Here is a 115343-nt window from a genome sequence, read left to right as displayed (position 1 = left end):
TAACGACCCGGCTGCGCAGTCGAACAAAGAGCCTGACTATCTTGATATTCCGGCCTTTTTACGTAAGCAGGCCGACTAGGATTAACCCTATAATTGGGATTCTCCGCTCTTTGTGCTAAAGTGTCTGTCCGCTGGTAAAGTATACTGGCGGTCGGAAAGGTGATATTGCGAGATAATACGATGATCAAACAAAGGACATTAAAACGTATTGTTCAGGCGACTGGTGTCGGTTTACATACCGGCAAAAAAGTCACACTGACATTACGCCCTGCGTCGGCTAATACCGGGGTCATCTATCGTCGCACCGACTTGAATCCACCGGTAGATTTTCCGGCTGATGCAAAATACGTGCGCGACACCATGCTGAGTACCTGCCTGGTGAATGATGAAGGCGTGCGTATTTCAACGGTTGAACACCTCAATGCCGCCCTGGCGGGTCTGGGTATCGACAACATTATTGTTGAAGTCGATGCGCCGGAAATCCCGATCATGGATGGCAGCGCAGCACCGTTTATCTATCTGCTGATGGATGCGGGCATCGAGCAGCTCAACAGCGCGAAGAAATTTGTGCGTGTTAAGCAGACCGTGCGTGTGGAAGAGGGTGACAAATGGGCCGAGATCAAACCGTATAACGGCTTCTCGCTTGATTTCACCATCGACTTCAAACACCCGGCCATCGATTCCAGCTCACAGCGTTATGCGATGAACTTCTCTGCTGACGCCTTTGTTCGTCAAATCAGCCGGGCGCGTACATTTGGCTTTATGCGTGAAATCGAATATCTGCAGTCTAAAGGCCTGTGCCTGGGCGGTAGCTTAGATTGTGCGATAGGTCTGGATGATTTCCGCGTACTGAATGAAGAAGGTCTGCGTTTTGAAGACGAGTTTGTCCGTCACAAAATGCTGGACGCGATTGGCGACTTGTTTATGTGTGGTCACAACATCATTGGCGCATTCACTGCGTTCAAATCAGGCCACGCGCTGAACAACAAGTTGCTGCAAGCGGTTCTGGCTAAGCAGGAAGCCTGGGAATGGGCAACCTTCGAAGACGAAGCTGAACTGCCAGTGGCATTCAAAGCACCGAATCTGGTTCTGGCTTAACTACCCCAGAACGTGAAACGGCTGGTTATGCTGACACCCTCTCCGGTCAGCGGCACCAGCCGTTTTTTTATTGCCTTCCATAACACACCTGATGATTGCGACCTCACTCGCAAAGCGTTGTCTGTTCTGCTGAATTGCTGAACAATCACACGCGTTTTCTCATGTCGCCACTTTAAACCCAGGTGTGGATGCCCCACATTAATGTTACTATCTGTGGCGCTTTTACAGGCCGAAATCCGTTGCGGCTCGCGGCGGGTACACGAAAACAAGAGCGCAACAGAGCGTGCGCGATGGAAAGGTTGTGATCGGGATTCTTCAGCGCTGGCGACAATTAGGTAGACGCTATTTCTGGCCCCATCTCCTGTTAGGGATGGTAGCGGCCAGCTTTGGCCTGCCAGCCTGTGCGCAAAGCTCCGAACTCAACGCGTCTTCTGAATCTCCGACCAGCAGTCTCTTTCTTGGTCCTGCCACACGCTTTGATCATTTAATCCGGCTTCAGGAAGCATCCCGACGCCCGAGCTTCAACGTGGATTACTGGCATCAGCACGCCATCCGCACCGTTATTCGTCACCTCTCTTTCACGCTGGCGCCCCAGGCGCAGGCGGAGCAACAACAGTTACCGCTGGCGGCCCAAAAGCTGGCGCTGATCGACTCTCTGCATAATTTACTGACATCCCATTCTGCGCTGCATACCGCACCGCAGCAGATGACAACACCGCCTCTCTTTATGGCCGTTACCCGCTCATGGGTTGAATGGCATGCCAGCGTGCATGGCATACGCGCCGGACCCGCCCGATTGTTCTGCTAATAGTATTGGTTTTACTCACTCTGTTTAGATTTAGCAGTCCGGAATGCTCCGGCTGAATTGAGAATATATTTATTATGTTTAGCAAAATATTAACCAAGGTTTTTGGTAGCAGTAACGATCGTACGCTGCGTCGTATGCGCAAAGTGGTAGACGTCATCAATAAGATGGAGCCCGATTTTGAGAAGCTCTCAGACGATGAGCTGAAAGCCAAAACCGACCTGTTCCGTGAGCGCCTGAAAAAAGGTGAAACGCTGGAAAGTCTGATTCCGGAAGCGTTCGCTACTGTGCGTGAAGCGAGTAAACGTGTGTTCGGGATGCGTCACTTCGACGTGCAGCTGATCGGCGGCATGGTGCTGAACGACCGCTGCATCGCTGAGATGCGTACCGGTGAAGGTAAAACCCTGACCGCAACGCTACCAGCCTACCTGAATGCGCTGTCTGGCAAAGGCGTTCATGTGGTGACCGTCAACGACTATCTGGCACAGCGTGATGCGGAAAACAACCGTCCACTGTTTGAGTTCCTGGGTTTAAGCATTGGTATCAACATGTCGGGCCTGCCGGCTGTGGCGAAGCGTGAAGCATACGCAGCAGACATTACCTACGGCACCAACAACGAATATGGCTTCGACTACCTGCGCGACAACATGGCTTTCAGTCCGGAAGAGCGCGTACAGCGTAAACTGCACTATGCGCTGGTAGATGAGGTCGACTCCATCCTGATCGATGAAGCGCGTACACCGCTGATCATCTCCGGTCCTGCAGAAGACAGTTCTGATCTCTACACCAAAGTGAACAAGATCATCCCTCACCTTGTTCGCCAGGATAAAGAAGATACCGAAACCCATCAGGGTGAAGGCGACTTCTGGGTCGATGAGAAAGCACGTCAGGCTCACATGTCTGAGCGTGGTCTGGTGAAAGTGGAAGAGCTGCTGGTCAGCCAGGGCATCATGGAAGCGGGCGAGTCACTCTACTCACCGACCAACATCATGCTGATGCACCACGTCACTGCGGCGCTGCGTGCGCACGCACTCTTTACCCGCGATGTTGATTACATCGTGAAAGATGGCGAAGTGGTGATTGTTGATGAACACACCGGCCGTACCATGCAGGGGCGTCGCTGGTCAGATGGTCTGCATCAGGCGATTGAAGCGAAAGAAGGCGTAGAGATCCAGAACGAGAACCAGACGCTGGCCTCAATTACCTTCCAGAACTACTTCCGTATTTACGAGAAGCTGGCCGGTATGACCGGTACCGCCGATACCGAAGCGTTCGAGTTCAGCTCTATTTACAAGCTCGACACCATTGTCGTGCCGACTAACCGTCCGATGGTGCGTAAAGATCTGGCTGACCTGGTCTACATGACAGAGAAAGAGAAGATCGATGCGATTATTGAAGATATCCGTGAGCGTACAGCCAATGGTCAGCCAGTGCTGGTGGGGACCATCTCGATTGAAAAATCAGAAGTGGTCTCTAACGAACTGACCCGCGCCGGTATCAAACATAACGTCCTGAACGCCAAATTCCACGCCCGCGAAGCGGACATCGTGGCGCAGGCTGGCCAGCCAGGTGCGGTCACTATCGCGACCAACATGGCCGGACGTGGTACGGACATTATGCTGGGCGGTAGCTGGCACGCTGAAGTGGCCGAACTGGAAGAGCCAACTGAAGCACAAATCGAAGAGATCAAAGCGGCCTGGCAGATTCGTCATGATGCGGTTCTGGCGTCAGGTGGCTTGCACATCGTCGGTACTGAACGTCACGAATCACGTCGTATCGATAACCAGCTGCGTGGTCGTGCAGGTCGTCAGGGTGACGCCGGTTCTTCACGCTTCTACCTGTCGATGGAAGATGCGCTGATGCGTATTTTCGCCTCAGACCGCGTCTCAAATATGATGCGTAAACTGGGCATGAAGCCAGGCGAAGCGATTGAGCACCCGTGGGTGACTAAAGCGATTGCCAACGCGCAGCGTAAAGTTGAAAGCCGTAACTTCGATATTCGTAAGCAGCTGCTGGAATATGATGATGTGGCTAACGACCAGCGTCGCGCGATCTACAGTCAGCGTAATGAGCTGCTGGATGTATCTGACGTGAGCGAAACCATCAACAGCATTCGCCATGATGTCTATAAAGTCACCATCGATACCTACATCCCGCCACAGTCGCTGGAAGAAATGTGGGACGTGCCAGGCCTGGAAGAGCGTCTGCGTACTGACTTCGATCTGAACCTGCCGATTGCAGAGTGGCTGGATAAAGAGCCTGACCTGCATGAAGAAGTGCTGCGTGAGCGAATCATGACTCATGCTATGGAAAGCTACGCTGAGAAAGAAGAGATCGTTGGTGCGGAAATGATGCGCAACTTTGAAAAAGGCGTGATGCTGCAGACGCTGGATTCATTGTGGAAAGAGCATCTGGCAGCGATGGACTATCTGCGTCAGGGTATCCATCTGCGCGGCTATGCGCAGAAAGATCCGAAGCAGGAGTACAAGCGTGAATCCTTCGCCATGTTTGCCGCGATGCTTGAATCACTGAAATATGAAGTGATCAGTACGCTGAGCAAAGTGCAGGTGCGCATGCCAGAAGAAGTTGAAGCGATGGAGCAACAACGTCGCGAAGAAGCTGAACGTCTGGCACAGCAACAGCAACTGAGCCATGTAGAAGAAGATCTGCTGGCATCAGAACCTGTGGCGGAGCAGAGTGGCGAACGCAAAGTTGGCCGCAACGATCCTTGCCCATGTGGTTCCGGTAAAAAGTTTAAGCAGTGTCATGGCCGCATCGCCTGAGACTGAATGCTGATAAAAAAGGAGCCGCTGGCTCCTTTTTTTATGGTCTCTGCCAGCGCAGTAAGTGCGCCAGCGCTGAGCTAAAGCGGTTAACTTCCGCGACGGCATGCTCTAAAATCAGCCTTCATTCACCTATTACTACCGGATAGTCTCCATGAAGCACCTGCAGGTTGCAGTTGGCATCATTCGCAATGCCAATAAACAAATTTTCCTTACCCAGCGCGCCGCGACCTCTTACATGGCGAACAAGTGGGAGTTTCCTGGCGGTAAGATTGAAGCGGGCGAAAGCGCCGAACAAGGACTGATAAGAGAACTCCAGGAAGAGACCGGCATTGAAGTCACCGAGGCTCGCCCGATTGGTCATGCAGACCACAGCTATGACGATCTGCGCGTGACGCTGCATTTCTTTCTGGTTGAAGGATGGAAAGGTGAGCCGTGGGGTAAAGAGGGTCAGCCGCAGCGTTGGGTTGATCAGCATGCACTGGTGGCAGAGGAGTTTCCGCCCGCGAATCATCAGCTGATTGCGCGTCTGGTCGCAGGCGAACTCTGAGCAGATGGGGCAATGCGCCCCATCCGATTATCAGCGATCTTCCTCGCTCCAGTTATCACTGTCGTTCATATCATCGCTGCTGGGAATGCGTTTCTCTTCTGCGGCCCACTCACCTAAATCGATGAGCTGACAGCGCTTACTGCAAAAGGGGCGCCACGGGCTGAGCTCATCCCAGATTACATCTTTACCGCACTGCGGACAGGAAACGGTCATTACTTCTTGCTGCATGTTTACCTCTAACAACAGGCCAGTTGGAAGTTAAGGCGGTCGGGAACTTCACCGCGCTCACTATCAAGTGGCATAAAACGAATGGCGTAGCGGCTTTTATGTCCGGACACCTGTGGATAGAGCGCATCCTCCAGCGACAACTGCAGTCGCAGCAGGTCGGCGCCCTCGGCATTATCCTGATAAAAACCATTAAGGCTGGTCTGCATGTGGAACGCGCCGGACTGGCGGATCAGGTCCAGTACCATCGCCAGCGCATGATGCAGCGGTTCCAGCGTATGCATCCAGGCTTCGACCTGTGCATCGCGCGTTTCCTGCGGCAGGTGGAGCCAGATGTGCAGGCCCGGCAAATCAAAGCTGCAGCATCCGCCAGGGATACTCAGTCGCTGGCGCACCAGGGCAATCAGACGATCCTCACGGAGTTGCTGGCCCATACGCGGGGCATTCATCAACTGCGTTGACTGAATTTTGATTTTATCGCGCAGGGCATCCACCAGCGTCATGTCGACACCGGGGACATCAGCCCAGGCGCGTAATTTTTGCTGCTGACGCTCCAGCTCTTTTAACAGTTCTGTCCGCATATCGCCGCGCTCGAAAATATCGAGCAACTCGCCAATCAGACGAAAAAAGGTCAGCGCATTGACGGTCTTATCCAGTGGCGTGGTTTCATCTAACTGATTAATCAAAAACTCAACCCGTAGCCAGGTTCGCATTTTTTCATTCAGTGGGTGTTCAAACAGAACGGGTGTGCTCATGGTATTAATCCTGTTTCGTTGCCGCCAGCCTGAGATAGCGCTGATGGAGTTCGGCAACCTGTGGCAGGGCGTCTTCGGGCTCGCCACTGTTATCAATAATGTCATCGGCACAGGCGAGGCGCTGCTGGCGCGTGGCCTGTGAGGCAAGAATACGTTTCGCCTGCTCGACGGAAAGATGGTCACGCTGTTGAGTCCGCGCTAACTGCGTTGGCTCATCGACATCTACCACCAGTACCCGATCAGCCTGGTGCTGTAACTGATTTTCCACCAGTAATGGCACCACCCAGAGCACATAAGGTGAGGTGGCCTGGGCGATCAGTTGTCGCGTCCGGGCGTTTATCAGCGGATGGAGCAGCGCGTTTAGCCAGCTTTTCTCTTCCGGCTGCTGAAAAATAATGTCGCGAAGCTGTTTACGATCAAGCATCCCCTGCTCTGTCACTATAGACGCACCGAAGTGGGCCTGAATGGCCTGCAAAGCGGGCGTGCCAGGTTCAACAACTTCACGGGCGATCAGGTCAGCATCAATAATTTCCACGCCAGACGTGGCGAATGCCTGGGCAATCGTACTTTTTCCACTGCCGATCCCCCCTGTAAGCGCGACGATATAGGGCATGTTTCTCACCTGACTTCTTTTACGACATGGGTTCAGGGTAAAGATCTGGCTAAAAAACGCAAAAATGCGCGTCAGATCACACCGATAAAGCACAACTAAATTTAACGGATTGTAGCGTAAATAAAGTGAAATTCGCAGTCTTGTCGTGCAGCGAGAGGCGCGTATCATAACGCCACTGGAGCTGTGCTTACTTCGTGAACTACGATTCGTTGCCACTTACCAGGACACTGTTTATGCGTATTGAAGAAGATCTGAAACTGGGCTTTAAAGATGTCTTAATCCGCCCCAAACGCTCCACGCTGCAAAGTCGCTCACAGGTTGAGCTGGAACGCAGCTTTACCTTCAGACATTCGGGCCTTAGCTGGAGCGGCGTACCCATCATCGCCGCCAACATGGATACCGTCGGCACATTTTCGATGGCCGAGGCGCTGGCCAGCTTCAATATCCTTACTGCCGTCCACAAGCATTACAGCGCAGACGACTGGCGCGCGTTTATTCAGCGCGTGCCTGCTTCAGTCCTGAAACATCTGATGGTGTCAACCGGCACTTCAGAGGCCGATCTGAGTAAACTGGTCACGATTATGGCGCTGTCAGACGATCTACAGTTTATCTGCATCGACGTGGCCAACGGTTACTCTCAGCATTTTGTCGATTTTCTGCAGCGGGCACGTGAAACTTTCCCGTCCAAAACCATCTGTGCCGGTAACGTGGTCACAGGTGAAATGGTGGAGGAACTGATCCTCTCCGGCGCGGATATCGTTAAAGTCGGCATCGGCCCGGGATCGGTCTGCACAACCCGTGTGAAAACCGGCGTGGGCTATCCGCAACTTTCTGCCGTCATTGAGTGTGCCGATGCGGCGCATGGCTTAAGCGGACAGATTGTCAGTGATGGCGGCTGTTCAGTGCCTGGCGATATTGCGAAAGCGTTTGGCGGCGGTGCTGACTTCGTGATGCTGGGTGGCATGCTTGCGGCACATGATGAGTGTGAAGGGCAGGTGGTCGAAGAGAATGGCGAAAGCTTTATGCTCTTTTACGGCATGAGCTCCGAGTCGGCGATGAAGCGGCACGTCGGTGGTGTCGCGCAGTACCGTGCCGCAGAAGGGAAAACGGTGAAACTGCCATTGCGGGGGCCGGTCGCTGATACCGCGCGCGATATTCTGGGTGGGCTGCGTTCCGCCTGTACTTACGTCGGAGCAGAGCGCCTGAAAGAGCTGACCAAGCGCACGACCTTTATCCGGGTTAATGAGCAGGAAAACCGCGTTTTCAACCGATAGTCATTCGGGGCGCAGCGTGCGCCCCTTAATGCATTGCATCCCCCAGCCCGAACACCGGCAGGTACATCGCAATCACCAGCGTGCCGACAATGCCGCCAATCACCACCATCATCATCGGTTCCAGCGACGACGCCAGCGTGTCAGCGCGCTCTCGCGTTTCTGCTTCATGCCATTCCGCAAGACGTGCCAGCATCAAATCCAGCGCGCCCGCCTCTTCACCGACCCGAATTAACTGACCACACAAGGGGGTGAACAATGGGTGATTGATCAGCGCCTGATGCAGAGGACTTCCCTGAGCAATGTGCTGCTGGAGTCCGGCCATCGCTTCCCGCCAGAGCAATGAGGAGAGCGTGACTTCCACGGCAGCCAGGCCCTGTAACAGTGTTAACCCGGCGCGCTGCGTGAGATTCAGAATGGTGTAGATCTGCGTCAGTTGCGTGCCGCGCCACAACCCGGAAAGCAGTGGGATGCGCAGGAAAAGCGCCTGCTCACGGCGTTGCCAGCCTGCAGAGCGTCGTCGTAGCTGATGCCAGCCAACCAGCATCAGCGAAACACCAAAGGCCAGCACACCTCCCCATTCCTGAAGCGCGGCTGATAACTGCATTACCGTTGCCGTAAAAGCGGGCAGGGGCGCGTCAAAGGAGTCATAAACCGCAACGAACTCCGGCAGCACGAATAGCAGCATGCCGCAGGTGACAGCCATCGCCACCAGCAAAATGAACAGGGGATAGCGCAGTGCCTTCGCCACCTGATGCCATAACTGCTGCTGGCGGATTTGCTGCTGGGCTAGCTCGCTGCAACAGACGTCCAGCTGACCGGTGAGTTCACCCACCTCCATCAGGGCGGGATAGAGCGCCGGAAAGATCTGCGGCCACTCACGTAATGCCTGTGAAAAAGGGGCACCGCTGAGTACCCGATGATGCAAAGCGAGCATCAGGGCGCGCCAGCCTGCATGCGGATGGCCCTCCGCCAGCAAAGCCAGACTCTCTGCCAGCGGCAGGCCCGCTTTGAGAAGAGTGGCCAGCTGGCGAATCAGATCGGTTTTGTGTTGCCACTTCCAGTCCCCCTGACGCCAGACTTTTTCCCGCTTCCAGCTCACTGGCAGAAAATCGCGCTGCGCCAGCATCAGCAGCAGGTTGTCCCTGTCGACAGCCAGCAGCTGACCACTGCATAACTGGCCCTGACTATCGACCGCCTGCCAGCTGAATAGCGCTGCATTAGCCATCGTCCAGCCCAATCACCCGTTGCATCTCTTCCAGCGAAGTATCACCCCGGCTTACCGCCTCCAGGCCGGAAACCAGAAGAGTGCGCAATCCCTGCTGTTTCGCCAGACTGAGCAGATTCTCCAGCGGCATTTCGGCGGCGATCGCATTTTGCAGCCTGGCATTGATCGGCAGCAGTTCAAACAGCGCCAGCCGACCAAAATAGCCGGAAAAGCAGTGGTCGCAGCCGGGCGCCCGCCAGGTTTGCAGGGTGCCGGGCCAGAGTTCTGCAGGATAGTGCGCCACCGCCTGGGCGGGCTGACGGCAATGGGTGCAGAGGCGTCGAACCAGGCGCTGAGCAACGATCAGTTTCAGCGCTGGTCCCAGCAGATAACCCGGAATTCCCATCTGCCGCAGCCGGGTCAGCGTCTCTGCGGTGGAGTTGGTGTGCAGCGTCGACAGTACGAGGTGCCCGGTCTGCGCCGCTTTCACCGCAATTTCCGCCGTTTCGGCATCGCGGATCTCGCCCACCATGATCACGTCCGGATCCTGCCTCAATAACGCCCGCAACACGCGGTTAAAATCGAGACCGTTTTTGCTATGGATCTGCGTCTGGTTAATGCCGGGCAGCGGGATCTCAATCGGATCTTCAACGCTGCACAGGTTTTTTTCCGGCTTATTCAGGGCGCTGAGTCCGCTATAGAGCGTAAAAGTCTTGCCGCTGCCGGTGGGGCCGGTCACCAGAATCAGTCCCTGCGGCTGGGCCAGTGCGGCACAGAACAGACGCAGCTGCGCCGCGGGTAAGCCGAGCTTATCCAGTGACAGCGCTGCGCTTTCACTCTGCAGCAGCCGGACCACCGCTTTCTCTCCGCCGTAAACAGGTAAGGTCGCCAGGCGAAACGAGGCGGGTTTACCGGCGATCTCCATGCTGAACTGACCATCCTGCGGTAAGCGGCGTTCGGCGATATCCAGCCCCCCGAGGATCTTCAGTCTTGCCAGCAGCGCCGCTGGCTGAGTGGAAGGCAGTGAGGAGAGGGGATGCAGTACGCCGTCGATGCGCAGTCGCACCCGCAGGCTATCCCGACAGGGTTCGATATGCACATCGGAAGCGCGCCGCTCCAGTGCCTGACGCAGAATCAGCTGTGTCGCTTCAATCGCTGACTCTGCGGGTGCTTCTTCGCGCGCCACCAGCGGTGCGTCAGCGTGTTGAAACTGGTCGAGCCGGGCCTGCGGCCAGCATTCGATCTCTATCTGACACTGGCTGGCAAAATGGAGTGCCTCAGCCAGTCCTGGCGGCACACTCTCCGCGACAGCAACACGCAGCTGGCTGGCGTCGTGGTGCAACACCATGGCGCGATAGCGCTGACACAATGCCGCGATCGCCTCATCAGGCTTGTTCATCGCTGGCTCCTTTATCCGCAAAGCGGAACTGCTCCAGGCAATTGTCGCGCAGGCTGTTGTTGTTGCTGGTGCAGCTGCGTTGCCAGCTGATGCCGCCATCGGTGCTGTCCCAGATCGGCAGCATTTCAACACTCAGGCCATTTAGGCTTTCCTGGCCGGCCAGCGTAATTACCCCATTGGTCACGCTTAGTGCTGAGACATAGCGCGATCCTCTGGCCGACGGAATACCCGCCTCTCCGGCCTGACACTGGGTCGGGCCACCACGCTCCATGGCGCAAAGCTCTACCGCGGTTTTGTAGGGCACCATCGTTTGCAGCATGTCGGTGAGGGCCGCGCGCTGCAGATAATTTTGATAAGCGGGCAGGCCAATGGCACTTAAGATCGCCACAATCCCCACCACAATCATCAGTTCAACCAGCGTAAATCCACGTTGATAATTCATCATATCGTCTCCTGATTTAAGAAGGCGACAGGTTAAAAATAGGGGGGCAATGAAAGACAGCCAGAGATCAGCAGACTGGAAACCGTGATGTGAAGAAATTTCAGCATTGCAGCGCAGTCGAAACTGCGCCGGAAGCGGGATCGCAAAATCGCCGTGTCAGGTTAGGGCGAGGCAGGCTACTTTTGTTTGAAACGCATCGAGAGGTCCAGCGCCCGCACATGCTTAGTCAGCGCGCCAACCGACACATAGTCCACGCCGGTAAGGGCGATCTGTGGCAGGGTGGTTTCGGTCACGTTGCCGGAAACCTCCAGAAGGATCCTTCCCTGGTTGAGTTCGACAGCTTCACGCATCGCTTCCAGGCTGAAGTTATCCAGCATCACGATGTCGGCTTCAGCCTCCAGCGCCTGACGCAACTCCTCCAGCGATTCCACCTCAACTTCAACCGGCACATCGGGCTGCAGCCATTGCGCTCTTTCCACCGCCTGAGCAATCGATCCGCTGGCAATAATATGGTTCTCTTTGATCAGATAAGCGTCAGAGAGGCCCAGCCGATGATTGCTGCCGCCGCCACACAGCACGGCATGTTTCAGTGCAGTCCGGAGTCCGGGCAGGGTTTTGCGCGTGTCCAGCAGTTGTGTCTGACTTCCCGCCAGTAGCGCGACATAGCGGCTGACTTCAGTGGCAACACCCGAGAGCGTCTGCACAAAATTAAGTGCCGTACGTTCGGCGGTCAGCAGCAGGCGAGCAGGGCCACTGATTTCAAACAGCAACTGGTCAGCATCGATCTGATCACCATCTTCGACATGCCAGTTCAGAGTTACGTGTGAGCCGAGTTGAATGAAGACCTCTTCTACCCAGCGTTTACCACAGAAAACACCGGCTTCACGGGTGATGACCTGCGCATGGGCCTGGGTCTCGGCGGGTAACAGCTGCGCGGTAATATCGCGGTCAGCATCAATCTCACCACCAAGATCCTCTTTTAACGCCAGCGCAACGGCATCCGGGATGTCACTTTCAATGCGTTTAATCAGTGCCTGACGGCGGCTGTCGGCATCATAACCACGAGATGGCATAGGTGTTTTACTCCAGAAACGGAAATGACAGAGGCGGTCACAATAGCCTGAACCGGCATCAGGTTCCAGCAACAGAGTGTATTTTGTTTAGTATCCTTAACAGTCGGCGATTTAATGTCACCCGACCGACACACTAAGAGGCAAGAATCCTTTATTATTCATGCTATTCTCAGCCTGGTGAAACAAGGAAAACCGGTATGAAAATCAAACAGGGCTGGCTGACCGGTGTGCGTCATGTGCCGTCAACGCATTGCAATGAGCGGCCTGATAATGAGGCGCCCTCACTGCTGGTGATTCACAATATCAGCCTGCCACCCGGTGAATTTGGCGGGCCGTGGATCGACAAACTGTTCACCGGCACCCTACCGCCGGATGCTCATCCCTATTTTGCGGATATCGCCGCTCTGAAAGTGGCGGCACACTGCCTGATTCGTCGTGACGGGGAGATCGTACAGTATGTCCCCTTTGATAAACGCGCCTGGCATGCGGGCGTTTCGCAGTTCGAAGGGCGTGAAAACTGTAACGACTTTTCCATCGGCATTGAGCTGGAAGGGACAGACAGCGAGCCATATAGCGAGGCGCAATATCGGGCCCTGCAGCAGGTAACACGGTTGCTGCTGCAACACTATCCGGTAACGCCTTCACGTATCACGGGGCACAGCGACATCGCACCGGTACGTAAAACCGATCCCGGACCTGCTTTTGACTGGGACTACTACAAACAGCTGTTAACGCAGCAAAAATCCTGATTTTTGCGGAGTCAGTATGACGTTGTTTACCTTGTTGTTGGTTTTAGGCTGGGAGCGCCTGTTTAAACTGGGCGAGCACTGGCAGCTCGAACACCGGCTGGAGCCGATCTTCCGCCATCGCCGGCATTTCTCCATGATACGCACCCTGCTGATGGCTGTGCTGGCGATGGCGCTGACCGCGCTGGTGGTATGGAGTCTGAAAGGCCTGCTGTTTGGTGTGCTACAACTCCTGTTCTGGATCGTTGCCGGACTGCTCTGTATCGGTGCCGGTTCAGTGCGCAAGCACTATCATAGCTACCTGAAAGCGGCCAGTCATGACGACGACGCTGCGCATCAGGCGATGGCGGCTGAGCTGACGCTGATTCATGGCGTGCCGGTAGAATGCAGCGAGCGCGAGTTCCTGCGTGAACTGCAGAATGCGCTGGTGTGGATAAACTTCCGCTTCTATCTTGCGCCGATGTTCTGGCTGGTGGTGGGTGGTCCGTGGGGACCGGTGCTGCTGGTGGGTTACGCGTTTCTGCGTGCCTGGCAAGGCTGGCTGGCAAAACACGGTACCCCGATGGCGCGTTCGCAGTCTGGCGTGGATGCGATTCTGCATCTTCTCGACTGGATCCCGGTGCGGCTGGCGGGTGTGGCTTATGCGCTGCTGGGCCACGGCGAAAAAGCGCTGCCCGCATGGTTTGCTTCGCTGACCGATCGTCACCGTTCTCAGTATCAGGTGCTGACGACGCTGGCACAGTTCTCCCTGTCGCGCGATCCGCACACTGATAAAGTAGAAACGCCACGAGTTGCCGTGGCGTTAGCGAAACGGACTTCACTGGTGCTGGTGGTTGCCGTTGCGTTGCTGACGATTTACGGCACGTTAGTGTAATCAGCAGGCGGCACGCCGAAATCGGGCGTGCCATCTTCCCGCCAGCTGAAATATTTCAGTCGGGTGTGGCGGTTCGGATCCCATAAAGGATCGCCCTCAATTTCAGTGTAGTTACGCGCGTGATAAACCAGGACGTCGCGTCCCGCCTCATCCTGAGTAAAGCTGTTATGACCCGGCCCATACTGATGGTTGTCCCAGCTGGATACAAAGACCGGCCGGGCAGACTTTTGCCAGGCAGCGGTATCAAGCGGATCAGCATCAGCGGCAATCGACAGTATCCCCAGACAGTAATTCTCATCGGTTGCACTGGCGGAGTAGGTTACAAACAGCCGATCGCCGTGACGGATGACCGCCGGACCTTCGTTCACGCTAAACCCTGCGCACTCCCACTCATATTCTGGCCGGCTCAGCATCACCGGCGTACCTTTCAGCGTCCAGGGATTCAGCAGCTCAGCCAGGTAGAGATTTGAGTTGCCGGGAATCAATGGATCTTTCTGCGCCCAGAGATACCAGTTTTTGCCCTGATGCACGAAGTGGGTGGCATCCAGGGAGAAGCTGTCGAACTGGCTGAAGACCCGGCGGCAGGGCTGCCATTCGCCCTGCAACGGATCTGCCGCCTCACATACCAGCGCATACATCCGGTGCTGAAACAGTCCCTCTTTGATCTCCCGCGTCGGCGCTGCCGCGAAATAGATAACCCACTGGCCGTCAATGTAGTGCAATTCGGGTGCCCAGATTAACTCGCTGCAGGGGCCGCTCTCAGGCTTGCGCCAGACCACGACGGGTTCCGCGCTGCGCAGACCAGTCAGCGTTGTGGCGCGGCGGATCTCCAGCCGGTCATACTCGGGCACCGAGGCTACAAAGTAGTAGTGCTGTTCATGGCGCAGGATAAAGGGGTCGGCGCGCTGCTCGATAAAAGGATTCGGCAAGATTGCGGTCATTTAACATCTCCGGTTGGCGTAGCAGCACTGTCGCGCAGGCGAACAGTGTGTAACTCATGGAAGTTTTCGCGGCGCAGCGCGAGATCCTGCTGAATGGTAATCATCATTTTGCGGTCGACCTTCATCAGTCGCACCACACCGGCGGTAATCAGATAGCCGACGCCCGGAATAATGGTGAAGAGCAGCATGATGCCGTTAATGGCCTCAGGGGACTGCTGTTTAGCGCCCGCATTGTAGCCATAGATCGACAGCAGAAAGCCGACCATTGCACCGGCGACCGCCAGTCCCACCTTGAGGAAGAACAGGTTGCCGGAGAAGCTGATGCCCGTGATGCGCTTGCCGGTTTTCCACTCGCCGTAGTCATCCACATCCGCCATCAGCGACCAGTGCAGGGGAGAGGGGATCTGATGCAGGATATTCAGTACAAAGTAGGCGACCACCACCATCACGGTGGCGTGAGGATCGATCCAGTAAAAGCCGCTGGAGAAAAGTGCCAGCGCGATATTGGTCCAGAAGAAGACTTTGAGTTTGCACCAGCGATCGGTGAGCAGTTTCGCCAGCGTACTGCCGACCATCATGCCAATCACCCCCAGGCTGATAAACAGCGTGGCGAAGTGCGTGGACTGACCCATGACCCAGGTCACGTAATACATGGTGGCCGCCATGCGGATGAAGCCAGGACAGACGTTACAGAAGGTCAGCAGCAGAATGCGCACCCACTGGTCATTCTTCCAGACGTCACGCAGATCTTTTTTCAGGTCATCATTGCTCGGTACAGCAGGGCGGATACGTTCCCGTACCGTGGCAAAGCAGAACAGAAACATCGCCAGGCCAATCGTGGCCAGAACCGCCATCGCCATCTGGTAACCGCGTGCTTTATCTTCACCACCAAACCACTCTGCCATCGGCAGCAGCGACAGAGAAAGTATCAGCGTGGCGATGCCGACCATGACAAAACGGTATGACTGGCAGGAGACGCGCTCACCGGGGTCGTTGGTAATCACGCCGCCCAGCGAGCAATAAGGAATGTTAATCGCGGTATACGTCAGCGACATCAGGAAGTAGGTGACGAACGCCCAGATCACCTTGTTGTGGTAGGTCCAGTCAGGCGTGGTGAACATCAGTACGCTGAAGACGACATACGGAACGGAAACCCACAGCAGCCACGGACGAAAACGGCCCCAGCGACTCTGGGTGCGATCGGCGATGGCGCCCATAATCGGATCGGTGACCGCATCCAGTACTCTGACGGAAAGCAACAGCGTTCCTACCAGCGCCGGGGCCAGTCCGAAAACATCGGTATAGAAGTAGTTAAGGAACAGCATGATGGCACCGCCAATCATGTTGCATCCGGCATCACCCATGCCATATCCCAATTTTTCCCGAAACGGGAGGGCTGTACCTTTCATGGTTTTCTCCTGCGCATCCAGTGTGAACAGGAATTATTGTCACTAAATCAGCCAGATGAACGGGAGTAATTCGTTATGAAGATGGACAAAACAGGTGCGGGGAGAGAAGTGTGAACTGGATCGGGGCAGATAAGGCGTGCAGGCTGGCGCGGGGTACGTGCTGCAACCCCCACGGGAGGCCGCAGCACGTGGCAATGCATCAGGCTTTCTGCGTCTGGTTCTTAATAAAGTAACCAATACCCAGAATCACCAGCCAGACCGGGATCAGCCAGACGGAGATAGCCATGCCCGGCGTGGTCGCCATCAGCACCAGAATCCCTGCCAGGAAGATCAGGCAAATCCAGTTACCTGCCGGATAGAGCAGCGCTTTAAAGCGGGTTGTAACGCCCTGCTGATCTTTCTTACGGCGGAATTTGAGGTGTGCCAGGCTGATCATCGCCCAGTTGATTACCAGGGCGGAGACCACCAGCGACATCAGCAGGCCAAACGCTTCACCCGGCATCAGGTAGTTGATCAGTACGCACAGCGCAGTGGCGACAGCCGAGACCAGAATTGTTAACACCGGAACACCGCGACGATCGACTTTCAGCAGCGCTTTCGGCGCATTGCCCTGCTGTGCCAGACCAAACAGCATGCGGCTGTTGCAGTAAACGCAGCTGTTATAGACCGACAAGGCCGCTGTCAGTATCACCACGTTCAGCGCATTCGCCACCATGGCATCACCCAGTTCGTGGAAGATAAAGACAAACGGGCTGACTTCTGCGGTGACGCGGGTCCACGGCATCAGTGACAGCAGGACTGCCAGCGAACCAATGTAGAAAATCAGGATACGCCACAGCACCTGGTTGGTCGCTTTTGGAATACTCACTTCCGGGTTATCTGCTTCAGCGGCGGTGATTCCCACCAGCTCCAGACCCCCAAATGAGAACATGATAATCGCCATGACGGTGACCAGACCGCCGATGCCATGCGGGAAGAAGCCGCCCTGTTCCCACAGATTGCGCACCGTCGCCTGCGGACCGGCGTGACCGCTGAACAGCAGCCAGCCGCCGAACAGGATCATGCCAATCACTGCCACCACTTTAATGATGGCGAACCAGAACTCCATCTCACCGAACACTTTTACGTTGGTCAGGTTGATGGCGTTGATCATCACGAAGAAGATGGCGGCTGAAGCCCAGGTCGGGAAGTCTGGCCACCAGAACTGGACATATTTGCCGACGGCAGTGAGTTCCGCCATGGCAACCAGCACATAGAGCACCCAGTAGTTCCAGCCCGAGGCGAAGCCTGCAAAGTTGCCCCAGTATTTATAGGCAAAGTGGCTGAAGCTGCCGGCAACCGGTTCTTCCACCACCATCTCGCCCAGCTGGCGCATGATCAAAAAGGCAATAAAACCGGCAATCGCATAACCCAGAATGACGGCCGGTCCGGCGGATTCAATGACCGATGCACTGCCCAGAAACAGGCCGGTTCCCACTGCACCACCCAGCGCGATGAGCTGAATATGGCGGTTCTTGAGACCACGTTTCAGCGCTTCGCCTTGCTGTTGTTCCATACAAACCTCGTGATGTTTTTATTCTTCGTTCGCAGCGCAATCCGCTGTAATGAAGGAGTTACAATAACGTATTGATTATTTTACGGTATCTGGCGTGCTGAATGCGGCCATTTGCTACCCTGGCGACAAGAATAGTGATAAGCGAATCGCTTTGCACCTGCTTTCGCCTTTCGTGCTGAGAGTTGACTGAAAAAACGCCGCCCGGGTCACGTCTGCCCACAGCAACTTCTGCCATGAAATTCCGTTAATGACGAATAGCTTTCACTTATGCCTGCCGCTGCGCTAGCGCGCTAAGCGGGTGTAAGGTTTGGTAAAAGTGAAATTATTTAACATTTGCGGTAACGCGAATTTTTCATTTTTTTAACCGCAAGTTAGCGCCAGCAGGGGCTTTGGGGGCAGGTGAATGTCGCAGACACCATATAGACACAAGGTGAATACTTTGTTACTTTACCGGCAACTCTTTGCAATTGGTATTACCAATTTACTCCGGACGACAGGCTTAATAAGAAGGGATGATGGCTTACAGTAAGATTCGCCAACCTAAGCTCTCCGACGCTATCGAGCAACAGCTCGAATCCCTGATTATGGAAGGGACGTTGCGTCCGGGAGAGAAGCTGCTGCCTGAGCGCGAACTCGCCAAACAATTCGATGTCTCACGTCCGTCTCTCCGCGAAGCGATCCAGCGCTTAGAAGCGAAAGGATTATTGCTGCGCCGACAGGGTGGCGGAACGTTCGTGCAGGAGAATCTCTGGCAAAGCTTAAGCGATCCACTCGTTGAGCTGCTCGCCGGCCATCCGGAATCACAATTTGATCTGCTGGAAACGCGTCATGCCTTAGAAGGCATCGCCGCCTATTACGCGGCACTGCGCGGCACAGAGGAAGATCTGCTGCGCATTCGCGACTGCCATGTGAATATCCAGCAGGCGCAGGACAGCGGCGATTTAGACGCCGAAGCGGACGCAGTGATGCAGTATCAGATCGCTGTCACAGAAGCGGCCCATAATGTAGTGCTTTTACATTTGCTACGCTCAATGGGCCCTATGCTGGAACAAAACGTCCGTCAGAATTTCGAATTGCTCTACTCGCGCCGGGAAATGCTGGCAAAAGTGAGCGGTCACCGCGCCAGAATCTTTGAGGCGATTGTGGCCCGTGAGCCAGAAAAAGCGCGCGAGGCTTCACACCGTCACCTGGCGTTCATAGAGGAAATCTTGCTGGACAGAAGTCGGGAGCAGAGCCGTCGAGAACGCTCCCTGCGTCGTTTACAGCAACGTAAGGAATAACGTGCGACAAAGATCGTACTGACATCAGACGAGGCTGCCTGCATCTGCTTTAACAGGCTCCCGATTATTCAACGTATTAGACACAGATAAGGAACACACCCATGTCAGAACGTTTACACAATGACGTGGATCCGATTGAAACTCGTGACTGGCTACAGGCGATCGAATCGGTCATCCGTGAAGAAGGTGTTGAACGTGCACAGTATCTTATTGATCAGGTACTGGGTGCAGCCCGCAAAGGCGGCGTAAAAGTGGCTGCAGGATCTTATGCAATCAGCAACTACATCAACTCTATTGCCGTTGAAGATGAACCCGATTATCCGGGCAACACCTCTCTTGAACGTCGTATCCGTTCCGCAATCCGCTGGAACGCCATCATGTCGGTGCTGCGCGCATCGAAGAAAGATCTGGAACTCGGTGGCCACATGTCATCCTTCCAGTCTTCTGCAACGATTTATGAAGTGTGCTTCAACCACTTCTTCCGCGCGCGCAGTGAGAAGGATGGCGGCGATCTGGTCTATTTCCAGGGCCACATCTCTCCAGGCATCTATGCTCGTGCGTTCCTTGAAGGTCGCCTGACTGAAGATCAGATGAATAACTTCCGTCAGGAAGTTGCTGGTAAAGGCCTCTCTTCTTATCCGCACCCGAAATTAATGCCGGAGTTCTGGCAGTTCCCGACCGTATCAATGGGTCTGGGTCCGTTGTCTGCTATCTATCAGGCGAAGTTCCTGAAGTATCTGGAACACCGTGGCCTGAAAGACACCTCTGCTCAGACCGTTTACGCCTTCCTGGGTGATGGCGAGATGGATGAGCCAGAATCTAAAGGTGCGATCACCATCGCCACCCGTGAAAAACTGGATAACCTGGTCTTCATCATCAACTGCAACCTGCAGCGTCTGGATGGTCCGGTAACCGGTAATGGTAAGATCATCAACGAGCTGGAAGGCATCTTTGCCGGTGCTGGCTGGGAAGTGATCAAGGTCATCTGGGGCGGTCGCTGGGATGAGTTGCTGCGCAAAGATACCAGCGGCAAGCTGATTCAGCTGATGAACGAAACTGTCGACGGTGACTACCAGACCTTCAAATCCCGTGATGGTGCCTATGTGCGTGAGCACTTCTTTGGCAAATATCCGGAAACCGCTGCGCTGGTTAAAGATATGTCCGATGATGAAATCTGGGCATTGAACCGTGGCGGCCACGATCCGAAGAAAATCTACGCGGCGCTGAAAAAAGCGCAGGACACCAAAGGCAAGCCAGTACTGATCCTGGCGCATACCATCAAAGGTTATGGTATGGGCGACACCGCGGAAGGCAAAAACATTGCCCACCAGGTGAAGAAGATGAACATGGATGGCGTGCGCTATATCCGTGATCGCTTCAACGTGCCGGTTGCTGATGACAAAATCGAATCACTGCCGTACGTGACCTTCGAAAAAGGCTCAGAAGAGCATGCTTATCTGCACGGTCAGCGTGAGAAGTTAGGCGGTTACCTGCCAACGCGTCAGCCTAAGTTCACTGAAAAGCTGGAAATGCCAGCACTCGAAGAGTTCAGTGCACTGCTGGATGAGCAGAACAAAGAGATCTCGACCACCATCGCCTTTGTGCGTGCCCTGAACGTGATGCTGAAGAATAAGTCGATCAAAGATCGTCTGGTTCCGATCCTCGCTGATGAAGCGCGTACCTTTGGTATGGAAGGTCTGTTCCGTCAGATCGGTATCTACAGCCCGAACGGTCAGCAGTACACCCCGCAAGACCGCGAGCAGGTTGCCTACTACAAAGAAGACGAGAAAGGCCAGATTCTGCAGGAAGGGATCAACGAGCTGGGCGCAGGTTCATCCTGGCTGGCTGCTGCGACCTCTTACAGCACCAACAACCTGCCGATGATTCCGTTCTACATCTATTACTCGATGTTCGGCTTCCAGCGTATCGGCGATCTGATGTGGCTGGCGGGCGACCAACAGGCGCGCGGCTTCCTGGTCGGCGGTACTTCAGGTCGTACTACCCTGAACGGCGAAGGTTTGCAGCATGAAGATGGTCACAGCCATATTCAGTCTCTGACTATCCCGAACTGTATCTCTTACGATCCTTCTTACGCTTATGAAGTCGCAGTCATCATGCATGACGGTCTGGTGCGTATGTATGGCGAAGCGCAGGAGAACGTTTACTACTACATCACCACGCTGAACGAAAACTACCATATGCCAGCAATGCCGCAGGGCGTTGAAGAGGGTATCCGTAAGGGTATCTACAAGCTGGAAACGGTAGAAGGCAGCAAAGGTAAAGTGCAGCTGCTGGGCTCAGGTTCTATCCTGCGTCACGTTCGTGAAGCTGCGCAGATCCTGGCGAAAGACTACGGTATCGGCTCTGATGTCTACAGCGTGACCTCGTTCACCGAACTGGCACGTGATGGCCAGGATTGTGAGCGCTGGAACATGCTGCATCCGACAGAAGAAGCGCGCGTACCTTACATCGCTCAGGTGATGAACGACGCACCTGCTGTTGCTTCAACCGACTATATGAAACTGTTCGCTGAGCAGGTTCGTAGCTATGTCCCAGCCAGCGATTATCGCGTACTGGGTACCGATGGCTTTGGTCGCTCTGACAGCCGTGAGAATCTGCGTCATCACTTCGAAGTTGATGCATCTTATGTGGTGGTTGCCGCGCTGGGTGAGCTGGCTAAACGCGGCGAGATCGAGAAGAAAGTGGTTGCAGACGCGATCACCAAATTCAGTATCGATGCCGATAAAGTTAACCCGCGTCTGGCTTAAGAGGTAATAGAGTAATGGCTATCGAAATTAAGGTACCGGATATCGGGTCTGACGAAGTTGAAGTCACCGAGATTCTGGTGAAAGTTGGCGACAAGGTGGAAGCCGAGCAGTCGCTGATCACCGTGGAAGGCGACAAAGCCTCAATGGAAGTGCCGTCGCCACAGGCTGGCGTAGTCAAAGAGATTAAAATCTCTACCGGTGACAAAGTTGAGACCGGCTCGCTGATCATGGTGTTTGATGCTGAAGGCGCTGCGGAAGCAGCACCTGCCGCCGCCGAAGAGAAAAAAGCGGACGCGGCGCCAGCGCCAGCCGCTGCTGCGGCCACTGCCAGCAAAGAAGTAGCTGTTCCGGATATCGGCGGTGACGAAGTCGAAGTCACTGAGATTCTGGTGAAGGTTGGCGACAAAGTCGAAGCCGAGCAGTCACTGATTGTGGTGGAAGGTGATAAAGCTTCAATGGAAGTTCCGGCACCGTTTGCGGGTGTGGTCAAAGAGATCACCATTGCGACCGGCGACAAAGTCAGCACCGGTTCAGCCATCATGGTCTTTGAAGCAGAAGGCGCAGCACCGGCCTCTGATGCGAAGCCAGAAGTGAAAGAAGAAGCGGCATCGGCACCAGCCGCTGCTGCAGGCGCAACAGATGTTAACGTTCCGGATATCGGCGGTGATGAAGTTGAAGTCACCGAGATCCTCGTTAAAGTTGGCGACAAAGTTGAAGCTGAGCAGTCACTGATCGTGGTTGAAGGCGACAAGGCCTCAATGGAAGTCCCAGCGCCGTTTGCGGGTATCGTCAAAGCGCTGAAAGTCGCGACTGGCGATAAAGTCAGCACCGGCTCACTGATCATGGTGTTCGAAGTCGAAGGTGCTGCTCCGGCTGCCCCTGCGGCAGCGAAACAGGAAGCTGCACCGGCTCCTGCTGCCAAATCTGAAGCGAAAGCCGTGGCACCAGCCGCAGCCAAAGCCGACAGCAAAGGTGAGTTCGCAGAAAACGACGCTTACGTTCACGCCACCCCGGTGATCCGTCGCCTGGCGCGCGAGTTCGGTGTTAACCTGGCGAAAGTCAAAGGCACCGGCCGTAAAGGTCGCATTCTGAAAGAAGATGTGCAGACTTACGTGAAAGACGCCGTGAAACGCGCTGAAGCGGCACCTGCTGCTGCAAGCGGTGGCGGTCTGCCTGGCATGCTGCCATGGCCGAAAGTTGACTTCAGTAAGTTTGGCGAAATCGAAGAGGTTGAACTGGGGCGTATCCAGAAAATTTCTGGCGCGAACCTGAGCCGTAACTGGGTGATGATCCCGCACGTTACGCATTTCGACAAAACCGATATCACCGATCTGGAAGCTTTCCGTAAGCAGCAGAATGCTGAAGCAGAGAAGCGTAAGCTGGATGTGAAGTACACTCCGGTCGTGTTCATCATGAAAGCGGTCGCAGCGGCGCTTGAGCAGATGCCACGCTTCAACAGTTCGCTGTCTGAAGATGCGCAGAAACTGACGCTGAAGAAATATATCAACATCGGTGTGGCGGTTGATACGCCAAATGGCCTGGTTGTTCCGGTCTTCAAAGACGTGAACAAGAAAGGCATCACCGAGCTGTCTCGTGAACTGATGGCGATTTCGAAGAAAGCGCGCGATGGTAAGCTGACAGCGGGCGACATGCAGGGCGGATGCTTCACTATATCCAGCCTGGGCGGCCTGGGAACTACACACTTCGCGCCGATCGTTAACGCGCCGGAAGTGGCTATCCTGGGTGTCTCTAAATCGGCGATGGAGCCGGTGTGGAATGGTAAAGAGTTTACTCCGCGTCTTATGATGCCGATTTCTCTTTCCTTCGACCACCGCGTAATCGACGGTGCTGATGGTGCACGATTCATCACCATCATCGGCAATATGTTGTCTGACATTCGTCGTTTAGTTATGTAAATGTAAAGAAGGCCGGCGTATGCCGGCCTTCCTGTAACGATTCGTCGCGCCGCTGTTGGCAGTTTGTTAACAATTCTGTAAACTCTTGCGGTGAAAGTCCCGGTGGAACAAGGGCATTATAAGAAAGTCTGACCCGCCGGATATCAATTAAGAGGTCATGATGAGTACAGAGATTAAAACCCAGGTCGTGGTACTTGGGGCAGGTCCTGCAGGTTACTCTGCAGCCTTCCGTTGTGCGGATTTAGGTCTGGAAACCGTACTGGTTGAGCGTTACAGCACCCTCGGTGGTGTTTGTCTGAACGTCGGTTGTATCCCATCTAAAGCGCTGCTGCACGTTGCTAAAGTGATTGAAGAGGCGAAAGCCCTTGAAGAGCATGGCATTGTGTTTGGCCAGCCATCTACTGATATCAACAAAATTCGCAGCTGGAAAGAGAAGGTCATCAACCAGTTGACTGGCGGCCTGTCAGGTATGGCAAAAGGTCGTAAAGTCACCGTGGTTAATGGCCTCGGCAAATTCACCGGTGCTAACACCCTGGTGGTTGAAGGAGAAGGCGGCGCGACCACCATTAACTTCGATAATGCCATTATCGCTGCGGGTTCACGCCCAATCGAACTGCCATTCATTCCACATGAAGATCCACGCGTCTGGGACTCTACCGATGCGCTGGAACTGAAAGAAGTGCCGAAGCGTCTGTTGGTTATGGGCGGCGGCATCATCGGTCTGGAAATGGCGACGGTTTATCATGCGCTGGGTTCAGAGATTGATGTGGTTGAGATGTTCGACCAGGTTATCCCGGCTGCGGATAAAGATGTGGTGAAAGTCTTTACCAAGAAAATCAGCAAGAAGTTTAACCTGATGCTGGAAACCAAAGTGACCGCCGTTGAAGCAAAAGACGATGGCATTTATGTTTCAATGGAAGGCAAAAAAGCACCAGGCGAAGCGCAGCGTTATGACGCGGTGCTGGTTGCTATCGGTCGTGTGCCGAACGGTAAAGGTCTGGATGCCGGTAAAGCGGGCGTGGAAGTGGACGACCGTGGCTTCATCCGCGTCGACAAGCAGATGCGCACCAACGTGCCACACATCTATGCTATCGGCGACATTGTCGGTCAGCCAATGCTGGCGCATAAAGGCGTGCATGAAGGCCACGTTGCAGCAGAAGTGATCTCCGGTCTGAAGCACTACTTCGATCCGAAAGTGATCCCTTCAATTGCCTATACTGAGCCAGAAGTTGCCTGGGTCGGTCTGACCGAGAAAGAAGCGAAAGAGAAAGGCATCAGCTACGAGACCTCCACCTTCCCGTGGGCTGCCTCTGGCCGTGCTATCGCTTCTGATTGTGCAGACGGCATGACCAAACTGATTTTCGACAAAGAGACGCACCGTATTATTGGTGGCGCGATTGTCGGCACTAACGGCGGCGAGCTGTTAGGCGAAATCGGTCTGGCCATTGAGATGGGTTGTGATGCGGAAGATATCGCGCTGACCATCCATGCTCACCCGACCCTGCATGAGTCAGTCGGTCTGGCTGCAGAAATCTTCGAAGGTAGCATCACCGATCTGCCTAACGCGAAAGCGAAGAAGAAATAAGTTTCTACCGCAGCTATAGAGAAAGCTCCCGTTATGGGGGCTTTTTTTTCGCCCGAATTTTGTGCTGGATATTAAGTGTTCATTTGGGTAAGCCAGGGTGTAAGATCTGATGGATTTTTTCGGTGTGAGAAAGTACAGGGTAATCAGCTGGATAGTTTTAGGGTGTTCCCCACGCGTGCGGGGATGAACCACTCTGCTTTCTTGCTTATCTGCGCGCCTCCCAGGACGCCACACGTTCAATAAACATCTGCGCCAGTGCTGCAATCGCGCTGTTGCCAGGCAGTCTCTCTTCATTCATATGCATCACCAGCGAACTGCTGCGTCGACGGCCCTGCAGCAGCGGCAGGGGACGAAGTTCACCGTTCTCCAGGAGCGCGGCGATATTCTGCTCCGGCAGCCAGCCATAACCTAGCTGATGCTGGACTGCTTCAATCGCTGCTGACAGCGTCGTGAATGACCAGTTCTCCGCCTGATCGCCATTCATCTCTGACTGCTGCTGCTGCTGACGATCCAGAATAGTAATGCAGGGCCAGCGGGCCAGCGTGGCAGCATTGAGCGGGGCGGGTTCACGGTGCAGCGGGTGGTCGCGATGGGCGACGGCAACAAAATCGACGCTCATCAGGCTTTCGCCTGCTAAAGGCGTGTCGCCATATTGCGCTACCAGCCAGAGATCGGCCTGATGTTCCGCCAGTCTTTCAGGCGTTTCGCTGCGGACGATTTCGCTGAACCAGATGCGGACATGCGGATAGCGTTGCTGAAAGGTCTGGAGCACATCAAACAGCAGGGGTTTGGGCAGCGTCGCATCGACCATCAGATCGATGCGCGAACGCTCGCCCCGTTGCAGGGCATTAGCCTGCGCCTCAAGCGCGCCGAATCCCTCCAGCAGCGGGCGAACCTGCGCGAGCAACTGATGTCCCTCTGCACTCAGAACAGCGCGGCGCCCCTCCTGCTGTAACAGCGTCAAACCCAGCCGCTGCTGTAACAGGCCCAGTTGATAACTTAATGAGGACTGGCTGCGATTATTCTTCTCCGCTGCCAGCGCAAAACTCCCCTCATTCACTACCGCGTCGAGCAGATACCACTGTTCCAGGGTTGTCTTGTACATGAAAACTCATCTAAAAATTGAATGGTTTAGTACTAAAAATAGCGTTATTCATCGCTTTTGTAACGCGCAATAATCACCTCAAGGAAAACAAATGAGGAATTAACCATGAGCACTTTTGATAAACATGACCTGTCTGGCATCGTCGGCAAACATCTGGTTTACACCTATGACAACGGCTGGAACTACGAGCTCTACATCAAAAATGCCAGCACCATCGACTACCGTATTCACAGTGGCATGGTGGGTAATCGCTGGGTTAAAAATCAGCACGTCTATGTCGTTCGTCTGGCGCATGATGTCTATAAAGTATCCTGGACCGAACCAACCGGTACCGATGTCAGCCTGGCGGTCAATCTGGCTGATAAAATCTTCCACGGCACCATCTTCTTCCCACGCTGGGTAATGAATAACCCGGAAAAAACTGTCTGCTTCCAGAATGATCATCTGGAAGAGATGGAAAAATTCCGCGAAGCGGGTCCGGCTTATCCAACCGAAATTATTGATGAATTCGCGACGCTGACCATGATTCGAAATGTGGGCGAAAATAACGAAAGCGTGGTGGATTGCCCTCCTGACCAGCTGCCTGCTAACTGGCCTGCCAACCTGAAAAATTAACGAACAACAGAAGAGGTCATGACGGCCTCTTCTGCTTAGTAGTTTCTGACTTGCAGCTTCTGATGTGTAACTTGTTAAGGGACGAAAAATGGATTTATCGACAAAGGTTTTTATCAGTAGTGACCAGCACGACGGCTTCGGTGTCAGTTCCACTCTCATCATGGGTGAGAAAGAGGCGATGTTAGTCGACGCCCAGTTCACGCTGTCGAATGCGCATCGATTAGTTGCTGAAATTATCGAAACCGGTCTCGACCTGAAACGCATTTTTATTACCCATCTGCATCCCGATCATTTCATGGGTCTTGAAGTGATTAAATCTGTCTTTCCTGATGCCGAAATCTTCTCCTATAAGCAGGTTGCCGAAGACGTTAATGACGCCTTTGACTTCAAAATTGAATACTGGGGTAAGCAGGTATTAAAAGAGAATGGTGCCCGCACTAAGTTTCCGATTACTGAACTGGAAGAGGATACGATCTGGCTGGAAGGGCAGGAGATTAAAATTCTTAGCGATCTCAGCGGCGATTGCATCCGGGTGACACCGCTCTGGATCCCATCGACGAAAACGCTGATCGCTTCTGATGTGGTCTTCGCTGACGCACACGTCTGGATTGCCGATATGCGCACGCCGGAGCGGATGGAGAAATGGATGGAAAGCCTGGACAGGCTGGAAGCACTGGAGCCGAAAATGCTGATCCCTGGCCACTCGCGAACCACGCCAACCCTCAGCCCGTCAGCGATTGGCTTTACCCGCACCTATATCAAAGATTTCATCAGGACGCTGCATAAGGTCAAAAACAGTGAAGAGCTGGTGCAGGAGATGGAACGAATTTATCCCAACCTGCCGGTGAAAATCTGTCTCGACTACAGTGCGCGAATTCTGAAAGATCACTACGTCTGGCCGGGTGACTGGCCACTCTCACTGCGGGAAATGAAAACCACGCTGTAATCCTCTGCCGCGAAAAGAGCACCAGGCTGATATCCGGCCTGGTGTTGATCTCATCCTGAATCTCCCTCAGCTGTACGCCAGACGTCTGCTGTTTCTATTCCTGCCAGTTATCTATTTCGCTGAATCATTTCGTTAAAATCGCGGCTAAGCTGACGTCATCATGCTTCTATCTTAGTGGAATGCGGTAAGCTGCTGAGAGACCCAATCAGCTGACTTAGCTGGCTGATGCGGAAGCATAAGCGGGTAGAATGGGCGTAGTGGATTATGTTGTATTTTTGTAAACAGATTAACAAACAGACGAAATCCTGCTATTCTGCCCTCCGCGAAACCGGGCACCTCAACCTGGACGAGAAAGGGAAGTTTGTTCTCCATAAGTGAGCAAGGTGGTCGGAAAGCCCTACATAATGAGAGCGAGGATAACGTCGTGCTAGAAGAATACCGTAAGCACGTTGCCGAGCGTGCTGCCCAGGGAATTGTACCTAAGCCTTTAGAGGCTTCCCAGATGGCCGCGCTGGTTGAACTGCTGAAAAATCCACCTGCGGGTGAAGAAGAATTTTTGATCGATTTATTGGTCAACCGAGTCCCACCTGGCGTCGATGAAGCGGCGTATGTTAAAGCCGGTTTCCTGGCGGCTGTCGCCAAAGGCGAAGCAACCTCTCCTCTGATATCTCCTGAAAAAGCGGTTGAACTGCTCGGCACCATGCAGGGCGGTTACAATATTCATCCGCTGATTGAAGCGCTGGACGATAGCAAGCTTGCCCCTATTGCGGTGAAAGCCCTTTCACACACGCTGCTGATGTTCGACAACTTCTATGATGTCGAAGAGAAAGCGAAAGCGGGTAATGAATACGCGAAGCAGGTGATGCAATCCTGGGCCGATGCGGAATGGTATCTGTCACGCCCGGAACTGGCTGAGAAAATCACCGTTACGGTGTTCAAAGTCACTGGCGAAACCAACACCGACGATCTCTCTCCGGCCCAGGATGCCTGGTCACGTCCGGACATCCCACTGCACGCCCTGGCGATGCTGAAAAATGCCCGCGAAGGCATTGAGCCGGATGAGGCAGGTAACATCGGCCCGATCAAACAGATCGAAGCACTGAAGACCAAAGGCTTCCCACTGGCGTATGTCGGTGACGTGGTCGGAACCGGTTCTTCACGTAAATCCGCCACCAACTCGGTGTTGTGGTTTATGGGCGACGACATCCCGAACGTGCCGAATAAAAAAGGCGGCGGCGTGGTGCTTGGCAGCAAAATTGCGCCAATCTTCTTTAACACCATGGAAGATGCGGGTGCACTGCCCATTGAAGTGGACGTAAACAACCTGAACATGGGCGATGTCATCGACATCTATCCGTTCAAAGGCGAAGTCCGCAATCACGAAACCAACGAACTGCTGGCCAGCTTCGAACTCAAAACCGAAGTGGTGATCGACGAAGTCCGTGCCGGTGGCCGTATTCCGCTGATCATCGGCCGCGGTCTGACCACCAAAGCGCGCGAGTCGCTGGGTCTGCCGCACAGCACCGTGTTCCGTCAGGCGAAAGATGTCGCGGAGAGCACTCGTGGTTTCTCACTGGCGCAGAAAATGGTTGGCCGTGCCTGTGGCGTAGCCGGTGTTCGTCCAGGGGCCTATTGCGAGCCTAAGATGACCTCGGTTGGCTCGCAGGATACTACCGGACCGATGACCCGTGATGAGCTGAAAGATCTGGCTTGCCTGGGCTTCTCGACCGATCTGGTGATGCAGTCCTTCTGTCACACCGCCGCGTATCCTAAGCCAGTGGATGTGAGCACGCACCACACGCTGCCAGACTTCATCATGAACCGTGGTGGTGTATCGCTGCGTCCGGGTGACGGCATTATCCACAGCTGGCTGAACCGTATGCTGTTGCCGGATACTGTCGGCACCGGTGGTGACTCCCATACCCGTTTCCCTATCGGCATCTCTTTCCCGGCGGGTTCAGGTCTGGTGGCGTTTGCGGCTGCGACGGGCGTTATGCCACTCGACATGCCGGAATCGGTGCTGGTGCGCTTCAAAGGTAAGATGGAGCCAGGCATTACGCTGCGCGATCTGGTTCACGCCATTCCGCTGTATGCCATCAAACAGGGTCTGCTGACCGTTGAGAAGAAAGGTAAGAAAAACATCTTCTCTGGCCGCATCCTGGAAATTGAAGGTCTGCCGGATCTGAAAGTCGAGCAGGCGTTTGAGCTGTCCGATGCGTCAGCAGAACGTTCCGCTGCGGGCTGTACCATCAAGCTGGATAAAGCGCCGATTATCGAATACCTCAGCTCCAACATCGTGCTGCTGAAGTGGATGATTGCAGAAGGCTACGGCGATCGTCGTACGCTGGAGCGCCGCATTGAAGGGATGGAAAAATGGCTGGCCGATCCTCAGTTGCTTGAGCCGGATGCCGATGCTGAATATGCCGCCGTGATCGAAATCGATCTGGCTGACATCAAAGAGCCGATCCTGTGTGCGCCAAACGATCCGGACGATGCCCGTCTGCTCTCTGACGTTCAGGGCGAGAAGATCGACGAAGTGTTTATCGGCTCGTGCATGACCAACATTGGTCACTTCCGTGCTGCCGGTAAACTGCTTGATAGCCACAAAGGCCAGTTGCCAACCCGTCTGTGGGTGGCGCCGCCAACCAAGATGGATGCGGCACAGCTGACCGAAGAGGGCTACTACAGCGTGTTCGGCAAAAGCGGTGCGCGTATCGAGATCCCGGGCTGTTCACTCTGCATGGGTAACCAGGCACGTGTCGCAGATGGTTCGACGGTAGTTTCTACCTCGACCCGTAACTTCCCGAACCGTCTGGGTAACGGCGCTAATGTCTACCTGGCGTCAGCGGAGCTGGCTGCGGTCGCGTCTCTGCTTGGCAAACTGCCAACGCCAGATGAGTATCAGCAATTTATGGCGCAGGTCGATAAAACGGCCAGCGACACTTATCGCTATCTCAACTTCGACCAGCTGACGCAGTACACCGACAAAGCTGACGGCGTGATTTTCCAGACTGCGGTCTGATTCTTCACCTGGCAGTAACAGAAAGGGGCGATGATTCGCCCCTTTTTTTCGTCCCGGCATTGGGCAGAGAGACGATCAAAAGCTGGATTTCGCCAGACAGCCTGCAATAATGCGCGACGTGTCACACTTTGTTGCACAGGCAGCACTGACACTTATTAGATGACGCGACGACGTTGAGAGGACGGGCGATGGAATATGAATTTTTACGCGATGTGACCGGACAGATTAAGGTTCGCATGTCGATGGATCATGAAGCGGTCGGCCACTGGTTCAATGAAGAAGTGAAAAACGATCCGGGATTACTGGATGAAGTGGAAGACGCCATTGAAGACGTCAAAGGCAGCGTGCGGCAGTGGCAGCGCATCGGCAGCGAGTACACCATTCTGCTGGATGAGGAAGAGGTGATGATCCGCGCCAATCTGCTGGCACTGGAAGATGACGGCATGGAAGAGGGGATGAACTACTACGACGAAGAGAGCCTCTCCTTCTGCGGCATTGAAGATTTTCAGCTGGTGATCGCCGCCTATCGCCAGTTTGTGAACCAGTACGGCAAACCCGTACGGTAAAAGCCGGGCGATTTTCTCCGCCCGGCCAGTTAACTAACTTAGCGACGCCCCCCCACACATCACCAGCTGCTGACCGGTAATCGCCGCAGCCGCAGGCGAGAGCAGGAAATCAACCAGCCCGGCCACTTCCTGTGGCTGAATGTAGCGACCTATTGGCGGCAATTTTGGTGGTGAACTGGCCCGTCCTGGCTGTTGCAGCATCGGCGTTTCGGTGGCACCTGGCGCCACAATATTGGCCGTAATGCCGCGCGGTGCCAGCTCTGCTGCCCAGCTTCGCACCATGCCAATCATCGCCGATTTGGTGGCTACATACTGACTGCGGCCTGCCGCTCCCCCTGACGTACGGCTGCCCAGTAGCACAAGTCTGCCGCCTGTATTCATTCGGGGCACAAAATGATTCGCCAGCTGTTCTGCGGCGGCAACATGCAGTTGCCACAGACGTGCGCTGGCGCTCAGATCCAGCCCCCCCAACGGCGCGGCCTGCATCATTCCCGCTGCATGGATCACGGCCTGCGGCACCGGCAGTTCGTCCAGTAAAACCTGCAATGCCGCGCTGTCGCTGATATCGATCTGATGGCTCTGCCAGCCCGCTTCAGCCCGGTTTATCGCCGAACGACTCAGACCGGTAACCTGCCAGCCTTCATTCAGCAGGCGATCCACAATCGCCTGGCCGATGCCGGAACTGGCCCCGGTCACCAGCGCCATTCGTTCAATCACGCATCACCTCCCTGCACCCATGACTCCTCAACCCGCACATATTTAATCGCCTGACGATACCAGGTGTAGGCGATATGCAGTTCACCGTTCACGCCCTGTTTAATGCTGGGATAGGAGAACTCACGGTTTAATTTCTGCTGGGAGTTATTGGTCATGCAGTAGCCGTCGCCTTCGTCCAGATTACGCTGCAGCGGCCAGCTTTTGCCGCCATCCGTGGAGATAGCCAGCGTCATCGGCGCGCGTGGCGCACCCCAGAAGGCGGTGCGACCGTTGTGCACTACCGGTTCGGCGGCGACAGCAACGTCGCCGTCCTCTTCATCATCTTCAATTTCGTCATACAGCGACAACCGACGTTCGCTGGCACCTTCGGCGCTCATGGCATTGAACACCAGCGCCAGGTGGCCGTTGCGCAGCGTCGTGACCTGAATAGAGGAGTTATTATTAGGCAGCGACAGCGGCTCGGGCGCGCTCCAGCTTTCACCCTGATCAAATGAGCGACTCTGGTAGATGTGGTCGGCCCAGCGGCTGCGGTAGAGCGCCAGCAGCGAGCCATCATCCAGCAGAGTGACATTCATATGAACGCAGCCGGTGCTGTCAGGCACGTTAACGTCGCGCCAGCTCTGACCTTTATCTTCCGAGATTTTCACCGCGCTGACGTCATAGCTGCCGACCCACTTTTCACCAGGCTTCGTCAGGCAGTAAAACACCGGCAGCAGCCAGTTACCGTTGGGCAGCACCACAATCGGCTGGCGGATAAAGGTGCCGGGCTTATCCAGCAAGGTTTTGATCTCGCCCCAGCTTTTGCCCAGATCGTGAGACTGGCGATAGCGCACAATCGCGGTGTCCTGATTGCCCGATTTCTGCGCCGTCCACAGCAGCCACAGCACCTGGTCAGGATCGAGAAACAGCACCGGATTCTGTTCTGAACGACCCGGGTCGTCAGAGAGTTTCTGCGCTTCACTCCAGCGATCGCTGCCTTCTGGCAGCCGTGAACACCAGACCGAGATATCGGCGATCCCCTCCTGTGTGCCGCCAAACCAGACGCAAAGCAGATCGCCATCGGGCAGCGGTAGCAGGTTAGCCGCGTGGTTTTGCGGGCAGTAGGAGGGCAGCATCGCAACCTGCTGCGCGCTATCCTGCGGGTGAGGCGCAAGCAGGCCGGTACGTTCTGCGGTGACGGTTTCCTGAGTCATATTAGGCTCCACTGTTTTGTGCATTTTGTTGCGGTTGAGGCTGAGACTGGCGTGACGGGATACAGCGGTCAATCACCATAATGATGGCCGGTGTGAGCAGCGCCACATACATATTGTCGATACCAAACGGGTTACCCATCAGAAACCAGACGGAAGTCACCACGCAGGCACCAATCAGACCGGCGTTGGCACCGCGGGTGCTCTTAAACCACGGCAGATAGAACGCCATGATCGCTACCACGGTAATCGACAGGCGAATCGCGCGGGTAAAGAAAGAGAGCTTCAGCACTTCCGGGAAGAACAGGACAAACAGCAGCGGGAAAAAGCCGATGCCAATCGAGATCCAGCGCGTCATTTTGAATTCGCGCTCTGGCGTCGGGTTACGATAAGGCACGTAAAAGTCTTTGACGACCAGCGAGGCGATGGCCAGTGCCACGGTGCCGACGCTAACAAAGATCGAGGCGACCAGCGAGGTGGTGACAATGCCTGCCAGCCACGGCGACATATCCTGCAGAAACACCGGCAACGCATAGAGGCTTTTGATATCAGGATGAGCAAACTTCGCCGCCACGCCAATCAGCGCCATCGCCAGGCCGATCGGCAGACAGAAGATGAAGGCGACCCAGGTAGCTCGCTTCGCTGATTTCACATCTTTGGTGGATGAGATCGCCTGGATCACAAACTGCGTACAGAAGATCGAACCCACGGTTCCGATCAGCCAGGCCACAATGGTGCTGGCACCGACGTGACCATCCCATGTCCAGTAGAATGTCGGCATTTTCTCCATCATTGGGGCGACGCCACCGGTCATCTTCAGCGCCACATAGAGAATAATCAGGATCCCCATGTACTTGATGGCGCTATGCAGGAGTGTAACCCAGGCCACCCCTTTCATGCCGCCAAACGCAAAGTAGAAAGTACTCACCACTGCAGTGATGAAGGCTGCCTGAGTGAGGTCGATCTTCAGCACGGTGGAGATCGCCGCCGCGCCGCTGATGTAGTTCCCGACGTTCACCAGCAGCAGCGCGTAGATCATGATCAGCGAGATGATGTTCTTGGTTGAACTGCCATATTTCTCGGCGATCGCGCCGGAGATAGTGATCTTACCGGTGTTATAGATGCGTTTGACCAGAATCAGGCCAAACAGCGGAAAACCAATCGCTGCGCCAATTACAGACCATGAAGCGGCGAAACCATCTTCAAAGGCTGCCTGCGCGGTGCCGATGGTCGATTTTGCCCCGATATATTCAGACATCAGCATAATGCCGACGATAAAGGCGGGCATGGCGCGCGAGCCTTCCATAAAGTCGCCGCTGGTTTTACTGCGCAGCCGCCAGGTCAGCCAGGTGGTGAACAGGATATAGGCGACCACCATGCCGACGATCAGTAAGGTGCTCTCAGTTGAGAATGCTTTCATCGTAACCTCGATTGTTCTGGCAGATGGCGACCATCAGGTTCGTTCTCATCTGACCGGTAGGGTGCAAAGGTGATGGACGTTATTGCAGGTAGTGGTTCACGATTTGACGGATCTGCTGCTGCTCTTCGGCGCTGAACTGCACCGCATAACGGCTTTCACCCACCTCAAAGCCCTGCAGGCTGACCGCTTTTTTCACGGCGGCCGGAGAGAAACCGATGCTGTACAGGGCGGTGCGCAGGCCGGTGACGTTTTCCTGAGCCTGATGCGAACCGGCAATGTCTCCAGCGCTGAAGCGCGCCCAGATGGCGTTAATCGCCTCGGGTGCCACGTTTGCCAGCCCGGAAATGGAGGCGGAGCAGCCATCAACGAATCCCTGATGAATCAGCGAGTCGGGGCCGTTGAGCACATCAAAGCCCTCACAGTCGGCGGTGGCCTGCAGGAATCCGCTCAGACTTTCATAGCTGCCTGCTGAATCTTTAATGCCGATGATGTTCGGGTGTGCGGCCAGCGTGCGGACGGTCTCTGGCTGCAACGCATTGCCGGTGCGCGCCGGGATGTTGTAGAGGAACAGCGGCACCGACAGCGCATCAGCCACGCGCTCATAGTGGTCGATCAGCTCCTGCTGTTTCAGCGGCACAAACCACGGTGTGATCGCTGAGACGGCATCTACGCCAAGGTAAGCAATCTGTTTGCCGAGCCGGATCGTTTCACGGGTCGAAATCTCCCCGATATGCGCAACCACCGGTGCCCGGCCGTTAACCTCATCGACGCAGGTGGTGGTAACCGCGATCTTCTCCTGCTCATTCAGCACAAAGAATTCGCCGTTGGTTCCGCCACAGAAGATGCCGTTTCCGGCGTTGATCTGGCGTCTGACCTGCTCACGCTGCCTCACCGGATCAAAGGCACCTTCACGGTCAAAGGTGGTGACGATGGCGGTCAGTACGCCGTTTATTTTCTTTTTCATGACAATCCTCATTACGCCTGGCAGGAAGGAAACAGCGTCAGGTAGATGGCGCGCACATCGTCGGCGGTGACCGCCATCGGCACGTTTTTCATCAGACGCTGAACGTCGAGTGCGGCTTCCACTAACCCGGGCAACTGATCCGGGCCGATGCCCAGCGCTTCCAGGCTGGCAGGCAGCTCCAGTCTCGCCACCAGCGCGGTGAAATAGTCGACCAGCGCGTGTGATTTTTCTTCATCGTTCAGACGAAGGCTGGCATCGGGCAACAGGTCATAGGCCTGAGCAAACTTACTCACTGCGGCCGGACGGACAAAACGCATGCAGGGTGCCAGCAGAATGGCGTTGGCGACGCCGTGTGGCAGGTGATATTTGCCGCCGAGCGGATAAGAGAGGGCATGCACCAGATGCGTACCGGCGTGGGCAATCGACGCGCCGCCATAGTAAGAGGCCCAGAGCATCTCCAGCCGCGCCTGTAAATTCTCAGGTTCGTGCAGAGTGGTTTCGAGATTAGCGAACAGCTTCTTCATGCCAGTCAGCGCATAGTTGTCGCTGACCGGGTTGGCCACGTTGGCGGTGAAGCACTCAATCAGGTGGCAAAGCGCATCAATGCCGGTTGAAGAGGCGATGTGCGGCGGCATGCTGGTGGTGAGTTCCGGCACCAGTGCCACCACATCGGGCAGCATCACCGGTGAAATAATGCCGACTTTGGTTTCTTTCTCCGGGATCGCCAGAATCGCATTGGGCGTCGCTTCTGAGCCGGTACCGGCGGTGGTGGGAATCAACATTGAGCGGGTGCGGCGCTGCGGCTTTTCGCCGGCCAGCAGGGCATCCAGCGACGGTGCACCATCGATGCACAGCACTGACAGCAGCTTCGCCACATCCAGCACGCTGCCACCGCCGATACCAATCACCATGTCGACCTGGCGCTGGGAGAGCGTCGCGATAATCGCGGCTACATCATGCTGGCTTGGCTCAGGCGGAACGCTGTTAACCACGCTGATGCGCGGAATCTGATCGCGGAGTTGACCCATCAGCGCCTGTACCGCCGGAATCGCCTCAATGTTCCGGTCCGTCACCACCACCGCTGTCGATATTCCCTTCAGCAGATAGCGCATGTCGTTTAACGCCTGATAACCGCTGATCACCGTGCTGTTAATGTTCATTTCATACCCTTATTTCTGTCATGTCTGAGCAAATGATTAATTTTGCTCAGCGCAATGCGAAGTCAGTCACCCTCTGTGGCTAATTTTATAAGGCATATCGATTTCGATTAATTTGAACTTGCTCACATATAATCAATCATGATTGAATATAATCAATTGCAGTAGCAATAGCCTGACAGGAGTGAGGATGGGCTCATCAATATGGAAAACCCCGGTGCTGGTCATCGCCGATGATTTCACCGGTGCCAACGATGCTGGTAGTGGACTGGCACAGGCCGGAGCCCGTGTACATGTGCTGTTTGGCACCGGGACATCGCTGCCAGACGAGGCGGCGGATGTGCTGGTGATTAGCACCGACAGCCGGGCCGTGAGCGCCAGCCGGGCCGCAGAGCGCGTCACTCAGGTGGTGCAGTTCTACGCGAAACAGCTCCAGCAGGGCTGGTTGTTTAAAAAGATCGACTCCACGCTGCGCGGCAACGTCGGCGCTGAAACGACGGCTGCGCTGCGCGCCAGCGGCAAAAAAATGGCGCTGGTGGCACCGGCCGTACCGCGACTGGGCCGCACCACACGCGACGGCAACGTGTGGGTCAATCAGCGTTTACTGACAGACACCGAATTTGCCAGCGATCCCAAAACCCCGATCCTTAGCGCCCGCATCCTCGATCAGATGCAGATCGACGGCACGGAGATCGATCTCCCGACGCTGCGCAGCGATCGGCTTGATGCGGTATTAGCGGCGGCGCAGGGCGTGGTGGTGGTGGATGCCGAAACTGAGGCTGACCTGGCGCGACTGATAACCGCTGCGGCGCAGCTGAGCGAGACGCCCCTGCTGGTGGGGGCCGCCGGATTAAGCGATGCACTTGGCGCTGCGCTCTCTGTTCGTCCGTTGCGGCCCGTGCTGGCGGTGGTGGGATCGATGAGCAGCAGCGCGGAGCAGCAGATCGCCACGCTGCATAATCAGCGCGCCGTTGAGGTCGTAGATGTCGATATCCGGCAGCTGTTTCAGCAGCCCGCCTGGCCTGAGCGTGATCGATGGATTGAGCAGGCGGCCACCGCACTGCGTGCCGGTCGCCATACGGTGATCCGCACCTGCCAGCATGCCTCTCAGCGACACGAGATCGGGCATCTCTGCCAGCAGCACCGCGTGACGCGTCAGCAACTGGGCGAGGCGATCTGCGCATTGCTGGGCGAAATGACCTTTAGCCTGTGCCGGACACAGCTGCCGCATGCGCTTTACCTGTCGGGAGGCGACGTGGCGATTGCCGTTGCCCAGGCATTGGGGGCCAGCGGTTTTAACATTCAGGGTCTGGTGGCGGGCTGTGTGCCGTACGGGGTTCTGCTTAACAGTAAATTTACTCTGCCGGTGATGACCAAAGCGGGTGGCTTTGGTGATGAAAATACCCTGGTAGCAGCCATTGGTTTTATTGAGGAGAAGTCGAGTGAGTAAAATTATTGCGATCACCATGGGTGATCCGGCAGGCATCAGCCCGGAAATCATTATCAAATCGCTCTCTGAAGGTGAGCTGAATGGCATTCCTGCTGTGGTGATTGGCTGTGCCAGTACGCTACGTCGCATTATGGCGATGAACATCACGCCACAGACCGAGCTGCGGGTGCTGGACCGGGTGCAGGATGCGCGGTTTGCGCCCGGCATCATCAACGTGATTGATGAGCCGCTGGCCGATCCCGACGCGCTGAAACCTGGCGTGGTGCAGAAAGAGGCGGGAGATCTGGCGTGGCGTTGCGTAAAGCGTGCCACCGAACTGGCACTGGCGGGAGACGTGCATGCCATTGCCACCGCGCCGCTGAACAAAGAGGCGCTGCATGCGGCGGGCCATCTCTATCCGGGTCACACCGAACTACTGGCGCACCTTACCGACACCAAAGATTACGCCATGGTGCTCTACACCGATAAGCTCAAAGTCATTCATGTCACGACCCATATTGCACTGCGTAAGTTCCTCGACACGCTGAACCAGACACGCATCAAAACCGTGATTGGTATGGCGGACACCTTCCTGCGTCGTGTCGGTTACAGCGCGCCGCGCATCGCCGTGGCGGGCGTCAATCCGCATGCCGGTGAGAACGGACTGTTTGGCGATGAGGAGATCACCACCGTCGCCCCGGCGATTGAGGCGATGAAAGCGCAGGGGATTGATGTCTACGGGCCTTGCCCACCGGACACGGTGTTCCTGCAGTGTCAGGATGGACGCTATGACATGGTGGTGGCGATGTACCACGATCAGGGGCACATCCCGCTTAAACTGCTGGGCTTCTATGATGGGGTGAACATCACCGCAGGCCTGCCGTTTATCCGCACCTCAGCTGACCACGGCACGGCATTTGATATCGCCTGGACAGGTAAAGCGAAGTCTGACAGCATGGCGATCTCTATTAAACTCGCGATGCAGCTCGCATAGGGATATATGAAGGGACAGAGCCGTCTTGACCAGATTATGGATTACCTGAAAAGCCATAATCTGGTGACTGTTGAGCAACTGGTCAGTGCGATTTCCGCCTCACCCGCCACGATTCGACGTGATTTAATTAAGCTGGATAAAGAGGGCGTGATCAGCCGCAGTCATGGCGGCGTTACCCTGAATCGTTTTATTCCTGCCCAGCCAACCACGCTGGAGAAGATGCAGCGTAACCTGGCCGAGAAGCAGGCGATCGCGGAATGCGCCGCCAGCTTTGTTCGGTCGGGGGATGCGGTGGTGCTGGATGCCGGCACTACCATGCTGGAGCTGGCGCGGCAGCTCACGCATCTGCCGCTGCGGGTCATTACGGCCGACCTGCACATTGCGCTGTTTCTGTCTGAATTTAAGCAGATCGAAGTGACCATCATTGGCGGGCGGATCGACGATTCCAGTCAGTCCTGTGTGGGTGAGCATGGACGCCGGTTGCTGCGCAGCATCAATCCTGATATCGCGTTTGTCAGCTGTAACTCCTGGAGCCTTGAGCGCGGTATTACCACGCCGACCGAGGAAAAAGCCGGGCTGAAACACGATCTGCTGGCCAATGCGGCGCGTCGGGTATTACTGGCGGACAGCAGCAAATATGGCTCCTGGTCACTGTTCTGCGCCTCACCGGTGGATGACCTGACCGATGTGGTGACCGACAGCCGGTTAGACGAAGAGGTCTGCCGCACCCTGCGTGAGCGCGGCATTGCGCTGGCGCTGACTTCCTCCTGAACTGAACACGCAGTGTTGTGCTGTCCCGGTAAGCGGGGCGAGAGCAGCACTGCGCGTTTCCATTTAAATATTGCCGTTAACGCGCGTAGGTATCATGCTCTTCGTGCGTCATCGCAGGCGCGTCTACCGTAACCCGCTCAAACCTCAGAGTAGTGACGCCTGACGCCAGCTTACGCCAGTGCGGTGGCTGTTTGGTGTCGGCAGGCTGCTCGCTGTAGCTGTATTGTGGGAACCAGTTCAGCTGCAGCATAAACGGATAGCTGACATCCTCCATCTTCAGATGGCGAACCACGATGTTTTTGATCCAGCCGCCGCGATTGCGGGCGGACTTGATGCGGAAGCCGACGCCGGTACCGGAGAAACGGTTGTGTTCGATAATGACGTTTTCGATACCGCCAGAGGTTTCGCTGCCCAGCGTGATGCCCGAGCCTTTGAGCAGGGTGCAGTCGCGAATAATAATATCGCGCGCGGTTATGCCCATCTGTTGCGCTTCCGCGCCGCGACCCGATTTCACGCAGATATTGTCGTCATTGCAGGAGACCATACAGCCTTCAACACGAACTAACTGGCTGGAATCAATATCAATGCCGTCGGTGCTGGGGCCGGTGGCGTTCATCACACGTAGCCGCTGCAAATTCACCTGCTTCGAATAGCAGACGTGCAGGTTCCAGAAGCCGGAATCCTGTGAGGTAAAGTCCTCCAGCGTCACGCATTCGCTCTGATAAACCACCACATTGCGCGGACGCTTGCAGTCGTAATCCACCACCCAGCGCAGGCCGCGCCGGGTATAGTCCGCCAGCATTCCGCTGTTTTCATCGTCGCCCCAGAACTTATGCCACCAGACCGCACCCTGTCCGTCGAGAGTGCCACTGCCACAGACGGTGACATTGCGACACTGGTTGATGTTAAGCATCGCAGCGGGCCATACCATATCAATCCCTGCCACGCGGGTAGCGATGTCCGGATAATCCTCCAGCCGCTCGCTGCCGAGCAACACGGCATCTTTTGCCAGCTCCAGTGTCATCTCACTTTTCAAAAACAGCGCGCCAGTCAGAAAGCGGCCAGCCGGGATCAGCACCGTGTCGCCTTCTGCGGCGCTGTCGATCGCGTGCTGTATCGCCTGAGTAGAAAGTGAGGTGGCGTCCGGGACGGCATCGAAATCAATGATGTTAATTCTTGCCATTTTTTTGCCTGTGGTGGTTGAGAAATAAGCGTTCAGCGCTGAAAGTAGCACGCTATGACAGGCAAATTATTGCTGGCGATCAGGGAATTCCGGCGGTTGCCGTGATGAAAAGTCGGGGGGGATCAGGGGGAAGAGACGCGCAGCTTATGGGCGATAACGCTGCGCGCCTGATAATCAGAGGGTCTTCAGACCCACTGAGGGGATATTTCTGCCGTAGTAGATCTCACGCATCTCTTTCCACAGCAGGTCAGTAATGCGCTTGTGCTCCTGCGGAGTAAGATCTTCCGGGCGGGTGTTAAACAGGTAGTGTTTAAGGTCGAACTCTTTCAGCAACATCTTGGTATGGAAGATATTTTCCTGATAGACATTCACATCCACCATGTCATACATCGATTTCATATCTTCAGACATGAAGTTCTGAATCGAATTGATCTCGTGATCGATAAAGTGCTTCATCCCTTTCACGTCACGGGTAAAACCGCGCACCCGGTAATCGACGGTGACAATGTCTGACTCCAGCTGGTGAATCAGGTAGTTCAGCGCTTTAAGCGGTGAGATCACGCCACAGGTTGAGACTTCGATATCGGCGCGGAAGGTGCAAAGTCCGCCTTCCGGGTGACTTTCCGGATAGGTATGCACGCAGATATGGCTTTTATCGAGATGCGCCACCACCGAGTTGGGTAACGGGCCAGGATGCTCGGAGTTATCGATATCTTTGGGATCGATCGGCTCTTCGCTGACCAGAATCGTGACGCTGGCTCCCTGCGGTTCATAGTCCTGGCGTGCAATGTTGAGCACGTTAGCCCCAATAATCGAGCAGGTCTCAGTCAGGATTTCCGTCAGACGATTAGCGTTATATTGTTCATCAATATAGGCGATGTAACCATCGCGTTCAGCTTCAGTATTCGCATAACAGATATCGTAAATACAAAAACTCAGGCTTTTCGTCAGGTTATTGAAGCCATGTAGTTTTAGCTTTTGCAATTTTGTTCACCCCCTTAAAAATGCCCTATCAGCACGCAGCTGATAACGCATTTAACAGATATTGTGGCAGGGCAAAGCTGCCGGTATGGATCGCTGGTGTGTAGTAACGGCAGGCCAGTCCAGCAGCCTCGAAACGTGCCTGCAGAGTCGCGGTGTCAAGCTGGCGCAGTGCCGGATTATCACTCGCCCAGGCAAAGGTCATAATGCCGCCGTAATAGGTCGGAATCGCCGCCTGATAGAAACTGACATCGCCAAAGTAATGGCCCAGCTTGCGATGGCTGTTGACGGCCTCATCCTGCTGCAGGAAACAGACGCCATTCTGCGCTACGAAGATGCCATTTTCATTAAGGGCCGCTTTGCAACCGGCATAAAATTCGGAGGTAAACAGACTCTCGCCCGGACCAATCGGATCGGTGCAGTCGGAGATGATGACATCGAATTTTTCCTGCGTCTGATTAACGAAGTTAACGCCGTCATCAATCACCAGCGTAAAGCGCGGATCGTCATAGGCACCTGCGCTATGGTTCGGCAGATACTGGCGACAAAAAGTCACCACGCCTGCATCGATCTCTACCATGGTAATCTTTTCGATTTCCGGATGACGTGACACTTCACGCAGCATGGCGCCGTCACCGCCGCCGATGATCAGGACGCTCTTCGCCGCGCCGTGCGCCAGCAGCGGAACGTGGGTCATCATTTCATGATAGATAAATTCGTCGCGTTCGGTGGTCTGCACGACGCCGTCCAGCGCCATCACGCGGCCCATCGCGGCATTTTCGAAAATGATTAAATCCTGATGCGCAGTCTTCTCACGGTATAGCTCTTTATCGACCGTGAAATACTGGCCAAAACCGGCATGAAGGGTTTCATACCACATTTCATTGTGGGCCATGGTGCTCTCCTCTGATGACATCGCCATGAAGATGGGCGGCACATGATAGCTAACACTGACCGTCGTTGCACGGTCAATGTCCGGCTGCAGAGGGCAGAGTTGTTACCTGACGTAGGCCAGCAGGCTCAGTGAATCGCGCGCCAGTGACTTACATTTTTTGTCGTTGGTGATGGCGATGCCGCTGAGATCGCGATAGCTATCTTCACCCAGCGCCTTCATGTTGTAGTTGCTGTAGTTGCTTAAATCCCAGCGGTTCTGCTGAGCAAAAAAGACCAGCGCTTTGCGAATCTGCGCGTCCGGTAAATCCTGATAGCCACAATCATTTTTCAGATAGACGAAAACTGCCGTGAGATCGGCCAGATCTTCCGCTTCGGATTCGCTCAGGGCAAAACTGGTGGAGGAGAAGCCAAGGAGTCCCGTTAACAGCAGGATCCTGATACTTTGCTTCATAGTCGTTCTCTTCAATGGATATTGCTAATGACGTTAGCACAGTTGCTCTCAGGTTTTCGATTAATTTGCCGCTGTGGGCTGCTGCACCGCCTTTTTTCATCAGATTCTGACGGGTAAGACTTGACCTTCCCATAAGGTCAGGGTTTAGGCTGTGCGCTCCAATGCCACAAGGATGATCACCATGCAACGTCGCCATTTCCTGAAACTCACTGCCGCACTGAGTGCAGCCGGAGCTTTGCCGCTCTGGAGCCGTCCGCTGATGGCGGCTACCCGTCCGCTGTTGCCGATTCCGTCACTGCTGGAACCCGATGCCAGGGGCAGCTACAGCCTTACCGCGATGCAAGGCACCACGCAGTGGAATGGCAAAGCGGTACCGACCTGGGGCTATAACGGCAGCCTGCTGGGGCCGGTGCTGAAGATGCAGAGTGGCAAACCGGTGACGGTGAACATCCATAACCGGCTCAGCGAAGCGACCACCCTGCACTGGCACGGGCTGGAAATCCCTGGCGCCGTGGATGGCGGCCCGCAGGCGGTGATTGCGGCAGGCGGTTCGCGTCAGGTCTCTTTCACGCCCGATCAACCTGCTGCGACCTGCTGGTATCACCCGCATCTGCACGGTAAGACCGGGCATCAGGTGGCACAGGGGCTGGCGGGATTGATTCTGCTGGAAGATAAAGAGAGCGGAACGCTGCGGCTTCCTGTGCAGTGGGGCGTGGATGATGTGCCGCTGATTTTCCAGGATAAGCAGCTGACTAAAGAGGGCAACCGTATCGATTATCAGCTCGACGTGATGCGCGCCGCGGTAGGGTGGTTTGGCGACATGATGCTGACCAACGGCGTGCAGTATCCGCAGCATGCGGTGCCGCGCGGCTGGCTGCGTCTGCGGCTGCTTAACGGCTGTAATGCCCGTTCTCTGCATGTTGCCGCCAGTGATAAACGTCCTCTCTATGTGATCGCCAGTGATGGTGGCTTGCTGGCTGAGCCGGTGAAGCTCGACGCGCTGCCGATCCTGCCGGGTGAGCGTTTCGAGGTGATGATCGATACCTCTGACGGTAAAGCGTTTGATCTGGTTACGCTGCCGACGGAGCAGATGGGCATGACGCTGCCGCCTTTTGACCAGCCGCTGCCACTGGTGCAGATCCTGCCGCTCCGGGTGATGGCCAGCGCCACGCTGCCGGATCAGCTGGCGACGCTGCCCGCACTGCCCTCCACCGACGGACTGATGACACGCTGGCTGCAGCTGATGATGGACCCGCAGTTGGATCAGCAGGGGATGCAGGCATTAATGCAGCGCTACGGCGAGAAAGCGATGGGCAAGGGCGGTCATCATTCGATGCCGCAGACGCCGCCGCAGAAAACGACGGCAGAGTCGATGCCGCCGATGGAAAACATGGAGGGTATGGATCACAGCATGCACGGCAATACGCCGCCCGCCGGTTACGATTTCCGCAACGGCAACAAGATCAACGGTCAGGCCTTTGATATGACCAGGCCGTCGTTTGCGGTGAAGCTGGGTGATTATGAGAAGTGGACGATTTCAGGGGAAGGCGACGCCATGCTGCATCCGTTCCACATTCACGGCACCCAGTTCCGTATTCTCTCCGAGAACGGCAAACCGCCCGCCCCGCATCGGCAGGGCTGGAAAGATATGGTGAATGTCGACGGCTGGCGAAGTGAAGTGCTGGTGCGCTTCAACTATGTCGCCGCCGCCGAACACGCTTACATGGCCCACTGCCATCTGCTGGAGCATGAAGATACCGGGATGATGCTGGGCTTTACCGTGAGCTGATTACGCCTGATCCAGCGCCAGTTTGATATCTTCAATCAGATCACCGGCGTTCTCGATGCCAATCGACAGCCGCACCGTGGCGTCGGTGATACCAATACGCTGACGTACCGCCTGCGGCACGCCGGAGTGGGTGGTGCTGCCAGGATGACTGGCCAGCGACTCGGTACCGCCCAGGCTCACCGCCTGCTTAAACAGCGACAGCGCGTTGAGAAAACGGAACGCAGCAGGCTGGCCGCCGGTGATATCAAATGAGAAGGTCGAACCCGCACCGCTGCACTGCTCGCGATAGGTTTTCCCTTCGGCGCTTTCCGCATCCAGATAAGGCAGCCAGTGCAGTTTCGCCACCTTCGGGTGATCGCGCAGAAACGCCGCGACCGCTTCCGCATTGTGAAACGCTTTCTCCATCCGCAGCGACAGCGTCTCCAGCGAGCGGCTCAGCATCCAGCTTGAGTGCGGGTCCAGCTGCGTGCCGATTGCGCTGCGCAGGGCGCGCACTTTTGCCATCAGCGCCTTACTGCCCATCGCCGCACCCGCAATAAGGTCTGAGTGACCGCCCACATATTTAGTCAGCGAGTAGAGCGACAGATCCGCGCCCAGCGTCAGCGGCTGCTGGAACAGCGGGCCGAGCAGCGTGTTGTCACAGGCGATAATCGGGCGTGAACCCTGCTGCTGGTCGATCTCATCGGCGATGCGCGCCATCAGACGGATATTCACCAGGCTGTTGGTGGGGTTCGCCGGAGTTTCAATCAGAATCACCGCCACCCGGCCCTGGGCCATCGCCTGCCGGGCGGCGTCACGCACTTTGACTTCATCATTGCCGTCGCTGAAACCCACTGCTTTGATATCCAGATTGTGCAGCGTCTTGCTGAGCAGGGTTTCGGTGCCGCCATAGAGCGGCTGGGAATGCAGGATCACCTCGCCCGGGCGGGCAAATGTCAGCAGGGCTGTGGAGATGGCGGCCATGCCGGAAGAGAAGAGCGAACAGCTCTCTGCCTGCTCATAGACCGCCAGCCGATCTTCAACAATTTCGCTGTTCGGGTGGTTAAAGCGGGAATAGACCAGCCCGCCCGATTTGCCTTCCGGCGGCTCACGACGACCAGAGACATAATCAAAGAAATCCCGCCCTTCTTCGGCGCTGTCAAAGACAAAGGTCGAAGTCAGAAACACCGGTGGCTTCACTGCACCTTCAGAGAGGCGGGGATCGTAGCCATAGTTCAGCATCTGGGTTTCAGGGTGCAGCGGCCTGTCGCCGATATGCGTTTTTTTGCTTGAAGATGAAGTCATTGTGATCTCCGGCCAGCGGCGCGAGTAGGGTAACGATCTATTGGATAAAGGCTACCACGCAGCGAATCATGCTGGTAAATGCCAGAATGTTCTAAGGTAATGCGCATTTCAGTTACCCGCAGGCTGCCGGTAATAATTTTGCGACGTAATCGTTTGCTTACGGGCCTGCACAGCCGTCACGGCTGCGTCTGTGATAGACTTCGGGGCTTTTCTGACGTAACCGGGCTGAACGCAATGAAACACACTGTTGAAGTGATGATCCCTGAACAGGCAATCGCCACACGCATCGCTGAACTGGGCAAAGAGATTAACGAGCACTACCGCGACAGCGGCAGCGATATGGTGCTGGTGGGGCTGCTGCGCGGCTCATTCATGTTCATGGCTGATCTCTGTCGCGCCATTGATGTGCCGCATGAAGTCGACTTTATGACGGCTTCCAGTTACGGCAGCGGCATGTCCACCACGCGTGATGTGAAAATCCTGAAAGATCTGGATGAAGACATTCGTGGCAAGGATGTGCTGATCGTCGAAGATATTATCGACTCCGGTAACACCCTGAGCAAAGTGCGTGAGATTCTGCAACTGCGTCAGCCAAAATCACTGGCGATCTGTACCCTGCTGGATAAGCCAGAGCGCCGTGAAGTCGACGTGAACGTCGAGTATGTCGGCTTTGCGATTCCGGATGAGTTCGTGGTCGGCTTTGGTATCGACTACGCTCAGCACTATCGGCATCTGCCTTATATCGGCAAAGTGGTGCCGCTGGAATCCTGATACCGCTCTGACCGCACATTCTTCCAAGGCCTGCACCGGTTGCCTGGTGTAGGCTATGTCGCGCTTTACGCCGCGATCGGCTCAGGACTCGCCGTTCATCCGCAGATTAGCAATACCGTGACGGTAGCGCTGTTCGAGGATCTCCCGGCTGTTTGCCGTGACATCAAGGTTACGCAGACAGCCATCCTGAATGCCGTATACCCAGCCGTGCAGGGAGACATCCTTGCCGCGCTTCCAGGCAGATTGCAGCACGGTCGAATGACCCAGGTTATAGACTTGTTCAATAACGTTGATTTCGCACAGTTTGTCCAGGCGCTTATCCGGCGGGAGTTCCCCCAGCAACACGCTATGCTTGTACCAGAGGTCGCGGATGTGCAGCAGCCAGTTGTCGATTAATCCCAGCTCCGGATTATCCATCGCCGCCTGCACGCCGCCGCAGCCGTAGTGGCCGCACACGATAACGTGTTCCACTTCCAGCACTTCGATAGCGTACTGCACCACGGACAGACAGTTCAGATCGGTGTGGATTACCAGATTGGCGACGTTACGGTGAACAAAGAGTTCGCCCGGTTCCAGTCCGGTCAGACGTTCGGCAGGAACACGGCTGTCAGAGCAGCCAATCCACAGGAAGCGCGGTTTTTGTGCCTGGGCGAGCCGCTCAAAAAAGCTGGGATCTTCTTCAACCAGTAATTTTGACCATTCGCGGTTGTTTCTGATCAGGGTATTAATGTCTGTCATGGCGTTGAGCGACCGGTTACTGCGCTAAAGTGCGCGCGCGTACTATATGCCAGGGCCTGATAAATTTAAACGGCATTGCAATGCCAACAAAACAGGGTATGGATGCAGAATGACTTATGCACTGGAACTTTCCCGGCTGACCAAGACCTATCCCGGCGGCGTGCAGGCGCTGAAGGGCATCGATCTGAATGTTGAAGCCGGTGACTTTTATGCCTTGCTGGGACCAAACGGTGCCGGTAAATCCACCACCATCGGCATTATCAGTTCGCTGGTCAATAAATCCGAGGGCAGCGTGCGGGTGTTTGGCTACGATCTGGAAAAAGATGTGGTGAATGCCAAGCGCCAGCTCGGCCTGGTGCCGCAGGAGTTTAACTTCAACCCGTTTGAGACGGTGATGCAGATTGTCGTGAGCCAGGCGGGTTACTACGGTGTTGAGCGTCGTGAAGCCAATGAGCGGGCGGAGAAGTATCTGAAGCAGCTTGATCTGTGGGGCAAACGCACCGAACGTGCGCGCATGCTCTCCGGCGGCATGAAACGTCGTCTGATGATCGCCCGTGCGCTGATGCATGAGCCTAAGCTGCTGATTCTGGATGAGCCGACGGCTGGCGTGGATATCGAACTGCGCCGCTCAATGTGGGTGTTCCTGAAAGATCTCAATGCCAAGGGCACCACCATTATTCTCACCACCCACTATCTGGAAGAGGCGGAGATGCTGTGCCGCAACATCGGCATTATCCAGAGCGGTGAGCTGGTGGAGAACACCTCGATGAAAGCGCTGCTGTCCAAGCTCAAATCAGAAACCTTTATCCTGGATCTGGCACCGCGCAGTCCGCTGCCCACGCTGGAAGGGTTCCAGTACCGGCTGACCGATACCTCAACGCTTGAAGTGGAAGTGCTGCGTGAGCAAGGCCTGAACAGCGTCTTTAGCCAGCTGAGTGCGCAGGGAGTGCAGGTGCTGAGTATGCGCAATAAAGCCAACCGTCTGGAAGAGCTGTTCGTTGGCCTGACGACGCAGGGAAAAACAGGAGCAAAAGCATGACACATTTGTACTGGGTGGCGTTGAAGAGTATCTGGGCCAAAGAGGTTAACCGTTTCGCCCGCATCTGGATCCAGACGCTGGTGCCGCCGGTGATCACCATGACGCTCTATTTCATCATCTTTGGCAACCTGATCGGGTCGCGCATCGGTGAGATGCACGGCTTCAGCTATATGCAGTTCATCGTGCCGGGATTGATCATGATGGCGGTGATCACCAACGCCTATGCCAACGTGGCGTCGTCGTTCTTCAGCGCCAAGTTCCAGCGCAACATTGAAGAGCTGCTGGTTGCACCGGTGCCGACCCACATTATCATTGCCGGTTATGTTGGCGGTGGCGTGGCGCGTGGTGTCTGCGTCGGCATTCTGGTGACGGCCATCTCGCTTTTCTTTGTGCCGTTCCAGGTGCACTCCTGGTCGATGGTAGCGATCACGCTGCTGCTGACCGCGATTCTGTTCTCACTGGCCGGTCTGCTCAACGCCGTGTTTGCCCGCACCTTTGACGATATCAGCCTGATCCCGACCTTTGTGCTGACGCCACTGACCTATCTGGGCGGCGTATTCTATTCGCTGAGTCTGCTGCCGCCGATTTGGCAGGCTGTCTCTAAACTGAATCCAATCGTTTATATGATTAGCGGATTCCGTTATGGCTTCCTGGGCATTAACGATGTGCCGCTGGTGTTTACGCTCTCGGTACTGGTGGCCTTTATTCTGGTGTTCTACTGGCTGGTCTATGCGCTGATACAGCGCGGGCGCGGATTACGCACCTGACGTTAACCTGAATGGTAAGGGCCACGCTGCGATAAGGGCGTGGCTTTTTTTTGCTGCCTGAAAAACATCCGTAACTACGGTTCTGTCTGGTCTTAAAAATCGCCCTGAAACCCGCTTCGTCATTTCCTTTCTGCCTCTGAAGCCGCCTGCGGCCTCACTCACATCCTTTTTCACAAAAATTAACCCTAAGCATTATCTGATAATACTCTGACACATTCCGCTATCTTAATGATTCTTAACTGTTAAATATATTTTAAGAATAGCCTTAAAGTCTGGCTGTTGTTTATTTGATTATGAATTATCAGAATAGCGCCGGAATAAGGTTATTCCTCTGCTCAGGGATGAATGAGTAGGTTAAGAGTCTTCTTAATAAGAAAAATGGTATCCGAATCAGGGCCAGTTTTTAATCAAAGGCAGGAAAAGATGAATCGTATAACGTGGATCGATAATCTGCGGGGATTGAGTATTCTCGCAATCATTTTTTTGCACAGCACTATTGCCGTACATAATAACGCCGGACATTTTACCGCCTTTAGCGGCCTGTTAAATGAGATGCTGGCACCGGTAAGACTGGGGCTGATGTTCTTTGTTTCAGGTTTATTTGTCGATGCCGGGTTAAGAAAAGGCCTGGGTCCTTTTTTTAATAACAAGGTGCGCAGTATTCTCTATCCATTTGTGGTCTGGGTTACAGTCTACGGCGGGTTGAAAATCCTGTTCAGCTCAATGGCAAATACGCCGCAATCACCGATGAATATTATTCTCTCCCACCTGACCGGTGGCGGTGATATGACCTGGTTCCTGCATTCACTGTTTATCTTCTTTATTGTGATTATCTTTGCCCGCCACCTGCCGTTCCTGCTGGTGTTTGCCATCTGTATGACGCTGAGCTGGGCGCTGCCGGCGATTGAGGCGGATGGGGTGTTTGCCAGCTTCGACAATACACACATCAACAAATCCCTTTATCTGTTTGTCTTCTTCTATCTCGGCGATTACGTGGTGAGAAAGCAGGTGGATATTGCGGAGAAAGTGCAGCATGGCCCGACGCTGCTGATTTCAGTAATGAGTTTTGTGCTGCTCTCCTGCCTGAATATCTTTTTACTGGAACGTCATTCCCAGGCGCTATTATCACCGCTGGCACTATTGTCGGTTCCGTTCTTTGTCTGGATTGCGCTGAAGCTGAAGTCTGAACTGGTCTACTACATTGGCGTCAATTCTATTGTCTTCTATCTGTCGCATTATCTGGCGATTCAGTTCTTCAGTAAGATTGTGAAGTTTGAAAGCCCGTCAGCCTGGATTAATGACCTGAAGTTTATTTCGGCGTTTCTGGTGGCGCTGGCGCTGCCCTGGACATTATGTCTGATGAGAAAACACGGCTGGTTTAATTTCCTCTTTACGATGAAAAAGTCATCGAAGCCGATGACAACCAAACCGGTTTAATTACTGCAGCAGGAATGAAAAGGGCCGTCCGTTTTACGGACGGCCCTTATTTTTCAGGTGATCGATTAATCAGGCGATCTGTACTGGCAGTGCTTTCGCCAGACGCTTCATCTGGTTGTCACCTTCAAAATAGGCGACTTTAGGCTGCCACTGACGCGCTTCGGCATCCTCTACCTGCACATAGGAGCAGATAATTAATATATCGCCCTCGCAGGCGCAGCGGGCTGCTGCACCGTTGACCGAAATGATTTTCGAGCCGCGCTCAGCCGCGATAGCGTAGGTGGAAAAGCGCTGACCGTTGGTGACGTTATAAATATCAATGGCTTCATATTGCAGAATGCCGGAAGCATCCAGGAAATCCTGATCGATAGCGCAGGAACCTTCATAATTGAGGTCCGCCTGCGTCACCTTGACGCGATGCAATTTGCCTTGCAGAACAGTGCGAATCATAGCCAGAAACCTTGTCAGAGAAATAAAATAACCTGCAGCAGAGGGAATTAAAGCGTCAGGTCAACGGTTTGATTATCAATCAGGCGGGCTTTACCCAGCCAGGCAGCCATCAGCACGACCGCACGCTGGCTGTCCACCGTCAGCGGCTGCAGTGTTTCCGCATCACAAATCGCCAGGCCATCAGGACGCAATCCCTGCGCCAGCAATGCCTCGCTGGCGGTCTCGATGATCTCGTCAATCTGACGCTCGCCATTTTCAAGTCGCTGAGCCATCTGGTTCATCACCTGGCTCAGCAAAGGTGCCAGCTTACGCTCATCGGCTGTCAGGTAGCCGTTGCGTGAACTTAGTGCCAGGCCATCTTTAGCCCGCACGGTTGGCACACCAATAATCTCAATGTCGAAGCCCATATCGGCCACCATCTTACGAATGATAGCCAGCTGCTGAAAATCCTTTTCACCGAAACAGGCAATATCGGGCTGCACCAGATTAAACAGTTTGCTGACGATGGTCGCCACGCCACGAAAATGGCCTGGACGCGTCGCGCCTTCCAGCAGGGAAGAGAGCACCGGCACCTCAACAAAGGTCTGATTCTGTGCGCCCTGCGGATAAACTTCAGCCGGTGAGGGGGCAAAAACGACATCCACCTGGTGGCGGTTCAGCTTTTCACAATCTTCCTGCAGTGTGCGCGGGTAGCGCGCTAAATCATCGGCGCGATCGAACTGCATCGGATTGACAAAGATCGAGACAATGACGATGTCGCCGCGCGCCCGGGCTTCATCCACCAGCGTCAGATGACCTTCATGCAGGTTGCCCATGGTGGGCACCAGCGCAATGCGTTTACCCTGCTGGCGCCAGCGACGGACTTCCTGGCGCAGCATCAGCAGCGTTTCAATGATCAACACGGTGACTCTCCTGGATTACTGGAAACTGTGCTCTGCCGCCGGGTAGGTACCGGCCTCGACTTCGGCGATATAGTGGCGAATCGCCGCGCGAACATCGCCGGTCTCCGCCAGGAAATTTTTGGCAAATTTGGGAATGTGGCCGCCGGTCACGCCCAGCGCGTCATGCATCACCAGAATCTGACCATCGGTGACGTTACCGGCACCGATGCCAATCACCGGGATGGTGAGCGCGCCGGTAATCTGCTGCGCCACCGACACCGGCACGCATTCCAGCACCATCAGCTGTACGCCAGCGGCTTCCAGAGCCAGCGCATCGGCCAGCAGCTGTTCGGCTCCGGCTTCATCACGGCCCTGCACTTTATAGCCACCAAAGATATTCACCGACTGCGGGGTCAGGCCAAGATGACCACACACCGGCACGGCGCGTTCGGTCAGCATCTGCACGGTCTCAGCCAGCCAGCTACCGCCTTCAAGTTTCACCATGTTGGCACCGGCACGCATCAGCTGCGCGGCACTCTCAAAGGCCTGCTTTGGCGTGGCATAACTCATAAACGGCAGGTCGGCGAGCAGCAGAGCCTGTGGCGCGCCACGGCGCACGGCAGCGGTGTGATAGGCAATATCGCTGACCGTGACCGGCAGCGTGGAATCATGCCCCTGCACCGTCATCCCTAAAGAATCACCCACAAGCAGCACCTGAATGCCTTCATCGGCAAACAGGCGGGCAAAACTGAAATCGTAGGCGGTCAGCGTCGCGAATTTTTTACCGCTGGCTTTCGCCTGACGCAGATGTGAAATCGTGGTGGGTTTCATGGCGCTCTCAACTCAGGAATTCTGATGGGCGCAGTTTACTGGATAGCGTGAGAGAGCGGAATCAGAGAGTTGCGTTTGTCTGATCAGCCGTGCCACAGCACGATGCTGCTGCTGTCGAGAGAGGTGAGGAGGGGGCTGAGTGCGCGGCCATCCGGCAGGCGGGCGTCCGGCGCAATCGCCAGCAGCGGCACCAGCATAAAGGCGCGGTTCAGCAGATCATAATGCGGGACAATCAGCCGCTCCGTGTTGATCACCGCATCACCAAACAGCATCAAATCGATATCCAGCGTGCGCGGGCCCCAGCGTTCTGCCTTGCGCACACGGCCATGCTCCCGCTCTATCCGCTGGGTATGGTCAAGCAGTGCTTCTGCACTGAGATCGGTCTCCAGCGCCACGGCGGCATTGAGAAAATCGGGCTGATCCGGCGGGCCATAAGGCGGCGTGCGGTAGAACGGAGAGGTATTGATGCGTTGCGTCTGCGGCAACGCATCCAGTGCGGTCAGCGCTGCATCAACCTGATGCAGCGGATCGGCAAGGTTACTGCCTAACGCGAGGTAAACCCGTGTCATGAGGCGTTTTGATTGTCACGACGCGGTGCGGAAGGACGGCGGCGCGGACGACGCGATTTACTGCGCGGCACCGGATCGTCGCCCAGGTTATTCAGCATGTTTTTTTGATGGGGCGGTGCAGCCACCTGGAACTCACCCCACCACTGGCTCAGGCGCAGCAGTTCCGGGTTATTTTCGACTTCTGCACGCAGCGCCAGCAAATCGTAAGCGGCGCGGAATTTCGGATGCTCCATCAGTTTCCAGGCGCGTTTACCGTGACGGCGCGACATGCGTAACTGCAGCAGCCAGATGTCGCGGATCAGCGAGGTAATACGTTTCGGAATCGCCAGCGCACGGCAGGCTTCATCCAGCGTATCGTTCATCGCCATCGCAAAGGCTTCGAAGTAGGTCAGGCCACTCTCCTGCGCAATGCGTTCGGCCGTTTCAAGCTGCGGATACCAGAACATCGCGGCAAACAGGAACGCCGGATTCACGCGCATGTCGTTATGAATACGGTTATCGGTGTTTTTCAGCACCTGAGCGAGCATCTGCTCCATGTGGCTGTCGCTGTTTTCCGTGAAGTTGCGCGCCAGCGTCGGGAACAGCGGCTGGAACAGCTGATATTCACACAGCTTCAGATAAGTGCTGTAGCCGTAGCCCGCCTGCAACATCTTCAGCGACTCTTCAAACAGGCGCGCAGGTGGAATATCACGCAGCAGTGAGGCCAGACGCGGAATCGGCTCGGCAGTTTCCGGCGCAATGCTCATATTGAGTTTGGCGGCAAAACGCGCGACGCGCAGCATGCGGACCGGATCTTCGCGGTAGCGGGTTTCCGGATCGCCAATCAGGCGAATGATGCCCTGTTCGAGATCGCTGATGCCGCCGACATAGTCGCGCACGCTGAAATCAGCCACGCTGTAGTAGAGGCTGTTGATAGTGAGATCGCGGCGTTGCGCATCATCTTCGATAGAGCCAAAGATGTTGTCGCGCAGCAGCATGCCGCTCTGGGCGCGCTGTGAACTGTTGCGATCCTCTTCAGGCTCTTCCGCCTGATGATGTCCACGGAAGGTGGCGACTTCGATCACTTCCGGACCAAACATCACGTGTGCCAGACGGAAACGACGGCCGACCAGGCGGCAGTTGCGGAACAGCTTACGCATCTGCTCAGGCGTGGCATTGGTGGTCACGTCGAAATCTTTAGGTTTTTGCCCCAGTAGCAAATCGCGCACGCCACCGCCTACCAGATAGGCTTCATAACCGGCTTTATTCAGGCGATAGAGCACTTTGAGGGCATTTTCGCTGATGTCTTTACGTGAGATGTTGTGGCTTTCACGAGGGATGATGGCCATCAGACGTACTGGTTCAACCTCTGCAGGGGCTTCCTCTTCATCACGCTTCAGGACTTTTCGGCAAAAATTAGCTACTCGGGTAAAAATGGGACACCTCGACAGTGGCAATTAGGGTGTAGGTAAAATCAGCGGCTAATCATAGCCTGTTGAGAACCGTTTGAGAATGCTGTTGTCTATGCATCCGGTTTCAGGGCGTTCTGTTGCGGCATCAAAGCGATATTCCACTGCTCTACCGCATCAGACAGCAGTTTGTCCTGCGTTAAGTCCTGCCAGCCGACTGAAACAGGCTGTCCGAGGAAACGTAATGCTGCCACCAGCAGCGGTCTGGCATCGCCATCCGGCAGCGAAGGTGCATGATTCTGCTTCGATAACTTATTGCCATCGTGGTTTAGCGCCAGCGGCAGATGCAGCCAGGCCGGCACCGGCCAGTCAAATTGCTGATAGAGCGCAATCTGCCGCACCGTCGGCTCAATCAAATCTGCGCCGCGAACCACTTCGGTAATGCCCTGAAAATGATCATCGACCACCACCGCCAGGTTATAGGCAAACAGGCCATCACGGCGATGAATAATAAAATCTTCCTGTGCCAGACGCCTGTCGGCCTCCACGCGACCCCGTAGTTGGTCGTCAAACGCAAAGACTGGCGCATGCTGGCGTAAACGCAGCGCGGCATTCTCCGGTCCGCGTTGCCGTTCACGACAGTAGCCATCATAGAAACCGCCAATCTCCTGAATACGACGTCGCGGGCAGGTGCAGAAGTAGCTCTGACGATGCTGCTGCAGCCAGACCAGCGCCTCCCGGTAGGCTTCATGACGTTGTGACTGCCACAGCACCTCTCCATCCCAGGTTAAACCATAGTGTTCCAGCTGATGCAGAATACGGCTGGCGGCACCCGGCACTTCCCGTGGCGGATCGATATCTTCAATTCTCACCTGCCAGATGCCGTTTTGCGCGCGCGCGCTCAGGTAACTGCCCAGGGCAGCAATCAGCGAGCCAAAATGGAGTTCACCAGAGGGAGAAGGGGCGAAGCGACCGATACAGGAGGATGACATAGGATTCAGAAGTGACCACGCAGCGGACAAAACAGCGATTGTTCCACTGCGTGGTAACAGGCTGGACGCGGCATTAGCCGGCCATTTGTTTCTCACGAATTTCTGCTAACGTCTTACAGTCGATGCAGAGATCGGCAGTAGGACGTGCTTCGAGACGACGGATACCAATCTCAACGCCACAGGAATCGCAATAACCGAAGTCGTCATCTTCAACTTTCTTCAGTGTCTTCTCGATCTTTTTAATCAGTTTACGTTCGCGATCGCGGTTACGCAGCTCCAGGCTGAACTCCTCTTCCTGCGCGGCACGGTCAACCGGGTCCGGGAAGTTAGCGGCTTCATCCTGCATGTGCGATACGGTACGATCGACTTCGTCCCGCAATTGATTACGCCAGGCTTCCAGAATCTTACGAAAATGGGTCAGCTGCGCGTCGTTCATATACTCTTCACCAGGTTTCACCTGATAAGGTTCAACACCGGCGATAGCGAGAATACTCAGGGACGATGTTTTACGGTTTTGACCTTCTTGCATGTTGCTTCTCCTGGATAACACGCACTATACCCTTTGACTTTCGTCTCGCAGGGGCGTTGCTGCCATCCTGCATTTGACGTCTGCGGGGTACATCGATCCCCCATTGGGGAAAAAAACAGGCCGCTATAAATAACAGAAGCAGTCAGGGTTGGCAATTCTTCATGAACACACCTTGACAAGCCTGTGAGGAACAGCGTAATCAGCCCTTAGCTCAGAACATTCTTAACACATAAAATTGCAAAAGATATTACAAGGTTACGTTGACCGGCGATTTAAGAAACATTCCCTCCGCCGATAAGTCTGCCTGATACGCTAAAATCTCTACGCCTTCCTTCTGCGCCTGAGCCAGTTGTTCTGCATACGCCGCATCAATGTGGCGTGCCGGGGAAACGTCCTCAATCCCCGAGTGCAAAACGGCAAACAACAAAACGGCCCGATGACCCTCTGCCGCAACTGTTGCCAGTTCACGCAGATGCTTCTGTCCTCGAATCGTCACCGCATCCGGAAAATAACCTTTTCCTTCATGTAAAAGGGTTACGGATTTCACCTCAATATAGCAGTTGGGTCGTGGATCTGCCTTGAGCAGGAAATCAATTCTGCTTTTTTCACTGCCATATCTCACTTCCGCCTGACGATGGGAATACCCCGCCAGTGCGGGCAGCCTGTCCTGATCCAGCGCTTCGCCCACCAGTTGATTAGCGCGCAGGGTGTTCACGCAGATCCAGTGGCCCTGCTGCGTTTCTGTCAGCTCCCAGCTGTGAGGATACTTGCGCGTAAGGCTGCCGGACGTTGAATACCAGACCCGATCGCCCGGCGTAGCGCAGCCCGTCATGGCGCCGGTGTTGGCGCAGTGGATCGTCAGAACCTCACCTTCCGGCGTCATAACATCGGCAAGGAAACGTTTATAACGACTGATCAGGCTGGCGGGTTTAAGAGGAGGAGAGAAGTGCATGTGGATCCTGAGACATTAGCGGCCAGCTGGCCAGAGTGCGGTAGCGGGTGCGGCCCCGGGCATATTCAGAGGCAAACAGGGAAAAAGTAGAGACGCGAAAACGCCAGTGAAAGCCGCGTGGCGGTAACGCAACCGGCTGCGTGGCGTGGCGTAAAAGCGTGATGTGCGGATGAAACGGCTGGGGGCTCTGGTAACAGCCATGCCGGGCGGCCTGCGCCCGCAGCAGGCTGGCGAGCTGCAGCAGCCCGCGTGGCGCACGCTGGCAGCCGAGCCAGACAACACCTGGACGTGGCCAGTGACCGGCATCATCCAGATCGAGATCAAAGCCGGGTTGTTCAATGCGGGAGGCCAGCGTCTGCAGGCGTTGTGAGGTTTCAGGAGCGACCTCACCCAGAAACGCCAGCGTCAGATGCAGATTCGCTGCGACCACCGGCTGGCCCGCCTGGGCAGGAAAGGTGTCGGCCCGCCAGCGCACCAGCTGCTGCTGCATCTCGTCAGGCAGGCTTATGGCAAAAAATAAGCGTTGTGTCGCCATGGCGCTCTCCGGCAAATATCACGTGCTACAATGCGCGCCATCTTAGCACAGGCAGAAGCGGAGTTTGCTGTGAGCGATTTACCGGTCAGCGCGGTGCTGCCTGACATCCTGGCGGCACTGCGCGACGCCTCTCAAATCCTGCTGGCCGCCCCCACTGGTGCGGGCAAATCGACCTGGCTGCCGCTGCAGTTGTTACAGCAGGCGGCGCTGCCGGGGCGGATCATCATGCTGGAGCCACGTCGTCTGGCGGCGCGTAATGTCGCGCAGCGGCTGGCGGAGCAGCTCGGTGAGCAGCCGGGAGCCACGGTGGGGTTCAGGATGCGTGGCGAAAGCTGCGTCGGGCCACAGACCCGGCTTGAAGTCGTTACCGAAGGGATGCTCACGCGCATGCTTCAGCACGATCCGATGCTGGAGGGCGTGTCGCTGGTGATCCTTGATGAGTTTCACGAGCGCAGCCTGCAGGCCGATCTGGCGCTGGCGCTGCTGCTCGATGTGCAGCAGGGGCTGCGCGACGATCTTAAAATCATGCTGATGTCCGCCACGCTGGATAATGCCCGGCTGGCGATGCTGCTGCCGGATGCGCCATTAATTGTCTCAGAAGGACGCAGCTATCCGGTCGAGCGGCGTTATGCATCGCTGAATCAGAACGTGCGTTTTGAAGAGGCGGTGGCGCGTGAAGTCGCCCAGCTGCTGCGCGACGAAGACGGCTCGCTGCTGCTATTTCTGCCGGGCGTGGCGGAGATCGAGCGGGTCAGGCGTGAGCTGGAATCACGCATCAGCGATGATGTGGATCTGACGCCGCTCTATGGCGCGCTGCCGCTGGCGGCGCAGCGGCGGGCGATTCTGCCTGCCACCATCGGACGCAGGAAGGTGGTGCTTGCCACCAATATCGCCGAGACCAGCCTGACCATTGAGGGGATCCGGCTGGTGGTCGACAGTGCGCTGGAGCGCAGCGCGCTGTTTGACGCGCGCAGCGGCGTGACGCGGCTGCAGACCCAGCGAATCAGCCAGGCATCCATGATCCAGCGCGCAGGTCGCGCGGGGCGACTGATGCCGGGAATTTGTCTGCATCTGTTGCCGCAGGAGCAGGCATCCCGTGCGGCGGCGCAGAGCGAACCGGAAATCGTGAACAGCGATCTCTCGTCGCTGTGGCTGGATCTGCTGCAGTGGGGCTGTATCCAGCCGCAACAGCTGCAGTGGCTGGATCTGCCACCCGCCCGAAATCTGGACGCGGCGCAACAGCAGCTAACCCGCCTGAATGCGCTGGACAGCAACGGCCTGCTCAACACGCTGGGTCGGCGCATGGCGCAGCTGGGCTGCGATCCCCGACTGGCTGCTATGCTCTGTGCCGCTGGCGATGAGCCGGATGCGGTCGCCAGCGCCGCGCTGCTGGTCGCTATTCTGGAAGACCCTCCGCGCAGCGGCAGTGCCGATCTGCGGGATGCCCTGCATCGGCCTCAGTCACAATGGCAGCGGCGGGCGCAGCAGTGGCAGCAGCGGCTTAAAATCCGTGGCGGGCACGTCGATGAAGACCGTTTCGCTGTGTTGCTGGCGGTGGGCTTTGGCGATCGGCTGGCGCGGCGACGCGACCAGAGTGGTCGCTATCAGCTTGCCAACGGGCTGGGTGCCAGACTGGATGAGCAGGATGGCCTGACGCGTAATGAATGGCTGATTGCGCCCGCCCTGCTGCAGGGCAGTACCACGCCGGATGCCCGCATGTTGCTGGCGCTGCCGGTCAATATTGAATCGCTGTGCCAGCAGCAGCCTGCTTTGATTGAGCGCCGGACCGAAGTGGAGTGGGACGAAGAGAAAGGCACGCTGCGCGCGTTCAGACGTGAGCAGATTGGCGCGCTGATACTGAAGACCCAGCCGATGGCGCGCCCGGAACCGGACGTGCTCCACGCGGCCATGCTGCGCTGGATCGCCGAAAAAGGTCTGTCGGTGCTGGGCTGGACGCCGGACGCCGAACAGCTGCGTCTGCGCATCCAGTGTGCGGCGCAGTGGCTGCCGGATGAGAGCTGGCCCGCCACTGACGATCAGACGTTGCTCGAGAGCCTGCCGCAGTGGCTGTTGCCGCAGATGTCAGCGGTGCGCGATCTTCGCAGCCTGCAGGCTGTGAACCTGACCACGGCACTCTTACATTTACTCACATGGTCACAACGTCAGCGGCTGGATACTGTGCTGCCAACTCATTACACTGTGCCGACCGGAAGCCGGCTGCCGATCCGCTATGATGCGGACAAGCCGCCCGCGCTGGCGGTCAGGATTCAGGAGATGTTTGGCGAAGCGACTAATCCCACCGTCGCGGAAGGACGCATTCCGCTGGTGCTGGAGCTGTTATCGCCCGCCCAGCGTCCGTTGCAGATCACCCGCGATCTGGCGGCGTTCTGGCGCGGTGCCTGGCCGGAAGTCAGGAAAGAGATGAAGGGACGTTATCCTAAACATCCCTGGCCAGAGGATCCGGCCAACGCCTTGCCAACAAGGCGAACCAGGAAAATGTCCCCGCAAGGTTGAGTCCGCTGGATCGAATTCAGAGGGTTCTGCCATGCGGCACGCAAGAAAGCAGTTAGAGTAGCGGCGCTGCCGTAAGCACTGCCTGGAGAATAAAAGTAATGTCTGGGAACGATCGCGAACCAATAGGGCGCAAAGGTAAACCGTTGCCGCCGCGCAGCAGTGCGGGCCGGGGACGACGCAGGGATATCGAACAGGATATCGATCAGGACGATTTTAATGATGACGAGGAGGAAGCGCCGGTGCCACGTAAAGGTAAAGGTGGAAAACCGCCGCGCGGCAAACGCCGTTGGCTGGGATGGTTAATCAAGCTGTTCCTGGTGTTTGTGGTGGTCATGGTCGCATGGGGCATCTACCTCGACTCAGAAATTCGCAGCCGTATTGACGGTAAAGTGTGGCAACTGCCCGCCACCGTCTATGGCCGCATGGTCAGCCTGGAACCGGGCATGGCCTACAACAAAAGTGAAATGGTGGCGCTGCTGGAAGGGACTCAGTATCGCGAAGTCTCCCGGATTACCCGCCCTGGCGAGTTTTCGGTGAAGGGCAACACCATCGATTTGCTGCGTCGCCCGTTTGATTTCCCCGACAGTAAAGAGGGGCAGATCCACGCGCGCATGAGCTTCACGAAAGATGAGCTGAGCGAGATTAAAAACCTCGAAACCGGCCGTGATTTTGGCTTTTTCCGCCTCGATCCGCGCCTGATCACCATGCTGCAGTCGCCGAATGGTGAACAGCGTCTCTTCGTGCCACGTGCCGGTTTCCCGGATTTGCTGGTCGATACGCTGATCGCCACCGAAGATCGCCATTTCTATGAGCATGATGGCATCAGCCCGTACTCCATTGGTCGCGCCTTCCTGGCGAACATCACGGCCGGGAAAGCGGTGCAGGGCGGCAGTACCCTGACGCAGCAGCTGGTGAAGAACCTGTTCCTCACCAACGAGCGTTCGCTGTGGCGTAAAGCGCGTGAAGCCTATATGGCCGTGATCATGGATGCGCGCTACAGCAAAGATCGTATCCTGGAGCTCTACCTTAACGAGGTCTATCTCGGTCAGGCGGGTAGCGATCAGATTCGCGGTTTCCCGCTGGCGAGCCTCTACTACTTCGGCCGTCCGGTTGATGAGCTGAGTCTCGATCAGCAGGCGATGCTGGTCGGCATGGTGAAAGGGGCGTCGCTCTATAACCCGTGGCGCAACCCGAAACTGGCGCTGGAACGACGCAACCTGGTGCTGCGCCTGTTGCAGCAGCAGAAAGTGATCGACCAGGAGCTGTATGACATGCTGTCGGCGCGTGCATTGGGCGTCCAGCCGAAGGGGGGGGTGATCACGCCGCAGCCTGCCTTTATGCAGATGGTGCGTAACGAGCTTCAGGCGAAACTGGGCGACAAGGTGAAAGATCTCTCCGGCGTGAAGATCTTCACTACGCTGGATCCGGTGTCACAGGATGCGGCCGAAAAAGCGGTAATTGATGGCATTCCGACGCTGAAAAAACAGCGTGGCCTGAAAGATCTGGAAACTGCGATGGTGGTGGTTGACCGCTTCAGCGGCGAAGTGCGTGCCATGGTTGGCGGTGCCGATCCACAGTACGCCGGTTACAACCGTGCGCTGCAGGCGCGCCGCTCTATCGGTTCACTGGCGAAACCGGCGACCTATCTTACCGCGCTGAGCCAGCCAAACAGTTACCGGCTGAACAGCTGGATCGCCGATGAGCCGATTGCGCTGAAGCAGCCCAACGGCAGCATCTGGAAACCAATGAACGACGATCGTCGCTTCAGCGGAAAAGTGATGCTGGTGGATGCGCTGACCAACTCCATGAACGTGCCGACGGTTAACCTCGGTATGACGCTGGGGCTGGATGCGGTAGTCGATACCTGGAGCAAGCTGGGTGTGCCGAAAGATCAGCTACATCCGGTTCCGGCGATGTTGCTGGGTGCCATGAACCTGACGCCAGTTGAAGTGGCGCAGGCGTTCCAGTCGATCGCCAGCGGCGGAAACCGCGCGTCACTGTCAGCAGTGCGTTCGGTGATTGCGGAAGATGGCAGTGTGCTCTATCAGAGCTATCCGCAGGCAGAGCGTGTTGAACCGGCGCAGGCGGCTTATCTGACGCTCTACACTATGCAGCAGGTCGCTGACCACGGTACCGCCCGTGCGCTGGGCGCGCGTTTCCCGAATGCGCATCTGGCCGGTAAAACTGGTACCACTAACGACCTGGTCGACAGCTGGTTTGCCGGTATTGATGGCAAAGAAGTGGCGATCACATGGGTGGGACGCGATAACAATCAGCCGACCAAACTCTATGGTGCCAGCGGTGCGATGCAGCTCTATCGTCGCTACCTCGACATTCAGGCACCGATGCCGTTGCAGCTGACACCACCGGAAGATGTATCGCTGATGAATGTGGATTCGGCCGGTAACTTTGTCTGTGGCACGGGCAGCAGCACCTGGCGTTCTCTGCCAGTGTGGGCGCTGGATCCGAACGCGCTGTGTCAGCAACAGCAGCAGCAGGTTCAGCAGCAGCAACAGCTGTTCGATCAGCAACAGCAGCAACAGCAGCCGCAACAACAACCGGCCCAGCAACCGCAGGAGCAGAAAGACAGCGACGGCGTAGCAGGCTGGATTAAAGATATGTTTGGCAAATAAATCAGTCAGACAGGTTAAAAAGGGCGCTTCGGCGCCCTTTTTTTGTTTCTGATCAATACGCATCAATCGCCCTGCAAACGGCGTCACTACTGGGATTTCTTCTTGCAGTGCCCGCTGAAGTTCGCATATTATCTAATCCGTTATAATAATCATTATCGTTTCGATTCGCTCTCCTGAGCCTTTTTAAGAGACACCTTTTTATGAATGCGCGAACGACTTTTGCAGACAACACCAAAAAAACATTTTCCCGACCACTTCTGGGCGTCATGATCTCACTGAGCCTGAGCACCTCGCTTTACGCCGCACAGCCGGAGACCATGGTGGTCTCGGCGGATGGCGGCAGCGGCGTCGAGGCGGAAAGCGCCTGGGGTCCGGCGCCGACCGTGGCAGCCAAACACAGTGCCACCGGTACCAAAACCGATACGCCGATTGAAAAAAATCCGCAGTCAGTCTCCGTGGTCACCCGCGAAGAGATGGAGATGCGCAACGTGACCAGCGTGAAAGGGGCGTTTAACTACACGCCTGGCGTGCTGACCGGTAACCGCGGCAGCTCAGACGTGATTGATGCGTTGTCGATTCGCGGCTTCAGCGAAACCAACACCAATCAGTATATGGATGGCCTGAAACTGCAGGGGGATAACTACTCTGAGTTTGCCATCGACCCTTATTTCCTGGAGCGCGCCGAGCTGCTGCGCGGTCCGGTGTCGGTGCTCTACGGCAAAAGCAATCCTGGCGGTGTGGTTTCGCTGGTGAGCAAGCGTCCGACCCAGGAAACCCTGCGTGAAGTCCAGTTCCAGATGGGCAACGATAACCTCTTTTCGACCGGATTTGATTTTGGCGGCGCGCTGGATGATGACGGCGTCTACAGCTATCGTCTGACCGGTCAGGCGCGCAGTCAGGATGCGCAGCAGGCGATGAATAAAGAGAAGCGCTACACCATCGCTCCGGCTTTCAGCTGGCGTCCCGACGATCGCACCCGCGTTGACCTGCTGACCTATTTCCAGAACGAGCCAGAAACCGGCTATTACGGCTGGCTGCCGCGTCAGGGCACCGTAGTGCCTATCACCCGCGCCGATGGCAGCCAGTACAAACTGCCGACCAACTTTGATGAAGGCGAGCAGAGCAACAAGATTTCACGCACCACCAAAATGGTGGGCTATAACGCCGAGCACAGTCTCAACGACACCTGGACATTGCGCCAGAACCTGCGTTACGCCGACCTGCGCACCAATTACCGCAGTATTTACGGCAACGGTTTCCTGCCGGAGACTCAGCAAATCACGCGAGGTTCGGCCGTTTCAGAAGAGCAGCTCAACCAGTTGGCGGTCGATACCCAGGCGCAGGCGAAATTCGCCACCGGCCAGGTTGATCATACGCTGCTGCTGGGGGTGGACTTCCAGCGTACCCGCAATGATATCGACGCACAGTTTGGCTCGGCATCGAATCTGAATGCGGTAAATCCGCAATATGGCGATAACAGCGTAACGCCATTTGGTCCTTATCAGCATCTCAACAAGCAGCGTCAGACCGGCCTCTATGCGCAGGATCAGATGGAGTGGAACCGCTGGGTGCTGACGCTGGGCGGCCGATACGACTATGCCATGAACTCGGTTTACGATCGGGTAGCGGATAGCGTTGATCGCCAGAACGATCAGGCGTTTACCTGGCGCGGCGGTGTGAACTATGTGTTTGATAACGGCATCGCACCTTATTTCAGCTACAGCGAAGCCTTTATTCCAAACGCGGGTTCGACCTTTGACGGTCAGGCGTTTGATCCGTCACGCGCTAAACAGTATGAAGCGGGCGTGAAATATGTACCTAAAGATCGCCCGGTGGTGCTCACCGCAGCGCTTTATCAGCTGACCAAAACCAAAAACCTGACTGCCGATCCCGACCCAAATCGAGCTCTTTTCAGCGTGCAGAGCGGTGAAATCCGGTCGCGCGGCGTAGAGCTGGAAGCGAAAGCGGCGCTCAATGCCAACGTTAACCTGACGGCCTCGTACACCTATACCGATGCGGAATATACCGAAGACACCCAGCTCAAAGGCAAAACGCCGGTGCAGGTGCCGAAACATATGGCCTCACTGTGGAGCGACTATACCTTCCACGAGACAGCCCTTTCGGGTGTGACGGTGGGCGCGGGTGTGCGTTATGTCGGCGAGAGCCAGGGTCTCTACAGCACCGGCACCGAGCAGAACCAGAACTTTAAGGTTGCTGGTTACACCACGGTGGATGCGGCGCTGAAATATGACCTTGGCCGTTTCGGTCTGCCTGGCTCGACGGTGGGCGTTAACGTCAACAATCTGTTCAACCGCGAGTATGTCGCCAGCTGCTATCGTGAATACGCCTGCTACTGGGGTGCGGAACGCCAGATTGTTGGCACTGCGACCTTCAGGTTCTGATTTAACCGGGCGCTCCGGCGCCCGTTCGTTCACAGGGATAACCATGCCGTATCCGCACGCAGAAGAGGCGACCTTTACGCTGGCAAACGCCAGTTTTGAGGTGCCCGGCCGTACTCTCCTTCAGCCACTCTCGCTGACCTTTCCACCGGGTAAAATGACCGCACTGATTGGTCACAACGGCTCCGGTAAGTCGACGCTGTTAAAAATGCTGGGGCGTCATCATGTTGCCAGCAGTGGAGAGGTGCTGCTGAATCAGCAGCCGGTTGGGCGCTGGAACAGCAAAGCCTTTGCTCGCGAGGTGGCCTATCTGCCGCAGCAGTTACCGGCCGCTGAAGGGATGACAGTGCGGGAGCTGGTGGCGATTGGCCGCTATCCCTGGCACGGCGCGCTGGGACGGTTCGGACAGGACGACCGCGATCGGGTAGAGGATGCGATTGCCCAGGTCGGGCTGAATCCCTTTGCGGGTCGGCTGGTGGATAGCCTGTCGGGCGGTGAGCGTCAGCGCGCCTGGCTGGCGATGATGGTGGCGCAGAACAGCCGCTGTCTGCTGCTGGATGAACCGACGTCGGCGCTGGATATCGCCCATCAGGTTGAGGTGCTGGCGCTGATAAAAGATCTGAGCCAGCAGCGCGGCTTAACCGTGATTGCGGTGCTGCATGATATCAATATGGCAGCACGCTACTGCGATCATCTGGTGGCGCTGCGTCAGGGCACAATGATTGCCGAAGGTGACGCGGCGGCGATTATGCAGCCTGAGGTGCTCGGTGCGATTTATGGCATCCCGATGGGCATTTTACCGCATCCGCAGGGCGGCGCGCCGGTCAGTTTTGTCTGTTAAGGAAAGGATGATGCCCGATCTTTATCGCCGCCGACTATTGCTGGCGCTGGCGGTCTCGCCACTGTTTTGCGCACTTCCTCTGCGTGCCGCCACGCCAAATCCGGGCCGGATTATTGCACTGGAGTGGCTTCCCACCGAACTGCTGATAGCACTGGGTATCACGCCCTGGGGTGTGGCCGATCTGCATAACTACAACATCTGGGTAGGAGAGCCGCCGCTGCCTGCGGGCGTGATCGATGTGGGGCTGCGCACCGAACCCAATCTTGAGCTGATGGCGCAAATGCAGCCGTCGCTGATCCTCTGCTCCAACGGCTACGGCCCGCCTAAAGAGAAGCTGACACGCATCGCGCCGATCATGGGTTTCGACCTTCACAGCGGCGACGGGAAACCCTTTACCGCCGCACGCGCATCACTGCGTCAGCTGGCGGCGCGCCTCGGCGTAAGCGATCGGGCGGAGCAGCATCTGCGCGAAGTCGATGCTCAACTGGCGGCGGCCCGCGAGCGGCTGGCACCCTATGCCGGACGCACGATTCTGCTGATGTCGCTGCTCGACAGTCGTCACGCCATTACCTTCGGCCAAAACAGTCTGTTTCTGGAAGTGATGACCCTGCTGGGCCTGAAAAATGGCTGGCAGGGTGAGACCAACTTCTGGGGCAGCGCGGTGATCGGCATTGAACAACTGGCGCAGGCCGGAGATGTAGAGGTCATCTGTTTCGAGCATGACAACGACGCGGAGATGCAGCAGCTGATGCGCAGCCCGCTGTGGCAGGCTATGCCGTTTGTTCGCACCGGACGCTTTCAGCGCGTCCCGGCGGTCTGGTATTACGGTGCAACGCTCTCCGCGCTGCACTTTGTTCGCGTGCTGGAACGCGCGCTGGAGACGCACTGATGCGCCATGCTCTGTTTCCCGCAGGCCTCCTCAGCCTGCTATTTCTGCTCTCACTCAGCCTGACGCTGGTTAATCTGCACCAGGCGCTGCCACAGGCAGAGTGGTGGCAGGCATTCTGGTCACCGGCGGTCGATAGCCTGCCGCAGATGGTGTTTCACTACAGCCTGTTACCGCGCACGGCGCTGGCGCTGCTGGTGGGCGCCGGGCTGGGTCTTGCCGGTCTGCTGTTTCAGCAGATCTTGCGGAATCCGCTGGCGGAGCCGACCACACTGGGTGTCTCTTCCGGCGCACAGCTGGGCATAACCGTGGCGACGCTGTGGCATCTGCCGGGCGGGGCGCTGACACAACAGTTTGCTGCGCTTAGTGGTGCGCTGCTGGTGGCCGCGCTGGTGTTTGGGGTGGCCTGGGGCAAACGTCTGTCGCCGGTGACGCTGATTCTGGCCGGGCTGGTGCTGAGTTTCTACAGCGGCGCGGTGAATCAAATCTTCGCTATTTTTAATCACGATCAGCTGCAAAACATGTTTCTGTGGAGCAGCGGCGCGCTGAATCAGATGAGCTGGGAGAATGTGCAGCAACTCTGGCCGCGCCTGCTGCTGGCGTTTGTGCTGGCGCTGGCGCTGCTGCGTCCGCTGACGCTGATGGGGCTGGATGATGGTGTAGCAAAAAACCTGGGGCTGGCGCTCTCTGTCGCGCGTATCGGTGGCCTCGGGCTGGCGATTCTGCTCAGCGCACAGCTGGTGAATGTCGCTGGTATCATCGGCTTTATCGGGCTGTTTGCGCCGCTGCTGGCGAAGCTGCTGGGTGGAAGAAGGCTCCTCAGCCGGATGCTGCTGGCACCGCTGACAGGCGCGCTGCTGCTGTGGCTGGCCGACAGTTGCGTGTTATGGCTTAGCGCGCACTGGCGCGATATCCCGACCGGCACGGCTACGGCGCTGCTCGGCGTACCGATTCTGCTGTGGTTGCTGCCGCGACTGCGTACCGGTTCGGTGCCGCCTGCTCTCAATCAGGGTGACCACGTGCCCGCCGAACGACAGAACCTGCTGCGCTGGGCGCTGATTGGTCTTGCTGTTCTGGCCCTGCTGGCGTGGGGTGGTCTGGCGTTTGGGCGTGATGCGCAGGGCTGGATCTGGTCAGCGGGCGAGATGCTGCAGTCGCTACTGCCGTGGCGCGCGCCGCGCGTGCTGGCTGCGCTGGTGACCGGTCTGATGCTGGGCGTAGCAGGGAGTCTGATTCAGCGGCTGACCGGCAATCCCATGGCCAGCCCGGAAGTGCTGGGCATCAGTTCGGGTGCTGCCTGTGGTGTCGTCGTCATGATGTTCTTTGTGCCGGGCGATGCGATGGCATGGCTGCTGCCCGCCGGGGCGGTGGGGGCTGCGCTGACGCTGCTGGTGATCATGGCGGTAGCCAGTCGTGGCGGCTTTTCGCCAGAGCGGATGCTGCTGGCGGGCATGGCGCTTAACAGCGCCTTTGTCACCTTGCTGATGCTGCTGCTGGCGAGCGGCGATCCGCGTATGGGCGGGCTGCTGAGCTGGATCTCCGGCTCGACCTATAACATCAGCGGCAGTCAGGCGATTCAGAGCGCTGTCTGTGCGCTGCTGCTGGTCTCGCTGGCACCGCTGGCGAGCCGCTGGCTGACGCTGCTGCCGCTGGGAAGTACCACTGCACGCTCGGCCGGCATGGCGTTAACGCCCGCGCGGCTGAGTCTGCTGCTGCTGGCCGCCGCGCTGACCGCCAGTGCGACACTGACTATCGGCCCGCTGAGCTTTGTCGGACTGATGGCACCGCATATGGCGCGCATGCTGGGCTTCCGGCGGGCCTTGCCGCAACTGCTGCTGTCTGGATTGCTGGGGGGAGGATTGATGGTGCTGGCTGACTGGTGCGGGCGGATGCTGTCGTTTCCGGATCAAATCCCAGCCGGACTGATGGCGACGTTTTTAGGTGCGCCTTACTTTATCTGGCTGCTGCGGCGCTCAGGTTAAAAAAGACCGGCGTAAGCCGGTCTTCATCTTTAACGCTGCCGAAATTACAGCTTCGCGAAACAACGACGCGCCGCGTCGACAGTGCGCTGAATATCTTCTTCGCTGTGAGCCAGCGACATAAAGCCTGCTTCATAAGCTGATGGCGCAAAGTAAACGCCTTCCTCCAGCATCAGATGGAAGAAGGTTTTAAAGCGCTCCACATCGCAGCGTGTCACATCGGCGTAACAGGTCACGCTGTTAGCATCGGTGAAGAACAGGCCGAACATCCCGCCAACATGGTTAATCACCAGCGGGATATTTTGCTGTTGTGCTGCTTCGCGCAGACCCTCTGCCAGCTTACGGGTCAGGGCATCCAGTTTGTCGTGAGTACCGGGCTGCGCGATCTGTGTCAGGCAGGCAAAACCCGCAGCCATAGCGATCGGGTTACCGGAAAGCGTCCCCGCCTGGTAAACCGGGCCGGTCGGTGCCAGCGCGGCCATGACTTCGCGACGGCCACCGAATGCGCCGACTGGCATACCGCCACCGATTATTTTCCCGAGGCAGGTTAAGTCAGGACGCACATTGTAGTGAGCCTGTGCGCCGCCCAGCGCGACGCGGAAACCGGTCATCACTTCATCGATAATCAGCAGTGCGCCGTACTCATCACAGAGCGCGCGCAGGCCTGGCAGGAACGCCGGCTGCGGCGGGATGCAGTTCATGTTGCCAGCGACCGGCTCGACGATGATGGCAGCGATGGCATCAGGATATTGCTCGAAGGCGTTGCGCACCGAGTCGAGATCGTTAAAGGTACAGGTCAGGGTATGTTTAGCGAAATCGGCTGGTACGCCCGGCGAGTTTGGCTGACCCAGCGTCAGGGCACCGGAACCGGCTTTCACCAGCAGATGATCGGCATGGCCGTGATAACAGCCTTCAAACTTGATGATTTTATCGCGGCCGGTAAAGCCACGCGCCAGACGAATAGCGCTCATGGTCGCTTCGGTGCCGGAGTTAACCATCCGCACCATCTCCATGCTCGGCACCAGCTCACACACCAGCTGCGCCATGGTCACTTCCATTTCGGTCGGGGCACCAAAACTCAGGCCGCGCTGGGCCGCTTCGATCACGGCATTGCGGATCGCTGCGTTGTTATGGCCCAGCACCATCGGACCCCATGAGCCGACATAGTCAATATAGGCTTTGCCATCGGCGTCATAGAGATACGCGCCATCAGCGTGCTCAATAAACAGTGGAACGCCGCCCACACCGGTAAATGCGCGTACTGGCGAGTTTACCCCACCCGGGATCAGGCGTTGTGCCTCGGCAAACAGTTGTTCGGACTTACTCATTTTCGGCTCCAGCGTTTCAGAAAAATATTGCGTCATTCTACGGAAGAGGGGCAGCAGACGAAAGGTTGATTCACCCTCTGTGCCCTTAACAGGAGTGAAAGCGGCACAGAGTGCGAAGGGCAGAGCTTGATTGCGCTGAGGTGCTGGCTGATAATAGTGTAATTAAGGTCGTTTTCTGACCTGGGCGTTTACCGGAGTAAAACATGAGTGATGAAGTAGTAGCACTGCCGTTGCAGTTTACCGACGCCGCAGCCACCAAGGTGAAGAACCTGATTGCCGACGAAGAGAACCCGGCGCTGAAACTTCGCGTCTATATCACCGGTGGCGGTTGCAGTGGTTTCCAGTATGGCTTCACCTTTGACGACCAGATGAATGATGGCGACATGACGATTGAAAAGCAGGGCGTCGCACTGGTGGTTGACCCGATGAGTCTGCAGTATCTGGTGGGTGGTTCGGTGGATTACACGGAAGGCCTGGAAGGATCGCGCTTTATCGTGACCAATCCGAATGCCAAAACTACCTGTGGCTGTGGCTCTTCCTTCAGTATCTGATAATGCAGGCCGTCACCGTGACGGCCTCGTTTACCATTCTATTGTAACCAGCCGGTTACTCTGCTTCAGACTTCCCTGCGATTGAATCTGACTATGGGTGACGCGTGGCTGAGCGCCTGCCTGTCTGCCACAGTTGATCTGCGGCGCGGGCTGACCGTTAGTCGTGTTGATTTCACAGCGTGAATAAATGACAAGCCTGGCGCCTATAGAGCCATTTATCGATCCCGCGAAGGCAGGTCCGGCGATCATTAGCCCTATGGCCAGCAGCAGTGCTCTGGTCATATAAGGTTCCTGGTGTTTTAAAAAAGCGCCGTGGCGCTAAAAGGACGGTGAGCATACGTGGCCCGTTCGTCTCTGGTATTGATTAACGGCAAAAAGTGCAGTGACTTTAATCAATTCGCCGATTTATTCATCGGGATGCAGGGCCGCACAGAGTTGCTGCGCCGCCAGCAGCAATCGCGGACCTGGCCGGCTTAGCCAGTCCTCATTAATCGCAATAACTGGCACGGTGAGCTGCGGCCGCCAGAACGCACGGATGTTCTCCGCCTGTTGCGCACCGCCCGCTGTCACTACGGCCTGAGGATGGCGCATCAGCACCTGCTCACGGCTGACCTGCGGCCAGCTGACGCGACTGTCAGCAAAGATATTCCTGCCGCCACACAATGTAATAATCTCATTCTGCAGCGTGGCTCTGGCGGCGGTAAACAGCGGCTGCTGACCAAACTGCAAAAAAAGCGGAACCGCAGTCAGATGAGTATAGCGCTGTCGCAGCACGGCCTCCTGCTCACGCAGTTGTCGGGCGGCGCTTGCCGCCTGCTCCGGTCTGGGACTCCAGCGGCCCAGATCGGCCAGCGCCGTGAACATCTCATCCAGCGTCAACGGATCAATCCATTTAACCGGCACGCCGAGCTGCTGTAACTGATCAATCTGTCGCTGCGGATTACCGCCACGCCAGGCTAAAACCAGATCCGGCTTGAGCTGCAGAATACGTTCGGCCTTGATGCCCTGCCAGTTGGCGACCTGTTCAATCTGTTTCGCCTGTGGCGGATAGTCGGACCAGGCGCTGACCGCAATCGGTGTAATCCCGGCAGCAAAGGCGAGTTCGGTAAGGTGAGGGGCGAGGGTAATAACACGGGGTGGGGAGGCGAGCAGGCTGCCGCTCAACAGCAGCAGCCAGCAGAACAGCAGCGTTTTAGCCACGCGCCAGATGCGCCAGCAGGTTCTCCACCATCAGCGAAGATTGCTTCGCTGCAACGCTTAAGAACTCATCAAAGCTAAGGTGCGATTCTTTATCGGCCACATCGGAAATTGCGCGGACCACCACAAATGGCACCTGGAACTGATGACAGACGTGAGCGATAGCGGTCGCTTCCATCTCAACGGCAATCGCCTGCGGGAACAGATGACGAATGCGTGCCAGCGGCTCGGCACCATTGATAAAGGCATCACCGCTCACTACCAGACCGCGTACGGCATTCAGGTCCAGCTGTTTAATGCAGGCTTCGGCCGCCGCGATAAGCTTGCTGTCTGCCACAAACGCGGCCGGACAACCCGCCATCTGACCTGGCTCGTAACCAAAAGCGGTGACGTCAGCATCGTGATAACGCACTTCATCTGATACCACGATATCGCCGACGCTCAATGACGGCGCTAAACCGCCCGCCGATCCGGTGTTGATCACCACATCCGGCTTGCAGAGCTGCAGCAGCAGCGTGGTACCCAGCGCGGCAGAGGTTTTACCAATGCCCGATTTCAGCAGAGCCACTTCAACGCCCTGCAGGGTGCCGGTATAGATTTCACAACCCGCCAGTGTCAGCGTTTGACGGTTTTCAATTTTGTCGCGCAGCAGTGTCACTTCCTGCTCCATCGCGCCAATAATGCCTGCTTTCATAATGAGTTCCGTTAATGTAAAGAATCAAAATTTAGGGCATAGTCTACCATGGCATTCAGGGGATTAATTCACGAAAAAGTAAGGGGTAATTCATGTCGGCGATCAATTTCAGGAAGAAGATCAGCTTCTCGCGCCCTTATAACAGTCGAAAAGATCCGGAAGGCGAATATTACATTACCCGCCATTTTGAGAGCGACCGTGGACGGATTATCAACTCCGCCGCCATCCGGCGTTTGCAGCAGAAAACCCAGGTCTTTCCGCTGGAGCGCAACGCCGCCGTCCGATCCCGCCTGACGCACTCGCTGGAGGTGCAGCAGACCGGGCGCTACATCACCAAAGAGATCCTGCAAACCTTCAAGATGCAGGGCGGGCTGGCGCTGTATGGTCTGGATGAGATGGAAGGCGCGTTTGAAAGTCTGATTGAGATGGCGTGTCTGCTGCATGACGTCGGCAATCCGCCGTTTGGCCATTTTGGCGAGGCAGCCATCAACGACTGGTTTGAAGAGAACCTCTCAGCCGAACTGGTGGATCCATTGGTGGCGGGCGTCGAAGGAGAGGAGCAGCGTAAAGCCTTTGATCAGCTGAATGCCATGATCCGCCAGGATCTCTGTCATTTTGAAGGCAATGCGCAGGCCATTCGCATGGTACATACGCTGCTGCAACTGAATCTCAGTTATTCCCAGGTCGCCTGCATCCTGAAATATACCGCACCTGCCTGGTGGCAGGGGGAAAAGCCCGCCGAATTTAGCGTATTAATGAAGAAACCCGGCTTTTACCTCTCTGAGCAGGATTATATTGCGGATTTGCGTGCTGCCACCAATATGGAAGAACACCATCGCTTTCCGCTCACCTATATAATGGAAGCGGCCGATGATATCTCCTATTGTATTGCCGATTTGGACGATGCTGTAGAAAAAGATATCTTTAATGTTGAGAGTTTGTTTGAGTTTCTCAATAAAGCCTGGGGGCCGGTTAAAAATAATGACGCTTTCAGCCGGACTATTGGCGAAGCCTGGCGTGAAGCCTGCAGTAAAAAACGCCGAAGCCGCAGTGATCAATTTTTTATGTCATTACGCGTAAATGTTCAGAGCGTGCTGGTAAGTTACGCTGTGAAACGTTTCGTTGATAATCTGCCTGCTATATTCGAGGGAAGTTTTAATCACGCGCTTCTGGAAGATGAGGGTGAAGAGGGCCGCTTACTGCAACTGTTTAAAACTGTTGCCCGCCAGCAGGTCTTTAACCACTCTGAAGTCGAGCAGCTGGAGTTACAGGGATACCGGGTAATCAAGGGGCTGCTGGAGATCTATCAGCCGCTGATGCGCCTGAATTATGAGGCTTTTACCACGCTGATCAATGAAGATTTCCTGCGTCAGCATCCGATTGAAACCCGGCTTTTTCATAAGCTCTCCGGTAAACATCGTAAAGCTTATTTGCAAAAGATGCGTACCCTTGTGGTCGAACATAAATATCAGCGGCTGTTGTGGGAACGTTATTATCGCTTCCGGCTGATTCAGGATTATATCAGCGGGATGACCGATCTCTATGCCTGGGATGAGTACCGGCGGTTAATGGCAGTAGAATAAGCCGCCGATTGTAAAGAGCGCGAATAAATTTTTACCTTTGACTTAAACTTTTAAAGGAACTTCGCGCTAAAACATTTATCTCACCTTCGACCACAGCAATGGTCTGAACAGTAATCTTATCGAGAAACGAAAAATGAAAAAAAAGACTTTAGTGTTAAGTGCGCTTGCGTTAAGCCTGAGCATGGCGCTCGCCCCTGTTACTGTTTTTGCTGCGCAAACGGCCTCTTCCGATAGCCAGCAACTCCCGAGTCTGGCACCCATGCTCGAAAAAGTGATGCCGTCTGTGGTCAGTATCAGCGTCGAGGGCACCACCACGGTGAAAACCCCGCGTATGCCGCAGCAGTTTCAGCAATTCTTTGGTGACAATTCGCCATTCTGCCAGGACGGTTCCCCGTTCCAGGGTTCACCCATGTGTCAGAGCGGTGACGGTGCGGGCGGCAACGGCGGTGCGCCAGCCCCTGATACTCAGCAGGAAAAATTCCGTGCTCTTGGATCTGGCGTGATCATCAACGCTGAAAAAGGCTATGTGGTAACTAACAACCACGTGGTGAATAACGCTACCAAAATTCAGGTCCAGCTCAGCGACGGCCGTCGCTATGACGCAAAAGTGATCGGTAAAGATCCAAGCTCTGACATTGCACTGGTTCAGTTGCAGGAAGCCAAAAATCTGACCGCAGTGAAAATTGCTGACTCCGACAATCTGCGCGTCGGCGACTACACCGTGGCGATCGGCAATCCGTATGGCCTGGGTGAAACCGTGACCTCCGGTATCGTCTCGGCGCTGGGACGCAGCGGCCTGAATGTAGAAAACTACGAAAACTTTATCCAGACGGATGCGGCGATTAACCGGGGTAACTCCGGTGGTGCGCTGGTTAACCTCAACGGTGAACTGATTGGGATTAACACCGCCATTCTGGCGCCGGATGGCGGCAACATCGGTATCGGCTTTGCTATCCCGAGCAACATGGTGAAAAACCTGACGGCTCAGATGGTTGAATTTGGTCAGGTGAAACGCGGTGAGCTGGGTGTGCAGGGGACTGAACTGAACTCCGAGCTGGCAAAAGCGATGAAGGTCGATGCACAGCGTGGTGCCTTTGTCAGCCAGGTGCTGCCAGACTCTGCAGCCGCCAAAGCGGGTATTAAAGCGGGTGACGTGATTGTTTCGATGAACGGCAAACCGCTGAGCAGTTTTGCTTCGCTGCGTGCAGAAGTGGGTTCACTACCGGTTGGCACCACCCTGAAACTGGGCCTGCTGCGTGATGGCAAACCGGTCGATGTCTCTGTTCAGCTGCAGCAGAGCAGCCAGGCCAAAGTGCAGTCTGCCACTATCTATACTGGCATCGAAGGCGCTGACCTCAGCAATGTCGAAACCGGCGATAAAGGTGTTCGCGTTGATAATGTGAAAGCGGGCAGTGCCGCAGCGCGTATCGGCCTGAAAAAGGGCGACGTGATTCAGGGCATTAACCAGCAGCCGGTAACCAACCTCGGCGAACTGCGCAAAGTCCTCGACACCAAGCCAGCCGTTCTGGCGCTGAATGTTAAGCGCGGTGACAGCAGCATCTATCTGCTGATGCAGTAACGAAACGACAACTGACGACGAGGCGGACTGCGGTCCGCCTTTTTTTATGCCTGCTTTCTGTCACATCATAGTGTGATACCCACCGCAAATTCGGTAAATGAGCGTCCGGCTCTGTGCAATTGCACAATGTTCTGCGCGCGATGCATGCGTATTCTGTTTCTCCCCCCTCTTTTCAGGAGTAATGGATGGCTACCTATCACCTTGATGCCCGGCTGGCCCAGGATATCGTGGCGCGCACCATGAAAATTATTGACAGCAATGTCAACGTGATGGATGCGCGCGGCCGGATTATCGGCAGCGGTGACCGGGAACGCATTGGGGAGTTGCACGAAGGTGCACTTCTGGTGCTCTCTCAGGGGCGCATAGTCGACATCGATGAGGCGGTGGCGAAACATCTTCATGGCGTGCGGCCCGGCATTAACCTGCCGCTGCGCATCGATGGTGATATCGTCGGGGTGATAGGTCTGACCGGCGAGCCACTGGCGCTGCGGCACTATGGCGAGCTGGTCTGCATGACCGCAGAGATGATGCTGGAGCAGGCGCGGCTGCTGCATATGCTGGCGCAGGACAGTCGTCTGCGTGAAGAGCTGGTGCTGAACCTGATACGCAGCGATACCCTGTCGCCACAGCTGACCGAATGGGCACAGCGGCTGGGCATCGATCTCAATCAGCCGCGAGTGGTCGCCGTGGTAGAGGTGGATAGCGGTCAGCTCGGCGTCGACAGCGCGATGTCAGAGTTACAGCAGCTACAGACGCTGCTGACCACACCGGAGCGCGATAATCTGATCGCTATTGTGTCACTGACCGAAATGGTGGTGCTGAAACCGGCCCTGAACGGGCATGGACGTTACGATCAGGATGATCATCGCCGCCGCGTCGAACAGTTGCTGCAGCGGATGAAAGAGAGCGGTCATCTTCGAATGCGTATCGCGCTGGGTAACTTCTTTACCGGGCCGGGCAGCATCGCGCGCTCGTACAGGACGGCGCGCACCACGATGATGGTGGGCAAACAACGAATGCCGGAGGTGCGCAGCTATTTCTATCAGGATCTGGTGTTGCCTGTATTGCTCGACAGCCTGCGTGGCGGCTGGCAGGCTAATGAGCTTGCCCGGCCACTGGCGAAACTCAAGAGCATGGATAATAACGGTTTGCTACGTCGTACGCTGATTGCCTGGTTCACCCACAACGTCCAGCCGAGCGCCACCGCGCGTGCGCTATTCATTCATCGCAATACGCTTGAGTACCGGCTGAACCGGATTTCTGAACTGACCGGACTGAATCTGGGTCATTTTGACGACAGGCTGTTGCTCTATGTGGCTTTACAATTGGATGAGCAGGGGTAGAGGACAGATTTGCGGCATAAAAAAGGCCAGCAAAGCTGGCCTCTCTCGTCGGACAGAAAATTAACGGCTGTTACGGGTTAATTTTTCCAGATCCGATTCAATTTCAGTGATCTTGTGGGAAACCACGCTTTCCAGGTGACGCAGGTCATCCAGGATTTTGCGTTTCAGATCCACTTCAACCTGGTCACGCTGGCAAATCTGATCGAGTTCATCAATGACATAACGCAGATTCGGGCTGATTTCCTGAACTTCTTTGTAGCCCTGAGTCGCGTGATCGGCAACAACGGTTTTGCGCTGACGCGGATATTTGAATTTAACGCTCTTTGCGAAAAACTCGCCTTTATCTTTGCGGAAGTAGATCTTCAGAATATCGTTGTTGGCTTCCTGACGCAGGCTGTAGCGGTCAATGTCGTCCGGGTTACTGATACCTAAGCTTTTCAGATTGTCATACATAGCGTTGTTTCCATCAAAAGTGAGAAGCGCGCAGATTTGTTCATGACGTCCGTCAACTGTAGACATAAATAAGCGGGATGAACATTGCGCGACAGGATTTAACTGGCGCGGATTATGACCTGGATAAAAACTAAACGCACCAGTTAATTCGCGTCGCGAAGCATGTTATTTGGGAATCACTGTAAAGAAAAGATGACGGGCTGGAAACCAGCCCGTCAGTTAAATCAGTCGATGGTGCGCAGCAGTTCGTTGATACCGGTTTTGCCAAGAGTCTTCGCATCCACTTTCTTCACGATTACGGCGCAGTAGAGGCTGTAGCTGCCATCTTTCGACGGCAGGTTACCTGAGACCACGACGGAACCGGCAGGAACGCGGCCGTAATGCACTTCGCCGGTCTCGCGGTCATAGATTTTGGTGCTCTGACCGATGTAAACGCCCATTGAGATCACTGAGCCTTCTTCAACAATCACGCCTTCAACGATTTCAGAGCGTGCGCCGATGAAGCAGTTGTCTTCGATAATGGTCGGGTTTGCCTGCAACGGTTCCAGCACGCCACCGATACCCACGCCGCCAGAAAGGTGAACGTTTTTACCAATCTGCGCACAGGAGCCGACAGTCGCCCAGGTGTCCACCATGGTGCCTTCATCCACGAAGGCGCCGATGTTGACATAAGAAGGCATCAGCACCGTGTTGCGGGCGATATAGGCACCCTGACGAACAGCCGCAGGCGGCACGACGCGGAAGCCCGCTTCTTTGAAACGCGCTTCATCCCAGCCAGCAAATTTCATCGGGACTTTATCGTAAAAGCGGGTTTCTGAACCTTCCATCACCTGATTGTCATTGATGCGGAAAGAGAGCAGCACTGCTTTCTTCAGCCACTGATGCGTTACCCACTCGCCGTCGATCTTCTCAGAAACGCGCAGCTCACCGCTGTCCAGCAGGGAGATCACCTGGTTGATGGCATCACGGGTTTCGCTGTCAACGCTGGCAGGTGTAATGTCAGCGCGACGTTCGAAGGCGGATTCAATAACGCTCTGTAACTGTTGCATATTTTTTTCCTGATCTGTCATGTGCGATGCCGGACAAGCGCCCGACACAAGTAAAGAGATTAATGTTTACAAATCGAGTCTGGTCACACTTTATCGTTTGGATTAAGGGCCTCTGTCAACCGTTGTTGCAACGCTTTACGCATTTCTTCGTCCAGCGCCTGACGTTCACTGTTGGCCAGAATAAACAAATCCTCGACCCGCTCGCCAATGGTGCTGATGCGTGCGCCGTGCAGTGACACACCGAGATCGGCAAAGACTTCACCGACCCGCGCCAGCAGGCCCGGCTGATCCAGCGCCACCAGTTCCAGGTAGCTACGACGGTCGGTATGCGTCGGCAGGAAATTAACTTCGGTATCCACGCTGAAATGCCGCAGTTTGGCCGACGGACGGCGGGTACGTGGCGGCACCCAGTCTGACTGAGTGATCGCCTGTTCCAGCGCCTGAATGATCATCGGATGACGATCCGGTGAGAGCGGGCTGCCATCCGGCTCCAGCACAATAAAGGTATCCATGGCCATGCCGTCGCGGCTGGTGAAGATCTGCGCGTCATGAACGCTGAGATTGCGGCGGTCGAGCTCACCGGCGACGGCGGCAAACAGATGCGGGCGGTCGGGACTCCAGATAAAAATTTCGGTTCCGCCGCGCGTGGCCTGCGGGCTGACCAGCACCAGCGGCTTTTTCAGGTCATGAACCAGCAGGTGGCGAGCATGCCACGCTATCTGATTCGGCGTATGGCGCAGGAAGTAGTCAGCGCGGCAGCGATTCCAGATCTGATGCAGTCGCTCTTCATCAATGTTGTCCATCCGCAGCAGCGCCAGCGCCTGCAGACGATGATGGCGCACCCGCTCACGCAGATCCGGACTGTTCTCCATGCCGCGTCGCAACTGCTTCTCGGTGGCGAAAAAGAGCTCGCGCAACAGGCTCTGCTTCCAGCTGTTCCACAGACTTTCGTTGGTGGCGCAGATATCGGCCACGGTCAGGCAAACCAGATAGCGCAGCCGGTTCTCATTCTGCATCACCTCGGCGAACTGCTGGATTACCGTCGGGTCCTGAATATCGCGCCGTTGCGCCGTCACCGACATCAGCAGATGATGACGAACCAGCCAGGCCACCAGCTGCGTTTCACGCGAGTTCAGACCATGCATTTCAGCGAAATCGAGCGCATCCTGCGCCCCGAGAATAGAGTGATCGCCGCCGCGTCCTTTGGCTATGTCGTGCAGCAGCGCGGCCATCAGCAACAGCTCCTGCTGCGGCAGTCGCGGCCATAACTCGACGCACAGCGGATGCTGCGGACGGGTCGCTTCATTGGCAAAGCTTTCCAGCTTCTGCAGCACGCGAATGGTGTGCTCATCCACGGTGTAGGCGTGAAACAGATCGAACTGCATCTGTCCGACGATCTGACCCCATAGCGGGGTATAAGCCCATAGCACGCTGTAACGATGCATCGGCACCAGCGCCCGGCTGACCGCGCCCGGGTGGCGCAGAATCGACATAAAGGTGCGACGCGCCTCCGGGATCTGACACAGTGGCTGTTTGAGATGACGACGTGCATGGCGCAGATGACGCAGGGTGGTGGAGTAGATCCCTTTGATGCTGTCGTTACGCACCATGACGTAGAACATGCGCAGAATCGCCTGTGGTTCGCGTGTGAAAAGCGTCTCGTCACGCAGGTCGATCAAATCGCCACGCAGCTGGAAATCGTCATCAATGGGTCGGGGCTTTTCGCTGGTGGAGAGCGCCAGAATCGCTTCATCAAACAGCTGCAGCAGCATCTGATTCAGCTCGCCGATACGCCGGGTGACGCGATAGAAGTCCTTCATCATCCGCTCGACCGGCTCATTGCCTTCGCCCTGGTAATTCAGGCGTTGCGCTACGCTGAGTTGGCGATCAAACAGCAGGCGATTATCGTAGCGGGGCAGGGAGAGGTGCAGGGCAAAGCGGATGCGCCAGAGAAACGCCTGACATTCGTTGAGTTCGCCGCGCTCCGCCTCGGTGAGGAAACCAAAGCCGACCATCTCATCCAGCGTGGTGGCGCCAAAATGGCGTCGGGCAACCCATTGCAGCGTATGGATGTCGCGCAGGCCACCGGGGCTGCTTTTGATGTCCGGCTCCAGGTTATAGCTGGTGCCGTGATAACGCTTGTGACGCTCCTGCTGCTCTTCAATTTTGGCGGCGAAGAAGGAGGATGAGGGCCAGAAACCGTCGCTGAAGATGTTTTTCTGTAATTCCAGAAACAGCGCCACGTCGCCGGTCAGCATCCGTGATTCAATCAGGTTAGTGGCAACGGTCAGATCAGACAGCCCCTCCAGCAGACACTCTTCCAGCGTGCGGACGCTGTGGCCCACTTCCAGCTTCAGGTCCCACATCAGCGTTAACAGGTCGCTGGTGCGCTGCGCAGCCTGTTCATCCAACGGCTGGCGACTGAGAATCAGGACATCAATATCAGAGAGCGGATGCAGCTCGGCACGGCCATAGCCGCCCACGGCGACTAGCGCGATTGACGACATCTCATCAAAGCCAAAGAAGCGCCACAGGCGACGCAGCAGCCGATCGATAAACAGCGTGCGGGCATCTATCAGCGGCTCAACGGGTTCACCGGCATCAAACGCGGCAGCCAGATGCTGCTGAAACTGCTCCAGCCGCGGCTTCAGAATGTCGCGGGTCAGCTGGTCGTCACCCCATTCGGCTGGCGAATCGACCAGACCGTTTTTCACATCCTCCGACAGACTCACGCTCATGCAGCTCTTCTCTTTTTTAGCCAAAAAAAGCCGGCTCAGCGCCGGCTTGATCTGTTTTGGGGGAATTACCCTTCGGCGACGAGCACAGCAGGCAGCGTGTCGTCTTTGCGCAGGGTTAAAATCTCACAGCCGTTTTCCGTCACCACAATAGTATGCTCATACTGCGCGGACAAGCTGCGATCTTTGGTTTTTACTGTCCAGCCATCTTTCATGGTGCGGATGCGGTAATCCCCGGCATTGACCATCGGTTCTACCGTGAAGGTCATGCCCGCCTGTAGCACAACGCCGCTATCATCGGCATCGTAATGCAGCACCTGAGGCTCTTCGTGGAACCCCTTGCCGATACCGTGACCGCAATATTCGCGCACGACAGAGAAGTCGTTCGCTTCAACATACTTCTGGATAGCACGACCCAACTCACGCAGGCGGATGCCGGGCTTAATCAGACGCAGGGAAAGATAGAGGCTCTCCTGCGTGACGCGGCACAGGCGTTCGCCCTGAATAGTCGGTTTACCGACAATAAACATCTTCGAGGTATCGCCGTGGTACTCATCTTTAATCACGGTGACATCGACATTGACGATATCGCCATCTTTCAGAGGGCGATCATCACTGGGAATCCCGTGGCACACCACTTCGTTCACCGAGATGCAGACCGACTTCGGAAAACCGTGATAGCCGAGGCAGGCAGAGACGGCCTGTTGCTTCTGCGTGATGTGTTCGTGGCAGATGCGGTCCAGCTCGCCGGTGGTTACACCCGGTTTAACATGGGGCTCGATCATCTCCAGCACTTCGGCGGCCAGTCGGCCCGCGACGCGCATTTTTTCGATTTCTTCAGGGGTTTTAATTGAAATTGCCATTAAATTAATCCGCAGTTGTCGAAATTTTCGACAATAATAAGTTCTGTGCTGTCATGTTAGCAGCCAGCAAATGGGCTGCCAAATAGAGAACGCGCAGGCTTCGGTCAGCGATCATTTATTGGCGTCCCACGGCCGTTTGTGATATAAAGCGCGCCGACGATTCTCTGTATGGCCGTCTCGGCCAGCAGGAAACGCATAACTCTCATTATGTGTAATAAAACACACATGTATCGACACATACGCCGGGGTGCCTTGAAAGAGGTCGGTCGTATGGGATACATGGAGGCCCAACCCCAATCAAACTTTAGAGGTTTTATCATGGCAACTGTTTCCATGCGCGACATGCTCCAGGCTGGTGTTCACTTCGGTCACCAGACCCGTTACTGGAACCCAAAAATGAAGCCATTCATCTTTGGTGCACGTAACAAGGTTCACATCATCAACCTGGAAAAAACTGTACCTATGTTCAACGAAGCTCTGGCTGAACTGAACAAGATCTCTTCCCGTAAAGGTAAGATCCTGATCGTAGGTACTAAGCGCGCTGCTGCCCAGGCAGTAAAAGAGTCTGCACTGAGCTGCGACCAGTTCTTCGTAAACCACCGCTGGTTAGGTGGCATGCTGACTAACTGGAAAACCGTGCGTCAGTCAATCAAGCGTCTGAAAGATCTTGAGATTCAGTCTCAGGATGGCACTTTCGACAAACTGACCAAAAAAGAAGCGCTGATGCGTGCGCGTGAGCTGGCCAAGCTGGAAAACAGCCTGGGCGGTATCAAAGACATGGGCGGTCTGCCAGACGCACTGTTTGTTGTTGATGCTGACCACGAACACATCGCAATCAAAGAAGCAAACAACCTGGGTATCCCGGTATTTGCTATCGTTGATACCAACTCAGATCCAGATGGCGTTGACTTCGTTATCCCAGGTAACGACGATGCGATCCGTGCTGTAAACCTGTACCTGACTGCCGTTGCGACTACCGTGCGCGAAGGCCGCTCTCAGGACCTGGTTGAGCAAGCTGAAGAAGCGTCTTTAGAAAACGCTTAATAAGGTTTGCTCTGCATAAGAGCCCTTAGCATTCAGATGTGATCTGTAAGGGGCCTATACTGGCCCCTTTATTTTATCTAAGTCTGTCACGCCCCCAACCGGACGGCGGGACAGAGTAAATTTTCCGCAAATAAGTGTCTGCTGGTGCAAATGTACTCAGGCACGAACCGAGGATTCTGGAATGGCTGACATTACCGCTGCATTGGTAAAAGAACTGCGCGAGCGTACTGGCGCTGGCATGATGGATTGCAAAAAAGCGCTGACTGAAGCGAACGGCGACATTGAGCTGGCGATTGAGAACATGCGTAAGTCTGGCGCAATCAAGGCAGCGAAAAAAGCAGGCAACGTTGCTGCTGATGGCGTAATCAAAACCAAGATCGTTGGCGACTACGGCGTGATTCTGGAAGTTAACTGCCAGACTGACTTCGTAGCAAAAGATGGTGGTTTCCAGGCGTTCGCAGACAAAGTTCTGGAAGCGGCTGCAGCGAATCGCGTTACCGACGTTGAAGTTCTGAAAGCGCAGTTCGAAGAAGAGCGCGTTGCACTGGTTGCTAAAATCGGTGAGAACATCAACATCCGTCGCGTTGCAATCCTGGAAGGCGCAGAGCTGGGCAGCTACCTGCACGGCGCGCGTATCGGCGTTCTGGTTTCAGCGAAAGGCGCTAACGAAGATCTGATCAAACAGATCGCAATGCACGTTGCAGCAAGCAAGCCTGAATTCGTTAAGCCAGAAGACGTTTCTGCTGACGTGGTTGATAAAGAGTACCAGGTTCAGCTGGACATCGCGATGCAGTCTGGCAAGCCAAAAGAGATCGCAGAGAAGATGGTTGAAGGCCGTATGAAGAAATTCACCGGCGAAGTTTCTCTGACGGGTCAGGCTTTCGTTATCGACCCAAGCAAAACCGTTGGCCAGGCTCTGAAAGAGCAGGGCGCTGACGTCATCAACTTCATCCGCTTCGAAGTGGGTGAAGGCATCGAGAAAGTTGAGTCTGACTTCGCTGCAGAAGTTGCAGCAATGTCCAAACAGTCTTAATGCTCTGAAAGAACCGCCAGATGGCGGTTCTTTTTTGTCTGTGAATCGCAACAGACGACACGTTTTCAGTTTCATCCCAATAGCATTTTCTTTGCAGTAAGCGGATGATCGATCAGAATTTACTTCTCCTTTACACCCAATCTTCCAGGAAGAACTGACCATGGCGACCAACGCAAAACCTGTTTATCAACGTATCCTGCTTAAACTCAGCGGCGAAGCCCTGCAAGGCGCTGAAGGTTTTGGTATCGACGCGAGTGTGCTTGACCGCATGGCACAAGAGGTAAAAGAGCTGGTTGAACTGGGTATCCAGGTTGGCGTGGTGATTGGCGGAGGAAACCTGTTCCGTGGAGCGAGCCTCCAGCAGGCTGGCATGAACCGCGTCGTGGGTGACCACATGGGTATGCTGGCGACCGTGATGAACGGCCTGGCGATGCGTGATGCACTGCACCGCGCCTATGTGAATGCACGCCTGATGTCAGCGATTCCACTGAATGGCGTCTGTGACAATTACAGCTGGGCAGAAGCAATCAGCCTGCTGCGTAACAACCGCGTGGTGATTTTCTCCGCCGGTACCGGCAACCCGTTCTTCACCACCGACTCTGCGGCGTGTCTGCGCGGCATTGAGATTGAAGCGGACGTGGTGCTGAAAGCGACCAAAGTTGACGGCGTCTACTCTGCGGATCCGGTGAAAAGCCCGGACGCGACGCTGTATGAGCAACTGACCTATGCTGAAGTGCTGGATCAGGAGCTGAAAGTGATGGATCTGGCGGCCTTTACCCTGGCGCGTGACCACAAATTACCTATCCGTGTTTTCAACATGAATAAACCTGGCGCACTGCGTCGCGTAGTGATGGGTGAAAAAGAAGGCACCCTGATTACGCATTAATACCCGAGGCGAGATAAAATAAGGTATATTCTGTCAGCGCGATGATAATGCATCGCGCACCAGTCAGGATTATCGATGATTATCGATCCCGCTTCCGGTTATGCCGGAACTGGCCAGGTCAAACCGAATCCAAGGGTTTCAACGTGATTAACGACATCAAAAAAGATGCTGACACGCGCATGGAAAAATGCGTTGAAGCATTCAAAACTACCATCAGCAAAGTGCGCACCGGTCGTGCTTCACCTTCGCTGCTTGACGGCATCGTCGTCGAATATTACGGCACGCCGACGCCACTGCGTCAGCTGGCTTCTGTCACTGTGGAAGATTCACGCACGCTGAAAATCAACGTGTTTGATCGTTCACTGAGTCCGGCAGTCGAAAAAGCGATCATGAAGTCCGATCTCGGTCTGAACCCAAGTTCAGCCGGTACCGACATCCGTGTTCCGCTGCCTGCACTGACAGAAGAGCGTCGTAAAGATCTGATTAAAATCGTGCGCGGCGAAGCCGAGCAGGGCCGTGTGTCGGTACGTAACGTCCGTCGCGATGCCAACGATAAGATCAAAGCGCTGCTGAAAGATAAAGAGATCAGCGAAGACGACGAACGTCGTGCGCAGGATGAAGTACAAAAAATGACTGATGCGTACATCAAGAAAGTTGATGCTGCACTGTCAGAAAAAGAGACGGAGCTGATGGATTTCTAATCCCATCACTGCCGGACAAAACGCCGTACAGAGAGGTATTCGTATGAATGCGACATCTGGCGGCGTTTTACATTGTGCCTGTCGGCACGCTGACTTCACACGGATAGCCTCATGAAGCGATTAACTCTGCTGGGATCCACCGGCTCGATCGGCACCAGTACGCTGGCGGTGGTTCGCGCCAACCCGGCGCTTTATCAGATTACGGCGCTGGTTGCCGGCCATAACGTGGCGCTGATGGCCGAACAGTGTGCGGCCTTTACGCCGCGTTACGCCTGCATGGCAGACGAGGTATCCGCCGCTGCGCTGCGTGAGCGACTGAGAGCAATCAGCGTCAATACTGAAGTGCTCTCCGGCGTTCAGGCAGCCTGCGAGCTGGCCGCGCTGGATGAGGTGGATCAGGTGATGGCGGCGATTGTCGGCGCTTCAGGGTTGCTGCCGACGCTGGCGGCCATTCGTGCCGGTAAAACGGTGCTGCTGGCCAACAAAGAATCACTTGTCACCTGCGGCCGTTTGTTTATGGAGGCGGTGCGTCATCATAACGCTCAGTTACTACCGGTCGACAGCGAGCATAACGCCATTTTTCAGAGTTTACCGGCTACCATCCAGCATCAGTTAGGTTACGCTGACCTGCGGGATAATGGCATTGAGTCGATTATCCTTACGGGATCGGGTGGTCCTTTTCGTGACACAGATTTAGCGGATCTCAGCGCCATGTCGCCGGATCAGGCCTGTGCACATCCGAACTGGTCGATGGGGAGAAAAATCTCTGTCGATTCGGCCACCATGATGAATAAAGGTCTTGAGTACATTGAAGCCCGTTGGTTGTTTAATGCCAGCGCAGCGCAGATGGAAGTGATCCTTCACCCACAGTCGGTGATTCACTCCATGGTGCGATACTGCGATGGCAGCGTGCTGGCTCAGTTAGGTTCTCCCGATATGCGTACGCCCATTGCCCATAGCATGGCCTGGCCTTCGCGCATCAATGCAGGCGTGACGCCGCTGGATTTTACCCGCATGTCGGCACTCTCTTTTGCAGAACCTGATTTCAGTCGCTACCCCTGTCTGAAGCTGGCCATCGATGCCTGTGACGCAGGGCAGGCGGCGACCACCACGCTGAATGCTGCCAATGAGGTTGCCGTCGCGGCTTTCCTGAATCACCAGATCCGCTTCACCGACATTGCCTCGCTTAATAGTGCGGTGATGGCGGCACAAGTGTGTCCGGAGCCGGATTCGGTGGACGCTGTCCTTGAAATCGATCGTACTGCGCGCGCGCTGGCGACAGAAATGTTGCCGCGCTTCACGTCGTAATACCGATCGTTATGAGGCCATTTGTTCGCTTCAGGTGAAAATGGTATAGTCGCTGGCTCGCGTTTCACGGTCTGTCACCGAATTCGGTGTGGCCCGGCACTGAGAGTGTGTCGGGATTTGAATCGGGCGCAATGTATTCAGAAACCACAGCATTTCTGATGAAAGGAATTGGTTAAGCGTTATGTCGTCTAACAATCAAAACAACACTGATGACCAGCAGGGAAACGGTCCGCGCCACGTCGCTATCATCATGGATGGCAATGGTCGCTGGGCCAAAAATCAGGGGAAATTGCGTATTTCAGGCCACAGAGCGGGCGTTAAATCGGTACGCCGTGCCGTCAGCTTTGCGGTCAGTAACAATCTTGAAGCCCTGACGCTTTACGCCTTCAGCAGTGAAAACTGGAGTCGTCCGGCGCAGGAAGTCACCGCGTTAATGGAACTGTTTGTCTGGGCGCTTGATAGTGAAGTGAAGAGCCTGCATAAACACAATGTTCGCTTACGCGTCATTGGCGATACCAGCCGTTTCAGCCCGCGTATTCAGGAACGTATTCGCCGTTCTGAGACGCTGACCGCAAATAATAGTGGCCTGACGCTCAACATTGCTGCCAACTATGGCGGCCGTTGGGATATTATCGAAGGCGTGAAAAAACTGGCAGAACAGGTTCAGGAAGGATTACTGCGACCTGACCAGATTACCGAAGAGAGCCTGACGTCGCAGCTCTGTATGCAGGAGCTGGCGCCAGTGGATTTAGTGATAAGGACCGGGGGAGAGCATCGGATTAGCAACTTCCTGCTGTGGCAGATTGCCTATGCTGAATTCTATTTTACCGATGTGCTCTGGCCGGATTTCGATGAACACGTTTTTGAAGGTGCACTGAATGCATTCTCTCTGCGGGAGCGTCGTTTTGGCGGCGCTGCACCAGGCGGCGCCTGAGCAATCTGGGGGTAACCTTTGCTGAAGTCTCGTCTGATTACCGCGTTGATATTAATTCCGCTGGTAATAGCTGCACTGTTCTGGTTACCGCCTGTTGGCTTCGCCCTTACAACCATCGTTATCTGCATGCTGGCAGCCTGGGAATGGGGTCAGTTTGCAGGCATGGCATCACGGCAACAGCGCGTCTGGCTGGCTGTACTTTGTGGTCTGCTGCTGGCGCTGATGCAATTTACGCTGCCACCTTATCAACACACGGTGCATCTGCCACAAATCGCGACATCACTTTGGGCATCGCTGGTGTGGTGGGTCGTGGCACTGCTGCTGGTGCTCACCTATCCCGCTTCTGCGGCCTTCTGGCGCCATTCGCGTCCACTTCGCTTACTGTTTGGCGTATTAACACTGGTGCCCTTTTTCTGGGGCATGGTGGCGCTGCGTCAGTATCACTATGAAACTGATCACTTCGCCGGTGCCTGGTGGCTGCTGTTTGTGTTGCTGCTGGTGTGGGGAGCGGATTCAGGTGCCTATATGTTTGGCAAGATGTTCGGCAAGCACAAGCTGGCACCGAAGGTCTCACCAGGCAAAACCTGGGAAGGCTTCCTGGGCGGTCTGGTTTCATCGGCGCTGATTGCGCTGCTGTTTGCCTCGCTGGCTCCGCTGACGGTCTCAACCGGAACACTGGTGATTTGCGCGGTTATCGCAACACTGGCCTCCGTGCTGGGTGACCTCACTGAGAGTATGTTCAAGCGTGAGGCGGGTATCAAAGACAGTGGCAATCTGATCCCCGGTCATGGCGGCATGCTTGATCGCATTGATAGTCTGACTGCGGCGGTGCCGGTGTTTGCCTGTTTATTGCTGCTGGTGTTCCGCACCCTTTAAGGACAGGCAAAGATGTTGAGCATAATCTGGAGTTTTTTCGCCTTTATCATTGCGCTGGGCGTGTTGATTACCGTTCATGAGTTTGGCCATTTCTGGGTCGCTCGGCGCTGTGGCGTCAAAGTTGAGCGATTTTCCATTGGTTTCGGTAAGTCGCTCTGGCAGCGCCGTGACCGCCACGGCACCGAATTTGTCATCGCGCTGATTCCCCTCGGCGGCTACGTTAAAATGCTCGACGAACGCGTCGAAAGCGTGCCTGCTGAGCTGCGTCATCAGGCTTTTAATAACAAAGCCGTCTGGCAGCGCGCCTCGATCATTGCGGCAGGTCCTGTCGCAAACTTCATCTTTGCCATCTTCGCCTACTGGGTTGTGTTTATTCACGGCGTGCCCGGTGTGCGCCCGGTAATCGGTGAAATTTTAAACGGTTCGGTCGCTGCAGAAGCTCAAATTACGCCCGGCATGGAACTTAAGGCTGTTGACGGTATCGAAACGCCTGACTGGGATGCTGTGCGTATGGCGCTGGTGGGTAAAATCGGCGACAGCAGCACGACATTAACTGTGGCCCGGTTTGGTGAGGACGCGACTCAGCAGAAGCAACTGGATTTGCGTAACTGGCAGTTTGAGCCTGATAAGCAGGATCCGGTCGTCGCATTAGGGATTCAGCCACGCGGTCCGCAAATTGAGACCACGCTGGCAGAAGTGCAGGCGAACTCGCCAGCCAGTGAAGCCGGTTTGCAAGCAGGCGACAGGATCGTTAAAGTCGATGGTCAGCCATTATCGCAGTGGCAGACTTTTGTCACGCAGGTCCGGGATAACCCAGGCAAAAGCATGGCGCTTGAGGTGGATCGCGGCGGTGAATCAATTGCGCTGACGATGACGCCAGAAGCGAAAGATGGCAGTAAAGCGGGCTTTGCGGGAGTGATTCCGCGCATTGTTCCTCTGCCAGAAGAGTACAAGACGGTAAGACAGTATGGCGCGTTTGCGGCAATCGGTGAGGCCAGTGTAAAAACCTGGCAGCTTATGAAGCTCACCGTTTCCATGCTGGGCAAGTTAATAACCGGTGATGTGAAGCTGAACAACCTGAGCGGGCCAATTTCGATTGCGCAGGGTGCAGGATTGTCAGCAGAGTACGGGTTGATTTATTACCTGATGTTCCTGGCGTTGATTAGCGTCAACCTGGGCATCATCAACCTGTTCCCTCTGCCGGTTTTAGATGGTGGGCACTTGCTCTTCCTTGCGATCGAAAAGATCAAGGGCGGACCGGTGTCCGAGCGAGTTCAGGACTTTAGTTATCGCATCGGCTCGATTTTGCTGGTGCTGTTAATGGGGCTTGCACTTTTCAATGATTTCTCACGTTTGTAACCGCTGGAACGCGAACATTCGAGGGATGTGTTAGGAAAACGCATAACAACGATGGCGATGAAAAAGTTGCTCATAGCGTCGCTGCTGTTTAGCAGCGCCACCGTTTACGGTGCAGACGATTTCGTGGTGAAGGATATTCATTTCGAAGGGCTGCAGCGAGTCGCCGTCGGCGCGGCTCTGCTGAGCATGCCAGTACGGGTTGGCGATACGGTGAATGACGATGATGTCAGAAATACCATTCGCTCGCTGTTCGCTACTGGCAACTTTGAGGATGTTCAGGTCCTGCGAGACGGTACAACGCTGATTGTCCAGGTCAAAGAACGTCCTACCATTGCCAGCATTACCTTCACCGGTAACAAAGCGGTGAAAGAGGATCAGCTCAAACAAAATCTGGAAGCTTCAGGTGTGCGGGTCGGCGAAGCGCTGGACCGTACCACTATCTCTTCTATTGAGAAGGGGCTTGAGGATTTCTATTACAGCGTAGGTAAATATACCGCTAACGTGAAAGCCGTGGTCACGCCACTGCCACGTAACCGTGTTGATCTGAAGCTGGTCTTTACTGAAGGTGTCTCTGCCAAAATTCAGCAGATCAACATCGTCGGGAATAAAGCTTTTAGCTCCGATGAACTGATTTCCCGTTTCCAGCTGCGTGATGAAGTGCCATGGTGGAACGTCGTCGGCGATCGTAAATACCAGAAACAGAAACTGGCGGGTGACCTCGAGACCCTGCGCAGCTTCTATCTGGATCGCGGCTATGCACGTTTCAACATAGATTCGACGCAAGTCAGCCTGACGCCAGATAAAAAAGGCATCTATATCACGGTGAACATTACCGAAGGCGACCAGTACAAAATCGCTGGCGTCATCGTTAATGGCAGCATGGCAGGCCATTCCGCAGAAATTGAACATCTGACCAAAATTCCGTCAGGCGAGCTCTATAACGGCGCCAAAGTCACGAAAATGGAAGATGACATCAAGAAACTGCTGGGCCGTTATGGCTATGCCTATCCGCGTGTCGCAACGCAGCCAGAAATCAACGACGCCGATAAAACCGTAAAACTGCATATCAACGTGGATGCGGGTAACCGCTACTACGTGCGTAACGTCCGTTTTGAAGGAAATGACACTTCTAAAGACTCGGTGTTACGTCGCGAAATGCGTCAGATGGAAGGCGCGTGGCTCGGCAGCGATCTGGTTGAACAGGGTAAAGAGCGTCTGAACCGCACCGGTTACTTTGAAACCGTCGATGTGGATACTCAGCGTGTGCCAGGTTCACCGGACCAGGTTGACGTGGTCTACAAGGTTAAAGAGCGTAACACGGGTACCTTCAACTTCGGCGTCGGCTACGGCACCGAAAGTGGTGTGAGCTTCCAGGTTGGGGTAACGCAGGATAACTGGCTGGGCACCGGTAATACCGTGGGCATCAGCGGGACCAAAAACGATTACCAGACCTATGCTGAATTCTCGCTTACTGACCCTTACTTCACCGTTGACGGTGTGAGTCTGGGTGGTCGTCTGTTCTACAACGACTTCAAAGCGGATAATGCGGACCTCTCTGACTATACCAACAAAAGTTATGGTCTGGATGGCACGCTTGGCTTCCCTGTTAACGAAAACAACACCCTGCGTGTCGGTCTGGGCTATGTCCACAATGACCTGTCAAACATGCAGCCGCAGGTTGCGATGTGGCGTTATCTTGACTCTGTTGGTAAGCCGCAGCAGATCAATGATAAAGGCGAATTCTCAGCAGATGACTTCACCTTTAACTACGGCTGGACTTACAACACGCTGGACCGCGGCTTCTTCCCGACCTCCGGTAACCGCACCAACCTGAATGGCAAGGTGACAATCCCAGGTTCGGATAACAGCTTCTATAAGGCCACGCTGGATAGTCAGCAGTATGTGCCGATTAACCAGGATCGTACCTGGGTGCTGTTGGGTCGTGGTCGTGTCGGTTATGGCGATGGACTCGGCGGCAAAGAGATGCCGTTCTATGAGAACTTCTACGCGGGTGGTTCAAGCACGGTTCGTGGCTTCCAGTCCAACACCATTGGACCGAAAGCTGCCTATCTGAATAACAACTCGTCGAACTGCCGAATCGCTGATCCAAATGGCGTCTGTAAGTCTGACGATGCGGTGGGCGGTAACGCCATGGCGATTGCCAGCCTTGAGCTGATCACGCCAACGCCGTTCCTGAGCGAGAAGTATGCTAACTCGGTTCGTACCTCGGTATTTGTCGATGCCGGTACCGCGTGGGATACCCATTGGGAAAATACGGCGGAAACGCGTGCGGCAGGCATTCCTGACTACAGTGATCCAAACAACATCCGTGTATCAAGTGGTGTTGCGCTGCAATGGATGTCACCGCTCGGCCCGCTGGTGTTCTCTTACGCCCAGCCGTTTAAGAAAGTCGATGGAGACAAGTCAGAGCAGTTCCAGTTTAACATTGGTAAAACCTGGTAATGTTCTGAGCATGGATGCATAGCTGAAGTATTGCTGCCGGGCAGCACCTGTTGCTGCTCCGGTGCAAACACTGTGTCGCTGACACAAACGTTGATGGTAAGGAGTTTATAGTGAAAAAGTTGTTGTGTGCCGCAGGTCTGGGTCTTGCTTTAGCGGTTTCCGCTGGTGTTCAGGCTGCCGACAAAATTGCAGTGGTAAACGTGTCCAGCATTTTCCAACAGTTACCGCAACGTGCGACTGTTGCTAAACAGCTGGAAAACGAGTTCAAAGGCCGTGCAACTGAGTTGCAGGGCCAGGAGCGCGATCTGCAAACCAAAATGCAGCGTCTGCAGCGTGACGGTTCTACCATGAAGGCTAGCGAACGCAGCCGTATGGAAAAAGATGTCATGTCTCAGCGTGAAGCTTTCTCTTCAAAAGCGCAGGCTTTTGAGCAGGATAATCGCCGTCGTCAGATGGAAGAGCGTAACAAGCTGCTGAGCCGTATTCAGGATGCCGTTAAGAAAGTCGCTGACAGCGATGGTTATGACGTCGTGATCGACGCTAACGCGGTGGCTTATGCATCAAACGCAAAAGACATCACTGCTGACGTGCTGAAACAGGTTAAATAATTCATGTCATCTATTCGACTGGCTGATTTAGCCCAGCAGTTGGATGCAGAATTGCACGGAGATGGCGATATCGTCATCTCCGGCATTGCTTCTATGCAATCCGCCACAACTGGTCAAATCACTTTTCTTGCAAACAGCCGTTACCGCGAGCAACTCGCCCTGATTAAGGCCTCAGCCGTGGTGCTGACGGAAGCGGATCTGGAGTGGTGCAATACCGCTGCGCTGGTAGTGAAAAATCCCTACCTGACCTATGCACGTATGGCACAAATACTCGATACCACCCCACAGCCAGCGCAGAATATCGCCCCAAGCGCAGTGATCGACCCTTCAGCCCGACTCGGCAGCAACGTCGCCATTGGCGCCAATGCAGTGATCGAAGCGGACGTTGAGCTGGGCGACAACGTGGTGATTGGTGCAGGATGTTTTGTTGGCAAAAAAACCCGTATAGGCAACGGAACCCGTCTCTGGGCCAACGTGTCGGTTTATCATGAGATCGAAATCGGCCAGGATTGTCTGATTCAGTCAGGTACCGTCATCGGTTCTGATGGTTTCGGCTATGCCAACGATCGCGGTAACTGGGTGAAAATCCCGCAGTTAGGCGCGGTAATTATCGGCGATCGCGTCGAAATAGGTGCCTGCACCACTATCGATCGCGGTGCGCTGGATAACACTCTGATCGGCAATGGTGTTATCATAGACAACCAGTGCCAGATCGCTCACAACGTAGTTATTGGCGACAATACTGCGGTTGCAGGCGGTGTGATCATGGCGGGTAGTTTGAAAATTGGACGTTACTGTATGATTGGCGGTGCCAGCGTCATTAACGGCCATATGGAAATCTGTGACAAAGTAACGGTGACCGGTATGGGTATGGTCATGCGTCCTATCACAGAGCCAGGCGTTTATTCGTCAGGCATTCCGCTGCAACCCAACAAAACCTGGCGTAAAACTGCAGCGCTGGTGATGAACATCGATGATATGAGCAAACGCTTAAAAGCCATCGAGCGCAAGGTCGGCAAAGACGACTAACCGCCATCCCAAAACTGACCGGCTTTCATAATAAAAATGTTAAGCAGGGAAGCCCGGCGCCACAGTACCTATTTGCGGCCTGCGGAAGATCATTTTGATCTGTGCAGGCCGTGTTATTGATGTCATCAGATTTTTAGGACAGGAAGAGTATTTTGACTACTGAAACTCATACTCTGAAAATTGAAGAGATTTTAGAGCTGCTGCCGCACCGCTATCCGTTTCTGCTGGTAGATCGCGTGCTCGATTTTGAAGAGCACAAATACCTGCGTGCAGTGAAGAACGTTTCTGTTAATGAACCGTTTTTCCAGGGGCATTTCCCTGGTAAACCGATTTTTCCTGGCGTTCTGATCCTGGAAGCGATGGCGCAGGCCACCGGTATTCTGGCGTTTAAAAGCGTAGGTAAACTGGAGCCAGGCGAACTCTATTACTTTGCCGGTATCGACAGTGCCCGCTTCAAGCGCCCTGTGGTACCAGGCGATCAAATGATCATGGAAGTCACTTTCGAGAAAACCCGCCGTGGTCTGACCCGCTTTAAAGGCGTGGCGACTGTTGACGGTAAAATCGTTTGTGAAGCGACCATGATGTGTGCCCGCAGCCGGGAGGCATAATTCGTGATTGATCCAACCGCCACTATCCATCCCAGTTCTGTCATTGAAGAGGGCGCTATCATTGGCGCCCGCGTTCACATTGGCCCATTTTGCTTTATTGGCGCGAATGTGGAGATCGGTGAAGGAACAGTACTGAAGTCACACGTTGTGGTGAACGGCCACACGCGTATCGGTAAAGATAATCAGATCTATCAGTTCGCCTCAATTGGCGAAGTGAATCAGGATCTGAAATATGCCGGTGAGCCAACACGGGTTGAGATCGGTGATCGCAACCGCATTCGTGAAAGCGTGACGATTCATCGTGGCACTACCCAGGGTGGCCATGTCACCTCGGTGGGCAGCGATAATCTGTTGATGGTGAATGCACACATTGCGCACGATTGCGTGATTGGCAATCGCTGTATCTTCGCCAACAACGCCACCCTGGGTGGTCACGTGACGGTCGACGATTTCGCCATTATTGGCGGCATGACAGCGGTACATCAGTGGTGCATCATCGGTGCTCATGTGATGGTAGGTGGCTGTTCCGGCGTGGCGCAGGATGTGCCGCCTTACGTTATTGCGCAGGGCAACCACGCTACGCCGTTCGGGATCAATATCGAAGGTCTTAAACGCCGTGGCTTCAGCAAAGAGTCGCTGCACGCTATTCGCAACGCCTATAAGCTGCTCTATCGCAGCGGCAGAACGCTGGAGGAAGTGAAGCCGGAGATTGAAGCCATCGCACAGCAACACAGCGAAGTGCAGCCTTTCTACGATTTCTTCACCCGTTCAACCCGTGGATTAATTCGTTAATCCATGTCAGCGCGTCCTTTAACGATTGCCCTGGTCGCCGGAGAAACCTCCGGCGATATTCTTGGTGCAGGTCTGATTCGAGCCCTGAAAGCGCGTCATCCTGATGCACGCTTTATCGGCGTGGCAGGTCCACTGATGCAGGCTGAAGGGTGTGAAGCCTGGTATGAGATGGAAGAGCTGGCGGTGATGGGCATCGTCGAGGTGCTGGGTCGCCTGCGACGTCTGCTGACAATCCGCCGCGATCTCACCCGACGCTTTACCGAGCTCAGACCCGATGTCTTTGTCGGAATTGATGCGCCCGATTTCAATATCACGCTGGAAGGCAATCTCAAACGCACGGGTATCCGCACTATCCACTATGTCAGTCCTTCAGTGTGGGCATGGCGGCAAAAGCGCGTCTTTAAGATTGGTCGTAACACCGATCTGGTGCTGGCCTTCCTGCCGTTTGAAAAAGCCTTCTACGATCGCTATAACGTTCCATGTCGCTTTATCGGCCACACCATGGCGGATGCCATGCCGCTGCAACCCGATAAACTGGCTGCGCGCCGTCATCTCGGCATTGCTGATGATGCGCTCTGTCTGGCCCTGCTGCCAGGCAGCCGTGGTGCGGAAGTGGAAATGCTAAGCGCTGATTTCCTGAAAACAGCTCAATTATTGCGTCGTCACTATCCTGCGCTGGAAATCGTGGTGCCGCTGGTTAACGCCCGTCGTCGCGAACAGTTTGAGAAGATCAAAGCCGACGTCGCACCCGAACTGCCGATGCATCTGCTGGATGGTCAGGGGCGTGAGGCGATGATTGCGAGCGATGCCGCACTCCTGGCGTCAGGTACTGCCGCACTGGAGTGCATGCTGGCAAAATGCCCTATGGTCGTCGGTTATCGCATGAAGCCGGCCACTTTCTGGCTGGCGAAACGGCTGGTGAAAACGCCTTATGTCTCACTGCCAAACCTGCTGGCAGGGCGTGAGCTGGTCAAAGAGTTACTGCAGGATGAGTGCCAGCCTGAAGCCCTCGCCGCGGCGTTAGATCCGCTGCTGCATGCCGGGCCTGAACGCGAAACTTTGCTGCAGACGTTTCATGAATTACATCAACAGATCCGCTGGAACGCCGATGAGCAGGCAGCGGATGCGGTACTGGAGCTGGTGAATGCCTGATTTTATCTATCCTGTCGCCAGACTAATTGCCGGTGTGGACGAAGTAGGTCGCGGTCCGCTGGTTGGCGCGGTGGTCACTGCTGCCGTGATCCTCGATCCGGCCAACCCGATTGCCGGCCTGGCTGACTCAAAGAAACTGTCGGAAAAACGCCGCCTGGCGTTGTACGACGAAATCAAAGAGAAGGCGCTGGCATGGAGTCTGGGACGCGCAGAACCTGAAGAGATCGATCAGCTCAACATTCTGCACGCTACCATGCTGGCGATGCAGCGTGCGGTAACTGGCCTGAGTATCCAGCCCGACTATGTGCTGATTGATGGTAACCGTTGCCCGGCACTGCCTATGCCTTCACAGGCCGTTGTCAAAGGGGATAGCCTGGTTGCCGAAATCAGTGCGGCATCAATCATTGCCAAAGTGTCGCGTGACCAGGAGATGACCGAACTCGATCTGCTGTTCCCGCAGTATGGATTTGCGCAGCACAAAGGTTATCCGACGGCGCTGCATATGGAAAAACTGACGCAGTATGGCGTCACGCCGCACCACCGTCGCAGTTTTGCGCCCGTTCGTAATGCGCTGCTCGATGCTGAAGTACTGGCTGCCCGCCAGACCCTTACGCTTTAATAGCCTGACGCTGTTTTAACCGGAAACTGATATGGCTGAACCCCGTTTTATACATCTGCGTGTCCACAGTGACTATTCGATGGTTGATGGCCTGGCGAAAACCGGGCCATTGATCAAGAAGGCGGCAGCCCTTGGCATGCCTGCTATCGCGATTACCGACTTCACTAACCTTTGTGGTCTGGTGAAATTTTATGGTGGCGCGCACAGCGCAGGGATAAAGCCGGTTATTGGTGCCGATTTCAACGTTGCCAGTGAGTTGATGGGGGATGAACTGACACAGCTTACCGTGCTGGCGTCCAGTAATACCGGATACCAGAACCTGACGCTGCTAATCTCACGTGCCTATCAGCGTGGCTATGGCGTGGACGGACCGATTATTGATCGCGACTGGCTGATTGAACTGCAGGAAGGATTAATTCTGCTGTCGGGCGGACGGCGTGGCGATGTGGGTCGCAGCCTGCTGCGTGGCAACAATGCTCTGGTGTCGCAATGCCTGTCGTTTTATCAGCAACATTTCCCCGATCGCTACTACCTGGAGCTGATTCGTACCGGCCGTCAGGACGAAGAGAGCTATCTGCATGCCGCAGTTGAACTGGCGATTGCAGAGGGAATACCGGTGGTTGCCACCAATGAAGTCTGCTTTATTAATGCAGAAGATTTCGATGCGCACGAAATTCGCGTCGCCATTCATGACGGCTATACGCTGGATGACCCCAAGCGTCCACGCAACTACAGTCCTCAGCAATATATGCGCAGCGAAGAGGAGATGTGCGAGCTGTTCTCGGACATCCCTGAAGCGCTGGAAAACAGCGTAGAGATTGCTAAGCGTTGTAACGTGACGGTGCGGCTCGGCGAGTACTTCCTGCCGCAGTTCCCTACCGGCGACATGACCACCGAAGATTATCTGGTGGTGAAATCCCGTGAGGGCCTGGAAGAGCGTCTTGAGTTCCTGTTCCCGGACGAAGCCGAACGTCTGGAAAAACGCCCGGAATATGATGAGCGTCTGGAGATTGAACTCACCGTTATTAACCAGATGGGTTTCCCCGGCTACTTCCTGATTGTGATGGAGTTCATCCAGTGGTCTAAGGATAACGGCGTGCCGGTCGGGCCAGGTCGTGGTTCCGGTGCCGGTTCGCTGGTGGCCTATGCGCTGAAAATTACCGATATCGATCCGCTGGAATTTGACCTGCTGTTCGAACGCTTCCTGAACCCGGAACGTGTCTCGATGCCCGACTTCGACGTTGACTTCTGTATGGAGAAGCGCGATCAGGTAATCGAACACGTCGCGGATATGTACGGACGTGAAGCAGTTTCCCAGATTATTACTTTCGGTACCATGGCGGCGAAAGCGGTTATCCGCGATGTGGGCCGCGTGCTGGGCCATCCTTACGGCTTTGTTGATCGCATTTCAAAACTGATCCCGCCCGATCCCGGCATGACGCTGGAAAAAGCCTTTATTGCTGAACCGCAGCTTCCAGCGATGTATGACGCGGACGAAGAGGTTAAAGCGCTGATCGACATGGCGCGCAAGCTGGAAGGGGTTACGCGTAACGCCGGTAAACATGCAGGTGGCGTGGTCATTGCGCCAACGAAGATTACCGATTTTGCGCCGCTCTATTGCGATGAGCACGGGCAGTTCCCGGTCACCCAGTTCGATAAGAATGATGTGGAATATGCCGGCCTGGTGAAGTTCGACTTCCTGGGTCTGCGTACGCTGACGATCATCGACTGGGCGCTGAAGATGATCAACCCACGCCGGGAAAAGCAGGGGCTGGAGCCGATCGACATCGCCTCAATCCCGCTGGATGATAAGAAAAGCTTCGATATGCTGCAGCGCTCGGAAACCACGGCGGTATTCCAGCTTGAATCGCGCGGTATGAAAGATCTGATTAAGCGTCTGAAGCCCGACTGCTTCGAAGATATGATCGCACTGGTGGCGCTGTTCCGTCCTGGTCCACTGCAGTCCGGCATGGTAGATAACTTCATCGACCGTAAGCATGGCCGTGAAGCGATCTCTTACCCGGATATCCAGTGGCAGCACGAAAGCCTGAAGCCGGTGCTGGAGCCGACCTACGGCATCATTCTTTATCAGGAACAGGTGATGCAGATCGCCCAGGTTCTCTCCGGCTACACGCTGGGCGGTGCAGACATGCTGCGTCGCGCCATGGGTAAAAAGAAACCCGAGGAGATGGCCAAGCAGCGTTCAGTCTTCCGCGACGGTGCCGAAAGCATGGGCATCGACGGCGAACTGTCGATGAAAATCTTCGATCTGGTAGAAAAATTTGCAGGCTATGGCTTTAACAAGTCACACTCTGCGGCCTACGCACTTGTCTCTTACCAGACGCTGTGGCTGAAGGCGCACTATCCAGCAGAGTTCATGGCGGCGGTAATGACCGCCGATATGGATAACACCGAGAAAGTGGTGGGACTGGTCGATGAGTGCTGGCGGATGGGGCTGAAAGTCCTGCCGCCCGATATCAACTCCGGTCTTTATCCGTTCCACGTTAATGAAGCGGGTGAGATCGTTTACGGCATCGGCGCGATCAAAGGCGTGGGTGAAGGCCCGATCGAAGCGATCATTGACGCCCGTAACGAAGGCGGTTATTTCCGCGAACTATTTGATCTTTGCGCCCGTACCGACACCAAAAAGATCAACCGTCGGGTAATGGAAAAACTGATCATGTCCGGCGCTTTCGATCGCCTCGGACCTCATCGCGCCGCGCTGATGAGTTCACTCAGTGATGCGTTAAAAGCCGCCGATCAACACGCGAAAGCGGAAGCGATTGGCCAGGCTGATATGTTTGGCGTGCTGGCGGAAGAGCCGGAGCAGGTTGAGAAATCGTACGCCAGCGTCACGCCGTGGCCTGAGCAGGTGCAGCTGGATGGCGAACGGGAAACGCTGGGGCTTTACCTTACCGGCCACCCGATTAATCAGTATCTGAAAGAAATTGAGCGTTACGTTGGCGGGGTGCGTCTGAAAGATATGCATCCTACCGATCGGGGGAAAATTACCGTGGCGGCCGGTCTGGTGATCGCGGCACGGGTAATGGTCACCAAACGCGGCAACCGAATTGGTATCTGTACTCTGGACGATCGCTCCGGTCGTCTTGAGGTGATGTTATTTACCGATGCGTTAGATAAATACCAGCAGTTGCTGGAGAAAGACCGAATTCTGATCGTCAGCGGACAGGTCAGCTTTGATGACTTCAGTGGTGGCCTTAAAATGACCGCTCGTGAAGTCATGGACATCGACGAAGCTCGCGAAAAATACGCGCGCGGACTTGCTATCTCGCTGACGGACAGGCAAATTGATGACCAGCTATTAAACCGACTCCGTCAGTCTCTGGAACCTCATCGATCAGGGACTATTCCGGTGCATCTCTACTATCAGAGAGCCGACGCGCGAGCGAAGCTGCGCTTTGGTGCAGCGTGGCGAATTTCGCCTAGCGATCGTTTACTTAACGATCTGCGCTCGTTGATTGGATCGGAGCAGGTGGAACTGGAGTTTGACTAGAACAGGAACATTATGAGTCTTAATTACCTGGATTTTGAACAGCCAATTGCAGAACTGGAAGCGAAGATCGATTCGCTGACCTCAATTGGTCGTCAGGATGATAAACACGTTAATCTGGATGAAGAAGTTCAGCGTCTGCGTGAGAAAAGTGTTGAGCTGACCCGTAAAATCTTCGCCGATTTGGGCGCATGGCAGATCGCTCAGCTGGCGCGTCATCCTTTGCGTCCTTACACCTTTGACTACGTGCGCAACGCCTTCGACGATTTCGATGAGCTGGCGGGCGACCGTGCTTATGCAGATGACAAAGCGATTGTGGGCGGGATTGCGCGTCTTGATGGACGTCCAGTGATGATCATCGGGCACCAGAAAGGCCGTGAAACCAAAGAGAAGATTCGCCGTAACTTCGGCATGCCAGCACCGGAAGGCTATCGCAAAGCGCTGCGCCTGATGGAGATGGCTGAGCGTTTCAAAATGCCAATTATCACCTTCATCGACACACCGGGTGCTTATCCTGGCGTGGGCGCGGAAGAGCGTGGGCAGTCTGAAGCGATCGCCCGTAACCTGCGTGAAATGTCTGGCCTGAAAGTACCGGTAATCTGTACGGTCATCGGTGAGGGCGGTTCAGGTGGTGCGCTGGCGATTGGCGTGGGCGATAAAGTGAATATGCTGCAGTACAGCACCTATTCAGTGATCTCACCGGAAGGCTGTGCTTCCATTCTGTGGAAAAGCGCTGACAAAGCGCCGCTGGCCGCCGAAGCGATGGGTATTACTGCTCACCGTCTGAAAGAGCTGAAGCTGATTGACTCTGTGATCCCTGAGCCGCTGGGTGGCGCACATCGTCGTCCGGTTGATATGGCGCAGTCACTGAAGCAGCAGCTGCTGGCTGACCTGGCCGATCTCGATGGATTAAGCACTGAAGAGCTGCTGGATCGTCGTTATCAGCGCCTGATGAGCTACGGCTACGCCTGATTTAGCTTCCTTAAAAAAGCGGACTCCGGTCCGCTTTTTTTATGCCGTTGGTTTATCTAAGCACGCCGTCCACCGCCTTTCAGCCTCATCTGATCGTCCCCTTGCTACACGTTCCCTGGGTTAGCGGTTATGCTTGTCCGGTTGCACAACAATCACGGAGATGGGCATTGAATATTCTGGCGATCATGGGCGCGCACGGCGTGTTTTATAAAGATGAACCGTTACGCGAACTCGACGCGGCGTTAAATCTGCAAGGCTTCCAGCTGCTTTACCCGAAAAACAGTGACGATCTGCTGAAACTGATCGAACACAATCCGCGTATCAGCGGCGTCATCTTCGACTGGGACACGCACAATAGTCCGGAGCTGTGCGGTGAGATTAATCAGCTCAACGAATACCTGCCACTGTATGCCTTTATCAACACCCACTCGCAGATGGACATCAGCATCAATGAGATGCGCATGCCACTGCACTTCTTTGAGTATGCGCTGAATGCCGCCGACGATATCGCGCTGCATATCCGGCAGTATACCAATGACTATCTCGACCACATTACGCCGCCACTGACTAAAGCGCTGTTCACCTATGTGAAAGAGGGCAAGTACACCTTCTGCACGCCGGGCCATATGGCGGGTACTGCGTTTCAGAAGAGCCCGGTAGGCTGCCTGTTTTATGATTTCTTCGGGGCCAATACCCTGAAGTCAGATATCTCAATTTCTGTTACCGAGCTGGGCTCGCTGCTGGATCACACTGGTCCGCATCTTGAAGCGGAAGAGTACATCGCTCGCACTTTTGGCGCCGAGCAGAGTTACATGGTGACCAACGGCACCTCAACGTCGAATAAAATTGTCGGTATGTATGCCGCCCCGGCGGGCAGCACTGTGCTGATCGATCGTAACTGCCACAAGTCTCTGACCCATCTGCTGATGATGAGCGATCTGATCCCGATCTGGCTGAAGCCGACCCGCAATGCGCTGGGTATTCTCGGCGGTATCCCGAAGCATGAATTTACCCGCGAGAGTATTACGCAGAAGGTCGCTGCGACCGATCGCGCCACCTGGCCGGTTCATGCGGTAATCACTAACTCAACTTACGATGGGCTGCTCTACAACACCCAGTACATCAAAGAGACGCTGGATGTACCGTCGATTCATTTCGATTCGGCTTGGGTGCCTTACACCAATTTCCATCCGATCTACGCCGGTAAAAGCGGCATGAGTGGCGACCGCATCCCGGGCAAAGTGGTGTACGAAACGCAATCGACCCACAAATTGCTGGCGGCGTTTTCGCAGGCATCCATGATTCACATTAAAGGCGACTACGACGAACAGACGTTTAACGAAGCCTACATGATGCACACCACCACTTCGCCCAATTACGCCATCGTCTCTTCTATTGAAACTGCTGCTGCGATGCTGCGCGGTAATCCCGGCAAGCGACTGATCAATCGCTCTGTGGAGCGCGCGCTGCACTTTCGTCGTGAGATCCAGCGCCTGCGTGAAGAGTCCGACAGCTGGTTCTTCGATATCTGGCAGCCAGAACAGATCGACGAAGCGCAGTGCTGGGCGATCCAGCCTGGTGAAGAAGACTGGCACGGATTTACTCAGGCCGATCGCGATCACATGTACCTCGATCCGATCAAAGTCACTATCCTGACGCCGGGCATGAGCGAGCTGGGGGTGATGGCAGAAGAGGGGATCCCGGCGGCGCTGGTGGCGAAGTTCCTTGATGAGCGCGGCATTGTGGTGGAGAAAACTGGCCCTTACAATCTGCTGTTTCTGTTCAGCATCGGTATCGACAAAACCAAAGCGATGAGCGTGCTGCGTGGTCTGACTGAGTTCAAACGCGCCTACGATCTCAATCTGCGGGTGAAGAACATGCTGCCGGATCTCTATGCTGAAGATCCCGACTTCTATCGCAATATGCGCATTCAGACGCTGGCGCAGGGGATCCATCAGCTGATACGCCATCATGACCTGCCTCGTCTGATGCTGCAGGCATTTGATGTCCTGCCAGAAATGAAGATGACGCCGCATCAGGCGTTTCAGCAGCAGGTGAAGGGCAATATCGAAACGGTAGATCTCAGCGAACTGGTCGGGCGGGTATCAGCCAACATGATTCTGCCTTATCCACCAGGTGTTCCACTGGTGATGCCGGGAGAGATGATTACCGAGAAGAGCCGTGCCGTGCTCGATTTCCTGCTGATGCTATGCAGCATTGGCCAGCATTATCCGGGCTTCGAAACGGATATACACGGTGCAAGCCTGACGGAAGAGGGCGAGTACCGCGTCCGCGTGCTGAAAAACGATCCCACGTAAGCTTTTAAACGACTAACAGCGGCAGGGTGTCTGCGGACAGCCTGCCCGAATCAGGATATTTACTATGTTGCAGTTAACCGCTATTCACCACATCGCCATCATCGCTTCTGACTATCAGCGCAGCAAAGCATTCTATTGTGACGTGCTGGGCTTTCGCCTGATGGGCGAATATTACCGCGAGGCGCGTGACTCCTGGAAAGGCGACCTGGCCTTACAGGATCGCTATACCATTGAGCTGTTCTCTTTTCCTGAGCCGCCGGCGCGGGTCAGTCATCCCGAGGCATGTGGTCTGCGTCATCTCGCTTTTACCGTGCCGGATGTTGCCGCCGCTGTCGCGACGCTGGCTGATAAAGGTATTACCTGCGAGCCGATTCGTATCGATGAACTGACCGGTAAACAGTGTACATTCTTTGCAGATCCGGATGGTTTGCCGCTGGAGCTTTATCAGGCGTAAAATAGCGCGCTCAGCGGGCGACATGCAGTGGCCCGATTTTCTGGATTCTGCCATGTCTTTGCCCGCTTTTGACGCTCTGTTGCAACCCGATGCCGCGCTGGTGGTCGCATTCAGCGGCGGACTTGATTCAACGGTGCTTCTGTATCAGCTTCGCGGCTGGCAACAGCAGCATCCTCAGTCGCGCCTCAGGGCGTTGCATGTTCACCACGGGCTCAGCCCGAATGCCGATCGCTGGGCAGCTCATTGTCTGTCGGTATGCGAGCAGTGGCAACTGCCGTGTGAGGTATTGAGCGTTACCGTGGATGGCAGGGAAAAGGGCATAGAAGCAGCTGCCCGCACCGCCCGTTATCAGGCACTGAGTGCGGCACTGCAGCCGGGTGAAGTTTTACTCACCGCACAGCACCTCGACGATCAGTGTGAAACCTTTATGCTGGCGCTGAAGCGCGGCAGCGGTCCTGCCGGGTTGGCGGCGATGCCCGCTGCGCGTGCGCTGGGTTCGCATCAGCTGGTGCGTCCGCTGCTGAATCAGTCGCGACAGACGCTTGAGGCCTATGCCGACGCACATCAGCTGGTGTGGATCGAAGATGAGAGCAATCAGGATCAACGCTACGACCGTAACTTCCTTCGTCAGCGGCTACTGCCGGCGCTTTCCCAGCGCTGGCCCCATTTTGCCGAGGCGACAGCCCGAAGTGCGGCGTTGTGCAGTGAGCAGGAGCAATTACTGGATGAACTGCTCGCCGGACAACTAAATGAGCTCATCCAGCCAGACGGCAGCCTGCACTTTCCGCCCTTGATGGTCATGAGTGAGCTGCGTGCTAATGCGTTATTGCGCCGCTGGATCGCCGGGCAGGGTGGGGCGATGCCCTCCCGTGAAGCGCTGAAACGCATCCACGATGAAGTGATGGCGAGCCGGGAGGATGCGCAGCCGAAGCTGCGATTCGGTCAGGCTGAACTCCGGCGTTACCGGCAGCAACTTTACTGGCTGCCGTTGCTCAGTTCACTGCGCGACACCGAGCTGGCATGGCCCGATCTTTGCCAGCCACTGGCGTTGCCGCAGAATCTCGGCACGCTACGCGCCAGTCAGTCGCAGAGCCTGTTGCGCTATCCTCAGCCGGATGAGCAGGTCAGCGTGCGATTTCATGCGCAGGGTCACGTCCATCTGGTGGGCCGTCATGGCGGAAGGGAAATGAAGAAGCTGTGGCAGGAGTTACAGATACCGCCGTGGCAGCGAGAGCGGCTGCCGTTAATTTTTTATAACCAGACGCTGATCTGTGTTCCGAATCTGTTTGTCACCCACGCTGGCGCGGCCAGCGATCAGCCGGGCTGGCAGATAATCTGGGACGGAGCATCCCGCGCAGGAGAGCAAAAATAATGAAGCAATGGCTTATCGCCTGTTTAGTGGCCGCCGTGTTACCGGCATGGGCTGCGGGTGATGCGCAGCGTGGCGCACAGAAAGCGGGAAGCTGTATGGCCTGTCATGGCACAGCGGGAAAAGCGGCGGTGCCGCTGTACCCAAACCTGGCCGGGCAACACGCACCTTATCTGGAACATGCCCTGCAGGCCTATAAAAAGGGCGAGCGCAGTGGGGGGCAGGCTGAGGTGATGAAAGCGTTTGTGGCGGGATTGAGTGACGGCGATATGGCGGATCTGGCGGCGTATTACAGTTCGTTGCAACCCTGAGGTTTAACAGGGCGGGAAGGTCCCGCCCATGATGCGTGCATTACTCTGCGCTGACAACGACCGTACCCAACTCGGGATGGGTGAAGCTGGCGATATGGTCGAGACGTAATTCGCGATGCTCACCAGAAAGGTCGATAGCCAGATATTCCACGTTCTTGCGTGAAAAGATCTCTTTTGCCCCGGCTTTAAGCTGCTCGCCATCTTTCATTTCCAGCGACAGCATCCAGTTGTTCTGGCAGGCGAGTTCAAGATTATCGTAATCATCGCAATTGATAGGTTGGTACGCTTCATTTATCAACATAGTCGCTCACCAATAAGTTAGCAGCGGCATAGGCCGCCTGTTCCCTGACAGAAGAGTTTAGCTCAGTATTTGCGGCAATATCATTAAGTGCCTTCAATGCGCAGCCAATCGCATCCGGTATGTAACCTAAATCCCCGCTACCGATTTCGGCATATTTCCGGCGAACTAACTCACAATAATTTTGCACGTGGCCCTCCTCGGCAGAGCATAAATACTCTGGTTAACTGGCGACTATATCATAGCCATTCGGAGGAAATCAGCCTGCGTAAAGCAGGAACCGTGTGCGAATCACTGCTAAAGTGACAGATTCCGCTGTCTGAGGTGGAATAAATCAGAGCACAAAAGGTTAATTTGATGAACAGGTTATCGGAGGTCAACGTGATTAAGGTGTGGGGAGCGAGTCAATGATTATGCTATCCCGTTCGGTTGAGATTCCGGAGAGTGAGATTGAGCTGACGGCGATTCGCGCTCAGGGCGCAGGCGGACAACATGTCAACAAAGCCAGCACCGCCATTCATCTGCGCTTCGATATTGCGGCCTCTTCACTGCCCGCGTTTTATAAAGAGCGGTTGCTCACCGCCAGCCACCATTTGATTACCGGTGATGGCGTCGTGGTGATCAAGGCGCAGGAGTATCGCAGTCAGGAGATGAATCGTGAAGCGGCGCTGCAGCGTCTGGTCAATTTAATCCAGGAGCTCAGTACCGTGGAAAAAGCCCGGCGCGCCACGCGGCCGACCCGCGCCTCTAAAGAACGTCGTCTGGAAGGTAAATCACGCCGCAGTACGACTAAATCGATGCGCGGCAAGGTGCAATAAAAAACGCCCCGCAGGCGGGGCGTTTGACTAACGCTAAGAACTTACTTATTCAGAGCCTTCAGCAGGAAATCAACGATTTCATCCTGCTTAATCATCTGCTTCTCACCGGCACGACGTGATTTGTATTCAATCTCCTGATTGTCGAGATTGCGGTCGCCGATGACGATGGTGTGTGGCACACCGATCAGTTCCATATCTGCGAACATCACGCCCGGACGCTCTTTACGGTCATCCAGGATAACTTCAACGCCTTTGGCACGCAGAGTGGCATACAGTTCTTCCGCCAGCTCTTTAACGCGGAACGATTTCTGCATATTCATCGGCAGAATTGCCACCTCGAAAGGTGCCAGTGCGGCTGGCCAGATGATGCCGCGATCGTCATGGTTCTGCTCAATGGCCGCGGCAACAACGCGAGTGATGCCGATGCCGTAGCAGCCCATGCTCATTACCTGATTACGTCCATCCTCACCCTGCACGGATGCTTTCAGCGCGTCAGAATACTTGGTGCCGAGCTGGAAGATGTGACCGACTTCGATGCCGCGTTTGATTTGCAGCGTACCTTTGCCATCCGGGCTTAAATCGCCTTCGACCACGTTACGGATATCCGCAATGCTAGCCAGCGGCAGATCGCGCTCCCAGTTAATGCCGAAGTAGTGTTTACCATCGACGTTGGCACCGGCGCTGAAATCGCTCATCTTCGCTACCGTACGGTCGGCAATGATCGGCATCTGCAGACCCACAGGCCCGATTGAACCCGGACCAGCACCCACTGCGGCGCGAATCTCTTCTTCCGTCGCGAATACCAGTGGTGATGCAACGATTGCTGACTTTTCTGCTTTGATCTCATTCAGCTGATGATCGCCGCGAACCAGCAGGGCAACCAGTGCATGACCGCTCTCTTCTGCACCTTTAACAATCAACGTTTTCACTGTCTTTTCAACAGGCACATTGAATTGCTCAACCAGCTCCGCGATGGTTTTTGCGTCTGGCGTCTCGACCAGTTGCATCTCCTGCGACGGCGCGGCACGTTCACCGGCGGGTGCGACGGCTTCGGCCAGCTCAATGTTAGCGGCGTAATCAGAATCTGTAGAGAAGATCACATCATCTTCACCGCTCTGCGCCAGCACCTGGAACTCATGTGATGCGCTGCCGCCGATAGAGCCGGTATCGGCCTGCACAGCACGGAAATCCAGTCCCATACGGCTGAAGATTTGGCTATAGGCGCGGTACATCGCGTCATACGTTTCCTGCAGCGACTCCTGCGACGTGTGGAACGAGTAAGAATCTTTCATGATGAACTCGCGTGAACGCATCACGCCAAAACGTGGACGCACTTCATCACGGAATTTGGTCTGAATCTGATACAGGTTGAGGGGCAACTGCTTATAAGAGCTCAGCTCATTACGGATCAGGTCAGTGACAACCTCTTCATGCGTCGGACCCAGCACGAACGGACGCTCGTGGCGATCGGCAATACGTAACAGTTCCGGGCCATACTCCTCCCAGCGACCGCTCTCCTGCCACAGGTCGGCGGGCTGCACAACCGGCATTAAAATCTCAACCGCGCCCGCGTTGTTCATCTCTTCACGAACGATGTTTTCGACTTTTTTCAGCACGCGAACCCCGGTCGGTAACCAGGTGTACAAGCCAGAAGCCAGTTTGCGGATCATACCGGCGCGCAGCATCAGCTGGTGGCTGATCACTTCAGCGTCGGAAGGCGTCTCTTTCTGAGTAGAGAGCAGATATTGAGTAGTACGCATTGATTACGGTTCCAGTTGATCGGAAAGTCACAGACAGAATTTTGCTGGCGGCTAGTGTACCAGTGAGATCACCGGCTCAAAAGCGGGTTTTAACGCGGGTCGATAGCGATCACTTCAGTACCGGCATCGTCGATGCGCCAGCGTACATTAAAATCCATCAGCCAGGCCGCATATTCCCGCTCCTGCGTTTCGCCTTGACGGTAAGCGGGGCGGGGATCCTGTGCCAGCACTTCACTGATAAAGCGTGCCAGATTGGGGTAGCGCGACTGCTGGTGAAGTTGCTGCTGGGCCAGCACGGAGAAGCGAACCGGCATATCAGCCGCAGGTGCCGCCTGAGCAAAACCCGCCTGGGCATGAGGCAGCGCTTCGGCAAAGGGCAGATAAGGTTTGATATCTACCACCGGGGTGCCATCAACCAGATCCAGACTGCCAAGCTGCAGGATCACCTGCTGTTTTTCAATTCTGATACCTTTCAGTTCAACCAGCGACATCCCAATGGGATTGGGACGGAACGTTGAACGTGTCGCAAATACACCCATGCGCGCATTGCCGCCCAGACGGGGAGGGCGAACCGTGGGACGCCAGCCACCTTCCATCGTCTGATGGAAAACAAAGAGCAGCCAGAGGTGACTGAATGCTTCCAGTCCGCGTACCGCTTCCGGCTGATTGTAAGGTGGCTGCAGGTGAAGCTCGCCGCCGCCATCCTGCACCAGGCCTGGCTGGCGTGGTACGGCAAACTTCTCCTTCCACGGCGAACGGATTACTCCAATTTGCGCAAAGGTGAATTCACTCATTGACTGCTGACTTTCAGCGCTGAACCCTGACAGACGGCCTGACGATAGCAGCCTGGCGTGCCGGTGACGATTTCACACTGATGCAGCAGCACTGCATTGGCTTTCATCTGTGACGCTTTGATCTGCAGACGTTTACGTGCCGTGGCGATGTTCGCCGGAGAGTTCTGATTGCTGATCTGGCAATCTTCAGCGGAGACTTCACCCAGATCGCGGAACGGCTTACTGACCAGATCGGCGGCATCGGTATAGAGTTTAACCGGGGCAGGTCGTGCTACAGGCTTGCGGGTCGGTTCACTGGATTGCTGCGGCCGGGACGGTGCGCTGCTTATCGGGTGATACTCATGAACACACCCTGTCAGCATCAATGCTAACAAGCAGAGCGGTAAAAAACGCATGGCAACATCCTCAGGTTTCAAAAAGTGGCGTTATTGAAACAAGGACAAGAATAAATAACAAGTCGGGCAGGGCACCCAATAACAGAAAGGGCGGCATAGCGCCGCCCTTCAGGAGATGAACAGCTGAATTACCAGCCTTTAACCGCGCCGCCGTTAAAGACTTTGTTAGCTTCTGCGTAAACTTCATCAGACTGGTAAGCCTTGACGAATTTCTTCACGTTTTCTGCATCTTTATTATCTTCACGCGCGACAATCAGGTTCACATAAGGTGAATCTTTATCTTCGACGAAAATGCCATCTTTCGCTGGCGTCAGGCCAATCTGGCTGGCGTAGGTGGTGTTGATCACCGCCAGCGCAATCTGCTGATCGTCCAGTGAGCGTGGCAGCTGCGGCGCTTCCAGCTCAACAATTTTCAGATGCTTAGGGTTCTCAGTGATATCCAGCGAGGTTGGCAGCAAGCCCACGCCATCTTTCAGTTTGATCAGACCTACTTTCTGCAGCAGCAGCAGTGTACGGCCCAGGTTGGTCGGATCGTTTGGAATAGCAACCTGCGCGCCATCCTGCAGCTCATCCAGTGATTTGATCTTCTTCGAATAGCCCGCGATTGGGTAGACGAAAGAATTACCCACTGAAACCAGCTTGTAGCCACGATCTTTGATCTGCTGATCAAGATAAGGTTTGTGCTGGAAGGCGTTAACGTCGATATCGCCTTTGCTCAGCGCTTCATTCGGCAGAACGTAGTCGTTGAAAGTGACCAGCTCAACGTCCAGACCATATTTCTCTTTGGCAACTTTCTGCGCTGCTTCAGCAACCTGCTGCTCAGCACCGACAATCACGCCCACTTTGATGTGGTTAGGGTCTTTCTCTTTTTGATCGCATCCTGCCAGCGCAATCGCGCCAATCAGTGCACCCACAGCGGCAATTTTCTTGAATCTGAAAGACATATCCTTTCCTTCTTAATAATGTGATATTGCTTGCTTATTTATGGGACACAGCACGCACGATGCGGTCGCCACAGAATTGAATGAGATACACCAAAACCACTAACAACACCAATACCGTATTCATCACAGTGGCGTTATATCCGATATAACCGTACTGATAACCGATCTGACCCAGGCCACCGGCACCCACCGCGCCACCCATGGCGGAGTAACCGACCAGAGTAATCAGAGTGATGGTCGCGGCGTTCACCAGGCCCGGCATCGCTTCCGGCAGCAGAACCTTACGGATGATCTGCATTGGCGTGGCGCCCATGGCTCGTGACGCTTCAATCAGGCCGGTTGGCAGTTCCAGTAAGGCGTTTTCAACCATACGCGCAATAAACGGCGCAGCGCCGACGGTCAATGGCACGATGGCTGCCTGCAGTCCGATTGAGGTGCCGACGATGACACGGGTAAAGGGAATCATCCAGACCAGTAGGATAATGAAAGGAATCGATCGGAAGATATTTACCAGCGCGGAGAGCACGCGATAAAGCCCCTGATTCTGCAGAATCTGTCCTGGACGGGTCACATAGAGTAAAACCCCGACCGGCAGGCCCAGCACAAAACCGAAAAAGCCCGAGACGAAGGTCATCATCAGCGTTTCCCACACGCCCCGTCCCAGCAACCACATCATCGCTTCAGACATAACCTAACACCTCTACTTTCACATGATTCTCCTTCAGCCAGGCTATCGCCTCGCGGGTATCGCTTTCTGTGCCATGCATTTCTGCCAGCATAATGCCGAACTTCACGCCACCGGCGTAATCCATCTGGGCACTGATAATGTTGTTATTCACGTTGTAACGGCGGGCTGCTTCGGAAAGCAGCGGCGCATCAACTGATTTGCCGGTGAATTCCAGTCGCAGCAGCGGCACAGTGTTTTCAGCCGCGGTGGCAGAAAGACGCTGCTGGTAGTCATCCGGGATATCCAGATGCAGCGTCGACTGAATAAACTGCTGTGCCAGAGGCGTTTTGGGATGAGAGAAAACTTCACTGACGCTATCTTTCTCAATCAGCTCACCGTGACTGATGACTGCAACCTGATCGCAGATGCGTTTCACCACATCCATCTCATGGGTGATCAGCAGAATCGTCAGTCCAAGTCGGCGATTAATGTCTTTAAGCAATTCCAGAATTGAGCGCGTCGTCGCAGGATCCAGTGCGCTGGTAGCTTCATCACACAGCAGGACCTTGGGATTACTGGCCAGAGCACGAGCAATGGCGACGCGCTGTTTCTGTCCGCCCGACAGATTTGCAGGCCACGCATCATGCTTGTCTGATAATCCCACCAGTTCCAGCAGTTCAGTGACGCGAGCATTGATCTGAGCGCGGGACAGATTACCGAGTTCCAGTGGAAGAGAGACGTTGCCCGCGACGTTACGGGAGTTCATCAGGTTAAAGTGCTGGAAGATCATTCCGATCTGGCGTCGTGCCTGAGTTAACTGACGTTCATTGAGTGCGGTTAAATCAGCTCCGTCGACCATTACGCGTCCCGAGGTAGGGCGCTCCAGCAGGTTAACGCAACGAATCAACGTACTTTTACCAGCACCGGAAGCGCCGATAACGCCATAAATCTGTCCGGCAGGCACATGCAGGCTCACATTCGTCAACGCCGGAATGGACCGCGTGCCTTGCTGAAACACCTTGGTAATATTTTCTAGTTTAATCATTATGTTATTTATTATCGTGTTGCGTTGTCCGTGGTGTGGGAGGCCTCGTCACTTTTATCCATGATAAAAGCTGGATGGATGTTAAGGCATCCAGACGTCTAAATCAATGGAAGTGATTCAATCTGACATTCTCCCTTTTATAGCAATCATGCGATACTGATCGGCAATTTTTACAGCAGGAGTTTCTACGTGGCGAATAAAGTCCCCGCTATTTTTCTTGATCGTGATGGCACCCTTAATGTCGACAATGGCTATGTCCATGAGATCGATGACTTCCAGTTTATTGACGGCACGATTGAAGCGCTGCAACAACTAAAGGCAATGGGATATGCGCTGGTGGTTGTGACCAATCAGTCTGGCATAGCGCGTGGTATGTTTACCGAAGATACCTTTATGCGCCTGACAGAATGGATGGACTGGTCGTTGGCCGATCGCGACGTTGATCTTGATGGCATCTATTTCTGTCCTCATCATCCCGAAGCAACAGTAGAAGCATTCCGTCAGGAATGTGACTGCCGTAAGCCGCAGCCGGGCATGCTGCTGACGGCACAGGAAGAATTACATATCGATATGGCCGCTTCTTATATGGTGGGTGACAAGCTGGAAGATATGCTGGCCGGGAAGGCTGCCGGTGTTGGCACCAAAGTGCTGGTGCGCAGCGGCAAACCGGTTACGGCTGAAGGTGAAGCGGCCGCTGACTGGGTAATTAATAGCCTGGCAGAGCTGCCAGGACGCATTAAAAAGGGTTAAAACGGCGCTTTTGTGCAAATTTCAGGCGAACAGCAAAAAAGTCTCAATTTGCACTTGCGCTATCTCAGCCGTTCCCTATAATGCGCCTCCACTGACACGGCAAACCGGCAACGGGAAAACGGGTTGAGAGGCACAGGAGACTGAGCCGCCGGAGAAAAACTTCTGAAATAGAGGTTGACTCTGCAGGAGGAAAGCGTAATATACGCCACCTCGCGACAGGACGCTAACGCACTGTTCGCACTGCTC

Annotated in this window: 104 protein-coding genes (1 of these 104 running past the window's edge); 57 read left to right on the top strand and 47 right to left on the bottom strand. The window is 55.4% G+C overall.

Annotated elements, in window-relative coordinates; translation table 11 throughout:
- The 5 genes from ftsZ to mutT all read left to right on the top strand — a co-directional run.
- A protein-coding gene (ftsZ, locus tag AC2LB6_RS07815) for a cell division protein FtsZ (RefSeq protein ID WP_090964266.1) crosses the window boundary here: on the top strand, positions 1 to 79 show its 3' end. The gene continues 1076 nt to the left of window position 1, outside the view; the window shows 79 of its 1155 coding nt (coding positions 1077–1155); its start codon lies off the left edge, out of view; its stop codon occupies positions 77 to 79.
- Between the two features lie 101 nt (positions 80 to 180).
- Entirely contained in the window at positions 181 to 1098 is a 918-nt protein-coding gene (gene lpxC / locus AC2LB6_RS07810) for a UDP-3-O-acyl-N-acetylglucosamine deacetylase (RefSeq protein ID WP_013356769.1), read from the top strand.
- Positions 1099 to 1399: 301 nt separating this feature from the next.
- Positions 1400 to 1906 carry a secA translation cis-regulator SecM gene (gene secM / locus AC2LB6_RS07805; RefSeq protein WP_490093073.1) on the top strand — a complete coding sequence of 169 codons (507 nt, stop codon included), beginning with the start codon at positions 1400 to 1402 and terminating at the stop codon, positions 1904 to 1906.
- 74 nt (positions 1907 to 1980) lie between these two features.
- Positions 1981 to 4686: a preprotein translocase subunit SecA gene (secA, locus tag AC2LB6_RS07800; protein WP_136196539.1), complete on the top strand. Its 2706-nt coding sequence runs from the start codon at positions 1981 to 1983 to the stop codon at positions 4684 to 4686.
- 154 nt (positions 4687 to 4840) lie between these two features.
- A complete protein-coding gene (mutT, locus tag AC2LB6_RS07795) occupies positions 4841 to 5236 on the top strand; it encodes an 8-oxo-dGTP diphosphatase MutT (protein WP_490093072.1) in 396 nt (131 codons plus the stop codon).
- Between the two features lie 30 nt (positions 5237 to 5266).
- Here the strand turns inward: mutT and yacG are convergent, their stop codons facing one another.
- Genes yacG through coaE form a run of 3 tightly spaced genes read right to left on the bottom strand, consistent with a single transcriptional unit; the run spans position 5267 to position 6829 of the window.
- On the bottom strand, positions 5267 to 5464 hold the full coding sequence (gene yacG, locus AC2LB6_RS07790) for a DNA gyrase inhibitor YacG (protein ID WP_136196541.1): 198 nt from the start codon (positions 5462 to 5464) through the stop codon (positions 5267 to 5269).
- Between the two features lie 8 nt (positions 5465 to 5472).
- Complete coding sequence (gene zapD, locus AC2LB6_RS07785) at positions 5473 to 6216, bottom strand: cell division protein ZapD (RefSeq protein ID WP_490093071.1); 744 nt, start codon at positions 6214 to 6216, stop codon at positions 5473 to 5475.
- A gap of 4 nt (positions 6217 to 6220) precedes the next feature.
- The gene (gene coaE, locus AC2LB6_RS07780) at positions 6221 to 6829 is read right to left on the bottom strand and encodes a dephospho-CoA kinase (protein WP_490093070.1); all 609 of its coding nucleotides are present in this window, start codon (positions 6827 to 6829) and stop codon (positions 6221 to 6223) included.
- Between the two features lie 233 nt (positions 6830 to 7062).
- Here coaE and AC2LB6_RS07775 point away from each other — a divergent pair, with 233 nt between their 5' ends.
- Complete coding sequence (locus AC2LB6_RS07775) at positions 7063 to 8103, top strand: GMP reductase (RefSeq protein ID WP_490093069.1); 1041 nt, start codon at positions 7063 to 7065, stop codon at positions 8101 to 8103.
- 25 nt (positions 8104 to 8128) lie between these two features.
- On the opposite strand, the gene hofC is transcribed toward AC2LB6_RS07775, so the two are convergent.
- The 4 genes from hofC to nadC form a co-directional block, all read right to left on the bottom strand.
- Positions 8129 to 9328 (bottom strand): protein transport protein HofC, encoded by a 1200-nt coding sequence (gene hofC / locus AC2LB6_RS07770; RefSeq protein WP_490093068.1) that lies wholly within the window; start codon positions 9326 to 9328, stop codon positions 8129 to 8131.
- Entirely contained in the window at positions 9321 to 10706 is a 1386-nt protein-coding gene (gene gspE, locus AC2LB6_RS07765) for a type II secretion system protein GspE (protein ID WP_490093067.1), read from the bottom strand. Before gspE ends, hofC begins: the two co-directional genes overlap by 8 nt.
- A complete protein-coding gene (gene ppdD, locus AC2LB6_RS07760; protein ID WP_490093132.1) occupies positions 10693 to 11148 on the bottom strand; it encodes a prepilin peptidase-dependent pilin in 456 nt (151 codons plus the stop codon). The genes gspE and ppdD overlap by 14 nt, the downstream gene beginning before the upstream one ends.
- 176 nt (positions 11149 to 11324) lie before the next feature.
- Positions 11325 to 12221, bottom strand: coding sequence for a carboxylating nicotinate-nucleotide diphosphorylase (nadC, locus tag AC2LB6_RS07755; RefSeq protein WP_490093066.1), 897 nt, complete (start codon positions 12219 to 12221; stop codon positions 11325 to 11327).
- Positions 12222 to 12418: 197 nt separating this feature from the next.
- Here nadC and ampD point away from each other — a divergent pair, with 197 nt between their 5' ends.
- On the top strand, positions 12419 to 12970 hold the full coding sequence (gene ampD, locus AC2LB6_RS07750; RefSeq protein ID WP_136196549.1) for a 1,6-anhydro-N-acetylmuramyl-L-alanine amidase AmpD: 552 nt from the start codon (positions 12419 to 12421) through the stop codon (positions 12968 to 12970).
- A gap of 16 nt (positions 12971 to 12986) precedes the next feature.
- Complete coding sequence (ampE, locus tag AC2LB6_RS07745; RefSeq protein ID WP_490093065.1) at positions 12987 to 13841, top strand: beta-lactamase regulator AmpE; 855 nt, start codon at positions 12987 to 12989, stop codon at positions 13839 to 13841.
- Here the strand turns inward: ampE and AC2LB6_RS07740 are convergent.
- From AC2LB6_RS07740 to aroP, 3 genes are all read right to left on the bottom strand, one after another.
- Positions 13823 to 14782 carry a glycoside hydrolase family 43 protein gene (locus AC2LB6_RS07740; RefSeq protein ID WP_490093064.1) on the bottom strand — a complete coding sequence of 320 codons (960 nt, stop codon included), beginning with the start codon at positions 14780 to 14782 and terminating at the stop codon, positions 13823 to 13825. The genes ampE and AC2LB6_RS07740 overlap by 19 nt on opposite strands.
- A complete protein-coding gene (locus AC2LB6_RS07735; RefSeq protein ID WP_490093063.1) occupies positions 14779 to 16191 on the bottom strand; it encodes a glycoside-pentoside-hexuronide (GPH):cation symporter in 1413 nt (470 codons plus the stop codon). The genes AC2LB6_RS07740 and AC2LB6_RS07735 overlap by 4 nt, the downstream gene beginning before the upstream one ends.
- Positions 16192 to 16390: 199 nt before the next feature.
- The gene (gene aroP, locus AC2LB6_RS07730) at positions 16391 to 17746 is read right to left on the bottom strand and encodes an aromatic amino acid transporter AroP (RefSeq protein WP_490093062.1); all 1356 of its coding nucleotides are present in this window, start codon (positions 17744 to 17746) and stop codon (positions 16391 to 16393) included.
- A gap of 515 nt (positions 17747 to 18261) precedes the next feature.
- Here aroP and pdhR point away from each other — a divergent pair.
- The 4 genes from pdhR to lpdA all read left to right on the top strand — a co-directional run bounded on the left by pdhR (position 18262) and on the right by lpdA (position 25295).
- Positions 18262 to 19026 carry a pyruvate dehydrogenase complex transcriptional repressor PdhR gene (gene pdhR / locus AC2LB6_RS07725; RefSeq protein ID WP_090964305.1) on the top strand — a complete coding sequence of 255 codons (765 nt, stop codon included), beginning with the start codon at positions 18262 to 18264 and terminating at the stop codon, positions 19024 to 19026.
- Between the two features lie 101 nt (positions 19027 to 19127).
- A complete protein-coding gene (gene aceE, locus AC2LB6_RS07720) occupies positions 19128 to 21794 on the top strand; it encodes a pyruvate dehydrogenase (acetyl-transferring), homodimeric type (protein ID WP_490093061.1) in 2667 nt (888 codons plus the stop codon).
- Between the two features lie 14 nt (positions 21795 to 21808).
- Positions 21809 to 23710, top strand: coding sequence for a pyruvate dehydrogenase complex dihydrolipoyllysine-residue acetyltransferase (gene aceF, locus AC2LB6_RS07715; protein WP_490093060.1), 1902 nt, complete (start codon positions 21809 to 21811; stop codon positions 23708 to 23710).
- A gap of 160 nt (positions 23711 to 23870) precedes the next feature.
- Positions 23871 to 25295 (top strand): dihydrolipoyl dehydrogenase, encoded by a 1425-nt coding sequence (gene lpdA, locus AC2LB6_RS07710; RefSeq protein ID WP_010253950.1) that lies wholly within the window; start codon positions 23871 to 23873, stop codon positions 25293 to 25295.
- Positions 25296 to 25500: 205 nt separating this feature from the next.
- Here the strand turns inward: lpdA and AC2LB6_RS07705 are convergent, their stop codons facing one another.
- Positions 25501 to 26400 carry a LysR family transcriptional regulator gene (locus AC2LB6_RS07705; protein WP_490093059.1) on the bottom strand — a complete coding sequence of 300 codons (900 nt, stop codon included), beginning with the start codon at positions 26398 to 26400 and terminating at the stop codon, positions 25501 to 25503.
- Positions 26401 to 26505: 105 nt separating this feature from the next.
- Between AC2LB6_RS07705 and AC2LB6_RS07700 the strand changes: the two genes are divergently transcribed.
- From AC2LB6_RS07700 to yacL, 4 genes are all read left to right on the top strand, one after another.
- Complete coding sequence (locus AC2LB6_RS07700; protein WP_490093058.1) at positions 26506 to 27015, top strand: phenolic acid decarboxylase; 510 nt, start codon at positions 26506 to 26508, stop codon at positions 27013 to 27015.
- 88 nt (positions 27016 to 27103) lie between these two features.
- Positions 27104 to 27961 carry an MBL fold metallo-hydrolase gene (locus tag AC2LB6_RS07695; RefSeq protein ID WP_490093057.1) on the top strand — a complete coding sequence of 286 codons (858 nt, stop codon included), beginning with the start codon at positions 27104 to 27106 and terminating at the stop codon, positions 27959 to 27961.
- A 424-nt stretch (positions 27962 to 28385) separates the two neighbouring features.
- Complete coding sequence (acnB, locus tag AC2LB6_RS07690; RefSeq protein WP_490093056.1) at positions 28386 to 30983, top strand: bifunctional aconitate hydratase 2/2-methylisocitrate dehydratase; 2598 nt, start codon at positions 28386 to 28388, stop codon at positions 30981 to 30983.
- 188 nt (positions 30984 to 31171) lie between these two features.
- Positions 31172 to 31549, top strand: a complete 378-nt coding sequence (yacL, locus tag AC2LB6_RS07685) for a protein YacL (protein WP_490093055.1) — start codon at positions 31172 to 31174, stop codon at positions 31547 to 31549.
- A gap of 33 nt (positions 31550 to 31582) precedes the next feature.
- On the opposite strand, the gene AC2LB6_RS07680 is transcribed toward yacL, so the two are convergent.
- From AC2LB6_RS07680 to AC2LB6_RS07660, 5 genes are all read right to left on the bottom strand, one after another.
- Positions 31583 to 32254: an SDR family NAD(P)-dependent oxidoreductase gene (locus tag AC2LB6_RS07680; protein ID WP_490093131.1), complete on the bottom strand. Its 672-nt coding sequence runs from the start codon at positions 32252 to 32254 to the stop codon at positions 31583 to 31585.
- Positions 32255 to 32262: 8 nt separating this feature from the next.
- Positions 32263 to 33459 (bottom strand): sialidase family protein, encoded by a 1197-nt coding sequence (locus AC2LB6_RS07675; RefSeq protein WP_490093054.1) that lies wholly within the window; start codon positions 33457 to 33459, stop codon positions 32263 to 32265.
- Between the two features lies 1 nt (position 33460).
- Positions 33461 to 34876 carry a sodium:solute symporter family protein gene (locus AC2LB6_RS07670; RefSeq protein WP_490093053.1) on the bottom strand — a complete coding sequence of 472 codons (1416 nt, stop codon included), beginning with the start codon at positions 34874 to 34876 and terminating at the stop codon, positions 33461 to 33463.
- 79 nt (positions 34877 to 34955) lie between these two features.
- On the bottom strand, positions 34956 to 35840 hold the full coding sequence (locus AC2LB6_RS07665) for a dihydrodipicolinate synthase family protein (protein WP_490093052.1): 885 nt from the start codon (positions 35838 to 35840) through the stop codon (positions 34956 to 34958).
- 11 nt (positions 35841 to 35851) lie between these two features.
- The gene (locus tag AC2LB6_RS07660) at positions 35852 to 37000 is read right to left on the bottom strand and encodes an iron-containing alcohol dehydrogenase (protein ID WP_490093051.1); all 1149 of its coding nucleotides are present in this window, start codon (positions 36998 to 37000) and stop codon (positions 35852 to 35854) included.
- Positions 37001 to 37187: 187 nt separating this feature from the next.
- On the opposite strand from AC2LB6_RS07660, the gene dtnK reads away from it, so the two are divergent.
- Genes dtnK through AC2LB6_RS07645 form a run of 3 tightly spaced genes read left to right on the top strand, consistent with a single transcriptional unit; the run spans position 37188 to position 40191 of the window.
- Positions 37188 to 38447, top strand: a complete 1260-nt coding sequence (dtnK, locus tag AC2LB6_RS07655; RefSeq protein ID WP_490093050.1) for a D-threonate kinase — start codon at positions 37188 to 37190, stop codon at positions 38445 to 38447.
- Positions 38440 to 39420 (top strand): D-threonate 4-phosphate dehydrogenase, encoded by a 981-nt coding sequence (locus AC2LB6_RS07650; RefSeq protein ID WP_490093049.1) that lies wholly within the window; start codon positions 38440 to 38442, stop codon positions 39418 to 39420. The genes dtnK and AC2LB6_RS07650 overlap by 8 nt, the downstream gene beginning before the upstream one ends.
- 6 nt (positions 39421 to 39426) lie before the next feature.
- Complete coding sequence (locus AC2LB6_RS07645; RefSeq protein WP_490093048.1) at positions 39427 to 40191, top strand: DeoR/GlpR family DNA-binding transcription regulator; 765 nt, start codon at positions 39427 to 39429, stop codon at positions 40189 to 40191.
- A gap of 76 nt (positions 40192 to 40267) precedes the next feature.
- On the opposite strand, the gene AC2LB6_RS07640 is transcribed toward AC2LB6_RS07645, so the two are convergent.
- The 4 genes from AC2LB6_RS07640 to AC2LB6_RS07625 all read right to left on the bottom strand — a co-directional run bounded on the left by AC2LB6_RS07640 (position 40268) and on the right by AC2LB6_RS07625 (position 43700).
- Entirely contained in the window at positions 40268 to 41374 is a 1107-nt protein-coding gene (locus AC2LB6_RS07640) for a glycoside hydrolase family 28 protein (RefSeq protein WP_490093047.1), read from the bottom strand.
- A gap of 174 nt (positions 41375 to 41548) precedes the next feature.
- Complete coding sequence (gene speD / locus AC2LB6_RS07635; RefSeq protein ID WP_490093046.1) at positions 41549 to 42358, bottom strand: adenosylmethionine decarboxylase; 810 nt, start codon at positions 42356 to 42358, stop codon at positions 41549 to 41551.
- A 28-nt stretch (positions 42359 to 42386) separates the two neighbouring features.
- A complete protein-coding gene (gene speE / locus AC2LB6_RS07630) occupies positions 42387 to 43250 on the bottom strand; it encodes a polyamine aminopropyltransferase (RefSeq protein WP_490093045.1) in 864 nt (287 codons plus the stop codon).
- A gap of 102 nt (positions 43251 to 43352) precedes the next feature.
- On the bottom strand, positions 43353 to 43700 hold the full coding sequence (locus AC2LB6_RS07625) for a YacC family pilotin-like protein (RefSeq protein ID WP_003854673.1): 348 nt from the start codon (positions 43698 to 43700) through the stop codon (positions 43353 to 43355).
- A 181-nt stretch (positions 43701 to 43881) separates the two neighbouring features.
- Between AC2LB6_RS07625 and cueO the strand changes: the two genes are divergently transcribed.
- A complete protein-coding gene (gene cueO, locus AC2LB6_RS07620) occupies positions 43882 to 45489 on the top strand; it encodes a multicopper oxidase CueO (protein WP_490093044.1) in 1608 nt (535 codons plus the stop codon).
- Here cueO and AC2LB6_RS07615 read toward each other — a convergent pair whose 3' ends face one another.
- On the bottom strand, positions 45490 to 46773 hold the full coding sequence (locus AC2LB6_RS07615; protein WP_490093043.1) for a cystathionine gamma-synthase family protein: 1284 nt from the start codon (positions 46771 to 46773) through the stop codon (positions 45490 to 45492).
- 234 nt (positions 46774 to 47007) lie between these two features.
- Here AC2LB6_RS07615 and hpt point away from each other — a divergent pair, with 234 nt between their 5' ends.
- Positions 47008 to 47544 (top strand): hypoxanthine phosphoribosyltransferase, encoded by a 537-nt coding sequence (hpt, locus tag AC2LB6_RS07610; protein ID WP_490093042.1) that lies wholly within the window; start codon positions 47008 to 47010, stop codon positions 47542 to 47544.
- Between the two features lie 81 nt (positions 47545 to 47625).
- On the opposite strand, the gene can is transcribed toward hpt, so the two are convergent.
- Positions 47626 to 48282, bottom strand: a complete 657-nt coding sequence (gene can / locus AC2LB6_RS07605; protein WP_090964346.1) for a carbonate dehydratase — start codon at positions 48280 to 48282, stop codon at positions 47626 to 47628.
- A 109-nt stretch (positions 48283 to 48391) separates the two neighbouring features.
- Here can and AC2LB6_RS07600 point away from each other — a divergent pair, with 109 nt between their 5' ends.
- The 3 genes from AC2LB6_RS07600 to AC2LB6_RS07590 all read left to right on the top strand — a co-directional run bounded on the left by AC2LB6_RS07600 (position 48392) and on the right by AC2LB6_RS07590 (position 51525).
- Complete coding sequence (locus tag AC2LB6_RS07600; protein WP_490093041.1) at positions 48392 to 49321, top strand: ABC transporter ATP-binding protein; 930 nt, start codon at positions 48392 to 48394, stop codon at positions 49319 to 49321.
- Complete coding sequence (locus AC2LB6_RS07595; RefSeq protein WP_275771529.1) at positions 49318 to 50088, top strand: ABC transporter permease; 771 nt, start codon at positions 49318 to 49320, stop codon at positions 50086 to 50088. The genes AC2LB6_RS07600 and AC2LB6_RS07595 overlap by 4 nt, the downstream gene beginning before the upstream one ends.
- A gap of 423 nt (positions 50089 to 50511) precedes the next feature.
- Positions 50512 to 51525, top strand: coding sequence for an acyltransferase family protein (locus AC2LB6_RS07590; RefSeq protein ID WP_490093040.1), 1014 nt, complete (start codon positions 50512 to 50514; stop codon positions 51523 to 51525).
- A gap of 69 nt (positions 51526 to 51594) precedes the next feature.
- Here the strand turns inward: AC2LB6_RS07590 and panD are convergent, their stop codons facing one another.
- The 9 genes from panD to thpR form a co-directional block, all read right to left on the bottom strand.
- On the bottom strand, positions 51595 to 51975 hold the full coding sequence (gene panD, locus AC2LB6_RS07585) for an aspartate 1-decarboxylase (protein WP_090964354.1): 381 nt from the start codon (positions 51973 to 51975) through the stop codon (positions 51595 to 51597).
- Between the two features lie 47 nt (positions 51976 to 52022).
- Positions 52023 to 52877 (bottom strand): pantoate--beta-alanine ligase, encoded by an 855-nt coding sequence (gene panC / locus AC2LB6_RS07580; RefSeq protein ID WP_490093039.1) that lies wholly within the window; start codon positions 52875 to 52877, stop codon positions 52023 to 52025.
- Between the two features lie 15 nt (positions 52878 to 52892).
- Positions 52893 to 53687, bottom strand: a complete 795-nt coding sequence (panB, locus tag AC2LB6_RS07575) for a 3-methyl-2-oxobutanoate hydroxymethyltransferase (protein ID WP_490093038.1) — start codon at positions 53685 to 53687, stop codon at positions 52893 to 52895.
- An 83-nt stretch (positions 53688 to 53770) separates the two neighbouring features.
- Positions 53771 to 54256, bottom strand: a complete 486-nt coding sequence (folK, locus tag AC2LB6_RS07570; protein WP_490093037.1) for a 2-amino-4-hydroxy-6-hydroxymethyldihydropteridine diphosphokinase — start codon at positions 54254 to 54256, stop codon at positions 53771 to 53773.
- Entirely contained in the window at positions 54253 to 55671 is a 1419-nt protein-coding gene (gene pcnB / locus AC2LB6_RS07565; RefSeq protein WP_490093130.1) for a polynucleotide adenylyltransferase PcnB, read from the bottom strand. The genes folK and pcnB overlap by 4 nt, the downstream gene beginning before the upstream one ends.
- A gap of 86 nt (positions 55672 to 55757) precedes the next feature.
- Positions 55758 to 56636: a tRNA glutamyl-Q(34) synthetase GluQRS gene (gene gluQRS / locus AC2LB6_RS07560; protein WP_490093036.1), complete on the bottom strand. Its 879-nt coding sequence runs from the start codon at positions 56634 to 56636 to the stop codon at positions 55758 to 55760.
- Positions 56637 to 56709: 73 nt separating this feature from the next.
- Positions 56710 to 57165, bottom strand: coding sequence for an RNA polymerase-binding protein DksA (gene dksA / locus AC2LB6_RS07555; protein ID WP_008925615.1), 456 nt, complete (start codon positions 57163 to 57165; stop codon positions 56710 to 56712).
- A gap of 247 nt (positions 57166 to 57412) precedes the next feature.
- On the bottom strand, positions 57413 to 58117 hold the full coding sequence (sfsA, locus tag AC2LB6_RS07550) for a DNA/RNA nuclease SfsA (protein ID WP_490093035.1): 705 nt from the start codon (positions 58115 to 58117) through the stop codon (positions 57413 to 57415).
- Positions 58095 to 58652 (bottom strand): RNA 2',3'-cyclic phosphodiesterase, encoded by a 558-nt coding sequence (gene thpR / locus AC2LB6_RS07545; protein ID WP_490093034.1) that lies wholly within the window; start codon positions 58650 to 58652, stop codon positions 58095 to 58097. The genes sfsA and thpR overlap by 23 nt, the downstream gene beginning before the upstream one ends.
- A 30-nt stretch (positions 58653 to 58682) precedes the next feature.
- Between thpR and hrpB the strand changes: the two genes are divergently transcribed.
- The 6 genes from hrpB to fhuB all read left to right on the top strand — a co-directional run bounded on the left by hrpB (position 58683) and on the right by fhuB (position 69907).
- Positions 58683 to 61166, top strand: coding sequence for an ATP-dependent helicase HrpB (gene hrpB, locus AC2LB6_RS07540; protein ID WP_490093033.1), 2484 nt, complete (start codon positions 58683 to 58685; stop codon positions 61164 to 61166).
- 98 nt (positions 61167 to 61264) lie between these two features.
- Positions 61265 to 63799: a bifunctional glycosyl transferase/transpeptidase gene (mrcB, locus tag AC2LB6_RS07535; protein WP_490093032.1), complete on the top strand. Its 2535-nt coding sequence runs from the start codon at positions 61265 to 61267 to the stop codon at positions 63797 to 63799.
- Positions 63800 to 63999: 200 nt separating this feature from the next.
- Entirely contained in the window at positions 64000 to 66201 is a 2202-nt protein-coding gene (fhuA, locus tag AC2LB6_RS07530; protein WP_490093031.1) for a ferrichrome porin FhuA, read from the top strand.
- 43 nt (positions 66202 to 66244) lie between these two features.
- The gene (gene fhuC, locus AC2LB6_RS07525; protein WP_490093030.1) at positions 66245 to 67039 is read left to right on the top strand and encodes a Fe3+-hydroxamate ABC transporter ATP-binding protein FhuC; all 795 of its coding nucleotides are present in this window, start codon (positions 66245 to 66247) and stop codon (positions 67037 to 67039) included.
- 10 nt (positions 67040 to 67049) lie between these two features.
- The gene (gene fhuD / locus AC2LB6_RS07520) at positions 67050 to 67928 is read left to right on the top strand and encodes a Fe(3+)-hydroxamate ABC transporter substrate-binding protein FhuD (protein ID WP_490093129.1); all 879 of its coding nucleotides are present in this window, start codon (positions 67050 to 67052) and stop codon (positions 67926 to 67928) included.
- Positions 67928 to 69907: a Fe(3+)-hydroxamate ABC transporter permease FhuB gene (gene fhuB, locus AC2LB6_RS07515; protein WP_490093029.1), complete on the top strand. Its 1980-nt coding sequence runs from the start codon at positions 67928 to 67930 to the stop codon at positions 69905 to 69907. Before fhuD ends, fhuB begins: the two co-directional genes overlap by 1 nt.
- A 44-nt stretch (positions 69908 to 69951) precedes the next feature.
- Here fhuB and hemL read toward each other — a convergent pair whose 3' ends face one another.
- Complete coding sequence (gene hemL, locus AC2LB6_RS07510) at positions 69952 to 71232, bottom strand: glutamate-1-semialdehyde 2,1-aminomutase (protein ID WP_490093028.1); 1281 nt, start codon at positions 71230 to 71232, stop codon at positions 69952 to 69954.
- Between the two features lie 203 nt (positions 71233 to 71435).
- Between hemL and erpA the strand changes: the two genes are divergently transcribed.
- Entirely contained in the window at positions 71436 to 71783 is a 348-nt protein-coding gene (gene erpA, locus AC2LB6_RS07505; protein ID WP_490093027.1) for an iron-sulfur cluster insertion protein ErpA, read from the top strand.
- 30 nt (positions 71784 to 71813) lie between these two features.
- Here the strand turns inward: erpA and AC2LB6_RS07500 are convergent, their stop codons facing one another.
- The 3 genes from AC2LB6_RS07500 to mtnN form a co-directional block, all read right to left on the bottom strand.
- Entirely contained in the window at positions 71814 to 72065 is a 252-nt protein-coding gene (locus tag AC2LB6_RS07500; protein WP_490093026.1) for a hypothetical protein, read from the bottom strand.
- A gap of 123 nt (positions 72066 to 72188) precedes the next feature.
- Positions 72189 to 72983 (bottom strand): vitamin B12 ABC transporter substrate-binding protein BtuF, encoded by a 795-nt coding sequence (btuF, locus tag AC2LB6_RS07495; RefSeq protein WP_490093025.1) that lies wholly within the window; start codon positions 72981 to 72983, stop codon positions 72189 to 72191.
- Complete coding sequence (gene mtnN / locus AC2LB6_RS07490; protein ID WP_490093024.1) at positions 72976 to 73674, bottom strand: 5'-methylthioadenosine/S-adenosylhomocysteine nucleosidase; 699 nt, start codon at positions 73672 to 73674, stop codon at positions 72976 to 72978. Before mtnN ends, btuF begins: the two co-directional genes overlap by 8 nt.
- 92 nt (positions 73675 to 73766) lie before the next feature.
- On the opposite strand from mtnN, the gene dgt reads away from it, so the two are divergent.
- The 3 genes from dgt to AC2LB6_RS07475 all read left to right on the top strand — a co-directional run bounded on the left by dgt (position 73767) and on the right by AC2LB6_RS07475 (position 78179).
- Positions 73767 to 75257 carry a dGTPase gene (gene dgt, locus AC2LB6_RS07485; RefSeq protein WP_490093023.1) on the top strand — a complete coding sequence of 497 codons (1491 nt, stop codon included), beginning with the start codon at positions 73767 to 73769 and terminating at the stop codon, positions 75255 to 75257.
- Between the two features lie 133 nt (positions 75258 to 75390).
- A complete protein-coding gene (gene degP, locus AC2LB6_RS07480) occupies positions 75391 to 76836 on the top strand; it encodes a serine endoprotease DegP (RefSeq protein WP_490093022.1) in 1446 nt (481 codons plus the stop codon).
- Positions 76837 to 77021: 185 nt separating this feature from the next.
- Positions 77022 to 78179 (top strand): CdaR family transcriptional regulator, encoded by a 1158-nt coding sequence (locus tag AC2LB6_RS07475; RefSeq protein ID WP_136197969.1) that lies wholly within the window; start codon positions 77022 to 77024, stop codon positions 78177 to 78179.
- Positions 78180 to 78239: 60 nt separating this feature from the next.
- Here the strand turns inward: AC2LB6_RS07475 and AC2LB6_RS07470 are convergent, their stop codons facing one another.
- The 4 genes from AC2LB6_RS07470 to map all read right to left on the bottom strand — a co-directional run bounded on the left by AC2LB6_RS07470 (position 78240) and on the right by map (position 83279).
- Positions 78240 to 78632: a DUF3461 family protein gene (locus tag AC2LB6_RS07470; RefSeq protein ID WP_008925632.1), complete on the bottom strand. Its 393-nt coding sequence runs from the start codon at positions 78630 to 78632 to the stop codon at positions 78240 to 78242.
- Positions 78633 to 78856: 224 nt separating this feature from the next.
- Positions 78857 to 79681 carry a 2,3,4,5-tetrahydropyridine-2,6-dicarboxylate N-succinyltransferase gene (gene dapD / locus AC2LB6_RS07465; RefSeq protein WP_033731627.1) on the bottom strand — a complete coding sequence of 275 codons (825 nt, stop codon included), beginning with the start codon at positions 79679 to 79681 and terminating at the stop codon, positions 78857 to 78859.
- Positions 79682 to 79764: 83 nt separating this feature from the next.
- Positions 79765 to 82419: a bifunctional uridylyltransferase/uridylyl-removing protein GlnD gene (gene glnD, locus AC2LB6_RS07460; RefSeq protein ID WP_490093021.1), complete on the bottom strand. Its 2655-nt coding sequence runs from the start codon at positions 82417 to 82419 to the stop codon at positions 79765 to 79767.
- A 65-nt stretch (positions 82420 to 82484) separates the two neighbouring features.
- Entirely contained in the window at positions 82485 to 83279 is a 795-nt protein-coding gene (gene map, locus AC2LB6_RS07455) for a type I methionyl aminopeptidase (protein WP_490093020.1), read from the bottom strand.
- A 318-nt stretch (positions 83280 to 83597) separates the two neighbouring features.
- Here map and rpsB point away from each other — a divergent pair, with 318 nt between their 5' ends.
- The 21 genes from rpsB to AC2LB6_RS07350 all read left to right on the top strand — a co-directional run bounded on the left by rpsB (position 83598) and on the right by AC2LB6_RS07350 (position 107626).
- On the top strand, positions 83598 to 84323 hold the full coding sequence (gene rpsB / locus AC2LB6_RS07450) for a 30S ribosomal protein S2 (protein ID WP_090964400.1): 726 nt from the start codon (positions 83598 to 83600) through the stop codon (positions 84321 to 84323).
- A gap of 181 nt (positions 84324 to 84504) precedes the next feature.
- A complete protein-coding gene (gene tsf, locus AC2LB6_RS07445; protein WP_008925637.1) occupies positions 84505 to 85356 on the top strand; it encodes a translation elongation factor Ts in 852 nt (283 codons plus the stop codon).
- 160 nt (positions 85357 to 85516) lie between these two features.
- A complete protein-coding gene (gene pyrH / locus AC2LB6_RS07440; RefSeq protein ID WP_010254099.1) occupies positions 85517 to 86242 on the top strand; it encodes a UMP kinase in 726 nt (241 codons plus the stop codon).
- 143 nt (positions 86243 to 86385) lie between these two features.
- Complete coding sequence (frr, locus tag AC2LB6_RS07435) at positions 86386 to 86943, top strand: ribosome recycling factor (protein WP_010254103.1); 558 nt, start codon at positions 86386 to 86388, stop codon at positions 86941 to 86943.
- A gap of 111 nt (positions 86944 to 87054) precedes the next feature.
- Entirely contained in the window at positions 87055 to 88251 is a 1197-nt protein-coding gene (ispC, locus tag AC2LB6_RS07430; RefSeq protein WP_490093019.1) for a 1-deoxy-D-xylulose-5-phosphate reductoisomerase, read from the top strand.
- 181 nt (positions 88252 to 88432) lie between these two features.
- Complete coding sequence (gene ispU, locus AC2LB6_RS07425) at positions 88433 to 89185, top strand: (2E,6E)-farnesyl-diphosphate-specific ditrans,polycis-undecaprenyl-diphosphate synthase (RefSeq protein ID WP_090964404.1); 753 nt, start codon at positions 88433 to 88435, stop codon at positions 89183 to 89185.
- Positions 89186 to 89203: 18 nt separating this feature from the next.
- Positions 89204 to 90061 (top strand): phosphatidate cytidylyltransferase, encoded by an 858-nt coding sequence (cdsA, locus tag AC2LB6_RS07420; protein ID WP_490093018.1) that lies wholly within the window; start codon positions 89204 to 89206, stop codon positions 90059 to 90061.
- A 12-nt stretch (positions 90062 to 90073) separates the two neighbouring features.
- Positions 90074 to 91420, top strand: a complete 1347-nt coding sequence (gene rseP, locus AC2LB6_RS07415) for a sigma E protease regulator RseP (protein ID WP_490093017.1) — start codon at positions 90074 to 90076, stop codon at positions 91418 to 91420.
- Positions 91421 to 91471: 51 nt separating this feature from the next.
- Entirely contained in the window at positions 91472 to 93883 is a 2412-nt protein-coding gene (gene bamA / locus AC2LB6_RS07410; protein ID WP_490093016.1) for an outer membrane protein assembly factor BamA, read from the top strand.
- A gap of 110 nt (positions 93884 to 93993) precedes the next feature.
- Positions 93994 to 94491, top strand: coding sequence for a molecular chaperone Skp (skp, locus tag AC2LB6_RS07405; RefSeq protein ID WP_090964412.1), 498 nt, complete (start codon positions 93994 to 93996; stop codon positions 94489 to 94491).
- 3 nt (positions 94492 to 94494) lie between these two features.
- On the top strand, positions 94495 to 95520 hold the full coding sequence (gene lpxD / locus AC2LB6_RS07400; RefSeq protein ID WP_490093015.1) for a UDP-3-O-(3-hydroxymyristoyl)glucosamine N-acyltransferase: 1026 nt from the start codon (positions 94495 to 94497) through the stop codon (positions 95518 to 95520).
- A gap of 152 nt (positions 95521 to 95672) precedes the next feature.
- A complete protein-coding gene (gene fabZ / locus AC2LB6_RS07395) occupies positions 95673 to 96128 on the top strand; it encodes a 3-hydroxyacyl-ACP dehydratase FabZ (RefSeq protein ID WP_490093014.1) in 456 nt (151 codons plus the stop codon).
- A gap of 3 nt (positions 96129 to 96131) precedes the next feature.
- Entirely contained in the window at positions 96132 to 96920 is a 789-nt protein-coding gene (gene lpxA, locus AC2LB6_RS07390; RefSeq protein ID WP_490093013.1) for an acyl-ACP--UDP-N-acetylglucosamine O-acyltransferase, read from the top strand.
- Between the two features lie 3 nt (positions 96921 to 96923).
- Positions 96924 to 98072, top strand: coding sequence for a lipid-A-disaccharide synthase (gene lpxB / locus AC2LB6_RS07385; protein ID WP_490093012.1), 1149 nt, complete (start codon positions 96924 to 96926; stop codon positions 98070 to 98072).
- Complete coding sequence (gene rnhB / locus AC2LB6_RS07380; protein WP_490093011.1) at positions 98065 to 98691, top strand: ribonuclease HII; 627 nt, start codon at positions 98065 to 98067, stop codon at positions 98689 to 98691. Before lpxB ends, rnhB begins: the two co-directional genes overlap by 8 nt.
- 31 nt (positions 98692 to 98722) lie before the next feature.
- Positions 98723 to 102205, top strand: a complete 3483-nt coding sequence (gene dnaE / locus AC2LB6_RS07375) for a DNA polymerase III subunit alpha (RefSeq protein ID WP_473795633.1) — start codon at positions 98723 to 98725, stop codon at positions 102203 to 102205.
- A 12-nt stretch (positions 102206 to 102217) separates the two neighbouring features.
- Positions 102218 to 103174 (top strand): acetyl-CoA carboxylase carboxyl transferase subunit alpha, encoded by a 957-nt coding sequence (accA, locus tag AC2LB6_RS07370; protein WP_003852630.1) that lies wholly within the window; start codon positions 102218 to 102220, stop codon positions 103172 to 103174.
- A gap of 167 nt (positions 103175 to 103341) precedes the next feature.
- Entirely contained in the window at positions 103342 to 105492 is a 2151-nt protein-coding gene (locus tag AC2LB6_RS07365; RefSeq protein WP_490093010.1) for a lysine decarboxylase LdcC, read from the top strand.
- Between the two features lie 64 nt (positions 105493 to 105556).
- Positions 105557 to 105946, top strand: a complete 390-nt coding sequence (locus tag AC2LB6_RS07360) for a VOC family protein (protein WP_490093009.1) — start codon at positions 105557 to 105559, stop codon at positions 105944 to 105946.
- 52 nt (positions 105947 to 105998) lie between these two features.
- Positions 105999 to 107318 carry a tRNA lysidine(34) synthetase TilS gene (gene tilS / locus AC2LB6_RS07355; RefSeq protein WP_490093008.1) on the top strand — a complete coding sequence of 440 codons (1320 nt, stop codon included), beginning with the start codon at positions 105999 to 106001 and terminating at the stop codon, positions 107316 to 107318.
- Positions 107318 to 107626, top strand: coding sequence for a c-type cytochrome (locus AC2LB6_RS07350; RefSeq protein WP_490093007.1), 309 nt, complete (start codon positions 107318 to 107320; stop codon positions 107624 to 107626). The genes tilS and AC2LB6_RS07350 overlap by 1 nt, the downstream gene beginning before the upstream one ends.
- 40 nt (positions 107627 to 107666) lie before the next feature.
- On the opposite strand, the gene rof is transcribed toward AC2LB6_RS07350, so the two are convergent.
- Together rof and AC2LB6_RS07340 are read right to left on the bottom strand one after the other, a co-directional pair.
- The gene (gene rof, locus AC2LB6_RS07345) at positions 107667 to 107927 is read right to left on the bottom strand and encodes a Rho-binding antiterminator (protein ID WP_090964430.1); all 261 of its coding nucleotides are present in this window, start codon (positions 107925 to 107927) and stop codon (positions 107667 to 107669) included.
- Complete coding sequence (locus tag AC2LB6_RS07340) at positions 107914 to 108114, bottom strand: YaeP family protein (RefSeq protein WP_003852623.1); 201 nt, start codon at positions 108112 to 108114, stop codon at positions 107914 to 107916. Before AC2LB6_RS07340 ends, rof begins: the two co-directional genes overlap by 14 nt.
- A gap of 217 nt (positions 108115 to 108331) precedes the next feature.
- On the opposite strand from AC2LB6_RS07340, the gene arfB reads away from it, so the two are divergent.
- Positions 108332 to 108742, top strand: coding sequence for an alternative ribosome rescue aminoacyl-tRNA hydrolase ArfB (arfB, locus tag AC2LB6_RS07335; protein ID WP_090964432.1), 411 nt, complete (start codon positions 108332 to 108334; stop codon positions 108740 to 108742).
- Between the two features lie 41 nt (positions 108743 to 108783).
- On the opposite strand, the gene proS is transcribed toward arfB, so the two are convergent.
- The 6 genes from proS to metN all read right to left on the bottom strand — a co-directional run bounded on the left by proS (position 108784) and on the right by metN (position 114347).
- Positions 108784 to 110502: a proline--tRNA ligase gene (gene proS / locus AC2LB6_RS07330; protein WP_490093006.1), complete on the bottom strand. Its 1719-nt coding sequence runs from the start codon at positions 110500 to 110502 to the stop codon at positions 108784 to 108786.
- 89 nt (positions 110503 to 110591) lie between these two features.
- On the bottom strand, positions 110592 to 111296 hold the full coding sequence (tsaA, locus tag AC2LB6_RS07325) for a tRNA (N6-threonylcarbamoyladenosine(37)-N6)-methyltransferase TrmO (RefSeq protein WP_490093005.1): 705 nt from the start codon (positions 111294 to 111296) through the stop codon (positions 110592 to 110594).
- The gene (gene rcsF, locus AC2LB6_RS07320; RefSeq protein ID WP_090964438.1) at positions 111293 to 111691 is read right to left on the bottom strand and encodes an Rcs stress response system protein RcsF; all 399 of its coding nucleotides are present in this window, start codon (positions 111689 to 111691) and stop codon (positions 111293 to 111295) included. Before rcsF ends, tsaA begins: the two co-directional genes overlap by 4 nt.
- A gap of 128 nt (positions 111692 to 111819) precedes the next feature.
- The gene (locus AC2LB6_RS07315) at positions 111820 to 112635 is read right to left on the bottom strand and encodes a MetQ/NlpA family lipoprotein (RefSeq protein ID WP_419139499.1); all 816 of its coding nucleotides are present in this window, start codon (positions 112633 to 112635) and stop codon (positions 111820 to 111822) included.
- Between the two features lie 34 nt (positions 112636 to 112669).
- A complete protein-coding gene (locus tag AC2LB6_RS07310; protein ID WP_031375299.1) occupies positions 112670 to 113323 on the bottom strand; it encodes a methionine ABC transporter permease MetI in 654 nt (217 codons plus the stop codon).
- Complete coding sequence (gene metN, locus AC2LB6_RS07305) at positions 113316 to 114347, bottom strand: methionine ABC transporter ATP-binding protein MetN (RefSeq protein ID WP_490093004.1); 1032 nt, start codon at positions 114345 to 114347, stop codon at positions 113316 to 113318. The genes AC2LB6_RS07310 and metN overlap by 8 nt, the downstream gene beginning before the upstream one ends.
- Positions 114348 to 114536: 189 nt before the next feature.
- Here metN and gmhB point away from each other — a divergent pair, with 189 nt between their 5' ends.
- Complete coding sequence (gene gmhB, locus AC2LB6_RS07300) at positions 114537 to 115097, top strand: D-glycero-beta-D-manno-heptose 1,7-bisphosphate 7-phosphatase (protein WP_179897816.1); 561 nt, start codon at positions 114537 to 114539, stop codon at positions 115095 to 115097.
- Positions 115098 to 115343 lie beyond the last annotated feature (246 nt).

Source organism: Pantoea sp. RCC30.1, from assembly GCF_058148845.1.
Note: the sequence above shows the minus strand (reverse complement) of the source record. Positions and strands in the feature narration are given on the sequence as shown.

What these genes read in the sequence shown, in the direction of transcription:
- map (WP_490093020.1), bottom strand. Translation starts at nt 83,279, where the DNA reads ATGGCAATTTCAATTAAAACCCCTGAAGAAATCGAAAAAATGCGCGTC.
- rseP (WP_490093017.1), top strand. Translation starts at nt 90,074, where the DNA reads ATGTTGAGCATAATCTGGAGTTTTTTCGCCTTTATCATTGCGCTGGGC.
- AC2LB6_RS07675 (WP_490093054.1), bottom strand. Translation starts at nt 33,459, where the DNA reads ATGACTCAGGAAACCGTCACCGCAGAACGTACCGGCCTGCTTGCGCCT.
- dksA (WP_008925615.1), bottom strand. Translation starts at nt 57,165, where the DNA reads ATGCAAGAAGGTCAAAACCGTAAAACATCGTCCCTGAGTATTCTCGCT.
- AC2LB6_RS07670 (WP_490093053.1), bottom strand. Translation starts at nt 34,876, where the DNA reads ATGAAAGCATTCTCAACTGAGAGCACCTTACTGATCGTCGGCATGGTG.
- AC2LB6_RS07740 (WP_490093064.1), bottom strand. Translation starts at nt 14,782, where the DNA reads ATGACCGCAATCTTGCCGAATCCTTTTATCGAGCAGCGCGCCGACCCC.
- AC2LB6_RS07645 (WP_490093048.1), top strand. Translation starts at nt 39,427, where the DNA reads ATGAAGGGACAGAGCCGTCTTGACCAGATTATGGATTACCTGAAAAGC.
- yacL (WP_490093055.1), top strand. Translation starts at nt 31,172, where the DNA reads ATGGAATATGAATTTTTACGCGATGTGACCGGACAGATTAAGGTTCGC.
- speE (WP_490093045.1), bottom strand. Translation starts at nt 43,250, where the DNA reads ATGGCCCACAATGAAATGTGGTATGAAACCCTTCATGCCGGTTTTGGC.
- mutT (WP_490093072.1), top strand. Translation starts at nt 4,841, where the DNA reads ATGAAGCACCTGCAGGTTGCAGTTGGCATCATTCGCAATGCCAATAAA.
- AC2LB6_RS07640 (WP_490093047.1), bottom strand. Translation starts at nt 41,374, where the DNA reads ATGGCAAGAATTAACATCATTGATTTCGATGCCGTCCCGGACGCCACC.
- AC2LB6_RS07500 (WP_490093026.1), bottom strand. Translation starts at nt 72,065, where the DNA reads ATGACCAGAGCACTGCTGCTGGCCATAGGGCTAATGATCGCCGGACCT.
- aroP (WP_490093062.1), bottom strand. Translation starts at nt 17,746, where the DNA reads ATGGAACAACAGCAAGGCGAAGCGCTGAAACGTGGTCTCAAGAACCGC.
- AC2LB6_RS07700 (WP_490093058.1), top strand. Translation starts at nt 26,506, where the DNA reads ATGAGCACTTTTGATAAACATGACCTGTCTGGCATCGTCGGCAAACAT.
- bamA (WP_490093016.1), top strand. Translation starts at nt 91,472, where the DNA reads ATGGCGATGAAAAAGTTGCTCATAGCGTCGCTGCTGTTTAGCAGCGCC.
- glnD (WP_490093021.1), bottom strand. Translation starts at nt 82,419, where the DNA reads ATGAGCGTGAGTCTGTCGGAGGATGTGAAAAACGGTCTGGTCGATTCG.
- yacG (WP_136196541.1), bottom strand. Translation starts at nt 5,464, where the DNA reads ATGCAGCAAGAAGTAATGACCGTTTCCTGTCCGCAGTGCGGTAAAGAT.
- dgt (WP_490093023.1), top strand. Translation starts at nt 73,767, where the DNA reads ATGTCGGCGATCAATTTCAGGAAGAAGATCAGCTTCTCGCGCCCTTAT.
- proS (WP_490093006.1), bottom strand. Translation starts at nt 110,502, where the DNA reads ATGCGTACTACTCAATATCTGCTCTCTACTCAGAAAGAGACGCCTTCC.
- ampE (WP_490093065.1), top strand. Translation starts at nt 12,987, where the DNA reads ATGACGTTGTTTACCTTGTTGTTGGTTTTAGGCTGGGAGCGCCTGTTT.
- AC2LB6_RS07665 (WP_490093052.1), bottom strand. Translation starts at nt 35,840, where the DNA reads ATGAAAAAGAAAATAAACGGCGTACTGACCGCCATCGTCACCACCTTT.
- AC2LB6_RS07595 (WP_275771529.1), top strand. Translation starts at nt 49,318, where the DNA reads ATGACACATTTGTACTGGGTGGCGTTGAAGAGTATCTGGGCCAAAGAG.
- AC2LB6_RS07705 (WP_490093059.1), bottom strand. Translation starts at nt 26,400, where the DNA reads ATGTACAAGACAACCCTGGAACAGTGGTATCTGCTCGACGCGGTAGTG.
- lpxC (WP_013356769.1), top strand. Translation starts at nt 181, where the DNA reads ATGATCAAACAAAGGACATTAAAACGTATTGTTCAGGCGACTGGTGTC.
- pdhR (WP_090964305.1), top strand. Translation starts at nt 18,262, where the DNA reads ATGGCTTACAGTAAGATTCGCCAACCTAAGCTCTCCGACGCTATCGAG.
- dapD (WP_033731627.1), bottom strand. Translation starts at nt 79,681, where the DNA reads ATGCAACAGTTACAGAGCGTTATTGAATCCGCCTTCGAACGTCGCGCT.
- AC2LB6_RS07475 (WP_136197969.1), top strand. Translation starts at nt 77,022, where the DNA reads ATGGCTACCTATCACCTTGATGCCCGGCTGGCCCAGGATATCGTGGCG.
- AC2LB6_RS07470 (WP_008925632.1), bottom strand. Translation starts at nt 78,632, where the DNA reads ATGTATGACAATCTGAAAAGCTTAGGTATCAGTAACCCGGACGACATT.
- dtnK (WP_490093050.1), top strand. Translation starts at nt 37,188, where the DNA reads ATGGGCTCATCAATATGGAAAACCCCGGTGCTGGTCATCGCCGATGAT.
- hrpB (WP_490093033.1), top strand. Translation starts at nt 58,683, where the DNA reads ATGCGCGCCATCTTAGCACAGGCAGAAGCGGAGTTTGCTGTGAGCGAT.
- mtnN (WP_490093024.1), bottom strand. Translation starts at nt 73,674, where the DNA reads ATGAAAGCAGGCATTATTGGCGCGATGGAGCAGGAAGTGACACTGCTG.
- hpt (WP_490093042.1), top strand. Translation starts at nt 47,008, where the DNA reads ATGAAACACACTGTTGAAGTGATGATCCCTGAACAGGCAATCGCCACA.
- AC2LB6_RS07350 (WP_490093007.1), top strand. Translation starts at nt 107,318, where the DNA reads ATGAAGCAATGGCTTATCGCCTGTTTAGTGGCCGCCGTGTTACCGGCA.
- tsf (WP_008925637.1), top strand. Translation starts at nt 84,505, where the DNA reads ATGGCTGACATTACCGCTGCATTGGTAAAAGAACTGCGCGAGCGTACT.
- panB (WP_490093038.1), bottom strand. Translation starts at nt 53,687, where the DNA reads ATGAAACCCACCACGATTTCACATCTGCGTCAGGCGAAAGCCAGCGGT.
- AC2LB6_RS07360 (WP_490093009.1), top strand. Translation starts at nt 105,557, where the DNA reads ATGTTGCAGTTAACCGCTATTCACCACATCGCCATCATCGCTTCTGAC.
- fhuB (WP_490093029.1), top strand. Translation starts at nt 67,928, where the DNA reads ATGCGCCATGCTCTGTTTCCCGCAGGCCTCCTCAGCCTGCTATTTCTG.
- AC2LB6_RS07735 (WP_490093063.1), bottom strand. Translation starts at nt 16,191, where the DNA reads ATGAAAGGTACAGCCCTCCCGTTTCGGGAAAAATTGGGATATGGCATG.
- fhuD (WP_490093129.1), top strand. Translation starts at nt 67,050, where the DNA reads ATGCCCGATCTTTATCGCCGCCGACTATTGCTGGCGCTGGCGGTCTCG.
- erpA (WP_490093027.1), top strand. Translation starts at nt 71,436, where the DNA reads ATGAGTGATGAAGTAGTAGCACTGCCGTTGCAGTTTACCGACGCCGCA.
- dnaE (WP_473795633.1), top strand. Translation starts at nt 98,723, where the DNA reads ATGGCTGAACCCCGTTTTATACATCTGCGTGTCCACAGTGACTATTCG.
- AC2LB6_RS07615 (WP_490093043.1), bottom strand. Translation starts at nt 46,773, where the DNA reads ATGACTTCATCTTCAAGCAAAAAAACGCATATCGGCGACAGGCCGCTG.
- fhuA (WP_490093031.1), top strand. Translation starts at nt 64,000, where the DNA reads ATGAATGCGCGAACGACTTTTGCAGACAACACCAAAAAAACATTTTCC.
- AC2LB6_RS07625 (WP_003854673.1), bottom strand. Translation starts at nt 43,700, where the DNA reads ATGAAGCAAAGTATCAGGATCCTGCTGTTAACGGGACTCCTTGGCTTC.
- AC2LB6_RS07315 (WP_419139499.1), bottom strand. Translation starts at nt 112,635, where the DNA reads ATGTCTTTCAGATTCAAGAAAATTGCCGCTGTGGGTGCACTGATTGGC.
- AC2LB6_RS07600 (WP_490093041.1), top strand. Translation starts at nt 48,392, where the DNA reads ATGACTTATGCACTGGAACTTTCCCGGCTGACCAAGACCTATCCCGGC.
- lpxD (WP_490093015.1), top strand. Translation starts at nt 94,495, where the DNA reads ATGTCATCTATTCGACTGGCTGATTTAGCCCAGCAGTTGGATGCAGAA.
- mrcB (WP_490093032.1), top strand. Translation starts at nt 61,265, where the DNA reads ATGTCTGGGAACGATCGCGAACCAATAGGGCGCAAAGGTAAACCGTTG.
- gluQRS (WP_490093036.1), bottom strand. Translation starts at nt 56,636, where the DNA reads ATGTCATCCTCCTGTATCGGTCGCTTCGCCCCTTCTCCCTCTGGTGAA.
- ppdD (WP_490093132.1), bottom strand. Translation starts at nt 11,148, where the DNA reads ATGAATTATCAACGTGGATTTACGCTGGTTGAACTGATGATTGTGGTG.
- coaE (WP_490093070.1), bottom strand. Translation starts at nt 6,829, where the DNA reads ATGCCCTATATCGTCGCGCTTACAGGGGGGATCGGCAGTGGAAAAAGT.
- tilS (WP_490093008.1), top strand. Translation starts at nt 105,999, where the DNA reads ATGTCTTTGCCCGCTTTTGACGCTCTGTTGCAACCCGATGCCGCGCTG.
- metN (WP_490093004.1), bottom strand. Translation starts at nt 114,347, where the DNA reads ATGATTAAACTAGAAAATATTACCAAGGTGTTTCAGCAAGGCACGCGG.
- can (WP_090964346.1), bottom strand. Translation starts at nt 48,282, where the DNA reads ATGACAGACATTAATACCCTGATCAGAAACAACCGCGAATGGTCAAAA.
- arfB (WP_090964432.1), top strand. Translation starts at nt 108,332, where the DNA reads ATGATTATGCTATCCCGTTCGGTTGAGATTCCGGAGAGTGAGATTGAG.
- tsaA (WP_490093005.1), bottom strand. Translation starts at nt 111,296, where the DNA reads ATGAGTGAATTCACCTTTGCGCAAATTGGAGTAATCCGTTCGCCGTGG.
- rpsB (WP_090964400.1), top strand. Translation starts at nt 83,598, where the DNA reads ATGGCAACTGTTTCCATGCGCGACATGCTCCAGGCTGGTGTTCACTTC.
- gspE (WP_490093067.1), bottom strand. Translation starts at nt 10,706, where the DNA reads ATGAACAAGCCTGATGAGGCGATCGCGGCATTGTGTCAGCGCTATCGC.
- ispU (WP_090964404.1), top strand. Translation starts at nt 88,433, where the DNA reads ATGTCGTCTAACAATCAAAACAACACTGATGACCAGCAGGGAAACGGT.
- pyrH (WP_010254099.1), top strand. Translation starts at nt 85,517, where the DNA reads ATGGCGACCAACGCAAAACCTGTTTATCAACGTATCCTGCTTAAACTC.
- AC2LB6_RS07590 (WP_490093040.1), top strand. Translation starts at nt 50,512, where the DNA reads ATGAATCGTATAACGTGGATCGATAATCTGCGGGGATTGAGTATTCTC.
- rcsF (WP_090964438.1), bottom strand. Translation starts at nt 111,691, where the DNA reads ATGCGTTTTTTACCGCTCTGCTTGTTAGCATTGATGCTGACAGGGTGT.
- degP (WP_490093022.1), top strand. Translation starts at nt 75,391, where the DNA reads ATGAAAAAAAAGACTTTAGTGTTAAGTGCGCTTGCGTTAAGCCTGAGC.
- aceE (WP_490093061.1), top strand. Translation starts at nt 19,128, where the DNA reads ATGTCAGAACGTTTACACAATGACGTGGATCCGATTGAAACTCGTGAC.
- fhuC (WP_490093030.1), top strand. Translation starts at nt 66,245, where the DNA reads ATGCCGTATCCGCACGCAGAAGAGGCGACCTTTACGCTGGCAAACGCC.
- nadC (WP_490093066.1), bottom strand. Translation starts at nt 12,221, where the DNA reads ATGCCATCTCGTGGTTATGATGCCGACAGCCGCCGTCAGGCACTGATT.
- aceF (WP_490093060.1), top strand. Translation starts at nt 21,809, where the DNA reads ATGGCTATCGAAATTAAGGTACCGGATATCGGGTCTGACGAAGTTGAA.
- sfsA (WP_490093035.1), bottom strand. Translation starts at nt 58,117, where the DNA reads ATGCACTTCTCTCCTCCTCTTAAACCCGCCAGCCTGATCAGTCGTTAT.
- ispC (WP_490093019.1), top strand. Translation starts at nt 87,055, where the DNA reads ATGAAGCGATTAACTCTGCTGGGATCCACCGGCTCGATCGGCACCAGT.
- AC2LB6_RS07775 (WP_490093069.1), top strand. Translation starts at nt 7,063, where the DNA reads ATGCGTATTGAAGAAGATCTGAAACTGGGCTTTAAAGATGTCTTAATC.
- cueO (WP_490093044.1), top strand. Translation starts at nt 43,882, where the DNA reads ATGCAACGTCGCCATTTCCTGAAACTCACTGCCGCACTGAGTGCAGCC.
- AC2LB6_RS07310 (WP_031375299.1), bottom strand. Translation starts at nt 113,323, where the DNA reads ATGTCTGAAGCGATGATGTGGTTGCTGGGACGGGGCGTGTGGGAAACG.
- hemL (WP_490093028.1), bottom strand. Translation starts at nt 71,232, where the DNA reads ATGAGTAAGTCCGAACAACTGTTTGCCGAGGCACAACGCCTGATCCCG.
- secA (WP_136196539.1), top strand. Translation starts at nt 1,981, where the DNA reads ATGTTTAGCAAAATATTAACCAAGGTTTTTGGTAGCAGTAACGATCGT.
- folK (WP_490093037.1), bottom strand. Translation starts at nt 54,256, where the DNA reads ATGACACGGGTTTACCTCGCGTTAGGCAGTAACCTTGCCGATCCGCTG.
- accA (WP_003852630.1), top strand. Translation starts at nt 102,218, where the DNA reads ATGAGTCTTAATTACCTGGATTTTGAACAGCCAATTGCAGAACTGGAA.
- ampD (WP_136196549.1), top strand. Translation starts at nt 12,419, where the DNA reads ATGAAAATCAAACAGGGCTGGCTGACCGGTGTGCGTCATGTGCCGTCA.
- lpxB (WP_490093012.1), top strand. Translation starts at nt 96,924, where the DNA reads ATGTCAGCGCGTCCTTTAACGATTGCCCTGGTCGCCGGAGAAACCTCC.
- AC2LB6_RS07695 (WP_490093057.1), top strand. Translation starts at nt 27,104, where the DNA reads ATGGATTTATCGACAAAGGTTTTTATCAGTAGTGACCAGCACGACGGC.
- AC2LB6_RS07680 (WP_490093131.1), bottom strand. Translation starts at nt 32,254, where the DNA reads ATGGCGCTGGTGACCGGGGCCAGTTCCGGCATCGGCCAGGCGATTGTG.
- panD (WP_090964354.1), bottom strand. Translation starts at nt 51,975, where the DNA reads ATGATTCGCACTGTTCTGCAAGGCAAATTGCATCGCGTCAAGGTGACG.
- thpR (WP_490093034.1), bottom strand. Translation starts at nt 58,652, where the DNA reads ATGGCGACACAACGCTTATTTTTTGCCATAAGCCTGCCTGACGAGATG.
- lpdA (WP_010253950.1), top strand. Translation starts at nt 23,871, where the DNA reads ATGAGTACAGAGATTAAAACCCAGGTCGTGGTACTTGGGGCAGGTCCT.
- rof (WP_090964430.1), bottom strand. Translation starts at nt 107,927, where the DNA reads ATGTTGATAAATGAAGCGTACCAACCTATCAATTGCGATGATTACGAT.
- rnhB (WP_490093011.1), top strand. Translation starts at nt 98,065, where the DNA reads ATGCCTGATTTTATCTATCCTGTCGCCAGACTAATTGCCGGTGTGGAC.
- zapD (WP_490093071.1), bottom strand. Translation starts at nt 6,216, where the DNA reads ATGAGCACACCCGTTCTGTTTGAACACCCACTGAATGAAAAAATGCGA.
- AC2LB6_RS07660 (WP_490093051.1), bottom strand. Translation starts at nt 37,000, where the DNA reads ATGAACATTAACAGCACGGTGATCAGCGGTTATCAGGCGTTAAACGAC.
- hofC (WP_490093068.1), bottom strand. Translation starts at nt 9,328, where the DNA reads ATGGCTAATGCAGCGCTATTCAGCTGGCAGGCGGTCGATAGTCAGGGC.